This is a genomic window from Enterobacter cloacae complex sp. ECC445 (assembly GCF_021892025.1).
Classification (GTDB): domain Bacteria; phylum Pseudomonadota; class Gammaproteobacteria; order Enterobacterales; family Enterobacteriaceae; genus Enterobacter; species Enterobacter chengduensis.
The window spans coordinates 1-115,343 of sequence record NZ_JAKLRZ010000025.1; the positions used below are offsets into that span (position 1 = coordinate 1).

Annotated in this window: 103 protein-coding genes; 32 read left to right on the top strand and 71 right to left on the bottom strand. The window is 58.2% G+C overall.

Annotated elements, in window-relative coordinates; translation table 11 throughout:
* Nucleotides 1–139 precede the first annotated feature (139 nt).
* The 6 genes from ypfH to dapA form a co-directional block, all read right to left on the bottom strand.
* Nucleotides 140–835, bottom strand: coding sequence for an esterase (ypfH, locus tag L6R44_RS18105; protein WP_032643527.1), 696 nt, complete (start codon nucleotides 833–835; stop codon nucleotides 140–142).
* Between the two features lie 73 nt (nucleotides 836–908).
* The gene (locus L6R44_RS18110) at nucleotides 909–2,855 is read right to left on the bottom strand and encodes a tRNA(Met) cytidine acetyltransferase TmcA (protein WP_237425051.1); all 1,947 of its coding nucleotides are present in this window, start codon (nucleotides 2,853–2,855) and stop codon (nucleotides 909–911) included.
* Entirely contained in the window at nucleotides 2,855–3,724 is an 870-nt protein-coding gene (gene ypfJ / locus L6R44_RS18115; protein ID WP_032643532.1) for a KPN_02809 family neutral zinc metallopeptidase, read from the bottom strand. Before ypfJ ends, L6R44_RS18110 begins: the two co-directional genes overlap by 1 nt.
* A 120-nt stretch (nucleotides 3,725–3,844) precedes the next feature.
* On the bottom strand, nucleotides 3,845–4,558 hold the full coding sequence (gene purC, locus L6R44_RS18120; RefSeq protein WP_237425000.1) for a phosphoribosylaminoimidazolesuccinocarboxamide synthase: 714 nt from the start codon (nucleotides 4,556–4,558) through the stop codon (nucleotides 3,845–3,847).
* Nucleotides 4,559–4,667: 109 nt separating this feature from the next.
* The gene (gene bamC, locus L6R44_RS18125) at nucleotides 4,668–5,702 is read right to left on the bottom strand and encodes an outer membrane protein assembly factor BamC (protein ID WP_032643534.1); all 1,035 of its coding nucleotides are present in this window, start codon (nucleotides 5,700–5,702) and stop codon (nucleotides 4,668–4,670) included.
* A gap of 16 nt (nucleotides 5,703–5,718) precedes the next feature.
* The gene (dapA, locus tag L6R44_RS18130) at nucleotides 5,719–6,597 is read right to left on the bottom strand and encodes a 4-hydroxy-tetrahydrodipicolinate synthase (RefSeq protein ID WP_167818361.1); all 879 of its coding nucleotides are present in this window, start codon (nucleotides 6,595–6,597) and stop codon (nucleotides 5,719–5,721) included.
* Nucleotides 6,598–6,742: 145 nt separating this feature from the next.
* Between dapA and L6R44_RS18135 the strand changes: the two genes are divergently transcribed.
* Both L6R44_RS18135 and bcp read left to right on the top strand, forming a co-directional pair.
* Nucleotides 6,743–7,312, top strand: a complete 570-nt coding sequence (locus L6R44_RS18135) for a glycine cleavage system transcriptional repressor (protein WP_032643538.1) — start codon at nucleotides 6,743–6,745, stop codon at nucleotides 7,310–7,312.
* The gene (gene bcp, locus L6R44_RS18140) at nucleotides 7,312–7,782 is read left to right on the top strand and encodes a thioredoxin-dependent thiol peroxidase (protein ID WP_032643540.1); all 471 of its coding nucleotides are present in this window, start codon (nucleotides 7,312–7,314) and stop codon (nucleotides 7,780–7,782) included. The genes L6R44_RS18135 and bcp overlap by 1 nt, the downstream gene beginning before the upstream one ends.
* Nucleotides 7,783–7,877: 95 nt before the next feature.
* On the opposite strand, the gene L6R44_RS18145 is transcribed toward bcp, so the two are convergent.
* A complete protein-coding gene (locus L6R44_RS18145) occupies nucleotides 7,878–8,942 on the bottom strand; it encodes an AI-2E family transporter (protein ID WP_032643541.1) in 1,065 nt (354 codons plus the stop codon).
* A 221-nt stretch (nucleotides 8,943–9,163) separates the two neighbouring features.
* On the opposite strand from L6R44_RS18145, the gene bepA reads away from it, so the two are divergent.
* Both bepA and arsC read left to right on the top strand, forming a co-directional pair.
* Nucleotides 9,164–10,627, top strand: coding sequence for a beta-barrel assembly-enhancing protease (gene bepA, locus L6R44_RS18150; RefSeq protein ID WP_032643543.1), 1,464 nt, complete (start codon nucleotides 9,164–9,166; stop codon nucleotides 10,625–10,627).
* 18 nt (nucleotides 10,628–10,645) lie between these two features.
* Entirely contained in the window at nucleotides 10,646–11,002 is a 357-nt protein-coding gene (gene arsC / locus L6R44_RS18155; RefSeq protein WP_237425001.1) for an arsenate reductase (glutaredoxin), read from the top strand.
* Here arsC and L6R44_RS18160 read toward each other — a convergent pair.
* Complete coding sequence (locus tag L6R44_RS18160) at nucleotides 10,999–11,823, bottom strand: XRE family transcriptional regulator (protein ID WP_237425002.1); 825 nt, start codon at nucleotides 11,821–11,823, stop codon at nucleotides 10,999–11,001. The genes arsC and L6R44_RS18160 overlap by 4 nt on opposite strands.
* A gap of 146 nt (nucleotides 11,824–11,969) precedes the next feature.
* Here L6R44_RS18160 and celB point away from each other — a divergent pair, with 146 nt between their 5' ends.
* From celB to L6R44_RS18175, 3 genes are read left to right on the top strand one after another with little or no spacing between them, the layout of a single operon-like run.
* Nucleotides 11,970–13,289: a PTS cellobiose transporter subunit IIC gene (gene celB / locus L6R44_RS18165; protein ID WP_237425003.1), complete on the top strand. Its 1,320-nt coding sequence runs from the start codon at nucleotides 11,970–11,972 to the stop codon at nucleotides 13,287–13,289.
* Nucleotides 13,290–13,292: 3 nt separating this feature from the next.
* A complete protein-coding gene (locus L6R44_RS18170; protein WP_237425004.1) occupies nucleotides 13,293–14,249 on the top strand; it encodes a N(4)-(beta-N-acetylglucosaminyl)-L-asparaginase in 957 nt (318 codons plus the stop codon).
* Nucleotides 14,249–15,667 carry a leucyl aminopeptidase family protein gene (locus L6R44_RS18175; RefSeq protein WP_237425052.1) on the top strand — a complete coding sequence of 473 codons (1,419 nt, stop codon included), beginning with the start codon at nucleotides 14,249–14,251 and terminating at the stop codon, nucleotides 15,665–15,667. Before L6R44_RS18170 ends, L6R44_RS18175 begins: the two co-directional genes overlap by 1 nt.
* Before the next feature lie 70 nt (nucleotides 15,668–15,737).
* On the opposite strand, the gene L6R44_RS18180 is transcribed toward L6R44_RS18175, so the two are convergent.
* The 4 genes from L6R44_RS18180 to L6R44_RS18195 all read right to left on the bottom strand — a co-directional run bounded on the left by L6R44_RS18180 (nucleotide 15,738) and on the right by L6R44_RS18195 (nucleotide 20,184).
* On the bottom strand, nucleotides 15,738–16,439 hold the full coding sequence (locus L6R44_RS18180) for a DnaA inactivator Hda (RefSeq protein ID WP_214517516.1): 702 nt from the start codon (nucleotides 16,437–16,439) through the stop codon (nucleotides 15,738–15,740).
* Between the two features lie 94 nt (nucleotides 16,440–16,533).
* Entirely contained in the window at nucleotides 16,534–17,823 is a 1,290-nt protein-coding gene (gene uraA / locus L6R44_RS18185; protein WP_032643553.1) for a uracil permease, read from the bottom strand.
* A gap of 86 nt (nucleotides 17,824–17,909) precedes the next feature.
* Nucleotides 17,910–18,536, bottom strand: coding sequence for a uracil phosphoribosyltransferase (gene upp, locus L6R44_RS18190; protein ID WP_023308769.1), 627 nt, complete (start codon nucleotides 18,534–18,536; stop codon nucleotides 17,910–17,912).
* 217 nt (nucleotides 18,537–18,753) lie between these two features.
* Entirely contained in the window at nucleotides 18,754–20,184 is a 1,431-nt protein-coding gene (locus L6R44_RS18195; protein ID WP_237425005.1) for a 6-phospho-beta-glucosidase, read from the bottom strand.
* Between the two features lie 266 nt (nucleotides 20,185–20,450).
* On the opposite strand from L6R44_RS18195, the gene purM reads away from it, so the two are divergent.
* The 4 genes from purM to ppx all read left to right on the top strand — a co-directional run bounded on the left by purM (nucleotide 20,451) and on the right by ppx (nucleotide 25,934).
* A complete protein-coding gene (gene purM / locus L6R44_RS18200; protein ID WP_237425006.1) occupies nucleotides 20,451–21,488 on the top strand; it encodes a phosphoribosylformylglycinamidine cyclo-ligase in 1,038 nt (345 codons plus the stop codon).
* Nucleotides 21,485–22,126, top strand: coding sequence for a phosphoribosylglycinamide formyltransferase (gene purN, locus L6R44_RS18205; RefSeq protein WP_237425007.1), 642 nt, complete (start codon nucleotides 21,485–21,487; stop codon nucleotides 22,124–22,126). Before purM ends, purN begins: the two co-directional genes overlap by 4 nt.
* Nucleotides 22,127–22,331: 205 nt before the next feature.
* Complete coding sequence (gene ppk1 / locus L6R44_RS18210) at nucleotides 22,332–24,392, top strand: polyphosphate kinase 1 (protein ID WP_033146179.1); 2,061 nt, start codon at nucleotides 22,332–22,334, stop codon at nucleotides 24,390–24,392.
* Nucleotides 24,393–24,395: 3 nt separating this feature from the next.
* Entirely contained in the window at nucleotides 24,396–25,934 is a 1,539-nt protein-coding gene (gene ppx / locus L6R44_RS18215) for an exopolyphosphatase (protein ID WP_032643562.1), read from the top strand.
* A 4-nt stretch (nucleotides 25,935–25,938) separates the two neighbouring features.
* Here ppx and L6R44_RS18220 read toward each other — a convergent pair whose 3' ends face one another.
* Nucleotides 25,939–28,179 carry an EAL domain-containing protein gene (locus tag L6R44_RS18220; protein ID WP_237425008.1) on the bottom strand — a complete coding sequence of 747 codons (2,241 nt, stop codon included), beginning with the start codon at nucleotides 28,177–28,179 and terminating at the stop codon, nucleotides 25,939–25,941.
* 352 nt (nucleotides 28,180–28,531) lie between these two features.
* On the opposite strand from L6R44_RS18220, the gene L6R44_RS18225 reads away from it, so the two are divergent.
* The gene (locus L6R44_RS18225) at nucleotides 28,532–28,720 is read left to right on the top strand and encodes a YfgG family protein (protein ID WP_050488832.1); all 189 of its coding nucleotides are present in this window, start codon (nucleotides 28,532–28,534) and stop codon (nucleotides 28,718–28,720) included.
* Here L6R44_RS18225 and L6R44_RS18230 read toward each other — a convergent pair.
* Nucleotides 28,717–29,607 carry a LysR family transcriptional regulator gene (locus L6R44_RS18230; RefSeq protein ID WP_032643567.1) on the bottom strand — a complete coding sequence of 297 codons (891 nt, stop codon included), beginning with the start codon at nucleotides 29,605–29,607 and terminating at the stop codon, nucleotides 28,717–28,719. The two genes, L6R44_RS18225 and L6R44_RS18230, sit on opposite strands and share 4 nt — an antisense overlap.
* A gap of 97 nt (nucleotides 29,608–29,704) precedes the next feature.
* Between L6R44_RS18230 and L6R44_RS18235 the strand changes: the two genes are divergently transcribed.
* From L6R44_RS18235 to L6R44_RS18245, 3 genes are read left to right on the top strand one after another with little or no spacing between them, the layout of a single operon-like run.
* Nucleotides 29,705–30,934, top strand: coding sequence for an MFS transporter (locus tag L6R44_RS18235; RefSeq protein ID WP_237425009.1), 1,230 nt, complete (start codon nucleotides 29,705–29,707; stop codon nucleotides 30,932–30,934).
* Nucleotides 30,935–30,985: 51 nt separating this feature from the next.
* On the top strand, nucleotides 30,986–31,453 hold the full coding sequence (locus tag L6R44_RS18240; RefSeq protein ID WP_237425010.1) for a DUF6130 family protein: 468 nt from the start codon (nucleotides 30,986–30,988) through the stop codon (nucleotides 31,451–31,453).
* Between the two features lie 11 nt (nucleotides 31,454–31,464).
* Nucleotides 31,465–32,208 (top strand): alpha/beta fold hydrolase, encoded by a 744-nt coding sequence (locus L6R44_RS18245; protein ID WP_237425011.1) that lies wholly within the window; start codon nucleotides 31,465–31,467, stop codon nucleotides 32,206–32,208.
* An 89-nt stretch (nucleotides 32,209–32,297) separates the two neighbouring features.
* On the opposite strand, the gene iolB is transcribed toward L6R44_RS18245, so the two are convergent.
* Genes iolB through L6R44_RS18265 form a run of 4 tightly spaced genes read right to left on the bottom strand, consistent with a single transcriptional unit; the run spans nucleotide 32,298 to nucleotide 37,078 of the window.
* Nucleotides 32,298–33,122: a 5-deoxy-glucuronate isomerase gene (iolB, locus tag L6R44_RS18250; protein WP_237425012.1), complete on the bottom strand. Its 825-nt coding sequence runs from the start codon at nucleotides 33,120–33,122 to the stop codon at nucleotides 32,298–32,300.
* A gap of 9 nt (nucleotides 33,123–33,131) precedes the next feature.
* Nucleotides 33,132–34,022, bottom strand: coding sequence for a myo-inosose-2 dehydratase (gene iolE, locus L6R44_RS18255; RefSeq protein WP_237425013.1), 891 nt, complete (start codon nucleotides 34,020–34,022; stop codon nucleotides 33,132–33,134).
* An 11-nt stretch (nucleotides 34,023–34,033) separates the two neighbouring features.
* Nucleotides 34,034–35,938 carry a bifunctional 5-dehydro-2-deoxygluconokinase/5-dehydro-2-deoxyphosphogluconate aldolase gene (locus L6R44_RS18260; protein ID WP_237425014.1) on the bottom strand — a complete coding sequence of 635 codons (1,905 nt, stop codon included), beginning with the start codon at nucleotides 35,936–35,938 and terminating at the stop codon, nucleotides 34,034–34,036.
* A 12-nt stretch (nucleotides 35,939–35,950) separates the two neighbouring features.
* Nucleotides 35,951–37,078 carry a Gfo/Idh/MocA family protein gene (locus tag L6R44_RS18265; protein WP_442876513.1) on the bottom strand — a complete coding sequence of 376 codons (1,128 nt, stop codon included), beginning with the start codon at nucleotides 37,076–37,078 and terminating at the stop codon, nucleotides 35,951–35,953.
* 292 nt (nucleotides 37,079–37,370) lie between these two features.
* Here L6R44_RS18265 and L6R44_RS18270 point away from each other — a divergent pair, with 292 nt between their 5' ends.
* Nucleotides 37,371–38,210, top strand: coding sequence for a MurR/RpiR family transcriptional regulator (locus L6R44_RS18270; protein WP_237425015.1), 840 nt, complete (start codon nucleotides 37,371–37,373; stop codon nucleotides 38,208–38,210).
* Nucleotides 38,211–38,258: 48 nt separating this feature from the next.
* Here L6R44_RS18270 and guaA read toward each other — a convergent pair whose 3' ends face one another.
* Nucleotides 38,259–39,836, bottom strand: coding sequence for a glutamine-hydrolyzing GMP synthase (gene guaA / locus L6R44_RS18275; RefSeq protein WP_006811514.1), 1,578 nt, complete (start codon nucleotides 39,834–39,836; stop codon nucleotides 38,259–38,261).
* Nucleotides 39,837–39,904: 68 nt separating this feature from the next.
* Nucleotides 39,905–41,371, bottom strand: coding sequence for an IMP dehydrogenase (gene guaB, locus L6R44_RS18280; RefSeq protein WP_023333022.1), 1,467 nt, complete (start codon nucleotides 41,369–41,371; stop codon nucleotides 39,905–39,907).
* Between the two features lie 159 nt (nucleotides 41,372–41,530).
* Between guaB and xseA the strand changes: the two genes are divergently transcribed.
* The 3 genes from xseA to L6R44_RS18295 are packed head-to-tail and all read left to right on the top strand — an operon-like array spanning nucleotide 41,531 to nucleotide 44,333.
* Nucleotides 41,531–42,904 (top strand): exodeoxyribonuclease VII large subunit, encoded by a 1,374-nt coding sequence (gene xseA, locus L6R44_RS18285; RefSeq protein ID WP_237425016.1) that lies wholly within the window; start codon nucleotides 41,531–41,533, stop codon nucleotides 42,902–42,904.
* 58 nt (nucleotides 42,905–42,962) lie between these two features.
* Complete coding sequence (locus tag L6R44_RS18290) at nucleotides 42,963–43,982, top strand: M4 family metallopeptidase (protein WP_237425017.1); 1,020 nt, start codon at nucleotides 42,963–42,965, stop codon at nucleotides 43,980–43,982.
* Nucleotides 43,983–44,333: a protealysin inhibitor emfourin gene (locus tag L6R44_RS18295; protein ID WP_032643600.1), complete on the top strand. Its 351-nt coding sequence runs from the start codon at nucleotides 43,983–43,985 to the stop codon at nucleotides 44,331–44,333. It abuts the gene before it with no gap.
* Here the strand turns inward: L6R44_RS18295 and L6R44_RS18300 are convergent.
* The 13 genes from L6R44_RS18300 to L6R44_RS18360 form a co-directional block, all read right to left on the bottom strand.
* Nucleotides 44,330–44,551 carry a zinc ribbon domain-containing protein gene (locus L6R44_RS18300; RefSeq protein ID WP_237425018.1) on the bottom strand — a complete coding sequence of 74 codons (222 nt, stop codon included), beginning with the start codon at nucleotides 44,549–44,551 and terminating at the stop codon, nucleotides 44,330–44,332. The two genes, L6R44_RS18295 and L6R44_RS18300, sit on opposite strands and share 4 nt — an antisense overlap.
* Nucleotides 44,552–44,601: 50 nt before the next feature.
* Nucleotides 44,602–45,636 (bottom strand): oxidoreductase, encoded by a 1,035-nt coding sequence (locus L6R44_RS18305; RefSeq protein WP_237425019.1) that lies wholly within the window; start codon nucleotides 45,634–45,636, stop codon nucleotides 44,602–44,604.
* Nucleotides 45,637–45,697: 61 nt separating this feature from the next.
* The gene (locus L6R44_RS18310; protein ID WP_237425020.1) at nucleotides 45,698–47,242 is read right to left on the bottom strand and encodes a peptide MFS transporter; all 1,545 of its coding nucleotides are present in this window, start codon (nucleotides 47,240–47,242) and stop codon (nucleotides 45,698–45,700) included.
* A 299-nt stretch (nucleotides 47,243–47,541) separates the two neighbouring features.
* Nucleotides 47,542–49,014, bottom strand: a complete 1,473-nt coding sequence (gene der, locus L6R44_RS18315) for a ribosome biogenesis GTPase Der (RefSeq protein ID WP_032643714.1) — start codon at nucleotides 49,012–49,014, stop codon at nucleotides 47,542–47,544.
* 112 nt (nucleotides 49,015–49,126) lie between these two features.
* Complete coding sequence (gene bamB / locus L6R44_RS18320; RefSeq protein WP_032643606.1) at nucleotides 49,127–50,305, bottom strand: outer membrane protein assembly factor BamB; 1,179 nt, start codon at nucleotides 50,303–50,305, stop codon at nucleotides 49,127–49,129.
* A 10-nt stretch (nucleotides 50,306–50,315) separates the two neighbouring features.
* The gene (locus L6R44_RS18325; protein WP_237425021.1) at nucleotides 50,316–50,936 is read right to left on the bottom strand and encodes a YfgM family protein; all 621 of its coding nucleotides are present in this window, start codon (nucleotides 50,934–50,936) and stop codon (nucleotides 50,316–50,318) included.
* A gap of 13 nt (nucleotides 50,937–50,949) precedes the next feature.
* Nucleotides 50,950–52,224 carry a histidine--tRNA ligase gene (hisS, locus tag L6R44_RS18330; RefSeq protein ID WP_237425022.1) on the bottom strand — a complete coding sequence of 425 codons (1,275 nt, stop codon included), beginning with the start codon at nucleotides 52,222–52,224 and terminating at the stop codon, nucleotides 50,950–50,952.
* A gap of 80 nt (nucleotides 52,225–52,304) precedes the next feature.
* Nucleotides 52,305–53,423, bottom strand: a complete 1,119-nt coding sequence (ispG, locus tag L6R44_RS18335) for a flavodoxin-dependent (E)-4-hydroxy-3-methylbut-2-enyl-diphosphate synthase (protein ID WP_023308814.1) — start codon at nucleotides 53,421–53,423, stop codon at nucleotides 52,305–52,307.
* Between the two features lie 26 nt (nucleotides 53,424–53,449).
* Nucleotides 53,450–54,466 (bottom strand): cytoskeleton protein RodZ, encoded by a 1,017-nt coding sequence (gene rodZ, locus L6R44_RS18340; protein ID WP_237425023.1) that lies wholly within the window; start codon nucleotides 54,464–54,466, stop codon nucleotides 53,450–53,452.
* Between the two features lie 287 nt (nucleotides 54,467–54,753).
* Entirely contained in the window at nucleotides 54,754–55,920 is a 1,167-nt protein-coding gene (locus L6R44_RS18345; protein ID WP_014171168.1) for a bifunctional tRNA (adenosine(37)-C2)-methyltransferase TrmG/ribosomal RNA large subunit methyltransferase RlmN, read from the bottom strand.
* A 169-nt stretch (nucleotides 55,921–56,089) separates the two neighbouring features.
* A complete protein-coding gene (gene ndk / locus L6R44_RS18350) occupies nucleotides 56,090–56,521 on the bottom strand; it encodes a nucleoside-diphosphate kinase (protein WP_003860625.1) in 432 nt (143 codons plus the stop codon).
* 156 nt (nucleotides 56,522–56,677) lie between these two features.
* Nucleotides 56,678–59,002: a peptidoglycan glycosyltransferase PbpC gene (pbpC, locus tag L6R44_RS18355; protein ID WP_237425024.1), complete on the bottom strand. Its 2,325-nt coding sequence runs from the start codon at nucleotides 59,000–59,002 to the stop codon at nucleotides 56,678–56,680.
* Between the two features lies 1 nt (nucleotide 59,003).
* Nucleotides 59,004–63,956 carry an alpha-2-macroglobulin family protein gene (locus L6R44_RS18360; RefSeq protein ID WP_237425025.1) on the bottom strand — a complete coding sequence of 1,651 codons (4,953 nt, stop codon included), beginning with the start codon at nucleotides 63,954–63,956 and terminating at the stop codon, nucleotides 59,004–59,006.
* A gap of 286 nt (nucleotides 63,957–64,242) precedes the next feature.
* Between L6R44_RS18360 and L6R44_RS18365 the strand changes: the two genes are divergently transcribed.
* From L6R44_RS18365 to L6R44_RS18380, 4 genes are all read left to right on the top strand, one after another.
* Nucleotides 64,243–65,787, top strand: a complete 1,545-nt coding sequence (locus L6R44_RS18365) for a PTS transporter subunit EIIC (protein WP_237425026.1) — start codon at nucleotides 64,243–64,245, stop codon at nucleotides 65,785–65,787.
* A gap of 12 nt (nucleotides 65,788–65,799) precedes the next feature.
* Nucleotides 65,800–67,167: a 6-phospho-alpha-glucosidase gene (locus L6R44_RS18370; RefSeq protein ID WP_237425027.1), complete on the top strand. Its 1,368-nt coding sequence runs from the start codon at nucleotides 65,800–65,802 to the stop codon at nucleotides 67,165–67,167.
* A gap of 90 nt (nucleotides 67,168–67,257) precedes the next feature.
* Nucleotides 67,258–68,106 carry a 3-mercaptopyruvate sulfurtransferase gene (gene sseA, locus L6R44_RS18375; RefSeq protein WP_237425028.1) on the top strand — a complete coding sequence of 283 codons (849 nt, stop codon included), beginning with the start codon at nucleotides 67,258–67,260 and terminating at the stop codon, nucleotides 68,104–68,106.
* Entirely contained in the window at nucleotides 68,106–68,876 is a 771-nt protein-coding gene (locus L6R44_RS18380) for a MurR/RpiR family transcriptional regulator (protein ID WP_237425029.1), read from the top strand. Before sseA ends, L6R44_RS18380 begins: the two co-directional genes overlap by 1 nt.
* Before the next feature lie 17 nt (nucleotides 68,877–68,893).
* Here the strand turns inward: L6R44_RS18380 and sseB are convergent, their stop codons facing one another.
* The 11 genes from sseB to trmJ form a co-directional block, all read right to left on the bottom strand.
* Nucleotides 68,894–69,670, bottom strand: a complete 777-nt coding sequence (gene sseB, locus L6R44_RS18385) for an enhanced serine sensitivity protein SseB (RefSeq protein ID WP_237425030.1) — start codon at nucleotides 69,668–69,670, stop codon at nucleotides 68,894–68,896.
* Nucleotides 69,671–69,781: 111 nt separating this feature from the next.
* Nucleotides 69,782–71,068 carry an aminopeptidase PepB gene (gene pepB, locus L6R44_RS18390; RefSeq protein WP_237425031.1) on the bottom strand — a complete coding sequence of 429 codons (1,287 nt, stop codon included), beginning with the start codon at nucleotides 71,066–71,068 and terminating at the stop codon, nucleotides 69,782–69,784.
* Nucleotides 71,069–71,248: 180 nt separating this feature from the next.
* Nucleotides 71,249–71,449 (bottom strand): Fe-S cluster assembly protein IscX, encoded by a 201-nt coding sequence (gene iscX, locus L6R44_RS18395; RefSeq protein WP_003860650.1) that lies wholly within the window; start codon nucleotides 71,447–71,449, stop codon nucleotides 71,249–71,251.
* Nucleotide 71,450: 1 nt separating this feature from the next.
* Nucleotides 71,451–71,786, bottom strand: coding sequence for an ISC system 2Fe-2S type ferredoxin (fdx, locus tag L6R44_RS18400; protein WP_003860652.1), 336 nt, complete (start codon nucleotides 71,784–71,786; stop codon nucleotides 71,451–71,453).
* A gap of 1 nt (nucleotide 71,787) precedes the next feature.
* Nucleotides 71,788–73,638 (bottom strand): Fe-S protein assembly chaperone HscA, encoded by a 1,851-nt coding sequence (gene hscA, locus L6R44_RS18405; RefSeq protein WP_237425032.1) that lies wholly within the window; start codon nucleotides 73,636–73,638, stop codon nucleotides 71,788–71,790.
* A gap of 14 nt (nucleotides 73,639–73,652) precedes the next feature.
* Nucleotides 73,653–74,168, bottom strand: a complete 516-nt coding sequence (gene hscB / locus L6R44_RS18410) for a co-chaperone HscB (protein WP_024908642.1) — start codon at nucleotides 74,166–74,168, stop codon at nucleotides 73,653–73,655.
* 80 nt (nucleotides 74,169–74,248) lie between these two features.
* Nucleotides 74,249–74,572, bottom strand: a complete 324-nt coding sequence (gene iscA, locus L6R44_RS18415) for an iron-sulfur cluster assembly protein IscA (RefSeq protein WP_003860659.1) — start codon at nucleotides 74,570–74,572, stop codon at nucleotides 74,249–74,251.
* Between the two features lie 13 nt (nucleotides 74,573–74,585).
* On the bottom strand, nucleotides 74,586–74,972 hold the full coding sequence (iscU, locus tag L6R44_RS18420) for a Fe-S cluster assembly scaffold IscU (protein WP_003860661.1): 387 nt from the start codon (nucleotides 74,970–74,972) through the stop codon (nucleotides 74,586–74,588).
* Between the two features lie 24 nt (nucleotides 74,973–74,996).
* Nucleotides 74,997–76,211, bottom strand: a complete 1,215-nt coding sequence (gene iscS, locus L6R44_RS18425; RefSeq protein ID WP_008502157.1) for a cysteine desulfurase — start codon at nucleotides 76,209–76,211, stop codon at nucleotides 74,997–74,999.
* 117 nt (nucleotides 76,212–76,328) lie between these two features.
* Entirely contained in the window at nucleotides 76,329–76,820 is a 492-nt protein-coding gene (gene iscR, locus L6R44_RS18430; protein WP_008502158.1) for a Fe-S cluster assembly transcriptional regulator IscR, read from the bottom strand.
* A gap of 214 nt (nucleotides 76,821–77,034) precedes the next feature.
* Complete coding sequence (gene trmJ, locus L6R44_RS18435) at nucleotides 77,035–77,760, bottom strand: tRNA (cytosine(32)/uridine(32)-2'-O)-methyltransferase TrmJ (RefSeq protein ID WP_008502159.1); 726 nt, start codon at nucleotides 77,758–77,760, stop codon at nucleotides 77,035–77,037.
* Between the two features lie 132 nt (nucleotides 77,761–77,892).
* On the opposite strand from trmJ, the gene suhB reads away from it, so the two are divergent.
* Entirely contained in the window at nucleotides 77,893–78,696 is an 804-nt protein-coding gene (suhB, locus tag L6R44_RS18440) for an inositol-1-monophosphatase (protein ID WP_003860668.1), read from the top strand.
* A 60-nt stretch (nucleotides 78,697–78,756) separates the two neighbouring features.
* On the opposite strand, the gene L6R44_RS18445 is transcribed toward suhB, so the two are convergent.
* Nucleotides 78,757–79,737, bottom strand: a complete 981-nt coding sequence (locus tag L6R44_RS18445) for a nickel/cobalt transporter (RefSeq protein WP_237425033.1) — start codon at nucleotides 79,735–79,737, stop codon at nucleotides 78,757–78,759.
* The gene (locus L6R44_RS18450; protein WP_237425034.1) at nucleotides 79,728–80,366 is read right to left on the bottom strand and encodes a DUF1007 family protein; all 639 of its coding nucleotides are present in this window, start codon (nucleotides 80,364–80,366) and stop codon (nucleotides 79,728–79,730) included. Before L6R44_RS18450 ends, L6R44_RS18445 begins: the two co-directional genes overlap by 10 nt.
* A 125-nt stretch (nucleotides 80,367–80,491) precedes the next feature.
* Between L6R44_RS18450 and csiE the strand changes: the two genes are divergently transcribed.
* On the top strand, nucleotides 80,492–81,769 hold the full coding sequence (csiE, locus tag L6R44_RS18455) for a stationary phase inducible protein CsiE (RefSeq protein WP_237425035.1): 1,278 nt from the start codon (nucleotides 80,492–80,494) through the stop codon (nucleotides 81,767–81,769).
* Here the strand turns inward: csiE and L6R44_RS18460 are convergent.
* The gene (locus L6R44_RS18460; protein ID WP_237425036.1) at nucleotides 81,764–82,909 is read right to left on the bottom strand and encodes a 3-phenylpropionate MFS transporter; all 1,146 of its coding nucleotides are present in this window, start codon (nucleotides 82,907–82,909) and stop codon (nucleotides 81,764–81,766) included. The genes csiE and L6R44_RS18460 overlap by 6 nt on opposite strands.
* A 173-nt stretch (nucleotides 82,910–83,082) precedes the next feature.
* Between L6R44_RS18460 and L6R44_RS18465 the strand changes: the two genes are divergently transcribed.
* The gene (locus tag L6R44_RS18465) at nucleotides 83,083–83,505 is read left to right on the top strand and encodes a DoxX family protein (RefSeq protein ID WP_032643637.1); all 423 of its coding nucleotides are present in this window, start codon (nucleotides 83,083–83,085) and stop codon (nucleotides 83,503–83,505) included.
* 54 nt (nucleotides 83,506–83,559) lie between these two features.
* Here the strand turns inward: L6R44_RS18465 and glyA are convergent, their stop codons facing one another.
* Nucleotides 83,560–84,813, bottom strand: coding sequence for a serine hydroxymethyltransferase (glyA, locus tag L6R44_RS18470; protein ID WP_008502165.1), 1,254 nt, complete (start codon nucleotides 84,811–84,813; stop codon nucleotides 83,560–83,562).
* A gap of 304 nt (nucleotides 84,814–85,117) precedes the next feature.
* On the opposite strand from glyA, the gene hmpA reads away from it, so the two are divergent.
* Nucleotides 85,118–86,308 (top strand): NO-inducible flavohemoprotein, encoded by a 1,191-nt coding sequence (gene hmpA, locus L6R44_RS18475; protein WP_237425037.1) that lies wholly within the window; start codon nucleotides 85,118–85,120, stop codon nucleotides 86,306–86,308.
* Nucleotides 86,309–86,390: 82 nt separating this feature from the next.
* On the opposite strand, the gene glnB is transcribed toward hmpA, so the two are convergent.
* From glnB to purL, 5 genes are all read right to left on the bottom strand, one after another.
* Nucleotides 86,391–86,729: a nitrogen regulatory protein P-II gene (gene glnB / locus L6R44_RS18480; protein ID WP_003860685.1), complete on the bottom strand. Its 339-nt coding sequence runs from the start codon at nucleotides 86,727–86,729 to the stop codon at nucleotides 86,391–86,393.
* A gap of 65 nt (nucleotides 86,730–86,794) precedes the next feature.
* Entirely contained in the window at nucleotides 86,795–88,132 is a 1,338-nt protein-coding gene (gene glrR / locus L6R44_RS18485; protein WP_023308835.1) for a two-component system response regulator GlrR, read from the bottom strand.
* A complete protein-coding gene (qseG, locus tag L6R44_RS18490; protein WP_237425038.1) occupies nucleotides 88,119–88,856 on the bottom strand; it encodes a two-component system QseEF-associated lipoprotein QseG in 738 nt (245 codons plus the stop codon). Before qseG ends, glrR begins: the two co-directional genes overlap by 14 nt.
* A gap of 1 nt (nucleotide 88,857) precedes the next feature.
* Nucleotides 88,858–90,285, bottom strand: a complete 1,428-nt coding sequence (gene qseE, locus L6R44_RS18495; RefSeq protein ID WP_237425039.1) for a two component system sensor histidine kinase QseE/GlrK — start codon at nucleotides 90,283–90,285, stop codon at nucleotides 88,858–88,860.
* A 532-nt stretch (nucleotides 90,286–90,817) separates the two neighbouring features.
* A complete protein-coding gene (purL, locus tag L6R44_RS18500) occupies nucleotides 90,818–94,705 on the bottom strand; it encodes a phosphoribosylformylglycinamidine synthase (protein WP_237425040.1) in 3,888 nt (1,295 codons plus the stop codon).
* A 267-nt stretch (nucleotides 94,706–94,972) separates the two neighbouring features.
* Between purL and mltF the strand changes: the two genes are divergently transcribed.
* Entirely contained in the window at nucleotides 94,973–96,523 is a 1,551-nt protein-coding gene (gene mltF, locus L6R44_RS18505) for a membrane-bound lytic murein transglycosylase MltF (protein WP_237425041.1), read from the top strand.
* On the opposite strand, the gene tadA is transcribed toward mltF, so the two are convergent.
* From tadA to murQ, 4 genes are read right to left on the bottom strand one after another with little or no spacing between them, the layout of a single operon-like run.
* A complete protein-coding gene (gene tadA, locus L6R44_RS18510) occupies nucleotides 96,411–96,917 on the bottom strand; it encodes a tRNA adenosine(34) deaminase TadA (protein ID WP_237425042.1) in 507 nt (168 codons plus the stop codon). The genes mltF and tadA overlap by 113 nt on opposite strands.
* A gap of 57 nt (nucleotides 96,918–96,974) precedes the next feature.
* Nucleotides 96,975–97,610 carry a phosphatidylglycerophosphatase C gene (gene yfhb / locus L6R44_RS18515; RefSeq protein WP_032643644.1) on the bottom strand — a complete coding sequence of 212 codons (636 nt, stop codon included), beginning with the start codon at nucleotides 97,608–97,610 and terminating at the stop codon, nucleotides 96,975–96,977.
* A gap of 3 nt (nucleotides 97,611–97,613) precedes the next feature.
* The gene (locus tag L6R44_RS18520; protein ID WP_032643645.1) at nucleotides 97,614–98,975 is read right to left on the bottom strand and encodes a PTS transporter subunit EIIC; all 1,362 of its coding nucleotides are present in this window, start codon (nucleotides 98,973–98,975) and stop codon (nucleotides 97,614–97,616) included.
* Between the two features lie 11 nt (nucleotides 98,976–98,986).
* The gene (gene murQ / locus L6R44_RS18525) at nucleotides 98,987–99,880 is read right to left on the bottom strand and encodes an N-acetylmuramic acid 6-phosphate etherase (RefSeq protein WP_237425043.1); all 894 of its coding nucleotides are present in this window, start codon (nucleotides 99,878–99,880) and stop codon (nucleotides 98,987–98,989) included.
* Between the two features lie 118 nt (nucleotides 99,881–99,998).
* Here murQ and L6R44_RS18530 point away from each other — a divergent pair, with 118 nt between their 5' ends.
* Together L6R44_RS18530 and L6R44_RS18535 are read left to right on the top strand one after the other, a co-directional pair.
* The gene (locus L6R44_RS18530; RefSeq protein WP_032643647.1) at nucleotides 99,999–100,847 is read left to right on the top strand and encodes a MurR/RpiR family transcriptional regulator; all 849 of its coding nucleotides are present in this window, start codon (nucleotides 99,999–100,001) and stop codon (nucleotides 100,845–100,847) included.
* A 46-nt stretch (nucleotides 100,848–100,893) separates the two neighbouring features.
* On the top strand, nucleotides 100,894–101,154 hold the full coding sequence (locus tag L6R44_RS18535) for a YfhL family 4Fe-4S dicluster ferredoxin (protein WP_008502177.1): 261 nt from the start codon (nucleotides 100,894–100,896) through the stop codon (nucleotides 101,152–101,154).
* Here the strand turns inward: L6R44_RS18535 and acpS are convergent.
* The 12 genes from acpS to rseD form a co-directional block, all read right to left on the bottom strand.
* The gene (gene acpS / locus L6R44_RS18540) at nucleotides 101,151–101,531 is read right to left on the bottom strand and encodes a holo-ACP synthase (RefSeq protein WP_032643648.1); all 381 of its coding nucleotides are present in this window, start codon (nucleotides 101,529–101,531) and stop codon (nucleotides 101,151–101,153) included. The two genes, L6R44_RS18535 and acpS, sit on opposite strands and share 4 nt — an antisense overlap.
* Nucleotides 101,531–102,262 (bottom strand): pyridoxine 5'-phosphate synthase, encoded by a 732-nt coding sequence (gene pdxJ / locus L6R44_RS18545; protein ID WP_237425044.1) that lies wholly within the window; start codon nucleotides 102,260–102,262, stop codon nucleotides 101,531–101,533. The genes acpS and pdxJ overlap by 1 nt, the downstream gene beginning before the upstream one ends.
* 33 nt (nucleotides 102,263–102,295) lie before the next feature.
* On the bottom strand, nucleotides 102,296–103,003 hold the full coding sequence (gene recO / locus L6R44_RS18550) for a DNA repair protein RecO (protein ID WP_237425045.1): 708 nt from the start codon (nucleotides 103,001–103,003) through the stop codon (nucleotides 102,296–102,298).
* Between the two features lie 17 nt (nucleotides 103,004–103,020).
* Nucleotides 103,021–103,926 carry a GTPase Era gene (gene era / locus L6R44_RS18555; protein WP_032643651.1) on the bottom strand — a complete coding sequence of 302 codons (906 nt, stop codon included), beginning with the start codon at nucleotides 103,924–103,926 and terminating at the stop codon, nucleotides 103,021–103,023.
* The gene (gene rnc / locus L6R44_RS18560; protein ID WP_003860711.1) at nucleotides 103,923–104,603 is read right to left on the bottom strand and encodes a ribonuclease III; all 681 of its coding nucleotides are present in this window, start codon (nucleotides 104,601–104,603) and stop codon (nucleotides 103,923–103,925) included. Before rnc ends, era begins: the two co-directional genes overlap by 4 nt.
* A gap of 222 nt (nucleotides 104,604–104,825) precedes the next feature.
* Nucleotides 104,826–105,800 carry a signal peptidase I gene (lepB, locus tag L6R44_RS18565; RefSeq protein WP_045326108.1) on the bottom strand — a complete coding sequence of 325 codons (975 nt, stop codon included), beginning with the start codon at nucleotides 105,798–105,800 and terminating at the stop codon, nucleotides 104,826–104,828.
* A gap of 15 nt (nucleotides 105,801–105,815) precedes the next feature.
* Nucleotides 105,816–107,615, bottom strand: a complete 1,800-nt coding sequence (gene lepA, locus L6R44_RS18570) for a translation elongation factor 4 (protein WP_023308849.1) — start codon at nucleotides 107,613–107,615, stop codon at nucleotides 105,816–105,818.
* 185 nt (nucleotides 107,616–107,800) lie between these two features.
* The gene (gene rseC / locus L6R44_RS18575; protein ID WP_032643653.1) at nucleotides 107,801–108,277 is read right to left on the bottom strand and encodes a SoxR-reducing system protein RseC; all 477 of its coding nucleotides are present in this window, start codon (nucleotides 108,275–108,277) and stop codon (nucleotides 107,801–107,803) included.
* Nucleotides 108,274–109,227, bottom strand: a complete 954-nt coding sequence (gene rseB / locus L6R44_RS18580; RefSeq protein ID WP_032643654.1) for a sigma-E factor regulatory protein RseB — start codon at nucleotides 109,225–109,227, stop codon at nucleotides 108,274–108,276. The genes rseC and rseB overlap by 4 nt, the downstream gene beginning before the upstream one ends.
* Complete coding sequence (rseA, locus tag L6R44_RS18585) at nucleotides 109,227–109,877, bottom strand: anti-sigma-E factor RseA (RefSeq protein ID WP_008502186.1); 651 nt, start codon at nucleotides 109,875–109,877, stop codon at nucleotides 109,227–109,229. Before rseA ends, rseB begins: the two co-directional genes overlap by 1 nt.
* A gap of 31 nt (nucleotides 109,878–109,908) precedes the next feature.
* Nucleotides 109,909–110,484 (bottom strand): RNA polymerase sigma factor RpoE, encoded by a 576-nt coding sequence (rpoE, locus tag L6R44_RS18590; RefSeq protein WP_006176728.1) that lies wholly within the window; start codon nucleotides 110,482–110,484, stop codon nucleotides 109,909–109,911.
* The gene (gene rseD, locus L6R44_RS25045; RefSeq protein WP_223605340.1) at nucleotides 110,481–110,564 is read right to left on the bottom strand and encodes a rpoE leader peptide RseD; all 84 of its coding nucleotides are present in this window, start codon (nucleotides 110,562–110,564) and stop codon (nucleotides 110,481–110,483) included. Before rseD ends, rpoE begins: the two co-directional genes overlap by 4 nt.
* Before the next feature lie 343 nt (nucleotides 110,565–110,907).
* Between rseD and nadB the strand changes: the two genes are divergently transcribed.
* Complete coding sequence (nadB, locus tag L6R44_RS18600) at nucleotides 110,908–112,527, top strand: L-aspartate oxidase (RefSeq protein WP_237425046.1); 1,620 nt, start codon at nucleotides 110,908–110,910, stop codon at nucleotides 112,525–112,527.
* On the opposite strand, the gene trmN is transcribed toward nadB, so the two are convergent.
* Complete coding sequence (gene trmN, locus L6R44_RS18605; protein WP_237425047.1) at nucleotides 112,512–113,249, bottom strand: tRNA(1)(Val) (adenine(37)-N(6))-methyltransferase TrmN; 738 nt, start codon at nucleotides 113,247–113,249, stop codon at nucleotides 112,512–112,514. The two genes, nadB and trmN, sit on opposite strands and share 16 nt — an antisense overlap.
* Nucleotides 113,250–113,381: 132 nt before the next feature.
* Between trmN and srmB the strand changes: the two genes are divergently transcribed.
* Complete coding sequence (gene srmB, locus L6R44_RS18610) at nucleotides 113,382–114,710, top strand: ATP-dependent RNA helicase SrmB (RefSeq protein ID WP_008502189.1); 1,329 nt, start codon at nucleotides 113,382–113,384, stop codon at nucleotides 114,708–114,710.
* A gap of 53 nt (nucleotides 114,711–114,763) precedes the next feature.
* Here srmB and grcA read toward each other — a convergent pair whose 3' ends face one another.
* A complete protein-coding gene (grcA, locus tag L6R44_RS18615; protein ID WP_008502190.1) occupies nucleotides 114,764–115,147 on the bottom strand; it encodes an autonomous glycyl radical cofactor GrcA in 384 nt (127 codons plus the stop codon).
* Between the last annotated feature and the right edge of the window lie 196 nt (nucleotides 115,148–115,343).

Below are 115,343 nucleotides of genomic sequence, written 5' to 3' on the forward strand. Positions count from 1 at the left end.
GTTGGGTACTTTCCTTTGTGGATTTTCCCCCGCGATACGCAGGGATTTTTATTTTAGGGGTTTTACCCCCCAAGCGCGTCCACCCGCTCCCCCCCCGCCCCCGTGCGGGGAGTGGGGCTGGGGGTGAGGGGCGAAGTGTCTACATAAACTCTACAATATCATCGTTATCCGGCTTACCGCCGCTGAGCGCTTCATCAAAGTAGTGCTTCGGCACGGTATAGCGCAAACGATCGAGCGCAAACTGCATGCTGCGGTCGTCGATCGCGTGGCCCAGATCGTCAACGATGTCCAGCGTCACGTCTCCGCCTTCGCGAATCAACGCTTCCTGCGCGGCAACCGCGTGCGAAAGCTCAATCACCCTGTCTTCACCGCCGTGGATCAGGTGGATCGTGGTCTGCGTTGTCGCGCTCGTCGGCAGCGTCGCAAAGCGGCCGTTAAACGCTATTACCCGCGAAGCCAGACCCGGCTGCGCTTTTATGCTTTCCAGGGACATGATAGATCCCTGCGAGAAGCCAATCAGCGCGGTCGCGTCGGCCCCCACGCCGCTCTGCTGCTGCCAGTAGCGCACAACGTCGATAAACGTCGGCATGATGGCGTCGATGCGCGCCTGACGGTTCTCTTCCGTTACGCCCTGAACCGAGAACCACTGCCGCCCGTTCGGGCCGCATGGCTCTACGCCACCGATACTGACAATCAGCGCGTCGGGGAAAACGGGCGCAAACCAGCTGCCGATCTGCCCCATATTGACGGCATTATCGCCAACGCCATGAAACAGAAGCAGCAACTGTTTAGCCGGTGTGTCAGGGCTTTGAACTACAAAATGGTCGTGTTTCATGGTGGTCTCCTTAATAGATGACCTGGATTCTACGCCTCGCGGCGGGAATGACCATGCCACTTTACTGAAGAAGTCATTGAAAAAATTGCCATTGCAAAATGTCGTCCTTCAACTGCTGGCAGCGCGGATAATCAAGGCTTTCAAGCGCTTGCGCGGTTTCGCTGCGCAGCTTCGCCAGCAGCGCTTTTCGCCCGCCCTCTTCCGTTTTGCCTGCCATTTTCCCCCGCAGGGCCGGAAGCGGCATATCGACGAAGAGCATTAACCGCGTCAGCGCGGCAACCGAAGTTGAAAACGCGCGATGCGCAAAAGCAAACCCCGCCAGCTCCAGCCAGTCGTCATTATTAAGGGTAGCTTCCCACCCGTCTGCCACGGGGATCTTTTCACCGTTCCAGGCCGACAGGACGCGCATATCCCGGCACAAACGCCGATGTTCCTGCCTACACAGTTGATGCCCGGCATCGCTCTGCGGCAGGAGCGCCATCGCCGTGTAACATCCGCTGCTGGCCTCCCGATGGCTGCCCATCCTCACCAGCACAAACCCGCACTGCTGCCAGAAGCGCCACAGCGCGTCGGTGTAACCAAAGCTCACCGAGAGATAATCTTCTCCGCTGGCGCTACGGATAAGCCGATGCCCGATGCCTTCCCGCTGGCGCAGGGGATGAACCGCAATGCGGCTAACCCGTCGCCCTTTCAGCGTTGCCGCGAGAGGAGAGCCGCCGTGCGCCGCGAGAGACTGCGCCACGAGATTCCCGCGCGGACGGCGGTATCCCGCCCACACGGCGCGGCTAAGCTCGGGTGACAACCCGCCCTCTTCCACCAGCCAGAGCGCACCCGCAATATCAGCCCCCGCGTCCGCAACGGCAAAGTGCTGGCCGGGGGCGTCCATCATCCGGCGTAAATCGAGCGGGGACGTCCGGTAGTGTGCAGCACAGAGCAGTTCATACACGCCTGCCACGCGGGTCGGGTCGTTCTCCCACTCTTGTGGCTCCAGAGACCTTATAGACACCTCACCTTCCGGCTTGTGGTCGATAAGCGCATCGTCAAATAACAGAGCATTCGCCACGAACCGCTCAAGCGGACAGCCGGCCGCCCAGCGAATGGGGGTGGATAAGGTATAACGCTGCAACCCGCTGAAACGGGCGCAGAACTTCAGCAGGAACCCCCTGCCCGTTCCTTCATAGCCCTGAACCGTGGTGGTCAACAATAGGCGCGGAAAGCGCGTCACCAGCTTCTCCAGCAGCGGGCCGGGGATGGCTGCCGCTTCATCGACAATCAGCCAGTCGGCCTGCAGCGAAGAAGCCAACAGCGCGTCAGGTGCCATAAAATGAAAACGCTCGCCCGCAAAGCGTGCGATGACGTCCGCAGCGCCTTTTGCCGGAGCCGTCACCACCGCACTGCCCGCAATGCGGCTGAGCAGCATGCCCGCCAGCGCTGACTTTCCGCGCCCGCGGGGGGCCGTCACCGCAGCGATGCCCGCAGGCATTGTCAGAAGCGCGTCGAGGATCTCCGCCTGCTCGCGCTCAGGCGCGCCTCTGGCAGGCTGCCAGGCGGGTAAATCGGGCACGGCGGGAAGCGTCAGAGGGCGATGCTGATGCCAGACGATCGCATCTGAATCGGCGGCAAGCGTCCGGCAGAAGTGGTGAACAAAGTGCGGCGTGGCGATCGGCTCCGCGCTGTCGCTCCAGCGCACCGAATCGCTATCAGGCCTGTCGGCCCAGTCAGCGAGAGGCGGAACCAGCAGCACCAGAAGGCTTCCGGCGCGCAGCGTGCCGCTGAGCGCGGCGAAGGCTGACACGTCAAAACCCGCGCGCGCGTCAAAAACGGCGTGCAGGTATTCGCGTCCCAGCAGTCCGCTGAGGGCCTTAGACGGGTTTTCATTCAGCCAGGGCCAGTCTCCCGGTAAGGCATCCCGCAGGGCCGTCGCCTGGCTGAGCGTCCACCGCTCATCGCCCGTAAGCACCACCAGACGGCGGTGCCCGGTACGCTCAAGCTGGCGTATTAAATGTGCAAACGACACCATCACATGGCTTTGCCGAAGGTATTACACTGGGCCGGGTCGCCGCTGTCGAAGCCGCGCTTAAACCAGCTGTAGCGCTGCTGCGAGGTACCGTGCGTGAAGCTATCCGGCACGACGCGCCCCTGGCTCTGCTGCTGAAGACGATCGTCACCGATAGCCTGAGCGGCATTCAGCGCCTCCTCAAGATCGCCGGATTCCAGCACGCCCTGCTGCTGCATGCTGTGGCCCCAGACGCCCGCGAAGCAGTCCGCCTGCAGCTCCATCTTTACGGAAAGGCGGTTCACTTCGGCCTGCGAGGCATTCTGCTGCAGCTGGCGCACTTTTGGCTCAATGCCCAGCAGCTTCTGCACGTGGTGGCCGACTTCATGCGCGATCACGTAGCCCTGGGCAAAATCACCGTCAGCGCCAAGCTTGCGTTTCATGTCATCGTAAAAAGAGAGATCGATATAGACGGTGCTATCTGCCGGGCAGTAGAACGGCCCCATCACGGACTGCCCGGTACCGCATCCGGTGCGGGTTGCGCCCCGGTACATCACCAGCTTCGGCTGCTGGTAGGTACGCCCCATCTTCTCGAACAGCTGGCTCCAGGTATCTTCCGTTGTCGCGAGAATAACAGAGGTAAATTTGGCCGCTTCATCTTCATTCGGGCTGATGGAGCGCTGAGAATGTTGCTGCTGTTGCAGCGGCTGGCCGGTCATCAACCCGGTGAGGTCAACGCCGTAGTAACCCGCGACTAACACCACGATCAGCAGGATGATCCCGCCCTTGCCGCTGGGTAACCGGAAGCCGGGTCCACCCATTGAAGGACCGCCGCCGCCCTCGCTGCGCCTGTCTTCTACATTGTCACTTTCACGACGCCCTTGCCAGCGCATAACCACCTCGAACTATTCCATTTATAATAGCTATGATCGTAGGCGGTTAACGGCAAGATTACCATAGGAAACAAGGGTAAGACGCCAAAGGATGCGAACATCCTTTGGCAAGTGAGGGAGTTAGTCGAGCTTAACGCCTAAACGGTGAGCAACCGCTTCGTACGCTTCAATCAGGCCACCCAGGCTCTGACGGAAACGGTCTTTGTCCATTTTATCCAGGGTTTCTTTGTCCCACAGGCGGCTACCGTCCGGCGAGAACTCGTCGCCCAGCACCACTTCGCCTTTGAACAGACCAAACTCCAGCTTGAAGTCGACGAGGATCAGGCCCGCGTCATCAAACAGCTTTTTCAGCACGTCGTTGGCCCTGTAGGTCAGCTCTTTCATGCGCGCCAGGTTCTCTTTGTTCACCCAGCCGAAGGTTTCGCAGTAGGAGTCATTCACCATCGGGTCGTGCATGGCATCGTTTTTCAGGAACAGGTCGAACAGCGGTGGATTCAGTTCGATGCCTTCTTCAATGCCCAGACGCTTCACCAGGGAGCCCGCCGCGCGGTTACGAATAACGCACTCAACCGGGACCATATCCAGTTTTTTCACCAGACATTCCGTATCGGACAGCAACGCTTCCATCTGAGTCGGGATACCCGCTTCGGCCAGTTTGGTCATAATGAAGTGGTTGAACTTGTTGTTCACCATGCCTTTACGATCGAACTGCTCAATGCGTGCGCCATCCCCTGCTGACGTATCATTGCGGAACTCGAGCACCAACAGATCCGGGTTTTCCGTGCTGTATACGGTCTTCGCTTTGCCACGATACAACTCAGCTTGCTTCTGCATCTTCATTACTCCTGGTGTGATGATTGGTGTTCAAAACTGGGCATATTATGCCACGCACACGTTTGCGTAGCACGAAAATAAAAAGGGCGGGATTAACCCGCCCTCTTATTTATTTGCTGAATGCTGCCTGGAAGACAGCGACCAGCGCATCGTTCTGCGACTGGGTCAGCGTATGACCTTTTGGATCGATGAACTGCAGGCTACTGCGGTTATCAAGGTCGCCGACCTGAATTTTGTAGTCACCGGAGGCAAGCTGAGGATCTTTCGCGCCCAGCTCCTGCCACGCGCTGTCGGAGAGCGGCTTATAGGTTGCCGTCATGCTGCCGGTCGAACGCGTGCTGTCGGTCACCTTCATGCCCACTTTTTCCAGCGTCGCTGGCAGACGCTGCCAGGTCTGGTTAAACGGTGCACGGACCACCAGCATTGGCAGGCCGGTATCATCCGCGCCGCTCTGGACATCGAAGGTCACGCCGTTGCGGCTCTGTGCGGCGTTGGCGGCATCGGTCGCGGTCTTATCCAGACCTGCGGCAATGACGTTCAGCATTTCGGTGCTGTAACGCTGCAGGGACGCGGCATCCGCAACCGGTTTACCCGCCTGCTCAAGATTCAACAGCTTAACGTTAACCGCCTGCTGATAACCCTGTGGCTTAACGGAGACTTGATAGCGACCGCGGTACTGCTGATCTTCATCCAGACGGTTCCATTCGATCCAGTCGGTGGTTAAGGTCTGGCTGGCGTCATCGCGTTTATCGATGGTGTAGTTCTTCGACTGAATAACGCTGACAACCTGCGGCCACAGATTGCTACCGCGCGCGCTCTCAACCATCAGAGACGCCGTATCACCGGTGAACTGGGTACGCGCCCCGTTGACCAGCGCCAGAGGCTGTGCAGGTGGACGAATATCAAGCGCTTTACCGACCGGGCCGCTGCCGTTGGTCACGGGAATATTATAATCGCCGTTCTGAATCGGCAGGATCATCCCCGCCGGAGCGTGAAGTTCAGCAAGCGGGGTCGCATCCAGATAGGATTCATCACCGCTCACCTGGCGCTTGTAGCGCGAGTCTGAACTACAGGCAGCGAGCAGCATAACAAGCGAAACACTCGCAACCTTCGCCAGGCGCGACTTCTGTACTGAATAAGCCATCAAATCTCCCTAAACTCTACAGCAAACCGGCATGCTTCAGCGCTGCCCTGACGATATCACGACCGTGGTCGGTAATCGGCGTCATTGGCAGACGCAGCGTATCGGTTGCTACAAGCCCCAACTCCTTACATGCCCATTTCACTGGGATCGGATTGGGTTCGACAAATAATTTATTGTGCAGCGGCATCAGACGCTGGTTAATCACGCGCGCTTCATCAAAGTGACCGGCTGCGGCCAGTTTGCACATTTCAGCCATGTCGTGCGCCGCAACGTTTGACGTTACGGAGATCACGCCGTGACCGCCGAGCTGCATAAAGTCCAGCGCGGTCGCATCATCACCGCTCAACAGGATAAAGTCATCTGAAACCAGCTCTTTGATCTGATGAACGCGGCTTAAGTTCCCTGTCGCCTCTTTAATACCAATAATATTTTTTACTTCCGAGAGACGACCGACGGTTTCCGGCAGCATATCGCAACCGGTACGGGACGGCACATTATACAGAATTTGTGGCAAGTCAGTATGTTCAGCGATGGCTTTGAAGTGCTGGAACAAACCTTCCTGAGTAGGACGGTTGTAATAAGGGGTCACCGTCAGACAGCCAACAATGCCGCTGTCGTTAAAACGTTTGGTCAGACTGATCGCTTCTGCGGTGGCATTCGCCCCTGTGCCCGCGATGACCGGAATACGTCCGTCAGCCAGTTCGAGGGTCAGCATCACCACATCACCGTGCTCGTCGTGGCTCAGCGTTGCAGATTCACCGGTAGTCCCTACCGAAACGATCGCCGAGGTTCCATTGGCGACATGGTAATCAATCAGCTTCTTCATGCTAGACCGGCAGACGTTACCTTTTTCATCCATCGGTGTTACAAGCGCGACAATACTTCCCGTGAACATGAGCCATCCTCTGTGCGAACAAGAGCCTCAATGGTACGTTTGGAACTGTAATAAAAGCAAGCGACCTGAGGCCCTCAGGCGGTTGTATGCATGTTTTTTTTATGCTTTCCTTAGGAAGACTTAACCATGCAAAGGAAGAACAGGTTTGACAACCTCATCACAACATTACCTGGTTATCACTGCGCTGGGTGCCGACAGGCCGGGTATCGTGAACACCATCACCCGCCACGTAAGCAGCTGCGGCTGTAATATCGAAGACAGCCGTCTGGCGATGCTTGGCGAAGAGTTCACATTTATTATGTTACTTTCCGGGACATGGAACGCCATTACGTTGATTGAATCGACCCTGCCGCTGAAGGGGGCCGAGCTGGATTTGCTGATCGTCATGAAGCGCACCACTGCGCGTCCGCGTCCGGCGCTGCCTTCTACCGTCTGGGTACAGGTTGAAGTGCCTGATTCTCCGCATCTGATTGAGCGTTTCACGGCGCTTTTTGACAGCCATCAGATGAATATTGCCGAACTGGTTTCCCGAACGCAGACCAGCGATGAGCAGGGTCTTCCGGTGCTGTTTATTCAAATTACCGCGCACAGCCCCGCCTCACAGGATGCGTCAAATATCGAGCAAGCGTTCAAAGCCCTCTGTACAGAATTAAACGCGCAGGGCAGTATAAGCGTCGTCAATTATTCGCAGCACGAACAGGATGGAGTTGAGTAATGAACCCACTGAAAGCCGGTGACATCGCACCGAAATTTAGCTTACCGGATCAAGACGGCGAGCAAGTAAATTTGACCGACTTCCAGGGACAGCGTGTTCTGGTCTATTTCTACCCGAAAGCCATGACCCCCGGCTGCACCGTACAGGCCTGCGGCTTACGCGACAACATGGACGAGTTGAAGAAAGTCGGCGTGGAAGTGCTGGGTATCAGCACGGATAAACCAGAAAAGCTGTCACGATTTGCTGAAAAAGAGCTGCTGAACTTCACGCTGCTTTCTGATGAAGACCATCAGGTGTGCGAACAGTTCGGGGTCTGGGGCGAGAAGACGTTTATGGGTAAAACCTACGACGGCATTCACCGCATCAGCTTCCTGATTGACGCTGACGGTAAAGTTGAACATGTGTTTGACGACTTCAAAACCAGCAACCACCACGACGTGGTGTTGAACTGGCTGAAAGCGAACGCCTGATCAACAGCAAAAAGGCAACGTCAGTTGCCTTTTTTAATGTTTGCTCCCTCTCCCGTGGGAGAGGATTGGGGTGAGGGCATCAGCCCGCACAAAACCTACTTCTCTTCCACCGCCGGCACGTCCGGCCACGCGTGGACGACGGCTTTAATCAGCGTCGCCAGCGGAATCGCAAAGAACACGCCCCAGAATCCCCACAGCCCGCCAAAAATCACCACGGATAAGATAATCACCAGCGGATGCAGGTTTACCGCCTCGGAGAACAGCACCGGTACCAGCAGGTTACCGTCCAGCCCCTGAATAATCAGGTACACCGCGAAGCAGCTCCAGAACTCCGTCCCCAGCCCGAACTGGAACAGGGCGACGCCAACCACCGGAATGGTCACCACAAAGGCGCCGATGTACGGAATCAGGACCGAGAACCCCACCAGCACCGCCAGCAGCAGCGAGTAGTTCAGGCCGAAGATCAGGAAGCCAATCCAGGTCGCCACGCCGACCACAATCATCTCCAGCACCTTGCCGCGAATGTAGTTGGTGATCTGCTGGTTCATCTCTTCCCAGACCTGCCCCGCCAGCCCGCGGTTGCGCGGCAGAACACGCCGCACGGCGTTGAGCATCTGGTCTTTATCTTTCACCAGGAAGAAGACCATCAGCGGCACGAGCACAAGGTAAACCGCCAGCGTCAGCAGCCCCACCAGGGAGGCAAGAGAATACTTCACCACCGAGTCGCCCATCGTCATGATGCGGGCACGCATATTTTCGGCCATCGCATCAATAATTCCGGCATCCATCAGCGCAGGATAGCGACGCGGCAGCGTGGCGGCGAAATCAGACAGCTTGTTCAGCATGCCGGGCATATCGCGGATAAGATAGATCCCCTGCTGCCAGGCCACCGGCATCACCACAAAGGCCATTAACAGCAGGATGCCGACAAACAGCACCAGCACGATGCTTGCCGCCCAGCGACGGGAACAGCCGATATGTTCCAGGCGCGCCGTTGGCCACTCCAGCAGGTACGCCAGCACAATCGCCACCAGCAGGGGAGCGAGCAGGCCGCTGAAGAAGAACAGAATACCGAACCCGGCAACCAGAATAACCAACAAAGCAATGGCTTCCGGGTCGCTGAACCGACGCCGGTACCACTGCATTAACATTTCGAGCATACAACCCTTCCCTGAATCGAATGGCGGGAGTGAGACGATGAATTGTATCTAACTGTCACAAAAAAGACTTTCGCTTTTTGTATCCCGATCACAATCCGCAAAAGCCTGATGAATGGGATTTTCTTCATGCTGCAACACGGCTACACTCCCAGAGCAGCAGAGATGAACGATACGCCGGTTCATCGGTCAAATTAGCACATCCAACATACAGGACAGTGGTTATGTTCAGGCAATTGAGAAAAACACTGGTTGCGACACTGATTGCCGCGGTGACGGTCGGTCAGGTGTTGCCCGCTTTTGCTGACTCGTCCGATACATTGCCGGACATGGGCACCACGGCAGGAAGCACGCTCTCTATTGGGCAAGAGATGCAAATGGGGGATTACTATGTTCGCCAGCTGCGAGGCAGCGCCCCGCTGATCAACGACCCCTTGCTGGTACAGTACATAAACGGGCTGGGGATGCGCCTGGTGGCACACGCCAACTCGGTAAAAACGCCCTTCCATTTCTATTTAATCAATAATGACGAAATCAACGCCTTCGCCTTCTTTGGCGGTAACGTGGTGCTGCATTCGGCGTTATTCCGTTATTCAGACAACGAAAGCCAGCTGGCCTCGGTGATGGCGCACGAAATTTCGCACGTCACCCAGCGCCACCTGGCGCGCGCCATGGAAGACCAGAAGCGTAACGCTCCCCTCACCTGGGTGGGCGCGCTGGGCTCTATTCTGCTGGCCATGGCCAGCCCGCAGGCCGGAATGGCGGCCCTGACCGGTACGCTGGCGGGAACGCGCCAGGGGATGATCAGCTTCACCCAGCAAAACGAACAGGAAGCGGACCGCATCGGGATCCAGGTGCTGCAGCGTTCGGGCTTTGACCCGCAGGCCATGCCGAGCTTCCTGGAAAAACTGCTCGATCAGGCGCGTTACTCTTCCCGTCCGCCGGAAATTCTGTTGACCCACCCGCTGCCGGAAAGCCGCCTGTCGGACGCGCGTAACCGTGCCAACCAGATGCGCCCTGTCGTCGTCCAGTCGTCGCAGGATTTCTACATGGCGAAGGTGAGAACGCTCGGCATGTACAATTCCGGGCGTAACCAGCTCACCAGCGACCTGCTGGATACCCTGGCGAAAGGCAACGTGCGCGAGAAGAACGCCGCGCAGTATGGCCAGGCGCTCCAGGCGATGGAGGCCAGCAAATACGACGAGGCGCGTAAAGCGCTGCAACCGCTTCTGGCTGCGGACCCGAACAACCCGTGGTACCTCGATCTGTCGACGGATATCGATCTGGGTCAGAAGAAAACGGCCGATGCGATTAACCGTCTGAAAGGGGCGAAAGACGTCCGTACCAACCCGGTGCTGCAGCTTAACCTGGCGAACGCTTACTTACAGGGCGGCCAGCCTGGCGAAGCGGCGACCATTCTGAACCGCTACACCTTTAATAATAAAGACGACCAAAACGGCTGGGATCTGCTCGCTCAGGCGGAAGCCCAGCTTGGCAACCGCGATCAGGAGCTGGCGGCGCGTGCCGAAGGTTTTGCCCTCGTAGGCCGCCTCGATCAGGCGATTTCCATGTTGAGCAGTGCCAGCTCGCAGGTCAAGCTCGGCAGCCTCCAGCAGGCCCGTTACGACGCGCGTATCGATCAGCTGCGCGGCCTGCAGCAGCGCTTTAAGCCGTACGAGAAGATGTAATAAAGGAGAATTCACGTCATGACAGACGCCGTAAAAATCTATCACAACCCGCGCTGTTCAAAGAGCCGCGACACGCTCAGCCTGCTGAGGTCGAACGGCGTTGAGCCGGAGGTGGTGCTGTATCTCGATACGCCACCGGACGCACAGACCCTTCGCCAGCTGCTGCATATGCTGGGAATGGGCAGTGCAAGAGAGCTGATGCGCCAGAAAGAAGATCTGTATAAGTCGCTTAACCTGAATGACAGCCGCCTGACCGAGGCGGAGCTGCTCCAGGCGATGGTTGAAAATCCAAAGCTGATTGAGCGACCGATTGTGGTGGCAAACGGTCGGGCGCGCATTGGACGCCCGCCGGAAGACGTGCTCGAGATCCTCTAATCCCTGTGCCGCAGCGCTTCCAGAAAGGCCTGCGGCGTGCTCTCTCCCAACTTTTTCTGCGCTTTTCCCTGATTGTAAAATTCACACAGCTGGATCAACAGCTCGCCTGCCGGTTTACTGTTCAGACGTGGGATGATTTCACACAGCGGCAGAGTAACCTGCACGGCGCGGTATGGCCGCGGATGCACCTTCACGGTGACAGGACGCTCCTCAGCCTTTGCTTCTAAGCCAAAAGTCTCAACAGATTGAATCTCAGCAGGACAGGCTTCAATCGCCTCGCGCACCCAGCGGGCGAGCAGCTGCGGTGAAAGGCCCGCATACAGCCGGGCGTAGCACCAGCCGCTCACGGGTTCACGCGCCCAGAGCAGATGCTGCTCCCCACCGTCGTCCATATGCAGCGACAGAGGCTGGTGATGCAGCAGAAGTGTTTGCGGCACGATGCCTGCCTTCAGCGCCTTTTTACCCTGCAACGTCGCGCCCTTGTGCTTTACCGAAGCCGGCTTGAGATAGCGGTTCAGGGTCGCGCGGGAGACGGCGATCCCGAGTCCGTCATTGACCATCTGCAGCAGTTCGTCCAGCGGTGCGCCTGTGGCATCCCGCAGGGCATTGACCAGCGAAACCTGCTCCTGTCTCAACGCTTTGTGTATCACTTTTGGCGTCGTGTGGTTATCCGAAACCTGCTCGCGGTTGCGCCAGCGCCTGACCGTAGTGACCGAAATACCCAGCTCAACCGCCAGATCTCTGTCGCTTTTATCTGACTGCTGAAGATAGCGACGGATGCGCGGCGTCGTGGTGGCATTTGCATGCAGTTTAATTTCCATCGCAGGATCCTCAGAACCAATCTTATGAGATTTATATTACATCAGCGATTGCTTTGTGACCGATTTCACCTTTCGCTCGCCACGCTTCACTGATAATCCCCAGACATAACACAAACAACACCCCTCAATCTTGTACGGAGTTCACAATGAACAATGTTCTGGGATTTCTTGAAGCAAAACTGATGCCGCTGGCGGCCAAAACGGCCCAGCAGCGTCATCTCGGGGCCATTCGCGGCGCCTACGTATCCTTCATGCCGTTCATCATCGTCGGCTCTATTCTGCTGGTGATTTCGTCATTCCCGAATCAGGCCTATCAGCAATTTATGTCTCAGGCCTTTGGTGAAAGCTGGAGCGCCATTATTGAAATTCCGTTCAACGCGGTGTTCTCCACCATGTCGCTGTTCATCAGTTTCCTGGTCGCCTTCCGCCTGGCGGAACATTATGGTGAAGATCGCATCTCCTGCGGCATTCTGGCGCTGGTCGCCTTTCTCATCCTGACGCCCTTTATCAAAGTGGCGGAAAACGGCGGCATTACCGTCATTCCGGTGGAGTGGATTGGCAGCAAGGGGCTGTTCGTGGCGATGATCGGTTCCCTGCTTTGGACCGAGCTGTTCTGCTGGCTCAAGCGCAAAAATCTGGTCATTAAAATGCCGGACGGCGTGCCGCCTGCGGTTCAGGAGTCGTTCGCCGCGCTGATCCCGGCGCTGGTGGTGATGATTGTGGTGCTGGGTATCCGCATCGTGTTTGAAAACACCCACTACAGTACCATCCATCAGTTTATTTACGAGGTGGTCGCCACGCCGGTACGCCACTATGGCACCTCTTATTTCGGCGCGCTGATGACCGTATTCAGCATCACCATTCTGTGGTCAGTGGGCATTAACTCCGGCTCGATGATCAACGGCATCATTCGTCCGCTGTGGATGGAGAACCAGACCGACAACATCGCCGCCATTCAGGCAGGCACGACGCCGCCGCACATTATCACCGAGCAGTTTTTTGACATGATCTGGATGGGCGGCGCGGGCGCCACGCTGTCGCTGGTGATTGCGATGCTGATTTTCGCCCGCAGCAAAAACATGCGCGAAGTGGCGCGCCTCGGCGCGGGGGCATCGGTCTTTAACATCAACGAACCGATCCTGTTTGGCCTGCCGGTGATCATGAACCCCATCATGCTTATTCCGTTCAACCTGGTGCCGCTGGTGCTGGTTACCGTGCAGTATGTGGCGATGAAAATTGGCGCGGTCGCCGTCACCACCGGGGTGTTTATCCCCTGGACGCTGCCGCCGGTCATCAGCGGCTTTATCGTTACCGGGCACCTGAGCGGCAGCGTGATGCAGCTTATCAACCTGCTGATTGGTGCCATGCTGTATCTGCCTTTTATGCGTATCGTGGACAAACAGTACCGCGCGGCGGAAATGTCCATCGTTACGCAAACCGATACCACCCTTGCAAAACAGGAGTAAAGCATGTGGGGAATTATCGCCACCTGGCGAATGGCGCTTGAGGGCGTCACGGAGTCGGCCTCCGCGCTGGCAGAGGGAAATCCGGTCTCTACGGCGGTGGTGGATGCCGTCGCCGCCGTCGAAGACTTTCCGTTTTATAAATCCGTCGGCTACGGCGGGCTGCCCACCGAAAACGGCGATGTCGAGCTGGACGCGGCGTACATGGACGGCGACACGCTGGCGTTTGGCGCGGTAGGGAATCTGGTGGACATCGCCAACCCGGTGCGCGTGGCGCACGCGCTGAGCCGCCAGCGCTACAACAGCCTGCTGGTCGGCCAGGGCGCGCGGGAATGGGCGCTGAGCCAGGGCTTTGCCGACAAAACCATGCTCACGGAGCGCGCCGTGCAGCACTACCGCAAGCGCTGCCGCGAGACGCTGGATAAAGGCTTAAGCCCCTACGACGGGCACGACACCGTCGGCATTATCGGGCTCGATAAGCAGGGATCAATGAGCGTCGCCACCTCCACCAGCGGCCTGTTTATGAAAAAACGCGGCCGCATTGGGGATTCCCCCATTATCGGCTCCGGCTTTTACTGCGACAGCGAAACCGGTGCCGCCACCGCCACGGGCGTCGGTGAAGATTTAATGAAAGGCTGCACCAGCTATGAAATCGTCCGCCGGATGGCGCAAGGCATGACGCCGCAGCAGGCCGCGGATTCGGTGGTGTTTGAACTGGAAGACAAGCTGATGTCGCGCTTCGGTCGCGCGGGCGATCTCTCCGTGGTGTGCATGAATAACAGGGGCGAATTTGGCGCCGCCACCAACATCAAAACCTTCTCGTTTGTGGTGGCGACGGCCCGCCAGCCCCTCACCGTTTATCGTACCGAGCGTCTGCGCGAGAAAACGCATTATCACGCGGTAGACGATGAGTGGATGCAGGCCTATGCCGCGCGGATCCGCGCGCCGATTGAGGAGTCATGATGGTTACCTACCAACTCATTACCGCGCTTTCCGACGCGAAGCCGCAAGGCCACTTCATCGCCCGCCCCCGCTGTGCGCATTTGCCGCAAACTGCACTTATCGCGGAAATGCGGGAATCCGACGGCATTGCAGACACCCGCTTTGGCTGCGCCCCGTTTGCCCGGATCACGCTGCTACCCGACGCGCTCTGGCACGATAGCCTGACCGAAGGGCTGCTCACGGCGCTGCGCCCGCTGCTGGCCTCCCCCGTGAGTCCCGACCTGGTTCTGGATGTGACCGAAATCGACGACGTCGTGCTGGCACAGGTGCTGCGTTTTCTCTTTAACCAGGCGCACCGGCTAAGCGATTTGCAGCTAAAGAAAACCGGCGATGAGGTCCGTATCGCGCATATCTCGGCCCTCTGCCTGCCGGAGCAGCAGGCGAAGCTGGAGGGTGTTTTCCGCCAGCAGCAGGCCATCGCGCGCGGCATGGTCGCGGCGCGACGTCTGGCGGATATCCCGTCCGACCGATGCACGCCGCAGTTTGTGGTGGAAGAGGCGCAAAGGCTTTGCGCCACCTTCCCCACCCTGCGCTGCGAAGTGCTTAACGAAGAAGAGATTGTCGAGCACGGACTCGGGCTGCTGCACGCCGTGGGCAAAGGGGCGAGCTGCCCGCCGCGTCTGCTGGCGATTCATTATGACGGCGCCAAAGACGGCCCGGCGCGCTGCTATGTGGGGAAAGGTATTACCTTCGATACCGGCGGCCTGTGGCTGAAGGAAGGCGCGGGCATGTACACCATGAAATATGACATGTGCGGGGCGGCAAACGTGCTGGGGCTGATGCTGACCGTGGCGGAGATGGCGCTGCCCGTACGCATCATGGGGGTACTGGCGCTGGCGGAAAACGCCATCGGACCGGACGCCATGCAGCCCGGCACGGTGGCGACGGCCTGCAACGGCACCACGGTTGAAATCAACAACACCGATGCCGAAGGCCGGCTGGTGCTGGCGGATGCCATCGCCTGGGCCAGCCAACGGCATCCGCAGGCGCGCTACATTATTGATATGGCGACGTTAACCGGTGCGGTCGTAAAAGCGCTGGGCTATGAGCTGAGCGGGCTGATGACGCAGGATGAACCGCTGCGCGCGGCGCTGACGCGGGCAGGGAAACAGAGCGGTGACGAAGTGTGGTCCCTGCCGCTGGACGCGCGGCTGAAAAAGCAGACCGACAGCGCCATTGCCGATCTGTGCAATACGCCAACCAACAATGCGGCGATCAGCGCCTCGGCCGCGTGGCTGCTGCATCACTTCTGCCCGCCAGCCATTCCGTGGGCGCATCTGGATATCAGCGGTACGGCGCTGTGGCGCGAAGGTGGACGGAGCGTGGCATCAGGACGGCCGATTCCACTTCTGGTTGAGCACCTGATGGGGGATCTTTAGCCGGGTGGCGGCTGCGCCTTACCCGGCCTACAAAGAGCACCCGTAGGCCGGGTGCCACCCGGCAAAAAACTCAAAGCTTAAGGATATCTTTCACAAACGGGATGGTCAGCTTGCGCTGGGCGGTAATGGAGGCGCGATCGAGCTGATCGAGCGTGTCAAACAGGGTGCGCATTTCCCGATCCAGGCGCTTGAGCAGGAAACGGCCCACGTCTTCCGGCAGCTCAAAGCCGCGCTGCTTTGCGCGCAGCTGTAGCGCCTGCAGCTTATCTTCATCCGACAGCGGCTGGAGCTTGTAGATTTGCCCCCAGTCCAGACGAGACGCCAGATCCGGCAGCCCAAGATTGAGCTGGCGAGGCGGACGATCGCCGGTGATCAGCAGCCGGGTTTTACCCGACTCCAGAATGCGGTTGTAGAGGTTGAAGATCGCCATTTCCCACGGCTCATCCCCCGCCACGCATTCGATATTATCAATGCAGACCAGCGAGAGATGTTCCATTCCCTCCAGCACTTCGGGCACAAACCAGGTCCGTTTATCCAGCGGCACGTAGCCGACCGCATCGCCGCGGGAAGAAAGCTCCGCACAGGCGGCATGCAGCAGATGGCTGCGCCCCGCGCCTTCGCGTGACCAGATATAGATGTATCCGCTGTGTTCCTGACGCAGCACGTTTTGCAGTGCAGCCAGTAAAGAGGGGTTATCACCCGGCCAGAAACTCGCAAACGTTTCGTCGTCAGGGAGATAAAGTGGCAGAGAGAGCTGTGCCGGTCCGTTCAGAAGTACCTCAACCAGATCTGACATAAAATCGGCATGGAGTTTAACACGGAACCCGCCAGGAGAGAACCGGGCGATCCCTCGCCCGGTTTTTCGATCAATGCGCTGCTTTTTCGCTGTCGTCCGCGTCCAGAATGTCTTCTTCCGGGCGGATCACCGAGATCAGCTTGAAGATCAGGCTCAGCCCCACGCCGACGATGGTCGCCAGCGCCATACCCTTCAGCTCGGCCGCGCCGATGTGTACCTTCGCGCCGCTCACGCCGATAATCAGGATCACCGAGGTCAGGATCAGGTTCTGCGCTTTGCTGTAATCCACTTTAGATTCAATCAGCACGCGAATACCGGAGGCACCGATCACGCCGTACAGCAGCAGAGAGACGCCGCCCATCACCGGCACCGGGATGATCTGAATCGCTGCCGCCAGCTTGCCGACGCAGGAGAGCAGAATGGCGATGATCGCCGCGCCGCCGATAACCCAGGTGCTGTAGACGCGGGTGATCGCCATCACGCCGATGTTCTCGCCGTAGGTGGTGTTTGGCGTGGAGCCAAAGAAACCGGAGATGATAGTGGAGAAACCGTTCGCAAACATGGAGCGGTGCAGGCCCGGGTCGCGGATTAAATCGCGCTTAACGATGTTCGCCGTCACCACCAGGTGGCCGACGTGCTCCGCGATCACCACCAGCGCCGCAGGCAGAATGGTGAAGATAGCAAACCACTCGAAGCGCGGGGTGTAGAAGGTTGGCAGCGCAAACCAGTGCGCCTGGGCAATCGGCGTAGTGTCCACCACGCCCATCGCGAAGGAGAGCGCATAGCCCGCCAGCACGCCGATCAGGATTGGGATAATCGCCATAAAACCGCGGAACAGCACGGAGCCAAACACCGTCACGCCCAGCGTTACCAGCGAAATGATAATGGTTTTAGAGTCCGGCGACTGGCCGTCGGCAGGCAGCAGACCGGCCATGTTCGCCGCCACGCCCGCCAGTTCCAGACCGATGACGGCAACGATGGCGCCCATCGCCGCAGGCGGGAACATCACGTCCAGCCAGCCGGTACCGGCTTTCTTCACGATGAAGGACACCACGCAGAACAGCACGCCACACATGATAAAGCCGCCCAGCGCGACCTCATAACCCAGCGGCAACAGCAACAGCACCGGAGAGATAAAGGCAAAGCTCGACCCGAGATACGCCGGGATTTTGCCTTTACAGATAAAGAGGTACAGCAGCGTGCCGATGCCGTTGAACAGCAGCACGGTAGCCGGGTTAATGTGGAACAGGATTGGCACCAGCACGGTTGCGCCAAACATGGCGAACAGGTGCTGCAAACTAAGCGGGATAGTCTGTAAAAGCGGCGGTCTTTCACTCACCCCGATAGCACGGCGCGTCATAGCGTTTTCCTCTGTGTAGTAGTGTTGTGGGTGTTTTATTCAAAAAAAAGCCGACTATCAAAGTCGGCTTTTTTATCGTTATTCGATTATTTCGTACCAAAGATCTTATCGCCGGCATCGCCAAGCCCGGGGATAATGTACCCGTGCTCGTTCAGGCCCTGGTCGATAGAGGCGGTATACAACTCAACGTCCGGGTGCGCTTTTTCCAGCGCCGCGATCCCTTCCGGTGCCGCAACCAGGACCAGCACCTTAATGCTGTTACAGCCCGCATTTTTCAGCAGGTCGATGGTGGCGATCATCGAACCGCCGGTCGCCAGCATCGGGTCAACTACCAGCGCCATACGCTCGTCGATGTTAGACACCAGCTTCTGGAAGTAAGGAACCGGCTCGAGGGTTTCTTCGTTACGGTAGATCCCGACCACGCTGATGCGCGCGCTTGGCACGTGCTCCAGCACGCCTTCCATCATGCCGAGACCGGCACGCAGGATTGGCACCACGGTAATTTTCTTACCTTTGATCTGCTCAACCTGCACCGGGCCGTTCCAGCCTTCGATGGTGACTTTTTCCGTTTCCAGATCGGAGGTTGCTTCGTAGGTCAGCAGGCTGCCCACTTCAGAAGCCAGTTCGCGAAAACGCTTCGTGCTGATGTCATGCTCACGCATCAGGCCCAACTTGTGTTTAACGAGTGGGTGTTTCACTTCCACAATCTTCATTCTCTTTCTCCTCTGGGGTGGCATCCGCAAAAAAATCGCGGGATTATACCGCTTTTTTCGGATTGCGCCATACCCATGTTGCTTGACTTATATCAATCAAAAACAAAAAAGCCGGAGGCTAAGCTCCGGCTTGGGTGCGGGGTTTTGCCCGGTGGCGCTGCGCTTACGCGGGCCTACGTGTATTGTAGGTCGGGTAAGCGTTAGCGCCACCCGACAATTACAGGTTATCGCCGTTGCTCGCTATCACCTGCTTGTACCAGTCGAACGATTTCTTCTTGCTGCGGTTCAGCGTGCCGTTGCCTTCATTGTCTTTATCCACAAAGATAAAGCCGTAGCGTTTTTTCATTTCGCCCGTTCCGGCAGACACCAGGTCGATGCAGCCCCATGGGGTGTAGCCCATCAGGTCTACGCCATCCTCCACTACCGCTTTTTTCATCTCGCGGATGTGCGCAGAAAGGTAGTCGATGCGGTACTGGTCGTTTACCGTGCCGTCGCTCTCCTGCACGTCGATCGCGCCAAAGCCGTTCTCAACGATGAACAGCGGCAGCTGGTAGTGATCCCAGAACCAGTTCAGGGAGTAGCGCAGCCCCACCGGGTCAATCTGCCAGCCCCAGTCGGATTTCTGCACGTACGGGTTAGAGACCAGGCTCTTGCTCTCGTCGTAATCCAGCTGCGGGTTGTCCGCCGTGGCCTTGGTGGCAAAGGACATGTAGTAGCTAAAGCCGATGTAATCCACGCAGCCCTGCGTCAGCGCCGCTTTATCCTCGTCGGTAATGTCCAGCGCGAAGCCGCGACGTTCAAAGTAGTTGAGCAGATGCTGCGGATACTTGCCGCGCACGTGCACGTCGGTGAACCAGTAGCGGCGGTGCATGGCGTTCATCGCCATCATCATGTCGTCCGGCGCGCAGGTCAGCGGGTAGATTGGACACATGGCAATCATGCAGCCAATCTGCAGGGACGGGTTAATCTCGCGCCCCGCCTTCACCGCCAGGGCGCTGGCCACCAGCTCATAGTGCGCCGCCTGGAACATGACCGGCTCACGGTCTTCACCCGGCGCGTACTTCAGCCCGGAGTTGGTGAACGGCGCGAAGTCTTCGTGGAAGTTGGCCTGGTTGTTGATCTCGTTGAAGGTCATCCAGTACTTCACCTTATGCTGGTAGCGCTGGAATACCACTTTTGCGAAGCGCACGAAGAAGTCGATCAGCTTGCGGTTGCGCCAGCCGCCGTATTCCGTCACCAGGTGGAAAGGCATTTCGAAGTGAGACAGGGTGATAACCGGTTCGATGCCGTGCTTCAGGCACTCGTCGAACAGATCGTCATAGAATTTCAGGCCAGCCTCGTTAGGCTCAAGCTCGTCGCCTTTAGGGAAGATCCGCGTCCAGGCGATGGAGGTGCGGAAGCATTTGAACCCCATCTCGGCAAAGAGTTTGATGTCTTCTTTATAGCGATGGTAGAAATCGATGGCTTCGTGGTTAGGGTAGTTCTTCCCTTCCAACACGCCGTTGGTGATTTCTCGCGGCACGCCGTGCGCGCCGGCCGTCATGACGTCGGCTACGCTTACGCCCTTGCCGCCCTCTTTCCAGCCGCCTTCCAGCTGATGCGCCGCAACCGCACCGCCCCACAGAAAATCTGCTTTGAATCCTGACATTCGCTTTCCCTCATTCTGCGTTATTTTCTGCAAAAACAATTACAGAAACCGGTTTCAGTTCGATGATGTGCAAAGGGATTAGCCGTTGCAAGCAGAACACAGAAACCGGTTTCATTTTCGTGAACGGAGTCAAGTTTGGCCGCATTCATAAGGGACGAAGAAAAAAAGATCCCCACGTCCAGAATAGGCTCGCAAACGTTTGCCTGGACTGTTAGAATTGCGCCGATTTTTCTTACTAGCTATGCAATCGCGTGGGGATTTAAGCCGTGACCAACAAAACTTCTCTCAGCTACAAAGATGCCGGTGTTGATATTGACGCAGGTAATGCGCTGGTTGACCGAATCAAAGGTGTGGTGAAAAAAACCCGCCGCCCTGAAGTGATGGGTGGTCTGGGTGGCTTCGGCGCACTGTGCGCGCTGCCGCAAAAATATCGTGAACCTGTTCTGGTCTCGGGAACTGACGGTGTTGGCACCAAACTGCGCCTGGCGATGGATTTAAAGCGTCACGACACGATCGGTATCGATCTGGTCGCGATGTGCGTAAATGACCTGGTGGTACAGGGCGCAGAGCCGCTGTTCTTCCTCGATTACTACGCGACCGGCAAACTGGACGTGGATACCGCCGCCAGCGTGATTAACGGTATCGCCGAAGGGTGCCTGCAGTCCGGCTGTGCGCTGGTCGGTGGTGAAACCGCAGAAATGCCGGGCATGTATCACGGCGAAGATTATGACGTCGCGGGCTTCTGCGTCGGCGTAGTAGAAAAATCAGAAATTATCGACGGCAGCAAAGTGGCCGATGGCGATGTGCTGATCGCGCTGGCCTCCAGCGGCCCGCACTCCAACGGCTACTCCCTGGTGCGTAAAATCCTCGAAGTGAGCGGCTGCGACCCACAGACTACCGAGCTTGAAGGCAAGCCGCTGGCTGACCATCTGCTGGCGCCGACCCGCATTTACGTGAAAAACGTGCTTGAGCTTATCGAGAACGTCGACGTTCACGCTATCGCCCACCTGACCGGCGGCGGCTTCTGGGAAAACATTCCGCGCGTCCTGCCGGACAACACCCAGGCGGTGATCGACGAATCCTCATGGCAATGGCCAGCCGTCTTTAACTGGCTGCAGACCGCAGGCAACGTCAGCTCTCACGAAATGTACCGCACCTTTAACTGCGGCGTGGGCATGGTTATCGCCCTGCCGGCAAGCGAAGCGGATAAAGCGGTTAAGCTGCTGACCGAGAAGGGTGAAAACGCGTGGAAAATTGGTTCGATTAAAGCGTCCGATTCCGAAGAGCGTGTGGTCATTGAATGAAAAACATCGTGGTGCTCATTTCCGGCAACGGAAGTAATTTGCAGGCCATCATAGACGCCTGCAAACAGAAGAAAATCAACGGCACCATTCGGGCAGTGTTCAGCAACAAGGCCGACGCGTTCGGCCTTGAGCGCGCGCGGGAAGCAAACATACCCGCGCACGCGCTGGAGGCCAGCCAGTTCGCCGGGCGTGAAGCCTTTGACCGCGAGCTGGTTCAGGAGATTGATGCCTACGCGCCGGACGTGGTCGTGCTGGCAGGCTATATGCGTATTCTCAGCCCGGCGTTTGTCGAACACTTCGCCGGACGTCTGCTGAATATTCACCCTTCCCTGCTGCCAAAATATCCCGGCCTGCACACGCACCGTCAGGTGCTGGAAAACGGCGACGAGGAGCACGGCACCTCCGTGCATTTCGTCACCGACGAGCTGGACGGCGGTCCGGTGATCCTGCAGGCTAAAGTTCCGGTCTTTGACGGCGATAGCGAAGAAGACGTGACCGAGCGCGTGCAGAGCCAGGAACACGCCATTTACCCGCTGGTGGTGAGCTGGTTTGTCGACGGGCGTCTTGAAATGCGCGACGGCGCAGCCTGGCTGGACGGCGTTAAGTTACCTCCGCAGGGTTATGCGGCGGAAGAGTAGTCTGTTATGTCGGGTGGCGCTACGCTTACCCGACCTACCTCATAGCATTACCCGATATTGCCTCACTCAACCTTCTAAAATCCCCAACAAAAAAAATAACTGTCATACTTTTCTGGCACTGTTGGACATATCGTGGAAATGCTCGCCATAATAAGGACGAGACGGATTTACCACGTCCTGTGATTGAACTGGAGTGTGAGCTGTAATGGGTCAGGAAAAGTTATATATCGAGAAAGAGCTAAGCTGGTTAGCATTCAACGAACGTGTACTCCAGGAAGCGGCTGACAAAAGTAACCCGCTGATCGAACGCATGCGTTTTTTGGGCATTTATTCCAACAACCTGGATGAGTTCTACAAGGTCCGCTTCGCCGAGCTGAAAAGACGCATCATCATCAGCGAAGAACAGGGCTTAAACTCGCACTCGCGGCATCTGCTGGGCAAAATCCAGTCCCGCGTGCTGAAAGCCGATCAGGAATTTGACGGCCTGTATAACGAACTGCTGCTGGAGATGGCGCGCAATCAAATCTTCCTGATTAACGAACGCCAGCTTTCCGTTAACCAACAAAACTGGCTGCGCCACTACTTCAAACACTATCTGCGCCAGCACATTACCCCGATTCTGATCAACCGCGAAACCGATCTGGTGCAGTTCCTGAAGGACGACTACACCTACCTGGCGGTGGAAATTATTCGCGGTGAATCCATCCGTTACGCGCTGCTGGAGATCCCGTCCGACAAGGTGCCGCGCTTTGTGAACCTGCCGCCGGAAACCCCGCGCAGACGTAAGCCGATGATCCTGCTGGATAACATCCTGCGCTACTGTCTGGACGACATCTTTAAAGGCTTCTTCGATTACGATGCGCTAAACGCCTACTCGATGAAGATGACCCGTGACGCCGAATATGACCTGGTGCACGAGATGGAAGCCAGCCTGATGGAGCTGATGTCCTCCAGCCTGAAGCAGCGCCTGACGGCCGAGCCGGTGCGCTTCGTTTATCAGCGCGATATGCCGGACGCCATGGTGGAGATGCTGCGCGAGAAGCTGACCATTTCGCGCTATGACTCCATCGTGCCGGGCGGCCGTTACCACAACTTTAAAGACTTTATTGGCTTCCCGAACGTCGGCAAAGCCAATCTGGTGAACAAGCCGCTGCCGCGCCTGCGCCACCTGTGGTTTGATAAATTCCGCAACGGATTCGACGCCATTCGCGAGCGCGACGTGCTGCTTTACTACCCGTATCACACCTTTGAGCACGTGCTGGAGCTGCTGCGTCAGGCCTCGTTCGACCCGAGCGTGCTGGCGATCAAAATCAACATCTACCGCGTGGCAAAAGACTCCCGCATCATCGACGCGATGATCCATGCGGCGCACAACGCCAAAAAGGTCACCGTGGTGGTTGAACTGCAGGCGCGCTTCGACGAAGAGGCGAACATTCACTGGGCCCGCCGTCTGACGGAAGCGGGCGTACACGTCATCTTCTCCGCCCCGGGGCTGAAAATTCACGCCAAGCTGTTCCTCATCTCCCGTAAAGAGGGTGACGACGTGGTGCGTTACGCCCATATCGGTACCGGGAACTTTAACGAGAAAACCGCGCGGATTTACACCGACTACTCGCTGCTGACCGCCGATGCCCGCATCACCAACGAGGTGCGCCGGGTCTTTAACTTTATTGAGAACCCGTACCGCCCGGTAAGCTTTGACTATCTGCTGGTCTCGCCGCAGAACTCGCGCCGCCTGCTGTACGATATGATCGATAAAGAGATCGCCAACGCCCAGAAAGGCTTGTCGTCCGGGATTACGCTGAAGCTTAACAACCTGGTCGACAAAGGCCTGGTGGATCGCCTGTATGCGGCCTCCAGCTCCGGCGTGCCGGTTAACCTGCTGATCCGCGGCATGTGCTCGCTGATCCCGGAACTGGAAGGCATCAGCGACAATATTCGCGTGATCAGCATCGTTGACCGTTACCTGGAACACGATCGGATCTATATTTTTGATAACGCGGGTGATAAACAGGTCTATCTCTCTTCGGCAGACTGGATGACGCGCAATATTGACTACCGAATTGAAGTCGCGGCACCGCTGCTGGATCCGCGCCTGAAGCAGCAGATCCTCGACATCATCGAGATTCTGTTCAGCGATACCGTGAAGGCACGCTATATCGACAAAGAACTCAGTAACCGCTACGTACCGCGCGGCAACCGCCGCAAAGTGCGGTCACAGCTGGCGATTTACGACTATATCAAATCACTCGAGCAACCCGATTAACCTATGCCGATAAATGATAAGACCCCACGCCCGCAGGAATTCGCCGCGGTCGATCTTGGCTCTAACAGTTTCCACATGGTCATCGCCCGTGAGGTGGATGGCGCGCTGCAGATCATCGGTCGTCTGAAGCAGCGCGTACACCTGGCGGATGGCCTTGATGAACGCAGCATGCTCAGCGAAGAGGCGATGGAGCGCGGGTTAAACTGCCTGTCGCTGTTTGCTGAACGCCTGCAGGGCTTCTCGCCTTCCAGCGTCTGCATCGTGGGCACCCACACCCTGCGCCAGGCGCTGAACGCGCCGGAATTCCTCAAGCGCGCCGAAAAGGTGATCCCCTACCCGATCGAGATCATCTCCGGCAACGAGGAAGCGCGTCTGATTTTCATGGGCGTTGAGCACACCCAGCCGGAAAAAGGGCGCAAGCTGGTGATTGACATCGGCGGCGGTTCTACGGAGCTAGTGATCGGTGAAGACTTTGAGCCGCGCCTGGTGGAAAGCCGCCGTATGGGCTGCGTCAGCTTCGCGCAGATGTACTTCCCGGGCGGCACCATCACCCGCGAGAACTTCCAGCGTGCGCGTATGGCGGCCGTCCAGAAGCTGGAAAACCTGGCCTGGCAGTACCGTATTCAGGGCTGGAACGTGGCGCTGGGCGCGTCAGGCACCATCAAAGCGGCGCATGAAGTGCTGCTGGCGATGGGCGAAAAAGACGGCTTTATCACGCCCGAGCGTCTGACGCTGCTGACCGAAGAAGTGCTGAAGCATAAAAGTTTTGACGCCCTAAGCCTGCCGGGTCTTTCCGACGAGCGTAAGGCGGTCTTCGTGCCGGGCCTGGCTATTCTCTGCGGCGTGTTTGATGCCCTCGCCATTAAGGAGCTGCGTCTTTCAGACGGCGCGCTGCGTGAGGGCGTGCTGTATGAGATGGAAGGCCGCTTCCGCCATCAGGATATTCGCAGCCGTACCGCGCAAAGCCTGGCCAACCAGTACAACATCGACCGAGAGCAGGCGAAGCGCGTGCTGGAAACCACGGTGCAAATGTACGAACAGTGGGAAGAGCAGAATCCGAAGCTCGCGCATCCGCAGCTTGCCGCCCTGCTGAAATGGGCCGCGATGCTGCACGAGGTGGGGCTGAACATCAACCACAGCGGCATGCACCGCCATTCGGCCTACATCCTGCAAAACAGCGATCTGCCTGGCTTCAACCAGGAGCAGCAGACCATGATGGCAACCCTGGTGCGCTATCACCGCAAGGCCATCAAGCTTGACGATCTGCCGCGCTTCACGCTGTTCAAGAAGAAGCAGTTCCTGCCTTTAATCCAGCTGCTGCGCCTTGGCGTACTGCTCAATAACCAGCGTCAGGCCACGACCACACCGCCGACGCTGAAGCTTAAAACCGACGACCATCACTGGACGCTGAGCTTCCCGCACGACTGGTTCAGCCAGAACGCGCTGGTTCTGCTGGACCTGGAAAAAGAGCAGCAGTACTGGGAAGCGGTCACCGGCTGGCTGCTCAAAATTGAAGAAGAGAGCGCTGACGTCGCCGCGTAACGGCTCAGGCGTCCGCGGTGGACGCCTCGGTTTCCAGCAGTGACGCAAGCGGCGTCGGCCTGCCAATCAGATAGCCCTGCATATAATCGATACCTAGCGCGTTAACCGCGCTACGTATCTCTTCCGTCTCGACATACTCCGCCACCACCAGCATCTTCTTCATGCGCGCCAGATGGCAGATAGACGCCACAATCTGGTAGTCCAGGCTGTTGTTAACGATATTGCGAATAAAGCTGCCGTCGATCTTGAGAATGTCGGCATCCACGCTTTTCAGCCGCGCATAGCTCGCATAGCCGGTGCCAAAATCATCAATCGCAATACGGACCCCCATTTTCTGGAGCTGCTGGAGGATGTGTAGCGCCTGCTCCCCGCTGCTGAACGAGCTGCACTCCGTCACCTCAAAAATCAGCTGCCACGGCTCAATGGCGTATTTCGCCAGCAGGCGACTCACCTCAAGCGGGAACGGCACCCGGCACACGGTTGAAGGTGCCAGATTAATGGCAAAACGCTGGGCGGGCAGGCTTTCGCGATGCGCGGCCAGGAAACGCAGCGTATGCTCAAGCACCCACAAATCCACCCGCGACGACAGGCCAAACTCCTGCGCGACGGGCAGGAACTGGTCAGGAGAGATCAATAAGCCGTTTGCATCCGGCATCCGCAACAAAACTTCGTGATAGCGATCGCCACGCAGGCCGCAAACGGGTTGAACCAGCAGGGTAAATTCGTCGTTATCGAGCGCCTTTTGCAGGCGGCTCATCATCGCGACCTTATCCTTCAGGCTGCGCTGCAAATGGACGGCCCCACGCTGCTGAAGATTTTCCGGATGGTTGGAGGAGAGCGACAGATCGGCCACCACCCCCAGCTCGCCCAGCACCAGGTAAAGATGGTTAACCGGAGACCGGACATAGCAATAGCTCACGCCCACCTGCGGCTGCAGCGGCATGCCGTCCCAGACAAAGCGGAACTGTTTAATATGCTCGTCCAGGTCATCAATCCGCTGCTGGTGCGACTCCGCGTTGAGCCGCACCGCCAGGTCATATCCGGTCAGGTGATACACCTGCTCATTAGGCTGGAGCGTGCCGTTTACCCACTGCGCCAGCTGCTGTTTGTACAAAATACGCAGCAGCACGCCGTAGTTTCGGCCCAGAATTTCCAGCTCCGGAATGCGCAGCAGGCAGAGCGCCGACCACGGATTCTTCGCCAGATCGCGCGACAGCGCCCGCAGGTTAGGCATATGGACAATCGGGTCGAGCAGCGCCAGCCTGCGGGAGCGTTTATTCACGGCGCGCTGGCGGGTCGCCAGCATCGACATATAAATCACCACAAACGAGAAGACCAGGTAGCTGGAAGAGGTGATCGCCAGCTGAATGTCGTATCCCTGATTCATAGGGATATAGCGGTAAAAATAGTGAATAGACACCAGCAGCACCGGCGTCCAGATAAGCGAAATGAGCTTATAGCCAAAACGCATTGCGCCCCAAAGCATCACCGGCATCAGCAGCGAGAGGGTGTAGTTGGTGGTGAAAATGGAGCTGTTTTCATTCATCGGAAGCAGCAGCAGCGAAAGCAGCCCGCCGAGCGCAGCCGCCCACAGCAAAAACTCGGCGACCGTCACCTTTTTGTCTATCTGGGCGCGGATCTGCGAGAGTAGGCTTTTGACGTAGCGCGGATGACGAATCAGGCGGATCAGCAGATAGCTCAGCGGCACGCCCGTCAGCCCGCTGGCCAGCAGCGTCTGATAGTTAATGAGCGTGCGGATATTAAGAGGGTTGAGTCCCGCAAGGCTCTGGCGGCTCTCATACACGCCCAAATAGACCGCAAACTGAAACAGCACCAGAAACAGCGTCGCGGGGCAGAAAGCCTGCCAGAAGATGCGCTGCGCCATCAGCCGGACGTCGCCGTACGCCGTCATATTGCGTCTGGGGGCAAACACACGGTAGCCGCCCCAGCTGAGCACTAGCGGGACGATAAAATGCAGTACGCCGGCAACCGTTTCAAACATCCCGACCGACGGGTAGTAGCGGATAAACAGCGACAATACGATCCCGGGCAGCGCTTCCAGGCCAAAGAACATCATCAGCGAAAGCAAAAATGAGAGCGGTAAATAATAGAGTGCCACAATGCCGTCGCCCAGCTGCGTATACGTATTCGCGACGCTCAGCGCGGGAAGTAAAACCACCGGTATAATAAGCGGCAATGCCCACCAGCGGTTTTGATTGTTTTTCAGGAAAGCGAGAATATTCATAGATGCCCGGTTAAACCCCTATCGCTCCAGAGGGAAATAAAGACAGGCATCCAACCTGACCTACGCGCCACCCGGCGGCATGCCGGGCAAACAGTGTGGAGGAAGGATTTTAAATATCAGGGGCGGGAAACCGTTGACATAAATCAAACTACTTGACGCAAATAACTTTTCAGGGCGTTTTTTTGAGAATAATTTTCTTCATATTATCAATATGGTAAATGCGTTAATTAATTTTAATAACATTAGTTAATGTAAATATTGACGGTTATTTACACACGCCAGAATTGACCCCAACTCCCCGCTGTGCCTTAATATCCTTATCGCCCAAAAGGGCTTACCCAGGAAAAACAGAGTGAGTCAGGTCACGCGTATGCGCAAACGACATCGATTTAACACCCGAATGACCCGCATCATACTGCTCATCAGCTTCCTGTTTTTCTTTGGCCGCTTTGTTTACTCTTCCATTGGCGCCTGGTATCACCATCAGGACAAGATCCAGTCGCAGCAGTCCAGCCTGACCGTCGACACCGCTGACCGCTAAACCGCCGAAGGATGTTGCACGAGCCGAATAAGGGCCGCGATCCCTTTGCTGAGGATTTTGTCCTGCCGCATGACCACCGCCAGCTGCCGCTGCAGCATGGGCATCAGCGACATCACGCATAGCCCTTCACGATCGACATCCTGTTTGACCGCCATTCGCGGCACAATACTGTAGCCCAGCCCCGCGCGAACCATGCGTTTGATCGCCTCGATGCTGCCAAGCTGCATCACCGGCGCGATTGCTAATCCACTGGCTGCAAACCAGCCATCGATCAGAGCCCGGGTCCCGCTGCCTGATTCAAAGGCAATCAGCGGATGAGCGTGCAGCGCCTCCGGCGTGAAATCGCGGAAAACATCCTGCTGCTCCCGCGAGGCGATAAACACAAACTCTTCGTCCATCACCGGCATGACGTCCAGCGCTCTGCCGCTCACCGGCAGCGTGACCAGCCCCACATCGAGACGGTTCTCTTCGATGGCCCTGACGATGTCGAGGGTGTTGCCCGTTGTCACCCCCACGCTCAGGAGCGGATAGTCGCGGCGCAGCTGCTCCAGCAGGGGCGGGAGAAGATGGATGCAGGCCGTTGCCCCCGTGCCAAGCGTAATGGTGCCGCTCACGTCGTGACTGAACGCACTCACGGACCGGATGGCGTCATCCACCACCTGCTGAATGCGTTCCCCGTGCGCCAGCAGGGCCTCTCCGGCCCCCGTCGCCTTAATGCCCCGCCCGGTACGTTCCACCAGGCGCGTTTGCAAAAACTGCTCCAGCTGACGTACCTGCATGCTGACGGCGGGCTGGGAAATGCCCATCAGATCCGCCGCAGAGGAAAAACTGCCGCGCTGGATCACCAGCCGGAACGTCGCGAGATAGCCCAGATTAAGCGTCGTCATTCAAAGTTTCTCTTATACCGCGCATAAGGTTGCAGACCTGTTTGCACAATACCTCGCTCGCTATGCTGGGGACAACTGCATAACGGAATGAAAAATAATGGAAACACCTGCCCTGCCTCGTCGACTCGCCCTCACTGCCGGATGTAATCAACTCATCAACTGGGGGATCTCGTTTTATATGCCCGGTACCTTCGCGCTGGCGATATCAGCTGACCGGGGGTGGTCATCACCACAGATTTACCTCGGCCTGACGCTGGCGATGCTGGTGATGGCGGCGGTTTCGCCGTTTGTGGCCCACCTGCTGGCATGCTTTGGCGGCCAGAGGGTGGTGATGAGTGGCACGCTGCTGATCGCCGCAGGCTGCGCAGGGATGGCGTATACCCAGACGCTATTTGGCTGGTACTGCGCCTGGCTGGTCACCGGTGTAGGGATGCGCCTGTCGCTGTACGATGCGCTGTTCGCCGCGCTGGTGAACCTCTACGGTCAGCAGGCGCGAAGAACAATCTCACGCGTCACGCTGGCGGGCGGGCTGGCCTCTGTCGTCTTCTGGCCGCTTGGCGATGCTCTGCTTCAGGTGATGAGCTGGCATGAGGCGCTGCGCGTCTATGCTCTCTTCGGCCTCCTGAGCGCGGCGCTGATAAGAACGCTCCCCCGTCAGCGGCTGTCGGTGACGACACAGGTCGCCGCGCCGCCCCTGAACAAAGAGCGGCGCAAAGGCTGGCTTTATGCCGCCTTCATTGCCCTCATCACCTTTGTCTCTAACGGCACCTCCACCCATCTGCCGGAGTTTATTGCCCACTTCGGCCTGCCGGTCGCCATCGGCATGCTGTGGGGGATCGGCCAGACGGGCGCTCGCTCTATGGAGGTGCTGGCGGGCGCACACTTAACGCCGTTCAGGCTGACCCTTTTCACCGCGTTCGCCATGCCGCTCTGCTTTCTTCTGGGGTTGAGCAGCGCTCTGTTTGTGTGGTGTGCAGCCGGGTTTGTGCTGGGCTATGGCGCCATGAACGGGCTAGTCACCATCGTGAAAGCCACGCTGCCGCTGGAACTGTTCAGCGCGGAAAGCTATGCCCGCCGCACCGGCATGCTGCTTATCCCCGGCCAGCTGATGGCGGCAGCCTCGCCGTTTGCCTATGCGTGGCTGAACAAAGCGCTGGGGATCGCGGGAGCAATGTGGGTATCAACGGGGCTGACGCTGGTGATTGCCGGGCTGGCGATAGCGATTGTGCGCCGTCCCGGCAGGCAAAGTGTATCGCACTGTATCCAGCGCACCACGCTGACAAACGGGTACAAAACGCCGCCTCCGGCAAATATCTCCGATACATAAAAATGGTTTTCTTTCCCTGTCGCCATTCAGAACCGATGAGGAGAGAGAGCAATGATTCGTCACTATGTACTTTTCCCCCTGCTTGTCCTGACATCTGTAGCATGTGTCCAGGCCACACCGCTGGACAATCTGAGCGCCGCGGACGTTAATGGCCCCGCCGCTGTTTCCCCGCTGGCGCAGCCGCAACCACCTGCAAAACTGATCGTCGATCCGCCGCTTGCCGGGCCGCTGAGCAAAGGCGCGGTGTTTATCCAGTACCGTGCCGAAAACCTGCGCATCGAGCCGGTGTTCGGGCCCGACGCGCTCAAGGTCACCCCGCGCATCGGGCACATTCACGTGGTGGTGGATGACGCGCCGTGGCATTGGGCTGACGTCAGCGGAGAGCCGGTGATCCTGGTGGGTCTGCCCGCCGGTAAGCACAAGGTGACGATTATTCTGGCCGATCCGACGCATAAGCCCCTCGATCACAAAACCCTCGAATTCACCGTGCCGCCCCACGCGGCGATCCACCATTTTTAAGGAGTCTGAAGATGAAAGCACTGTCTGTACTGACGGCAGGCCTGCTGGCGCTTTCGGCCAGCGCTTTTGCGGAGAATAAAACCAGCGTCGTGCTGGTGCACGGCGCGTTTGCCGACGGCAGCAGCTGGAATAAGGTGATTACCCTGTTGCAGAAACAGCACGCAGAGGTCATTGCCGTCCAGCTCCCGCTCACGTCGCTAAAAGATGACGTTGCCGCCACGCGACGAGCCATCGAACGCGCCCAGGGGGATGTCGTACTGGTGGGTCACTCCTGGGGCGGCACCGTGATTAGCGAAGCAGGCAACGATGCGCGAGTAAAATCACTGGTGTATGTGGCGGCGTTCGCGCCGGATTCCGGTCAGTCGACGGCGGATCTGGCAGAAAGATTCCCTGCGCCGCCGGGCAGCGCGGGCATTGCCAAAACGGCGGACGGCTATTTATATCTGCCAACGGACGCCGTCAGGAAGGATTTCGCGCCGGATGTGACGCCAGACATTCAAAACACGATTGCAGCGACGCAGGGGCCGATTAAGGCCGAGGCGTTTGGTGAAAAGGTCGCCCATGCGGCATGGCATGATAAACCGAGCTGGTTTGTGGTCAGCAAGAATGATCGAATGATCAACCCCGATCTTGAGCGTGCAATGGCAAAGACGATCCATGCGAAAACCGCCGAGGTGGCAGCGAGCCACGTGTCGATGGTGAGCCAGCCGGAAGCTATCGCCCGGATGATTGAGCAGGCGAGGCGGATGCACTGAGAAAAATTCGCCCGGCGGCGCTACGCTTGCACGGGCCTACGATTTCGTAGGTCGGGTAAGCGCAGCGCCACCCGACAAGAAAGGCCGCCTCAGTCCCCCTTCTCTGCGGGATAATCGCGATTAATCCACGCGTGATCCTCTTCCCAGGTGAACATCCATTTGCGCACCGGCCCGGCCATCACGTTGAGGTAATAGCTGTCATACCCGGCCATCGTCGCCACCGGGTGGTAGCCCTTCGGCACCATGACCACGTCACGGTTATAGACCGCCATACACTCATCCAGCGTTCTGTCGTCGGTGTAAACGCGCTGCATGCAGAACCCCTGTTCCGGGTTGAGGCGATGGTAGTAGGTCTCCTCCAGATAGGTCTCGTTCGGCGGATTGTCCGCGTCATGCTTGTGGCTCGGGTACGAGCTGGTGCAGCCTTCGTTGGTCCAGACCTCCACCACCAGCAGGCTGTCGGCAGGTTTATCCTCCGGCAGAATGTTATGCACGTAGCGCTGGTTATGCCCCTTACCGCGCGCCTCGCCGTCGATATCCTGCGGCGCAATCAGCCGCGTCGGATGCGTACCCTTGCCCGGCGCGGCGCAGACCGCCAGCTCCAGCCTGGTCAGCGCCTTCACCTGCACCGTCTCCTGCGGTGTAACGTACACCGCCCACGGCTTGATGCGCTCGAACGGGCTCATCCGCTCGCCGATGTCGTTAAACTGCGCGGAAGGGGTGCGGATGGAGGCGCGTCCGGCGACCAGCACCAGGCAGCGCTCCTCGCTGACGGCGGGCAGCGTCAGCGTCTGCCCCTCCTGCAGCTCATAAGCCGCAAAGCCGACGTACCCCCACCCCGCGCTTTCCGGCGTGACGGACTGGGTCCGCCCCTGCGCGTTCGGCTGTTGCCAGCGTGATATCAGACGTGACATGTCACCTCCTCAGATAAGCCCGGCGTCGCGCGCCAGGCGGCTCAGGTTGTTGTACCCCAGACGGGCGTAGGTCAGCGGATGGGCAATCGCCGGATCCTGCTCCGCCTCGACCACCAGCCAGCCGTGATAGTCCTGCGCCTTCAGCTGCCGCATAATCGGCGGGTAATCGACGCAGCCGTCGCCCGGCACGGTAAACACGCCGCTCAGCACCGCATCGAGGAAGCTGGTTTTGCGGTTTTTGACGTCCGCCAGCACGTCGGCGCGCACGTCTTTGCAGTGCACGTGGTTGATGCGCGACGCCCAGCGCTGCGCCACCGCCAGCGGATCGGCCCCGGCAAAGGTCAGATGGCCGGTATCCAGCAGCAACCCGACCTCTTCGCCGGTATGGGTCATCAGGTTGTCCACGTCGTCGGCGGACTCAATCACCGTGCCCATATGGTGATGGTAGGCGATCTGCACCCCCTGCTGCTGCGTATAGCGGGCAAATTCGGTGAGCTTCTCGCCGTACTCCTGCCAGCGTTCCTGCGGGAAGCGCGGGCGCAGATGCACCGGGGTCTGCTGCTCGCCGTGAATACAGCCGCTCACTTCAGCAAACACCAGCACCTTCGCCCCCAGCTCGCGCAGCAGCGTCAGGTGGGGCTGCACGGCGGCGATCTCCTCCTCCACTCTGCGCTCCAGCAGGCGGCCGGAGTACCAGCCGGAGACCAGCTGCAGGTCGTGGCGCTGTAAAATCGGGCCGAGCAGGCGCGCCTCGCGCGGGAATTTATTGCCCAGCTCGAAGCCGGCAAAACCGGCCTCTTTTCCTTCGCTCAGGCAGGTCTCCAGCGACGTCTCCGCGCCGAGGGAAGGCAGATCGTCGTTCGTCCAGGTCAGCGGGTTAATGCCCAGTTGTACACTCATTGTCGTCTCCATTATGCGTCTCCGCGCTCGCGCCACCAGGCGATAAGCTGCAGGTAGTTGTCCCGGATGCGCGCCACCAGCTGCGCATCGTCAATATCGTGCTTCAGCCACGCGCGGGAGGCGTCGCCAAACAGCGTGCGCCCCACGGCGAAGCCTTTCACCAGCGCCTGCCCCGCGGCGGCCCGGAAGTCGGCGCGCAGCTGTTCCGCCGGGGCATCGAGTCCGAGGATCACCACCCCACGGCAGTGCGGGTCCCGGCGTTCGATAGTTTCGCTGAGCGCCGTCCAGCCGTCGGCCGAGAGCGGCGGCAGCTTCCACCAGTCCGGGTAAATGCCCAGGTTGTAGAAGCGGGAGATGGCGCGCAGATAAAGTTCGTCGCTGCGCGGCATGGTTGCGGGCAGGATCACCTCCAGCAGCAGCTCGTGCCCGGACTGGCAGCAGGCGTGGTACACCTCGGCGATTTTCTGCTCCTGCTCCAGGCGCAGGCCGTGGGCATCTTCCGGATGGAAAAAGACCAGGCACTTCACCACGTGCTCCTGCGGCCAGCTGATAAGCTGGGTGCCGATGTTGCCGTGCTCCATCTCCAGCGGCCGGGATCCCGGCAGCTCGATGGGGCGACCAATCCACCATCCTTCCCCGGTGATGGCGTTCAGCGCGTCCTGACCAAAGGTGCCGTCGCACAGCAGGCCGGCTTTGCCCTCCAGCCCGGCGCGGCTCGCCGCCTCGCGGCTGGCCTGCAGGATCAGCTGCTTTAGCGCCGGAATGCGCTTCAGCGACGCGCCGCACTGCAGCGCCATATCCTCAAGCTGGCTGCGGTGGTCGAAGGCCATTACGCACAGCTCCGGCCACTCGCGGCGGCGGGTGGTCACCCGGTGGAGATGGTTCAGACGCGGGTCGAGATCCGGGCGCGGCACGTCCGCAGCGCGGGAGAGATAGTCATCCAGCTCGATCTTGCTCGGCATTGCCGGGGCGCAGCCGTGGCGGGAGACCACCAGCGCGCCGCAGGCGTTGGCGTAGCGGCACGCCTGCTCCCAGCCCTCGTCGTTCAGGTAGCCGCGCAGCAGGCCGGACATAAACGCGTCCCCCGCGCCGAGGACGTTCAGCACCTCCACGCGCACGCCGGTCACCGTCAGGCCGTCGTCCAGCCGGGGCGGAATGGCGTCGGTATAGACCGAGCAGCCGAGCGCCCCGCGCTTGCAGATCAGCGCGGCTTCACTGACGGCGCGCACCTGCCCCAGCGCCGTCAGCGTATCGGTGCTGCCGCCCGCAATGTGGAACTCCTCCTCGGTGCCGACGATGACGTCGAAGAGGTGCAGCACCTCCTGCAGTTCGCGGGTGACCTTATCGGCGGCGATAAAGCGCGTTTCGCCGTCGCCCAGCGAGGTCAGCCCCCACAGCACCGGACGGTAGTCGATGTCCAGCACCGTGCGCACGCCGTGACGGCGGGCATAGCCCAGCGCCGTCAGCACCGCCTCGCGGGTCTGCGGGTGAGAAAGGTGGGTCCCGGTGATGGCAAGACACCGTGCGGAGGCAATGTAGCTTTCGTCCACATCGCGGGCGGTAATCGCCATGTCCGCGCAGTTATCGCGATAAAAAATCAGAGGAAAGGTGTCCCGGTCTTTAATGCCGAGCAGCACCAGCGCCGTAAGGCGGTCTTTATCGGTAATCAGATGGCTGGTATCGCAGCCTACCTGGCTGAGCTCTTCCCGCAGGAAGCGGCCCATATGTTCATCGCCGACGCGCGCCAGCATCGACGAGCGCAGGCCCTGACGCGCGGTGCCGTACGCCACGTTGCCGGACGACCCGCCGAGGTATTTGGCGAAGCTCGACGCATCTTCCAGACGGGCGCCAATCTGCTGGCTGTAGAGGTCTACCGCCACGCGGCCCATGCATATCACATCAAACTGCTTTTCCACGTTGAACCCTCTTCAGACAATGTCGTTCACGTTCAGCCAGCGGCCTTCCCGGTGCGAGAGCGCGATCGCGTCCAGCACGCGCGACACCTTCCAGCCCTCTTCGAAGTCCGGCCACATCGGCGCGTCGGCGGCAATCCCGTCTACCAGGTCGCGCACCTCCACCGTTTTTTGATCGTTAAAGCCAATCCCGTGGCCCGCGCCCATGCAGAACGCGGCGTAGTCCGGGTGCGACGGGCCAACGAGCAGCGTGCGAAACCCCTGACGGTTCACCGGGTCGTCATGCAGATAGAGCTTCAGCTCGGCCATGCGCTCCTGGGTGAAGCTGATGGCGCCTTTCGTGCCGGTGATGACGTACGACAGCCCCATCTTGCGGCCGCAGGCAACGCGGGAGGTTTCAATGACGCCCTGCGCCCCGCCCGCGAAGCGCACCATCGCGTGGGCCTGATCCTCGTTTTCGACGGCAACCATCTCCGACGATCCGGCCTTCGCCGGGCGCGCCGGGACCACGATCTTCAGATCGCCGCAGACCTGCTCGATATCCCCCACCAGGTACTGGGCCATATTGACGATATGCGCCGCGAGATCGCCCAGGGCCCCCAGCCCGGCGGTCTCCTTAAAGCAGTGCCAGTGAATGGGCGAAAGCGGGTCGGCCATATAGTCTTCGTTGTGGGTGCCGTAGAAGTGGATCACCTCGCCAATCTCGCCGCGCGCGATAATCTCCTTCGCCAGCTGCGCGGTCGGGTTCTTCATGTAGTTGAACCCCACCAGCGTTTTCACCCCGGCCCGCTTCGCGGCGTCGACCATCTCGCGCGCGTCGTGGGCGCTCAGCGCCAGCGGCTTCTCCGAGTAAACGTGCTTACCGTGGCGGATAGCCTCCAGCGCCATCTCTTTATGCAGGTGGTTGGGCGAGCAAATATCCACCACGTCAATGGCCGGGTCGGCCACCAGCGCCCGCCAGTCGCCGGTGGAGCGGTTGAAGCCAAACGCCTGCGCGGCGGCAATGGCCTGCTCCGTTTCCTGTGCCGAACTCATCACCACCTGGCGGATTTGCTTGCCGGTGGCCGGGTTGAAGATCGCCTGAACGCGCTGGCCTGAACCGGTGACACATTCGCCGTGAATAAAATTCGCTACCGTCTCCATCCTTAACCTCTCGCTGTTGATACGTGACTGTGACCTGAACGCTGTGTACTGAACACTATATATGAAACAAATATTCCATTTTAAGTTGAAATAAAATAAATGATGATTATTGTGATCAAGGATGGATTTTTATGTTAACAGCGAACAACACTGGCGCAGCGTGCGCTATTAAGGAATTTCGGGCGAGGAAATGACTGAAGCTTCTGTTTCATTTTTGCTGCCAGATGGATGGCCGACATTTAAAAGACGCGGTTTTGCGTTTAGAATCATATGACTGTATTTGGGGGATAAAATGACGACAGCAACCAGCCTGAACGAACTGCAGCAGCAAATCCGCGATCGCTACGATAGCCTGAGCAAGAGGCTGCAGCAGGTCTCCCGCTACGTGCTGGATAACACCAACAGCGTGGCCTTCGATACGGTTGCCGTGATTGCCGAGCGCGCCGACGTGCCGCCCTCGACGCTGATCCGCTTTGCTAACGCCTTCGACTTCACCGGCTTCAACGAAATGAAACAGCTGTTTCGCATGAACCTGGTAGAGGAGACCGCCAGCTACAGCGACCGCGCCCGTCTGTTCCGCGAGATGGAGAGCGAGGCCGTGCCGGAAACGCCGCTCGATATCCTGCAGGAGTTCGCCCGCTCGAACGCGCAGGCGCTGCAGCAGCTGGCCGCCCGCGCCGAGCCGGAAATGCTGGAGCGCGCGGTGCAGCTGCTGGCCGACGCCGACACCATCTACATCGCCGGACTGCGCCGCTCCTTTAGCGTCGCGGCCTACCTCACCTACGCCCTGAGCCACCTGGAGTGCCGCCCTATCCTGCTCGACGGCATGGGGGGGATGCTGCGCGAGCAGATCAGCCGCATTAAGGCGCGCGACATCGTGGTGTCGATCAGCTTCTCGCCGTACGCGGAAGAGACGGTGATGGTCAGCGAAACCGCCGCCAGCGTCGGCGCGCGGCAGATTGTGATTACGGACAGCCAGATCAGCCCGCTGGCGACGTTCAGCGATCTCTGCTTTGTGGTGAAAGAGGCGCAGGTGGACGCGTTTCGGTCCCAGTCGGCGACGCTGTGCCTGGTGCAGTCGCTGGTGGTGGCGCTGGCGTATCGGTTGGGGAGCGGGGAAGTGAGGCAATAAAAAACCCCCTGCGCAGGCAGAGGGTTTGGGTGTTAATTCCGAGGGAGATTATTCCCACTCAATCGTAGCCGGTGGCTTACCGCTGATGTCATATACGACTCGCGATATCCCATTGACCTCATTGATTATTCTATTGGAAACACGGCCTAAGAAGTCATACGGCAGGTGCGCCCAGTGCGCGGTCATGAAGTCGATGGTTTCTACCGCACGCAGGGAAACAACCCAGTCGTACTTGCGGCCATCGCCCATGACGCCGACGGAGCGAACCGGCAGGAACACGGTGAACGCCTGGCTTACCTTGTTGTACAGGTCAGCTTTGTGCAGCTCTTCGATGAAGATCGCGTCTGCGCGACGCAGCAGGTCGCAGTACTCTTTCTTCACTTCGCCCAGCACGCGCACGCCGAGACCCGGGCCCGGGAACGGGTGACGGTAGAGCATGTCGTACGGCAGACCCAGTTCCAGACCGATCTTGCGCACTTCGTCTTTGAACAGCTCGCGCAGCGGTTCAACCAGACCCATCTTCATCTCTTTCGGCAGGCCGCCCACGTTGTGGTGAGATTTGATGACGTGCGCTTTACCGGTGGCGGAGGCCGCAGACTCGATCACGTCAGGATAGATGGTGCCCTGCGCCAGCCACTTCACGTCTTCCAGCTTCAGCGCTTCTTCGTCGAACACTTCCACGAACACGCGGCCGATGATCTTACGCTTCGCTTCCGGATCGTTCTCGCCTTTCAGCGCGTCCAGGAAGCGCTGCTCGCCTTCCACGTGAACGATGTTCAGACCGAAGTGGTCACCGAACATGTCCATCACCTGCTGGGCTTCGTTCAGACGCAGCAGACCGTTATCCACGAAGACGCAGGTCAGGTTTTTGCCGATGGCGCGGTGCAGCAGCATCGCGGTCACGGAGGAGTCCACGCCGCCGGAAAGGCCGAGGATCACCTTGTCATCACCAACCTGCTGGCGGATACGCTCCACGGCGTCGTCGATGATTTTTGCCGGGGTCCACAGGGCTTCACACTGGCAGATGTCGCGCACGAAGCGCTCCAGCATGCGCATACCCTGACGGGTGTGGGTCACTTCCGGGTGGAACTGCACGCCGTAGAAGCGCTTTTCTTCGTTCGCCATGATGGCAAACGGGCAGCTTTCGGTGCTGGCAACGGTCACAAAGTCAGATGGGATGGCGGTGACCTTGTCGCCGTGGCTCATCCACACGTCCAGCAGCGGTTTGCCGTCAGCGGTCAGGGAGTCTTCGATACCGCGTACCAGCGCGCTGTCGGTGACGACTTCTACCTGCGCATAGCCGAACTCGCGCTCGTTAGAGCCTTCTACGTGGCCGCCCAGCTGCATGGCCATGGTCTGCATACCGTAGCAAACGCCGAATACCGGCACGCCCGCTTCGAACACGTACTGCGGCGCGCGCGGGCTGTTCTCTTCGGTGGTGCTTTCCGGGCCGCCGGACAGGATGATGCCGCTTGGATTGAATTCGCGAATCTGTGCTTCCGTGACATCCCACGCCCACAGCTCACAGTAAACGCCCAGTTCACGTACGCGACGCGCCACCAGCTGAGTGTACTGCGAACCGAAGTCCAGGATGAGAATGCGATGTTTATGAATGTTTTCCGTCATTGACGCTAATTCCGAGGCAAGTGAAACAGATTAAATAAATCGCCCGACACAAGGTCGGGCGAAGAAAATCAGGAGCCCAAACGATAGTTCGGAGACTCTTTGGTGATCGTCACGTCGTGAACGTGGCTCTCCTGGATACCCGCACCGCTGATGCGTACGAATTCCGCTTTGGTACGCAGCAGGTCGATGGTACCACAGCCGGTCAGACCCATACAGGAGCGCAGGCCGCCCATCTGCTGGTGAATGATCTCTTTCAGGCGGCCTTTATAGGCAACGCGGCCTTCGATACCTTCCGGCACCAGCTTGTCGGCGGCGTTATCGGTCTGGAAGTAACGGTCAGAGGAACCTTTGGACATCGCGCCCAGGGAGCCCATGCCGCGGTAAGATTTGTAAGAGCGGCCCTGGTAGAGCTCGATCTCACCCGGGGATTCTTCGGTACCGGCCAGCATGGAGCCTACCATTACGGCAGCGGCGCCCGCGGCGATCGCTTTGGCGATGTCGCCAGAGAAGCGGATACCGCCGTCGGCGATAACCGGAATACCGGTCCCTTCCAGCGCTTCAACCGCGTCAGACACGGCGGTGATCTGCGGAACGCCCACGCCGGTGACGATACGGGTGGTACAGATAGAGCCAGGACCGATACCCACTTTCACCGCGCTGCAGCCGGCGTCAGCCAGCGCGCGAGCGCCTGCGCCCGTCGCCACGTTGCCGCCGATGATCTGCAGGTCAGGGTATTTGGCACGGGTGTCGCGAATACGCTGCAGAACGCCTTCGGAGTGGCCGTGAGAGGAGTCAATCAGCAGGACGTCAACGCCTGCGGCAACCAGCGCGTCAACGCGCTCTTCGTTACCGGCACCTGCGCCAACCGCCGCGCCAACGCGCAGACGGCCATGCTCGTCTTTACAGGCGTTCGGTTTACGCTCTGCTTTCTGGAAATCTTTAACGGTGATCATGCCGCGCAGGTGGAAGCTGCTGTCAACGACCAGCGCTTTTTCAACGCGTTTTTCGTGCATTTTTGCCAGCACCACGTCGCGGGTTTCACCTTCGCGAACGGTAACCAGACGCTCTTTTGGCGTCATGTACACGCTGACGGGCTGGTTCAGGTCAGTCACGAAGCGCACGTCACGGCCGGTGATAATGCCGACCAGCTCGTTCTCTTCGGTCACCACCGGGTAACCGGCGAAGCCGTTACGCTCGGTCAGCGCTTTCACTTCGTGCAGGGTGGTGGTTGGCAGAACGGTCTGTGGATCGGACACGATGCCGGATTCATGCTTCTTCACGCGGCGAACTTCTTCCGCCTGACGCTCGATGGACATGTTTTTGTGGATAAAGCCAATGCCGCCTTCCTGTGCCAGGGCGATTGCCAGGCGCGCTTCGGTCACGGTGTCCATTGCCGCGGAGAGCATAGGAATGTTCAGGCGAATGGTTTTCGTCAACTGCGTGCTGAGGTCGGCAGTATTCGGCAGAACGGTGGAGTGAGCGGGAACGAGGAGGACGTCGTCAAACGTCAGTGCTTCTTTAGCGATACGTAGCATGGGCAATATCTCTGACCTGGGTGGTTAAATATTGCCGTGGCATTATACAGAGCGTAACCGATTGCATCTACACTTTTTTGAAAAAAATGCTTGCGATTGCCTCTCAGCAGGTTACTATCGACTGAATAACTTGCTGATTTAGAATTTGATCCCGCTCACATGTTATCCTCTCAATCCCCCTCAATTTATACCGTCAGCCGCCTTAACCAGACGGTGCGTTTGCTGCTTGAGCAGGAAATGGGGCAGGTCTGGATCAGCGGTGAGATCTCTAACTTCACGCAGCCCTCTTCCGGCCACTGGTACTTTACGCTAAAAGACGATACCGCCCAGGTGCGCTGCGCAATGTTCCGCAACAGCAACCGCCGCGTGACGTTCCGCCCGCAGCATGGCCAGCAGGTTCTGGTGCGCGCCAATATCACCCTGTACGAGCCGCGCGGTGATTATCAGATCATCGTCGAAAGCATGCAGCCGGCGGGCGAAGGGCTGCTGCAGCAGAAGTACGAACAGTTAAAGGCGAAGCTCTCGGATGAGGGGCTTTTCGACCAGCAGTACAAAAAGCCGTTACCCTCGCCTGCCCACTGCGTGGGCGTCATCACCTCAAAAACCGGAGCGGCACTGCACGATATTCTGCACGTCCTGAAGCGTCGCGACCCTTCCCTGCCCGTGATCATCTACCCGACCGCCGTGCAGGGCGACGATGCGCCGGGCCAGATTGTGCGCGCCATTGAGCTGGCGAACGCCCGTCAGGAGTGCGACGTCCTTATCGTCGGGCGCGGCGGCGGCTCGCTGGAAGATCTCTGGAGCTTTAACGACGAGCGCGTGGCGCGGGCAATCTTTGCCAGCCTTATCCCCGTCGTGAGCGCCGTCGGGCACGAAACGGACGTGACGATAGCCGATTTTGTGGCGGATCTGCGCGCGCCTACGCCGTCCGCGGCGGCGGAAGTGGTCAGCCGTAACCAGCTGGAGCTGCTGCGTCAGATTCAGAACGGCCAGCAGCGTCTTGAGATGGCGATGGACTACTTCCTTGCCAACCGTACCCGCCGCTTTACCCAGCTGCACCATCGTCTGCAGCAGCAGCACCCGCAGCTGCGCCTGGCGCGTCAGCAGACCGTGCTGGAGCGTCTGCGCCAGCGCATGAACTCCGCGCTGGACAACCAGCTTAAGCGCGCGGTATCGCGCCAGCAGCGCGTGACCCAGCGCCTGAACCAGCAGAACCCGCAGCCGAAAATTTATCGCGCGCAAACGCGGATTCAGCAGCTGGAGTATCGTCTGGCGGAGACTATTCGCGCGCGCCTGAGCACCACCCGCGAACGTTTTGGCAATGCGGTGACCCATCTTGAAGCGGTGAGCCCCCTCTCCACCCTGGCGCGCGGCTACAGCGTGACGACGGCGACGGACGGCAAGGTGCTGAAGCAAACCAAACAGGTGAATACTGGCGATGTGCTGACGACGCGTCTTTCAGACGGCTGGGTAGAAAGCGAAGTGAAATCAATTAAGCCGGTAAAAAAGACCCGCCAGCGTAAAACCGGATAATTCTTCGCCGGTTACTTACTATACTGCTGCTATTCCCTTTTTTAATAAGGAGAGCAGCATGACCCATCTTTATAGCGTTATTCCCCCGTATATTCTGCGTCGTATTATCGAAACGGGTTCCGAGCCGCAGCAGCGCTGTGCCCGCCAGACCTTAACCCATGTCCAGACGCTGATGGCCCATATGCCCGGCAAACCCGCCGCGCCGCACGTGAATAAAGCCGGACAGCTGGAGCGCGATATTTACGACGCGAAGCAGACCCAGGAGCTGCCGGGTACCCAGGTGCGTTACGAAGGCCAGCCGTCGAATGGCGATGTGGCGGTCGATGAAGCCTACGATTATTTAGGGGTTACCCACGATTTCTTCTGGAAAGAATATCAGCGCGATTCGCTCGATAATAAAGGGCTTATTTTAACCGGCACCGTGCACTACGGCCGGGAATATCAGAACGCCTTCTGGAACGGTCAGCAGATGGTATTCGGCGACGGCGACGGGGAAATATTTAACCGCTTTACCATCGCTATCGACGTGGTGGCGCACGAGCTCAGTCACGGAGTGACCGAGACCGAGGCCGGACTGATCTATTTTGAACAGTCGGGCGCGCTAAACGAGTCTCTCTCTGACGTGTTTGGCTCGCTGGTGAAACAGTATCATCTCAAGCAAACCGCCGATAAGGCGGACTGGCTCATTGGCGAAGGGCTGCTGGCGAAAGGGATCAACGGCAAAGGGCTGCGCTCCATGTCTGAACCGGGCACCGCCTACGACGATCCTCTGCTCGGCAAAGATCCGCAGCCTGCGCACATGAAGGATTTCATTAAAACGCGCGAAGATAACGGCGGCGTACATCTGAACTCCGGCATCCCCAACCGGGCATTTTATCTGGCCGCGACGGCGATCGGCGGCTACGCCTGGGAAAAAGCGGGTTATGCCTGGTACGACACGGTTTGCGATCGCAATCTGGCGCAGGATGCGGATTTTGAGGCCTTCGCAAAACTAACGGTAGCGCACGGAGAAAAACGCTCCGGCGGCGACGTTGGGGCTGCCATTAAACAAGCCTGGGAACGGGTGGGAGTGCTGTAAATGCAGGTTCCGGAACTGACGGATGACGCCGTGGTTGAGCTGGCTCGGGAAGGCGGCGTCGCTTTTATTCCTAAGCTGAGCGGCCAGCGCACCATCGCGCTCGCCTCGCTCAATGATGCCCAGCGCCAGCGCCTGGTGAGCATCCTGGAGCAGGCTTTTCCGCGCGGTCAGCCGCCCGGGCAAGCCTCTTCACCCGGCAGCGGTGACCAGCGCTATTTCCGCATCCAGATTATCTGGACCGGGCAAAATCAGGCGCACTACGCCGATATCATCGTGCTGGTACCTGAGCAGGAAGCCCCCGAGTCTCTGGTCGAGCTGTGGCAGAAAGGCGAAGGCTGTGTGTGCGATTAACGCTCTGCCGGAACAAACTCCACGCGCTTTTTAGAGATTAAGCCGTGGCCGTTCTGGCAGAAATAGTCCACCGCCCCGCAGGCTTTTAAAACCTGGAGCGGCTGATGGCACTCCGGGCAGCGGGCTTCAAGCGCAATATCCTTATTACAGCTCTCGCAGTGCGCTATCCCATTCTGCGGCTCCAGCGGTGTCTGGCAATCCGGGCAGGTAATCGTCATGGTGACTCCTTAAAAGCATTGTGGTCTGCAATAATTTTACCACGTCGCGGTCAGTGCGGGCCACGCAGCTGCTGCTGTAACGTCAGCAGCAGTTCCACTTCCGCTATTCTGCGGCGCGTCGTGCGGCTCACCTCGTGCGGATCCCGTTCAAAGAGGCTGTTGGCGCCCAGAATATGCTTTGCAAGACAGTGCTCGTAGATCGTGCCGGGAATGTTCCAGCGTTGACGCGTGTCGCCATTTATCAGCTCAAGCACATCTTCCGCGCCGTGCCGGTCGTAACTGATGGCCCGCCCGTCGCGCAAATAGAGCCGTAAGCCTTTTTGCCCGCCCGCGGGTCCAGCGTATTTATTAAGCCAGATATCCACCGGCACGCCGCTGATGCGGCCCTGCAGATGCGCCTCGCCTTCCGCCGTGGTCAGGTCGCCTTTTGCGATAGCGCAACCCAGGCGGTCTTTAGCCGTGACGACCCGCAGCGTCATATCGTCATTGCCGCCCAGGTAGCGCACGGTTTCTCGCAGCATCGCCAGCACGTGCGTACCGATATCCAGGATCACGCCGTCAGGGTGGCAAAGCGTTCGGGTATCCGGCTCGCCGGTGGCAAAGTTAAGCGCGATGGGTTCTCCTGCGGCGTTATATCCGCTCGGCTCCTGCAAAAAGCCGTCGATTTTGACGATGTCAGAGACGCCACCAACCAGCGACCGCTTCACCGTTTCGATGCGCGCCATCCAGTGATCGAGGGCCAGCACGCGGGATGCAACGTCGGGGTCAGCCAGCAGCGCGTTGAGCTTTTCGATTTGGGGAAGCGTGGCGACGATCGGTTTTTCAATCACAATCCGCGGAACGGCAGAGGCTATGGCCTGTTCCAGCACCTCAAGGTGATGCAGCGATGTGGTGGTAATAAAGAGAGTATCAAGCGGTACGGCGAGAAGTTCCGTAAGCGAAGCGCAGCGCGTGATGCCTTCAGGCTGCCTGGTGGGGAGAACATCAAATCCAAAACAATGAACCGCGTGACCAAAAAGGTGACGCAACGCGGGCAGATACGCGGTATCCACGACCGCACCAAGACCAACAAATCCTAACTGCATAATATTTTCACCTCAGGGAATAACGTGCCGGGGCATAACGCCAGCCCCGGCACACTGAGGTTTATGAGGCGTTAGCTGCCGGTTTAGTCTGCGCATTTTCCAGCATGCGGCGCACCGGAACAATGAGAACGATCAGCACCGCGGCACAAATCAGCAGCGCGATGGAGCAGCGCGCAAAGAGGTCCGGCAGCATATCCAGCTGGTCGGCCTTCACGTGGCCGCCAATCAGCCCCGCCGCCAGGTTACCCAGCGCGCTGGCGCAGAACCACAGCCCCATCATCTGGCCGCGCATTCTCTCCGGCGCCAGCAGCGTCATGGTCGCCAGGCCAATCGGGCTGAGACACAGTTCGCCAAGCGTCAGCATCAGGATGCTCCCCACCAGCCAGAACGGCGACACGCCCGCCCCACCGCTGCTCAGCACGTTCTGCGCCGCCAGCATCATCAGGCCAAAGCCCGCCGCCGCGCACAGAATACCGATAACAAACTTGGTGATGCTGCTCGGGCGAATGTTCTTCGTCGCGAGCTTCGGCCACGCCCAGCTGAACACCGGAGCCAGCAGGATGATGAACAGCGCGTTAATCGACTGGAACCACACCGCCGGGATTTCAAAATCACCGATCGTGCGGTTAGTGTAGTCGTTGGCAAACAGGTTGAACGAGGTTGGCTTCTGTTCAAACGCGGACCAGAAGAACGCCGCGGAGATCAGCAGAATGAAGCAGACCAGCAGTCTGGCGCGTTCTTTACGATTCAGGCCAGCAAAAACAAACAGATAGATAAAGTAGAGGGCAACGGACGCCGCAATCACGTAGACCAGCACGCTGGCTACCGCGACCGGGTTAATCACAATCACGCCCTGCGCAATCAGCGTCACGATTGTTGCCACGCCTGCCGCCAGCGCCAGCAGCCAGACGCCCACGCCGTTACGCTTCACCACCGGGCTATTCCAGGTGGAGTCGAGGCCGACTTCGCCGTCATAGCGCTTCATCGCCGGAACGGCAAACACGCGGAAGATAATCAGCGCCACCAGCATTCCGATACCGCCAATGCCAAAGCCCCAGTGCCAGCCGTGGGTTTTAATCAGCCAGCCGGAAATCAGCGGCGCGATGAACGACCCCATGTTGATGCCCATATAGAACAGCGAGAAACCGCCGTCGCGACGCGCGTCGCCTTTTTTATACAGGGTACCCACCATGACCGAGATACAGGTCTTGAACAGCCCGGAGCCGAGCACGATAAACATCAGGCCGATAAAGAACAGGTTGTTTCCCATCACCGCCGAGAGCGCAATCGACAGGTGACCGAGCGCAATCAGAATCGAACCGTACCAAACGGCTCTCTGCTGGCCGAGCCAGTTATCCGCCAGCCAGCCGCCCGGCAGCGCGGCCAGGTACATGGTACCGGCAAAGATACCGACAATCGCCGAGGCGTTTTCACGCGCCAGGCCCATCCCGCCGTCATAGACGGTGGCGGCCATAAACAGGATCAGTAGCGGGCGAATGCCGTAAAACGAGAAACGCTCCCACATCTCGGTGAAAAACAGCGAACCGAGCGGATACGGATGGCCGAAGAACGTTCGGCTCTCTTTTTGATTAACAGAGGATTGCATATTTCTCCCGAAAGGTATGTGTCGTGCTTGTAAACACCAGCAGGTACGCCGGCCAGTTACGTATCTGGCCGATTTTTTACATGCGGCGAAAAATTAGTTAACCATTTGATAACCCGGCGTCAGGTTTGTCTAGTACCGGACCCTGGACTTTAAGATGAAAATTCGACGATTGTCTACTTTCTTAGATTTAAACTTGGTTAAAAGTGAATAGTGATTGACATCACACCGGGAAAACCGGCGGTATGATTGGGCAAAAAAAAGCCCGCGATAATCGCGGGCTTTCGTGAGACAGGAAAAGCTTATTTGCTTTTCTTAATGTGCTTAATCAGGCGCTTACGCTTACGCATCTGGTTTGGCGTCAGGGTGTTGCGCTTGTTAGCGAACGGGTTTTCCCCTTCCTTGAACTGGATGCGGATAGGCGTGCCCATCACGTCCAGCGATTTACGGAAGTAGTTCATCAGGTAGCGCTTGTAGGAATCCGGCAGGTCTTTCACCTGGTTGCCGTGGATCACCACGATTGGCGGGTTATAACCACCGGCGTGGGCGTATTTCAGCTTCACGCGACGGCCGCGCACCAGCGGCGGCTGATGGTCTTCTGCAGCCATGTTCATGATGCGGGTCAGCATGGCGGTGCTCTGACGACGGGTGGAACTGTCGTAAGCTTCACGCACGGATTCAAACAGGTTACCCACGCCGCTGCCGTGCAGCGCGGAGATAAAGTGCACGCGCGCAAAGTCGATAAAGCCCAGACGGAAGTCGAGGGTCTCTTTCACCTGCTCGCGCACTTCGTTGCTCAGGCCATCCCATTTGTTGACCACAATAACCAGTGAGCGCCCACTATTGAGGATAAAGCCGAGCAGAGAGAGGTCCTGATCGGAGATCCCTTCGCGTGCGTCGATAACCAGCAGCACCACGTTAGCATCTTCGATCGCCTGCAGGGTTTTGATAACGGAGAATTTTTCCACCACATCGGTGATTTTCCCGCGCTTACGCACCCCGGCGGTGTCGATGAGGACATACTCACGCTCATCGCGCTGCATTGGGATGTAGATACTGTCGCGGGTGGTGCCCGGCATGTCATACACGACCACGCGCTCTTCACCCAGAATACGGTTAGTAAGCGTAGACTTACCAACGTTTGGACGACCCACGATGGCCAGCTTGATCGGCAGATCCTGCGGGTTGAAGTCGTCTTCAGGCTCTTCTTCGCCCTCTTCTCCGTCTTCGAACTGCGCCCAGTATTCAGCGTCTTCGTCCACCTCTTCCGGCGGGTTCACTTCGTCAACCCACGGCAGCAAAACGGTTTCCAGCAGGCTGGTGACGCCACGGCCATGCGATGCCGCGATAGGATAAATGTCACCCAGGCCCAGAGACCAGAAATCCGCGACGGCCTGATCGGCATCGATGCCGTCGGTTTTGTTCGCCACCAGGAAGGTTGGCTTTTCGCGTGAGCGCAGGTGTTTAGCAATAGCGGAGTCAGCCGGCATCAGGCCAGCGCGCGCATCCACCATGAAGAGCACCACGTCCGCTTCTTCAATCGCCAGCAGCGACTGTTCCGCCATGCGGGTTTCCACGCCGTCTTCTGTGCCGTCAATACCGCCGGTATCAATACAGATGAACTCGCGTCCTTCCACCTCTGCACGACCGTACTTACGGTCACGCGTCAGCCCCGGGAAATCCGCAACCAGCGCATCACGGGTGCGTGTTAAACGGTTAAAAAGAGTGGATTTTCCAACGTTAGGGCGCCCGACAAGCGCGACCACAGGTACCATGTTTGAAGCCTCATAAAATTCAAAATAACGTCGCTTTCGCGGCGTTTTTAAAAATGTCAAAACGGCTCCTGAGTGAACAGGAGCCGTTTAGTATACTACAACCGCCGGGTAATTAACGCGTGATCGCGTACAGCGTGCCGTCTTTTGCCTGAATCAGCAGTTTGCCGTCGGCCACAACCGGATCGGTCAGGAAACCGGAGCTGTCGACTTTTTGCTGTGCCACGAAGCGGCCATTCTCCGGATCGATCCAGTGCATATACCCTTCGCTGTCGCCTACCACCAGGCTACCGTTGTACAGCGCCGGAGCGGTCAGCAGGCGGTGCAGCAGATCGCTTTGCGTCCACAGCGTCACGCCGCCTTCGGTGCTCAGCGCCAGCAGACGGTCGTTCTGGTCAACCATATAGATACGGTTACCTTCCACGACGAAATCATTCACCGAGCCCAGCTCACGTTTCCACATGATCTGGCCGCTGCGCAGATCCAGCGCGGTCAGGTTGCCGTTATAGGCCAGCGCGTAAACCACACCGTTAACGATGACCGGCGTGGTGTCGACGTCGCTCAGACGATCGATTTCCGTTGAGCCAGTGGCCTGGGAGATACGCTGCTGCCAGATCATCTGGCCCTGCTGCATCAGCACGGCGCTCACGCGACCGTTGTCACCGCCCACGATGGCTGCACCAAACGCGGTAGCCGGCGCGGATTCGCCGCGCAGGGAAAGCGCAGGCATATCCAGGTTAACGGTCCATTTTACCAGACCGTCGGCTTCGTTCAGCGCCTGCAGCTGGCCGTTGCTGGTGTGAATCAGCACCAGGCCGTCGCTCACCACCGGACGAGACAGGGATTCACCCGCCACGGTTGTTTGCCAGGCAATGGAGCCGTCGCTGCTGTTCAGCGCATAAACCTGCGCTTTTTCGCTGCCTACATAGACATGACCACCGGCAACGGTCAGACCGCCCGACAGCAGTGCAGGCTTACGAGAGAACCAGCCGTCTTTTTCCGCCAGGTTAACGGACCATACTTCTTTCCCGTCATCGGCGTTCACCGCTTTCACAATACCTTTGCGGTCAGCGGCATAAACAACGCTGTCTGCATACGCCGGATGAAGGTTGGAATAGAAATCACCAATCCCATTGCCCACGGAGACATCCCACGCGGTGGAGGGGGTAAACTGGTTTTCAACCGTTGGCAGCGGGGACATTTTCACAACGTCTTCTTCGCCACTGAACAGTGAACAACCACTCAATAACGTAACAGAAAGCAGTCCTGGCAGAAGTAATTTACGCAATTGCATCGGGTCCCTCTCAGACGGACAAATTATTTATTTTCATCTGCATCATTTCGCTCAGCGCAGGTGAGGCATTGCTCTCTACGCCAGCTTGCCACGCTTTACGCGCGCCCGCTTTGTCACCTTTGCTCAGCAGTGCTTCACCGCGCAGATCGGCAACGATAGCAGCAAAACCTTCGCCTTTGATGGTATCGAGCGTTTTCAGCGCATCGTCAGCTTTTTTCTGCTGAACCTGAATACGAGCCAGGCGCAGATTGATCACCGCTTTAAGGTTATCATCGCTGGCCGCAGCAAGGCTCTGAGAGAGCTGAGCAGCGGCTTTATCCAGTTCGTTCTTGTCAACGTACTGCTGAGCCACTTCCAGCGCAGCCAGCGCGCCGTAGGTGTTTTTGTTGTCAGCCGCAAATTTCTCTGCCGCCGTCAGCGTTTGCGGCCGATCGGCACGAATCGCGCTCACGGTATTTTCATAGGACAGGGACGCGCCGCGCGCGGAATCCGCCTGATGATTGTTCCAGTAACGCCAGCCTACCAGCGCACCGACACCTAAAATAACCCCAACAACCAGCGCTTTGCCGTTCTCAACAAAGAAGCGTTTAATCGCGTCGACCTGATCGTGTTCGTTCTCGTAAATTTCCACGCAGTCCTTCTCCTTAGCCCAATAGAGTGCGCAAGTGCGCCGCAACGCCGTCCTGCGTTACCGTTGTCTGCTCACCAGAGCGCAGGTCTTTCACCACCACTTCGCCGTTAGCCACTTCGGACTCACCCAGCACCAGTGCGATACTTGCGCCCCACTTATCGGCACGAGCAAACTGTTTTTTAAAGTTGCCGCCGCCATGGTTGGTCATCAGCTTAACGCCCGGCAGCGCATCGCGCACGCGTTCGGCAAGCTGCATCGCCGCAGACTGCGTTTCCGCGCCTGAGGCCACCAGGTATATATCGACAACGGAATCTGCTTTAAATTCCGGATTAACTGCCTGAACCAGCAAAACAAGTCGCTCAAGGCCCATCGCGAAGCCAACAGCAGGCGCAGCGCGACCGCCAAGTTGCTCTACCAGACCATCGTAACGGCCGCCCGCGCACACGGTGCCCTGAGAGCCGAGGCTGCTCGTCACCCACTCAAACACGGTACGGTTGTAGTAGTCCAGACCGCGCACCAGGCGCTGGTTCACGGTGTAGGCGATGCCCGCCGCTTCAAGCAGCTTGCACAGGCCCGCAAAGTGTTCGCGAGACTCGTCGTCCAGGTAGTCACCCAACGCAGGCGCATCGTTCAGCAGAGCCTGAACTTCTGCGTTCTTGGAATCCAGAACGCGCAGCGGGTTGCTGTACATGCGACGCTTACAGTCTTCGTCCAGCTTCTCTTTGTGCTGTTCCAGGAACGCCACCAGCGCATCGCGATAGTTAGCACGCGCTTCCAGAGAGCCGATAGAGTTCAGCTCCAGGGAAACGTGATCGGCGATACCGAGGGCGCGCCACCAGCGGGCGGTCAGCATAATCAGCTCGGCATCAATGTCCGGGCCCTGCAGGCCAAAGACTTCCACACCCAGCTGGTTGAACTGGCGATAACGCCCTTTCTGAGGACGTTCGTGGCGGAACATCGGGCCGATATACCACAGGCGCTGCTCCTGATTGTACAGAAGACCATGTTCGATGCCGGCGCGTACGCAGCCCGCCGTACCTTCCGGGCGCAGGGTCAGGCTATCGCCGTTGCGGTCCTCGAAGGTATACATCTCTTTTTCAACCACGTCGGTGACTTCGCCGATCGCGCGTTTGAATAACGGGGTCTGCTCTACAATCGGCAAACGAATTTCGCTGTAACCGTAGCTGCCGAGCACCTGCTTCAGCGTGCCTTCAATGCGCTGCCAGATGGCGGTTTCGCCAGGCAGATAATCGTTCATGCCGCGGATGGCTTGAATGTTTTTTGCCACGTTTATTCTCTTTCTATATACAAAAAAAACCCAAAGAATGGGTTCAATCATACATGGGAAGCTCACGGCTTCCCATCACGTTATTTTTCAACCTGCTGAACGCTGATACGCTGCGTCTCGTCCATCATCGCGGCTTTGGCGCGGATGCGGGCCTCAAGCTGGTCGATCATGTCGCTATTATCCAGACGATCTTTACGAACGCCATCTTCATAGAGACCACTTTTCTTGTTACCGCCGGTGACGCCCAGCGTTGACACCAGTGCTTCACCCGGACCATTGACCACGCAGCCGATGATGGAGACGTCCATCGGGGTGATAATGTCTTCCAGACGCTGCTCCAGGGCATTCACCGTACCGATCACGTCAAACTCCTGACGCGAGCAGGTTGGGCAGGCAATAAAGTTGATCCCGCGCGCGCGAATACGCAGTGACTTCAGGATATCGAAACCGACCTTGATCTCTTCGACCGGATCGGCCGCCAGCGAAACGCGCAGGGTGTCGCCGATCCCTTCAGAGAGCAGCAGCCCCAGACCGATCGCGGATTTTACGGAACCGCTGCGCAGGCCGCCCGCTTCGGTGATCCCGAGGTGCAGCGGCTGGTCGATCTGTTTTGCCAGCAGGCGATAAGATTCAACCGCGAGAAATACGTCTGACGCTTTTACGCTGACCTTAAACTGGTCAAAGTTAAGACGATCCAGATGATCGACGTGACGCATAGCAGATTCAAGCAGCGCCTGTGGCGTTGGCTCGCCGTACTTTTCCTGCAGATCCTTTTCCAGAGAACCGGCGTTAACGCCGATACGGATTGGAATATTCTTGTCGCGGGCGCAGTCCACTACCATGCGGATACGCTCTTCGTTACCGATATTGCCCGGGTTAATGCGCAGGCAATCGACGCCGTATTCGGCCACTTTCAGTGCGATGCGGTAGTCGAAGTGGATATCAGCCACCAGCGGAACGCTGACCTGCTGTTTAATCAGTTTGAACGCCTCAGCGGCATCCATGGTCGGGACGGAGACGCGAACAATGTCCGCGCCCACACGTTCTAATGCTTTGATTTGATTAACCGTCGCTTCCACGTCCGTGGTGCGCGTGTTGGTCATCGACTGAACGGCGATAGGTGCACCATCGCCGATTGGCACATTCCCAACGTAAATCCGTTTCGATTTTCTACGTTGAATCGGAGCCTGGTTATGCATGAAAAATCTCCCGCGTTGCCCGTCTGTTACTGTGCTGCTGATTGTTCGGCATTAACGGTAAGACGTGCAACCTGGTTAGTTCTGATAAAGCGGCTCAGGTCGACAGGTTTTCCTTGATACTGGATCTGTACCGCTGCCGGAGCGCCGATTTTAAGTTTATAAGGAGCCTGACCGGTTAGGTTTAACGTGCCATCTTTACGCTGCAGGCCGCTGAACAGCTTTTTACCCGTCGCGTCAGTCACTTCCAGCCAGCAGTCGGCGCTGAAGTTCATCACCAGCGCGTTAGGATCGGCGGCTGTTGTCGCCGTGCCTGCCGGGCTGGTTGGCAGAGATGCGGCGGTATTGTCTGCAGGCTGGGTAGCCGCAGACGCGTTCGCCGCCGTATCCACATTCGCCTGAGAAGGAGAAACCACCGCGTTTTGATCCTGAGCCTGAGGCGCAGCGGTGTTAGCCGCTGCTGTCGGGGCCTGCGCTGCGCCGGTTGCCGACGCGTCTGGCGCGGCGGTCTGTGGCTCGCTGGAGGACGCTGCGCCCTCGGTATTCAGCGGCACGCTCTGGGCGTTATCATTCCCGGCCTGGTTGAGCTCGGCGGAGGATTGATCGGCCATAGTGGTGATCTCTTCCTGCTGCGCCTTATGGTTTTGCCACCACCACGCGCCGGTCAGGCCGATTACGACAAACAGCACCAGCCAGGTAAAGCTCATCAGCCAGCCATCACGTTTTTTACGACGTTTCCCCAGGGAGAAGGTCTGCATCGGCGCAACTTTTGCTGCACGGACCGGGGCCTGCTTCTCCATCATTGGCAGTAATTCGTTTTCGGGGATGTGAACCAGTTTTGCGTAAGAGCGGATATAACCGCGCAGAAATGTTGAAGCCAGATCGGCAGGTGCCTTATCTTCTTCAATATCGCGAACCGTGGAAACCTTCAGGCACAAGCGTTCCGCAACGGCTTGCTGGCTGAGTCCGAGTTGTTCACGGGCGTTGCGAAGACGAACGCCAGTGGAGAGTGCTTCATGTTGGTCGTGAGTGGCTTCAGTATTCATTCGCTACAACTACTGGTACGTGAAAAAAAGGGTTCAGGCGCCGGTGAGTCACAATGCCACCCGCACCGCGAAACTTCTGGTCAGTTAGCCTTGAACAGAGAGTATAAGACTGTCAGCCCGGAGATGACAGCACAGCCCGTACGGCTAAACTGTTGTTACGTCGTTACATACTGCCCGAAAGTCGGATGAAACGCACCGTAATTATTGATCAGTCATCACGAATCTGACTGATTATTCAGTAAGGTTATGCAACACGGCGCAAATAATGCGCCGTGAGTGCATAAGAATCAAACAGCTTTAACCGCGATCGTCTCGCCCTGCATGCGCTTACGCAGAGTACGCTTGGTACGGTCAATGACGTCACCCGCCAGCTGACCGCATGCGGCATCAATATCATCACCACGGGTTTTACGCACGATGGTGGTGAAACCATACTCCATCAGCACCTTCGAGAAGCGGTCGATACGGCTGTTTGAGCTACGGCCATACGGCGCGCCCGGGAACGGGTTCCATGGGATCAGGTTGATTTTGCACGGCGTATCTTTCAGCAGTTCAGCCAACTGGTGCGCATGCTCGGTGCCGTCGTTGACGTGGTCAAGCATCACGTACTCAATGGTGACGCGACCCTGGTTGGCGTTGGATTTCTCCAGATAGCGGCGCACGGCAGCGAGGAAGGTTTCGATATTGTACTTTTTGTTGATCGGCACAATTTCGTCACGAATTTCGTCGTTTGGCGCGTGCAGGGAGATCGCCAGCGCGACGTCAATCATGTCGCCAAGCTTGTCCAGCGCAGGCACAACGCCCGACGTCGACAGCGTGACGCGACGCTTGGACAGACCAAAGCCAAAGTCATCCAGCATGATTTCCATCGCCGGAACGACGTTGGTCAGGTTCAGCAGCGGCTCGCCCATCCCCATCATCACCACGTTGGTGATAGGACGCGTGCCGGTCACTTTTGCCGCACCGACGATTTTCGCGGCGCGCCAGACCTGGCCGATAATTTCGGATACGCGCAGGTTACGGTTAAAGCCCTGCTGCGCGGTTGAGCAGAATTTGCACTCCAGCGCACAGCCAACCTGAGAGGAGACGCACAGCGTGGCGCGGTCCTCTTCCGGAATGTAGACGGTTTCAACGCGCTGATCGCCTACGGCAATCGCCCATTTGATGGTGCCATCTGCGGAGCGCTGCTCTTCCACCACTTCCGGCGCGCGGATTTCAGCCACTTCTTTGAGCTTATTGCGCAGGACCTTATTGATGTCAGTCATGTCATCAAAATTGTCGCTGCAGTAATGGTACATCCACTTCATGACCTGATCGGCACGAAACGGCTTTTCGCCCATTTCTTTAAAGAACTCGCGCATCTGCTGACGGTTCAGATCCAGCAGGTTGATTTTTCCATTTTTATTGGGAACCGCAGGAATGGCGACTTCGGAGGTATTCACTAATTCAGACATAATATTTACCGGCCTCGTTGTTACACGTTATGGCCCATGGAGGGTTGAATAGAAACGCCCCGGAAAGCGGTCTGCTCGTCCGGGGCGTTGCATTGTACAAAGTCTGACGCAGGGATGCCACGTCTGGACGCGGCATTTACGAAAATAATGTGTAAACGAAACCGTTAAATTAACGGGTACGTGGACACACTTCGCCTTCTGCGAAGAAGAAAGCGATTTCGCGTGCAGCAGATTCAACGGAGTCAGAACCGTGGGTGCCGTTCTCGGTGAAGCTGTCCGCGTAGTCAGCGCGCAGGGTACCGGCCAGCGCGTTGTCCGGGTTGGTTGCACCCAGCAGGTCGCGGTGACGCTGGACTGCGTTTTCGCCTTCCAGCACGGATACCACGATTGGACCGGAGGTCATGAACTCAACCAGGCCGTCAAAGAATGGGCGACCTTCGTGCTCAGCGTAGAAGCCGCGAGCCTGCTCAACGGTCAGGTGCAGCATTTTGGTGCCAACAATTTTGAACCCTGCTGATTCAAAGCGCGCGAAGATGCTGCCAATAACGTTTTTTGCCACCGCGTTTGGCTTGATGATGGAAAAAGTACGTTCAATAGCCATGATAACCTCTGTCAATGTTCTGTTGTTTTGCATACCTGAGTATGGTGTGGCGCGGATTATAATGAGCAATAGCGCCATTGCCTATGGATTCAGGTAACATTTTTTTAAAATAAGACGAGTTTTAGCAACAGCTCACATCCAAAAGCTGTTTTCAGATCACTGCAGCGTAAAGTTCACCGTCGCGACCTGCCCGGTCTCATCCATTACGAGTAACTGATAATCGCCCGATTTATCAAGCGGTAATGTGTAAACGCTTCCCTTCACACTCAGCGGCTCACCGTTCAAAAACCACCAGCGCTCACCGCTGTTGCCGGTCGCCTGAAGCGGCAGTGAAACGCGGAATTCGCCCGGCAGACGTTTGATGACGGCCCCTTCGCGAACCCCGCTCAGGATGAGTGGCGCAGGTGCGTCCTGCGAGAGAGGAGGACAGGTTGATGAAGAAGGCGGAACCCGTACCGAACGGCGCTCGGTTGCGGGCAGCCACGGCTCCAGCGGCAGCGGCCAGACATCGAGGATTTTCTCCGCGGCATCCGGGCAATCTGCCGCAACGCGCTTGCCCGTTTTATCCAGCCAGACCGGGAAGCGAATGCCGCGAATCCCTTCCTCTTCCGGTAAAAGCAGCGTAGGCGGCTCACTTCCTTCCAGCAGCCAGGTCGACAGGCGACGGCGACAGTTTTCGCTGCCTTCCGGCAGGGACTGGCCGCCCGGCCAGCAGATCGCACCCCGCCCGACGCTCTCTGGACGCGGATCGCGCGGCAGGCGGGCTTCGTCTAATGTCGAGCGAGACTGAAGCAGGTTATTCACCTGGTTTAACAGCGGAACCGCGCTGGCGAAACCAAACTGCCCCGCCACGGGCGTGCCGTCCGGTCGTCCGGTCCAGATGCCAATGACGTAACGAGCATTCAGGCCTATGGCCCAGGCATCACGGTAGCCGTAGCTGGTACCGGTTTTCCACGCCAGCGGCGCAACCTGCGGTAGCGCATTATCCGGCAGCGGCTGCGCCTCGTTGGCCAGAATACGGCGAATAATCCACGCCGAGCCCGGCGATAACAGAGGCCGTTCAATGAGCGGATCGCCCGGCTGCAACCGCAGCCTACCCGCCTTACCGTGTCGGGCAAAGGCGCTGTAGGCAGCGGCGATATCGGCCAGCCGCGCGCCTGCCCCGCCGAGGATCAGAGACAGATTCGGCTGCGCCCCCGCGGGCAGGATCAGCGGCAAGCCTGCGTTGCTCAGCATACCGGCAAAACGTTTTGGCCCGTAGGCTTCCAGCACCTGCACCGCCGGCAGGTTGAGGGAGCGTACCAGCGCTTCACTCATGCTGACCGGCCCGTGGAAGCCGCTGTCGAAATTTCCGGGGCGATAATCACCGGTTTTTCGTGGAACGTCCTGAAGCAGCGAGGCAGGATGGATCAGGCCATCGTCCAGCGCCATGCCGTAGATAAAGGGCTTTAGCACCGATCCCGGCGATCGGATCGCATTGACCATATCCACATGGCTAAAACGCGTATCATCGTTGATATCCACCGACCCCACCCAGCCGCGCACTTTCATATCGGTGTGATCCACGACGATCATTGCCAGCGAGCTGCGCGCCGGCAGACGCGATTTCCAGTTCATCGCCAGCTCTTCCAGCTGCCGCTGCAGTCCGGCATCCAGCGTGGTGACGATTTTCGTGTCGCGGCTTTTACCGAGCATCATGCGTGCAAAAAGCGGCGCCAGCTGCGGCATCTGCCGGGGAGCCAGCCATACCGATTCCTCGCGGGACTCTTTAACCTGCTTTGCGGACCAGACACCCTGCGTCGCCATACGCTCGAGCACTTTATTGCGCGCCGCTTCGGCACGCTCAGGCCAGCGGTCCGGACGTAAGCGGCTGGGTGCCTGGGGCAGTACCGCCAGCAGCGCCGCCTCGGAATAGCTAAGCTGCGACGGCGGCTTGCCCAGGTACGTCCAGCTTGCCGCCCCCACGCCCTGCAGCGTACCGCCAAAGGGCGCGCGGTTGAGATAGAGCGTGAGGATTTCGCGTTTAGAAAGGTGCCACTCCAGCTGCATCGCCCGCCAGAGCTGACGAATTTTGCCGCCAAAGGTGCGCGGGTGGGGATCCAGCAGTCGCGCGACCTGCATGGTGAGCGTGCTGCCGCCAGAGACCACTTTCCCGGAGCTGAGATCCTGCCAGGCGGCGCGCAGGACAGAGAGCGGGTTGACGCCGGGGTGATCCCAGAACCAGCGATCTTCGTACTGGATCAGCGCCTCAAGATAGCGGGGAGAGACTTCTTCAATGGTAACCGGGTAGCGCCAGATGCCCTCTGCGTCGGCAAAACGCCACAGCGGTGTGCCCTTCTCATCCACCACCACCCGGGCAGGGTTAACCTCTTTCAGCGGCAACGGCCACAGGCGGTCGGCGGCAACAATCAGCCCCCATAAAACGAGAAGCGCTCCCGCCAGCCACAGCCAGCGGGAGCGTGTCAGACGTGCCATTCGCATATTACGGAACAACAATCAGCGGGCCGCTGGCCGCCCCCGTTGCCCGCCACTGCGGAACGTACATAGATTCCACCATCGGCACCGGCACCTGATAAGTTCCCGGCGTGACGGCGCGCGCCAGATAAACCAGCGTGACCGGCTGACCTTCGTTTACCGGCACGGCTGCCACGAAGCGGTCATCGCGGAACTCTATATGCTGTATATCCGCCTGCTGCATCTGGCTGAGCAGGTTCTGCACCTCGCTGCCGCTGTCCTGCAGGCTGGCGCTGCTGCTCGCCAGGTTCTGGTTTTCCAGCTCCAGACCCGCGGGGAGGAGATCCACCACCAGCGCGTCCGGCACGTTCTGGCTGGCCTTCACTTCAAGCCAGACCAGAACAAGCTCGCCGCTCTTCAGCGAAGAGAGCGATTTACTGCTGCCGTCGGTTGCCAGGATATGACGTTCAACCTGCAGCACGTTCGCGCTCGGCTCAGGGGCATATTCCGGATAACCGGTGCTGTCCAGGCGCACCCACAGTGGTGAAGTGCCGGTATTGGTCACCTGCAGAGCGCCAAGCTGGTCGCCGCTTACGTTTTGTACCAGCGCAGTATCCCCGCCGGATGCGGTATCAGAAAGCGTGGTTTTCGCCTGCCATGCACCTGACAAGGTTTGCAGCGAACGTCCGGCCAGGAACAGCGCGTTGCTTTCCTGAGTGGACAACCAGCGCTGGCTGAAGGCCTCTTCAGAAAGCGCGTTCAGCAGCGTATTTTGTGCATCCGGCAGCAGCTTGTACTCCTCCAGGAGAGAGAGCATCAGCGCGTTATCGCGAAGCTGGCTGCCGTAATCGGCCATCCAGTTTCTGCTGTCGTTGCGCGGGGTTTTGAGCGCCAGATCCAGCGCCTGCTGGCTACGCGGCGCATCGCCCATCAGCTTGAGGGCCATGCCCAGCTGCATCAGCGGCAGGCCGGACGCCGCCTGAGCGTGACGATCCCAGATTTCACGCAGCGCGCCCAGCGGCGCCTTTTGCTGACGCGCCAGCACCAGCGCGGCATACGCCTGCACGGCAAATTTGCTGGCCTGAGTATCGTCGCTATAGCGAATGGACATCATGCCCGGATCCTGCAGGTAGCGCAGCAACCGGCTATTGGCGTTGTTCACGGCATCGGCCGGTACGCTGTAACCCTGCTCGCCCGCGCGCACCAGGAAGTCGGTCACGTAAGCCGTCAGCCAGTACTCTTCCGGACCGTTTTTATCCCACAGCGCGAACCCGCCGTCTTCACGCTGCATCTGCAGCAGACGCGAGATGCCGATATCAATGGCTGCGCGGCGCTTATCGTCGCTGTCGCCTTTGATGCCCAGCGCGGTGAGCTGCGCCGCATTGGTGTACAGAGACGGGAACAGGCCGCTGGTGGTCTGCTCCAGGCAACCATACGGATACGCCTGCAGTTCGCGAATATAGCGCGCCAGGTTGAGAGGTGGTTTGCCGCTCAGCAGCAGCTGTCCCTGCAGGGTATCAGGAGAGAAACCGGTGCTGTGCTGCGCCGGTGCGGTCCACGATTCGCCAGGGTTCAGCATGGCACCGGTATTAACCGTCTGTGCCGGGAACGCCGGACGCACGCCGATTTTCCAGCTCTTCTGCTGCGGGGCGAAGGTTTCGCCCGGAAGCTGCAGGCCGGTAACCTGCGCGGTCACTTCACCGTCACCATAACCGTCCAGCGCACGCACCGGGATAAACAACGTGCTGCGCGCGCCCGGTGAAAGCTGGACAGGCTGAGGCTGTGCGCCTTCCAGCGCCAGTTTGCCGGTAGAGGCCAGGGCAACATTGAGCGTTTGCGGCTGGTCGGTCAGGTTGGTGATATCCAGCGTCAGGCGCGAGGTATCCCCGCTTGCCAGGAAGCGTGGGGTATTCAGCTCGGTAATGACCGGCGCGGCCACAATAATCTTGCCTTCACTGCTGCCGAAATCGTCTTCCGTCCAGGCCTGCGCCATCAGACGCAGCTCACCGTTAAAGTCTCCAATCGGCAACGTAATTGTGCCTTCCCCGTTGGCATCCAGCGTAACCGGCTGAGCCTGCTGGGCGATAATGGTGACGTGATTTACAGGCGGTTTACCGCCGCGCTTCAGCTCATCGCCATCGCCACCAAAACGCAGCGCGGCCAGACGGCCCTGCCCTTCAATGACCTGGCCGTAAATATCGTAGATATCCGCACCGTAACGCTTCTGGCCAAAGAAGGCCTGCCACGGATCCGGCGTAACGTAATCGGTAATGTTCAGCACGCCGCTGTCCACCGCCGAGACCAGCACGTTTACCTTCTGCGGAACCGCCCCCTCCTTCACGCTGGCTTTCACCTTCACCGAGAGCGTCTGATTTGGACGCATTTTCTGTGGGTTATCGAGCGCAATGTTCAGGCGGCGATTTTCGTCGCCCATCGGCAGATGCAGCAGCCCGACCGCGCGTTTCGGCGTGGCGGATTTGGATTTATCCCCAGGACGGACCACCAGCGTGCTCAGGTAGAGGTCGTGACGCTTCCAGGCCTTGTCGACCGGGATAGCGAGATCCAGCCCGTTTGCCGGTACGTCGATCTCTTTCCACCACAGCGGCCCTTCGCTGGACTCAATCATCGCATAGCCCTTGCCAGCGGCTGGCGCGGCAATGTGCAGGTTGATGGTGTCGCCCGGCTGATAGGCTGGCTTATCCAGCTTCAGCGTCACGCGGTCAGGGCGCGCAGCGCCGGTACCGTCGCTGTTATCCTGCCAGCTGTAGCCTGCCCAGAAGCGCACGCTGCTGACCATCTCATCAGGCGCTTTCACCTCCAGACGGTATGAACCCCACTCCACCGGGAAGGTGACCTTGCCGGTTTCATCGGCCTTGAGGGTCAGCTCCTGCTCGCCTTCGACCAGGTCTTTTTGATCGAACTGAGACTGCCAGCCTTCGCTCTCTGACCAGTTCCAGAAGTAGTCCCGACGCTCGCGGATCAGACGCACCTGTAACCCGGAAACGGCCTTTTTCGCTCCGCTGGCATCGGCATACACGATGTCGAAACTGGCGTTGCCGTTCTCGTCAACAATCGGTTGGTTGACGGTGGTATCGGTACGGTAGTCGTAAACCGCTTTACTGGCGAACTGCGGACGGATACCAGGCAGTTCAGCTGCCGGCCAGATAGCCTGCTCGGCGCGACGCGTTACCGGACGACCGCCGGACTCCAGCAGGCTGGCCTGCAGGATCAGCTGCAGCGGCGAGTGCACCTCTTTCCACTGGCTTTCGGTAGTGACCTCTCCACGCCCCTGTTCGTCCAGCGTAAGCTGCACTTCATCCAGGCTGCGGCTCAGGTTCTCCTCGGCGATATCGCCAAACTGGAAGCCCGGCAGCGCAGACACGGCTTCACGCAGCGGACGCAGGAAAAGCTGGCCCTGCAGGGAATTACCGTTGGCAGGCGCGCCGTACAGGTAATAGCCGACGACGTTAAAGTCGACGTTATCCTGCGGTGAAACCGGCGTTTTTTGCCCGCTGAGGTTGAGCGCCATACGCTCTGGCATGAAGTCTTCAACGTGGAAGTCCCACAGGCGCTGCAGGTTATCGCCCGTGTTGGCGCGGATATGCCACATGCCGGTTTGCGCTCCGCTGTCCAGCGGATAGTTAAAACGATAGAGTCCATTTTCTGGCTTGACGACAACAGTACGCGCGACCTGTCCATCTGGACGCAGCACGTCAAGCTTCACGGGCTGGTCGGGAAGTGGCTTACCGTCGCTGTCGCGCAGGAGACCGTTCAGGATCACCGTTTCGCCCGGACGGTAGAGATCGCGTGGGCCAAACATGAAGAATTGTTTGCTGTAGCCAGGACTTCCTGCGATATCAAACTCAGCCAGATCGAGGGCCGGCAGCTTGAGGTCAAGCAGCGTGGTCTGGCCATCTTTGCTCGCCAGGATCAGCGCGGCTTCTTTGTCCGTTTCGAGCGTCGCATGGCCGTCCGCATCGCTGTTCGCTTCGGCAAGGGTCTGCCCTTTGTCGTTCAACAGGGTGACGGTCACGCCGGACTGCGCCGCACCGTTCTCCAGGCTCTGGGTGAAGATATCCAGGCGGTTATGGTAACGGTGGGCGGATAGACCAATATCGCTTAAGGTAAAGAGCGTCGCGGCGTTGCTGTAGTTGTAGTGCCCGGCCTGGTTCATGACCGCGATATAAACGCCAGACTGCTGGAGCGGCTTGATATCCTTGAGGGGCAACAGCAGTTTTTCGCGCGTGTTGCGCGCCGGATTAAGATCGAACCGACCGGTGTAAACCAGCTCCGCCATCTTCAGCAGGTTGTCGGATTCCCAGTTGGTCAGCGAGTTACGATACTCCCACTGGCTGACAAGGGAGGCCAGCGATTCAGGCTTCACGCGGTAGAAGTTAACGTCAACATTGTTGACGTTGAGCGCCATCACCGGCAGACCTTCAACCACTTTACCCGGCAGCAGCGAGCCGCGGCTGGCGAAACCGACCGTCGGTTCAACGTCCCGAGTGGTCAGGGCTTTTTCATAATCAATGCCGAACGTCGCCTTGTTCAGCGCCTGCAGGCCCCGCTCAACGGTAACGACCAGGTTGCGGTTAGGCTCCAGATGGCGCAGGCGAAGCTCTTTCAGGTTAGGCGCAAGTTCCCACGCCCCGTCAACCTTGCCGCTTTTTTTGTCCACGACGTGAACCGTTTTGGCGAAATCCTGATCGGGATTCAGCGGAACAGAAAACGTCAGCACCAGCGTGGCGGCACCGTCGAGCTGAACTTCAGAGGTATCCAGCAGCGTCAGCGCTTTTCCCTGACTCTGGGCGGCCAGCTTAGCCAGCTTTTCTGCACTGGGTTTTTCCGCGGCTTTCGGTGTGGATGCGGTGGATGCCGCGGGAGCCGCAGCCTGAGGTTTATCGTCGCTGTTATCACAGCCGACAAGCGTAAACGTGGTAAGCAGCGCAAGAGAGAGCGCGGCTAAGCGAAACGGTTTCATCCTTTGTCCCTGGCCCATGGAGCCTGTTGGTCGTCGTCCGGATAAGTATTATCCGCAAGTTTCATTAATTCAAAAAGTCCAATTTTAGAATCTGGAAAGCGCCTCGCAGAACGGCATTTCGCCGCTACGCCGTGATGGAAGCGCGATCACAGCACATAACGTCACATGTTACCTTTTACGTCATTTGTTTTTAAAACAATAAGATAGCTAGGTAACCACAACTAAAGACTGCTAGTTTTATGACCATAACGCACCCCGAGTGCGCGGTTCAAAAAGAGAGAAAGCCATGAAACGAGCCGTGAACGCCCTACAAAATTTCGGAAAATCACTGTACGGACCGGTACTTATCTTACCGATTGTCGGTCTGTTTATCGCCTTTGGTAATGTTTTGGGTAACGGCAACCTGGCCGAGTACCTGCCGTTTCTTGGCCATCCGCTTATTCAGAGTATCGGCCAGCTGATCGCCAAATCCGCCGTATCGGTGCTGGTCAACCTGGCGCTGGTGTTTGCCGTCGGGATCCCGATTGGGCTGGCAACGCGCGATAAAGGCTACGCGGCGCTGATTGGTCTGGTGACCTTCGTGGTGTTTATCAACGCCATGAACGTCACGTTACAGCTTCAGGGCGAGCTGGCGCCAGCGGCCCAGCTGAAAGCGGCCGGGCAGACCATGGTTCTGGGCGTGCAGGTGCTGGAGATGGGCGTTTTCGCCGGGATCCTGACCGGGGCGCTGTCGGGATACCTGTACAACAAATATTCCGGCGTACAGTTTAACGGCGCGATGGCGATTTACTCCGGCCACTGCTTTGTCGCGATTGTGATGCTGCCCGTCTCCATGCTGCTCGGCGTGGTAATAAGCGAACTGTGGCCGTTTGCCCAGCACGGGATTAGCGCCCTGGCGCTGGCCATTAAAGGCTCCGGCCCGTTCGGCGTAGCCATTTACGGTTTCCTGGAGCGCATTCTGGTCCCCACCGGCCTGCACCATCTGGTTTATACCCCGTTCCTCTATACCGAACTCGGGGGGACGCAGGAGGTATGCGGCGCAACCTATCAGGGCGCGCGTAATATCTACTTCGCCGAGATGGCCTGCCCGGAGGTGAAGCAGCTCAGCAGCACCGTGGTGTGGGACGCGCGCGGTATCAGCAAAATGTTCGGCCTGCCCGCCGCCGCGCTGGCGATGTATATGACCGCAAAACCGGAACGCAAAGCCGTTGCGAAAGCCATTCTGATCCCGGCGGCGCTGACCTCACTGCTGGTGGGCGTCACCGAGCCGATTGAGTTCTCCTTCCTGTTCGTCGCCCCGCTGCTGTTCGTGGTGCACGCGGTGCTGACCGGCATCGGCATGATGCTGTTCTCGCTATTTGGCGTTCACGCCATCGGCGCCAACGGGATTATCGACTTCATCCTCTACAACCTGCCGCTCGGCACGGAGAAGTCCAACTGGCCGATGTATCTGCTGGTCGGGCTGATCATGTTTGCCCTCTACTTCACGGTGTTCCGCTTCCTGATCCTGCGCTTCAACATGAAGACCCCAGGCCGTGAGGATGAGGATCAGGAGACGCGCCTTTACAGCAAGCAGGAGTACCAGGCGAAGGGCAATAACGACGGGCTGGGTGAGTCCATCGTGGTGGGCCTCGGCGGCAGGGAGAACATTGAGGTTGTAGATAACTGCTATACCCGCTTACGCGTCACGGTGAAGGACGTCGGCATTATCGACGAGCCGCGCCTGAAGGCCACCGGCGCGAAAGGGGTCATCAAACAAGGTAACAACGTTCAGGTGGTCTACGGGCTACACGTCAAAAAAATGCGAGAAGCCGTTGAGACGTTTCTCTGAAAGGAGCTAAAGATGTTTACACCCCCCTTCATTCTGTCGATTGCCGGCGGCGGTAGCACCTATACGCCGGGTATTGTGAAAAGCCTGATGGTGCGTCTGCATGACTTCCCGCTGGCCGAAATCCGCCTCTATGACATCGACGAGGTGCGCCAGAACACCATTGCGCCGGTGGTTGAGAAAGTGATTCGCGACCACAGTGAAAGCATCAAATTCACCGTCACCACTGACCCGGAAGTGGCGTTCAGCGGCGCGCATTTCGTCTTCGCACAGATGCGCGTCGGTCAGTACAAAATGCGCGAGCAGGATGAGAAGATCCCCCTGCGGCACGGCGTGGTCGGCCAGGAGACCTGCGGTCCCGGCGGGCTGGCGTACGGGCTGCGCACGATCCTGCCGATGGTTGATCTTATCGATCTGGTGGATCGCTACGCGCATGAAAAAGCCTGGATCGTGAACTACTCCAACCCGGCGGCGATCGTCGCGGAAGGCGTGCGCCGCCTGCGCCCGAACGCGCGGGTGCTGAACATCTGCGATATGCCCGTCGCCGCCATGCGCAATATGGGTGCCATACTTGGCGTGGATCGCCAGAGGCTGGAGGTGGACTATTTCGGCCTGAACCACTTCGGCTGGTTTACCCGCGTGCTGGTCGACGGCGAGGACAGGCTGCCCGAGCTGCGCAAACATATCGCGAAGTTTGGCCTGCTGACGGAAGACGCCGCCAAAACCGATCCGCAGCATTCCGATCCCTCCTGGGTGAAAACCTGGCGCAACATCAAGCCGATCGTGGACAACTTCCCGGAGTATCTGCCAAATCCGTACCTGCAGTACTACCTGATGCCCAATCAGATTGTCGAGCACCAGAACCCGGACTATACCCGCGCCAACGAAGTGATGGACGGGCGTGAGAAAAAACTCTTTGCTGCTGCGCAAGAGTACAAGCGCACCGGGATCCTGCCGGATGCCTTCCACGTGGGGGTACACGGCGAGTTTATCGTCGACGTGGCCTGCTCGCTGGCCTTTAACCTGCGCGGCCGCCATCTGGTGATGGTGGAAAACCGCGGGGCGATTACCAACCTGCCATACGATGCGATGGTGGAAGTGCCCGCCTATATTACCTCCGAAGGACCAGAGCCTGTGCGCATCGGTCAGGTGCCGCTGTTCCATCAGACCCTGCTGCAACAGCAGCTGGCATCGGAACAGCTGCTGGTAGAGGCAACTATTGAAGGCAGCTATGAGAAAGCCCTGCAGGCGTTTACCCTCAACCGCACCGTGCCCACGATGGAACATGCGAAAGCGATACTGGATGAGATGATCGAGGCCAATCGCGACTACTGGCCCGCGCTGCAAAAGGCCTGGCAGGATGGCGAAACGGTGAAAAAATAGGGGCTTGCTCGCGAGTTGAACGTGGTTTGCTTGTCGGTGTCAGAAAAAACACCGACAATCCTTTTTTACGGAAAAGAATGGAGGCATCCCATGTCCACCTCATATTTTGTCGCCGCCGACTGGCTGATTGAGCACGGCGACGACCCGGAAGTTCAGATTATTGACGCGCGTATGGCCCCTGCCGGGCAGGAACACCTTCGCGATATGGTCGCGGAATACCGGGCCGGACATCTTCCTGGCGCGGTATTTTTTGATATCGAAGCCCTCTCCGATCACAACTCTCCCCTGCCGCACATGCTGCCGCGCCCGGAAGCGTTTTCCGTGGCGATGCGCGAGCTGGGCGTTAGCAAAGACAAACACCTCGTTGTCTATGACGAAGGCAACCTCTTCTCCGCCCCGCGCGCGTGGTGGATGCTGAAAAACTTCGGCGTGGAAAAAGTCTCGATTCTGGCTGGCGGGCTGGCGGGCTGGAAGCGCGACGAGCTGCCGCTTCAGCAGGGTGACGTGACGCTGCCGGAAGGGGATTTCGACGCGACGTTTGATGCACACGTGGTGAAGCGCCTGACCGACGTGCTGGTCGTTAGCCATGAAAAAACGGCGCAAATCGTCGATGCCCGTCCTGCTCCGCGCTTCAATGCCGAAGCGGATGAACCGCGTCCGAGACTGAGGCGCGGGCATATTCCGGGCGCGCTGAACGTGCCGTGGGGCGACCTGGTATTTGAAGGCGAGCTGAAAACCACCGACGAGCTGCGCGCTATTTTTGACCGTGCAGGCGTCGATTTACACCGTCCAATTATTGCCAGCTGCGGTTCCGGCGTCACGGCCTGCGTGGTGATTCTGGCCCTCGCCACGCTCGGCGTAAGCGACATCACGCTTTACGACGGTGCCTGGAGCGAATGGGGCGCGCGGGACGACCTGCCGGTTGAACCGGCGAAATAATGGATAACCGCCTGGCCACGCTGTTAACGCGCGGGGCGTCGCTGACCCGCGCGGAGTATCGCGTCCTCGCCCACCTCACGGAGCATCCGCTGCTGGTGGGCAATATTACGGTTCGCGAGCTGGCGCAGGCGACGTTTGTTTCCAGCGCCACCATTATGCGGCTGTGTCAGAAGCTGGGGTTCAGCGGCTTTAGCGAGCTCATCTGGCACTGCAAGCAGCTGCTCTCCGACACCCCGCACATTGCCGCGCAGCCTGAGCATCAGGCTGAATTGCCTGCGCTGTTTAATCAGTTTATCGCCAACTATCAGCACACCTTCCAGTGGGTCACGCAGGAGAAGCGCCAGCAGTTTGCCGACCTGCTGCGCCAAAAAGAGAGTTTCTTCCTCTACGGTGCCGGGTTTTCCTATCTGTTTGCCGAGTATCTGACCAAGAAGCTGCAGGTGCTGGGCAAAACGGCGTTTATCTCCGGGCCGGGGGACAGCCGGAATATTTTTCTCAGCAACGCCGCCCGCTACCAGGTGTTTATTGCCGTCTCGCGCAGCGGCGAAACGGAGCAGGTGCTGGATAAAGCGCGGATAGCCAAAAACGTTGGTATGACGATCGTCGCGTTTACCCGCGCCTCGGCCAATACGCTGGCAGGGATGGCGGACGTGCACTTTGCGCTCTATGACGAAGCGGTACACTTTGCCGCCGAAGCCGCAGGGGTGACGTCGTTTGAGTCGAATCTGGTGCTGCTGATGGATTTACTGCTGCTGGAAGCAACGGGGTGACGGTCACCCCGCCATAATCAGATGATGCGGTTGGTCTTGAGATCGCGCAGGAAGCCGCCCCAGCGACGCTCGTAGAACGGCGTGATGTGCTCCGTAATAAAGTGGCTGATGCCCTTTTCACCGTTTTTCACCTGGCAGATATCTATCGGCTCATCGCCCGGCAGCGTGTCGGTTGCCACGCTTCCTGCGGCCTGGATGATGTCGTCGATATCGCCGTCGGCTTCAATACCAATCAGCAGCACGGGCTGTTCATCCGCCTGCTCTTTAACAGAGCAGAGGAACGCGCGCCTGACGGGCTTGAGCGTTTTGAACAGCGTCGTCAGGGAATCAATCATCTGCGCGGGCGGCTCGGCCACTTCAGACAGCAGCAGCGTTTCGCCCCCTTCAAGCACTTCCTGGGTGCTGAGCGGGTTGCCCTCTTCACCTATCAGGTGGCTGATTTCACGCGGCGTGAACTCTTTCCCGGTCGGCAATTTAGCGTTGAGGAACAGCGTCTGGCCGAGCGTCATTTCAAACAGGGTACGCACCGGCATCACCACGAACGCCTGTTCGTCTTCAACCGCTTCCTGCAGCGCTTCCAGCGAGGTGAAGAACGGAATCACCGACGTGCCGTCGTCTTTCTCCCAGTGCAGCAGATCCAGCGCGCTGTCTTCCACAACCTGCTCACCTTCCGCCGCGGTGCCCGGCACCCAGACGGTGGATTCCAGCAACGTGCGGAAAAATGCCGGACGGTGGGCGGGCTCGGTTGCCGCCTGCTCCAGCAGGGTCTCTAATTCGTTTTTGGTTTCGGACATAACAATTCCAGATGATGCATTTTCCCCCTCACCCCAGCCCTCTCCCTCAAGGTAGAGGGAGCAAACCATCCCCTCTTCCCGTGGGAGAGGGGTAGGGTGAGGGCAATGTGGTTACTCAGCCGTCAGCAGGTTCGCCACGGTACGCACGCCCAGACCGGTCGCGCCCGCGGACCACTGCTCAACCGCCGCTTTACGGTAGGTTGCGGAGCAGTCGATGTGCAGCCAGCCTTCATGGTAGTTCTCAACAAAGTGAGAGAGGAAGCCCGCAGCGGTGCTTGCCCCCGCCGGGTACGCCGCGCTCGCGGTATTGTTCAGCTCGGCAAAGTTGGACGGCAGCTGGCTGCGGTGGAACTCGGCCAGCGGCAGACGCCAGAACGGCTCGTTTTCCGCCGCGGCGCTGGCCAGCAGGCGAGCGGCCAGCTTGTCGTCGAAGCTGAACAGCGCGTGGTAGTCATTCCCCAGGGCGGTTTTCGCCGCGCCGGTCAGGGTCGCCATGTCGATGATCAGCTCCGGCTTCTGGGCAGAGGCGTCGATCAGGCCATCGGCCAGCACCAGTCGGCCTTCGGCGTCGGTGTTCATCACTTCAACGTTTTTACCGTTGCGGTAGCGAATGATGTCGCCCAGCTTGAAGGCGTTACCGCTGACCATGTTATCCGCGCAGCACAGGTAGAGCTTCACGCGCTTGTTCAGGCCGCGAGTGATGGCAAACGCCAGCGCGCCGGTGATGGTCGCCGCGCCGCCCATATCGGACTTCATGGAGTCCATGAACGCGCTCTGCTTCAGGCTGTAGCCACCGGTGTCGAAGGTGATACCTTTACCGACCAGGCAGGCAAAGACCGGGGCTGCTTTATCGCCGGTTGGGTTGTAGTCCAGCGCCAGCAGGACCGGAGGGCGCTCAGAGCCGCGGCCCACGGTGTGGATGCCCATGTAATTCTGTTCGCGCAGGTCTTCACCCTTGGTGATGCGGTAGGACATTTTGTCGCCCGCCACGCCGCACAGCAGGTCAACGGCGCGCTGCGCCAGCTGCTCTGGGCCTAACTCTTCCGCCGGTGCGTTGATGGTGTCGCGCACCCAGTCGATGATTTGCAGGCGGCTTTCCAGCTCTTTCTGACCGGCTGCATCAAGGTTAGCCCACTCGATTTTGCGGGTGCCTTTCGGCCCTTTGTAGCCCGCCCAGAATGCCCAGCTGCGGTCGGTGTCCCAGCCTTCGCCTTCCAGGGAGACATGCTTAATGCCCAGACCGTCAATTTTACGCGCGGCGCGCTGGATCAGGCCCAAATCATCGTTGCCCGTCAGGTGCAGGGTAATACCGTCGTTGTTGATGCTGTAGCTGGCTTTCTCGCCCCAGCGCGCGTCGGCGGGCTGCGTAGAGAGCGTAATCTTCATCGCTTCGGTCATTTTATTTATCCTTATTAGCAAACGGGCCGCCAGAAGGCAGCCCATAGAGTCTCTTTCCACTAAATGATTCGCGTTGCAGGAAGGCGGCAAGCGAGTGAATCCCCGGGAGCAGGGATAACTCTGTGACCGGGGTGAACAAGCGCAGCCAACGCATCGGCAACGTGAAGCATGACGTGGAAATTATTCTGCTTCATCTAACCAGACTAACAGAATCGCCTCCAGAATTTTTTCATTGGATGCGTTTGGATCGTCGTCGAAATCCTCTAAATCGCAGATCCACTGATGCATGTCGGTGAATCGCACGGTTTTCGGATCGAGATCCGGGTTGGCGTCGTAGAGCGCTTCGCCGATTTCACGGCTGTCTGTCCACTTTAGTCCCATATTAATGCTCGCGTGCGTGGTTGATGGTGTAGCGTGGGAACTCCACGACCAGATCTTCATCGGTCACCGCGGCCTGGCAGCTCAGGCGGCTGTCCGGCTCCAGACCCCATGCTTTATCCAGCATGTCGTCTTCGTCTTCGGTGCTCTCGGCGAGCGAGTCAAAACCTTCACGCACGATGCAGTGGCAGGTGGTGCAGGCACAGGATTTTTCACACGCGTGTTCCACTTCGATACCTGCGCGCAGGGCAACATCGAGAATGGTTTCACCGGTCTTCGCTTCCAGAACAGCGCCATCCGGACAGAGGTCCGCATGAGGCAAAATAACAATCTTTGGCATATTAAACCTCGTCCACGGACTGGCCCTTCAGCGCCACGCGGACGGATTTGTCCATGCGGCGAGCGGCGAAGTCCTGGGTTTGTTTATCAACGTTTTTAATGGCTTCTTCTATTGCGTCAGCATCATTGCCCATGGCGACGACGCTTAGGTGCGCGGCGGCCTCATCAATCACCTGACGCTCGGCGGCGCTTAACAGCGCGGCATCGGCATTGAGTGCTCCGGTCAGGCTTTCCAGCACGCGCGCGGCTTCCACTTTCTGTTCCGCCAGCATACGCGCCTTCACATCCTGCTCGGCGTAGCTCATTGAGTCCTGAATCATGGAGGCAATTTCGCCATCGGTCAGGCCGTAGGACGGCTTCACCTGGATGGACGATTCCACGCCGGTGGATTTTTCCATCGCCGTGACGCTGAGCAGGCCGTCCGCATCCACCTGGAAGGTGACGCGAATATGCGCCCCGCCCGCGGGCAGCGCCGGAATACCGCGCAGCGCAAAGCGCGCCAGAGAGCGGCAGTCCTGAACCAGCTCGCGCTCGCCCTGCATCACGTGGATGGACATCGCGGTCTGGCCGTCTTTGAAGGTGGTGAACTCCTGCGCGCGCGCCACCGGAATGGTGGTGTTACGCGGGATCACTTTCTCCACCAGGCCGCCCATGGTTTCTAACCCCAGCGACAGCGGAATGACGTCCAGCAGCAGCATTTCGCTGTCCGGCTTGTTGCCGACCAGAATATCGGCCTGGATCGCGGCGCCCACGGCCACCACCTTGTCCGGGTCGATGGAGGTCAGCGGCGTGCGGCCAAAGAAATCGCCCACGCGCTCGCGCACCAGCGGCACGCGGGTCGAGCCGCCCACCATGACCACTTCCAGCACCTCGTTCGCCTCAACGCCCGCATCCTTCAATGCGCGACGGCAGGCCAGCAGAGTGCGTTTCACCAGCGGGGCAATCAGGTCGTTAAACTGGTCGCGGGTAATCTCACCCTGCCAGCCCGCCACATTGACGGTAACCGTCTGCGCGTCGCTCAGGGCGATTTTGGCGTCGATGGCCGCGTCCAGCAGCTCGCGCTGCACGCGGTTGTCGCTGCGATCGGCAACGCCCGCCTGCTCGCGAATGTAGTCCGCCAGCAGGTGGTCGAAGTCATCGCCGCCCAGCGCGGAATCCCCGCCGGTCGCCAGCACTTCGAACACGCCGCGGCTTAAGCGCAGGATCGAGATATCAAAGGTACCGCCGCCGAGATCGTATACCGCAATCACCCCTTCCTGACCGGAGTCGAGGCCGTAGGCAATCGCCGCCGCCGTCGGTTCGTTCAGCAGGCGCAGCACGTGCAGGCCCGCCAGACGCGCGGCGTCTTTGGTGCCCTGACGCTGTGCATCGTCAAAGTAGGCCGGAACGGTGATCACCACGCCGTCGAGATCGCCGCCGAGCGTCGCCGTGGCGCGCGCCGCCAGCGCTTTGAGGATGTCCGCAGAAACGCGGATCGGGTTCAGCAGTCCGGCAGACGTCGCGATCATCGGCAGGCCGTTTTCACTGGCCTGCAGCTGATACGGCAGATGCGGATAGCGGGTCTGAATATCGGCCAGCGAACGGCCCATCATGCGCTTAACCGAGCTGATGGTGTTGGCCGGATCGCGCGCGGCGTTGGCGCGGGCGTCATAGCCGACCGCGTGACCCTGCTGCTGGTAGTGGACCACGGAAGGCAGCAGATGACGGCCCTGCTCATCAGCCAGCGTTTCCGCCTGGCCGCTGCGCACGGTCGCCACGAGGGAATTGGTGGTGCCCAGGTCAATACCCACCGCCAGACGACGCTGGTGCGGTGCGGCACTTAAGCCAGGCTCACTAATTTGTAATAAGGCCATAATTGCTTCCGAAATTAAAAATCGAGCAGCTTTTCTTCGAGTTGTTCAGCACTGCTTCGCAGTTTATCGAGAAAACGGAGTTTGCGCACAGTGTCTGCCGCCACGTCCCAGGTCTCGTTGTTCAGTTGCTCCACCATCTGCTGATGGCGGGTATCGAACATGCCCTTCACGCGCGTGATGAAACTTTCCAGACGCGCTTCGTCTTTGGCCTGTTCAATCTCATCCAGCTCTTCGCGCAGCTCCAGCTGTTCCATCAGAAACGCCGTATCGCGCACGGTGTGCTGTTCGCTCGCCAGATCGAAACCGTGAAGCGAGAGCAGATACTCAGCGCGCGCCAGCGGATGGCGCAGCGTCTGCCAGGCCTGGTTGATGGTGGCAGAGTGCGAAACCGCAGCCAGCTGTTCTGCCTGCGTCCCGCTCGCGAATTTATCCGGATGGTACTGACGCTGCAGATCCTGAAAGCGGATCGTCAGCGCCTGGAGATCGATCGGGTATTGAGCGGGTAGTCCGAAGAGAGTGAAGTAATCCATAACAATCTCAGGGGTAGCCTGTTAAAACAAACCCCACGCGTAGCGAATAACGCCACGGTGGGGTTTCGGATGACGCGCGGTTAAACGTGGAAGCTTTCGCCGCAACCACACTCGTCTTTGACGTTCGGGTTCGTGAATTTGAACCCTTCGTTCAGGCCTTCTTTAACGAAGTCCAGCTGAGTGCCGTTGAGGAATTGCAGGCTTTTGCCATCGACCACCACCTTCACGCCCTTGTCTTCAAACACGGTGTCGTCAGACGCCGGCTCGTCAACAAACTCCAGTACGTAAGCCATACCAGAACAGCCGGAGGTACGTACGCCCAGCCGCAGGCCAAAGCCTTTACCACGGTTCGCCAGAAAAGAGCTTACTCGCGCGGCAGCGCTGTCGCTAAGGGTAATCGACATACTCAAACCTCAATTATTTTGCTTCACGTTTGCTTTTGTAATCCGCAATGGCGGCTTTGATCGCGTCTTCTGCCAGAATTGAGCAGTGAATTTTCACCGGTGGCAGTTCGAGTTCTTCAGCAATATCCGTGTTCTTGATTGCCTGTGCTTCGTCCAGAGACTTGCCCTTCACCCATTCGGTGACCAGGGAGCTGGACGCAATTGCAGAACCGCAGCCGTAGGTCTTGAAGCGCGCGTCTTCAATGATACCTTCATTGTTGACTTTAATCTGCAACTTCATCACGTCGCCACACGCCGGCGCGCCAACCATGCCGCTACCAACAGATTCGTCGCTGTTGTCAAAAGAGCCAACGTTGCGCGGGTTTTCGTAATGATCGATGACTTTTTCGCTGTATGCCATGATTGAATTCTCCTTATGTACCGATTAGTGATGTGACCATTCAATGCTGTTCAGATCCACGCCCTGCTTGAACATTTCCCACAGCGGAGAAAGGTCGCGCAGACGGCCAATGGAGTTGCGAACCAGCTTGATGGTGTAGTCAATCTCTTCTTCGGTAGTGAAACGACCTAAAGAGAAACGGATAGAGCTGTGTGCCAGCTCGTCGGTCATACCCAGCGCGCGCAGCACGTAGGATGGCTCCAGGCTTGCAGACGTACAGGCAGAACCGGAAGAAACCGCCAAGTCTTTCAGCGCCATAATCAGCGACTCGCCTTCAACATAGTTGAAGCTGACGTTGAGAATGTTCGGTGCGCCCTGCTCGAGATCGCCGTTCAGATACACTTCTTCCATATCCTTCACGCCGTCCCACAGACGGTTACGCAGCGTGCGCAGGCGCGCCATCTCGGTTTCCATCTCTTCTTTTGCAATGCGGTAGGCTTCGCCCATGCCCACGATCTGGTGAACAGGCAGCGTACCGGAACGCATGCCGCGTTCGTGACCGCCGCCGTGCATCTGTGCTTCGATGCGGATACGTGGCTTACGACGAACGTACAGTGCGCCAATCCCTTTCGGGCCATAGATTTTGTGGCCGGAGAAGGACATCAGGTCCACTTTCAGCTGGCTCAGGTCGATAGGCAGTTTGCCCACGCTCTGGGTCGCGTCCACGTGGTAGATGATACCGCGCGCGCGGCACATTTCGCCGATGGTCGCGATGTCCTGAACGACGCCGATTTCGTTGTTAACGTGCATGATGGAGACCAGAATGGTGTCATCACGCATCGCCGCTTCGAGCTCTTTCAGGTCAATAATACCGTTGCTCTGCGGCGCCAGGTAAGTTACTTCGTACCCTTCACGCTCCAGCTGGCGGCAGGTATCCAGCACGGCTTTGTGTTCGGTTTTGCTGGTGATGATGTGCTTGCCTTTTTTCTGATAAAAGTTGGCTGCACCTTTGATCGCCAGGTTGTCGGATTCGGTCGCACCGGAGGTGAAAACAATCTCACGCGGGTCGGCACCCACCAGGTCAGCAATCTGATTACGGGCGATATCTACCGCCTCTTCAGCATGCCAGCCAAAACGGTGTGAACGGGAAGCTGGGTTACCAAAGTTTCCGTCCAGGGTCAGACACTGCATCATTTTCTCGGCAACACGCGGGTCCACCGGCGTGGTTGCGGAGTAATCGAGATAAATCGGTAATTTCATTGCTCTTTAAACTCCGTACATCGCTTCAATGCAAGGAATCAGGCAACCGGCTGGATGTACGACCGAGTACGCGGGGCGTGACCGCCCCGGCCTGATTCTGAAATCTTTATCGTTTTATTACGCGCGCAGTTTGACGTCGATAGCGTCCTGCGCGCGGGTGCTGCGTTGGGAATCATGGCTGTGCTGACGGCCCGATACGTCCAGAACTTCCTGGTTATTAACCAGTTCACCCAGGGTGATGTTGTTCAGGAAGCCGGTCAGACGGTCGCTCAGATCGCGCCACAGCGCGTGGGTCAGGCACTTATCGCCGCCCTGACAGCCGCCTTTACCCTGGCAACGGGTCGCGTCAACGGATTCGTCAACTGCGCTGATCACTTCGCCAACTGCAATACTGCCCGCGTCTTTACCCAGCAGATAACCGCCACCCGGGCCACGAACGCTGGAAACCAGCCCATTTTTACGCAGTCTGGAGAACAGCTGTTCCAGATAAGAGAGGGAGATCCCCTGTCGTTCAGAAATATCAGCCAACGGAACCGGGCCCGCTTCGGAGTTGAGCGCAACGTCCAGCATCGCGGTCACGGCATAACGCCCTTTAGATGTCAGTCTCATGTCTTACTTAACCTCAAACTCGCCCCTGCCCGGGGTTTTTTATAGTAAAATGGGGTATTGCATAGCAGGGCCAAGTCTGACATTCCTGACTAAAATGGTCAACTATTTACTTGACTGTTTTAGTCAGGTATTTAACCTTCCGTGCCTTCATAACCAGGTGCGGCCTGATGCCCTCACCCCGACCCTCTCCCACGGGGAGAGGGAGAAAACGGCACTATTCCTTATTTTTCTGCTCAATCGACGCCAGAATCCCGCGCAGGATGTTCAGCTCCTGGCTTTCCGGCCGCGCGCGCGTGAACAGACGGCGCAGCTTGTTCATCACCTGGCCCGGGTGGCCTTCGCGGATAAAACCGGTTGAGAGCAGCGTCTGCTCCAGGTGACCGTAGAAGCGCTCAAGGTCGTCCACCAGCGGGTAGGCCGTCTCTTCTTTAGGCTCAACCTCTTTTTCCTGCGTCGCCAGCCACGCCATGCGGACTTCATAGGCGATAACCTGCACCGCCATCGCCAGGTTCAGCGAGCTGTATTCCGGGTTCGCGGCAATGGCGACGTGATAGTGGCACTTCTGCAGTTCGTCGTTGGTCAGGCCAACGCGCTCGCGGCCAAACACCAGCGCAACCGGTGCCTGCTCCGCTTCTGAGACGCTTTTCAGGCCGCATTCACGCGGATCGAGCATTGGCCACGGCAGCGTGCGGGAACGCGCGCTGGTCCCGACAACGAGGCTGCAGCCGGCCAGCGCTTCGTCAAGGGTGTCGACGATCTGCGCGTTGCCGATCACGTCGCTGGCACCGGCCGCCAGGGCGATGGCCTGAGAGTCGGGCTTCACCAGCGGGTTAACCAGCCACAGGTTCGTTAAGCCCATGGTTTTCATAGCGCGGGCAACGGAGCCCATGTTGCCGGTGTGCGATGTTTCGACCAGCACGATTCGAATGTTTTGCAGCATAATTTTTAGATGTCTGGATTCAGTGACTGAAGAATATTCCGGCATATTATCATAAACGAGAGACATAATCCGATCCCGCTGCTATACTCTGCGCCGATTTTCCTGTTCTTTAACATCCAGTGAGAGAGACCGATGCATCCGATGCTGACCATCGCCGTGCGCGCAGCGCGCAAGGCGGGTAATGTAATTGCCAAACACTACGAAACGCCAGACTCCGTAGAAACCAGCCAGAAAGGCAGCAATGATTTCGTGACCAACGTCGATAAAGCCGCAGAAGCGATTATTATCGAAACGATCCGCAAATCTTACCCGCAGCACACCATCATCACCGAAGAAAGCGGTGAACATGAAGGTACCGATCAGGATGTTCAATGGGTTATCGATCCACTGGATGGCACCACCAACTTCGTCAAACGCCTGCCACACTTCTCCGTATCTATCGCAGTACGCATCAAAGGCCGTACTGAAGTCGCCGTTGTGTACGATCCAATGCGTAACGAACTGTTCACCGCGACCCGCGGCCAGGGCGCACAGCTGAACGGCTACCGTCTGCGCTGCAGCAACGCTCGCGATCTGGACGGCACCATCCTGGCGACCGGTTTCCCGTTCAAGGCGAAACAGCACGCGACCACCTATATGAATATCCTGGGCAAACTGTTCACCGAATGCGCGGACTTCCGCCGCACCGGTTCTGCTGCGCTGGATCTGGCCTACGTGGCGACCGGCCGCGTTGACGGTTACTTCGAGCTGTCGCTGAAGCCATGGGATTTTGCGGCGGGCGAGCTGATCGCGCGTGAAGCAGGTGCCATCGTGTGTGACTTCACCGGCGGCCATAACTACATGTCTACCGGCAACATCGTGGCGGGTAACCCGCGCGTTGTGAAAGCCATGCTGGCAAACATGCGTGATGAGCTGAGCGACGCGCTGAAGCGTTAAGCCAGCCTGTTAAGCCCGGTGGCGCTGCGCTTACCGGGCCTACAAAATTCCGTCAGTACGCTAGAAAGGCCGTAATCCCCTTCCCACCGGCACCGCGCTCATCCACATCGTCACCGCCGCCACCAGCAGAATCACCCCGCCAGCCAGCGCGAGCGTGGTCCATCCGACCTGTCGCCACAGCACCGGCGTTTTATTGCCGCTGAGTTTAACCGCCAGCTGACGGAAGCTGTGTACCAGCAGCGCCAGGGAAGAAATCGTCAGCGACGTTCCTGCCGCCATGGCCAGCGCCGACAGCATGCCCCAGCCAAACACGCCAATCACCTTACTGAACAGCAGCACCATGATGGCACCCGAGCACGGGCGCATCCCCATCGAGAGCACAATCATCAGCCGCGCGCGCCAGTCGTCGCCGTTCTGTAATTGTTCCTGCGTCGGCAGATGCTGATGCCCGCAGCCGCAGTGTTCATCGTGAACGTGGTGCGGGGTGAAGGCTTTGAATTTGGGTTTTTGCAGCAGCGCGCGCAGCTTTTTCAGCGCCCGCCAGCAGAGGATCAGCCCCAGCACGCCCACCAGGGCGTAGCTCCCCTTCTCCAGCCAGAAGCTGCTCATGTGCAGCTGTCGGGCGGGAAGCTGAAGAAGTGAAAGCACCACGACCACCAGCCCAATCGCCACGCCCCCCTGAAGCAAAGAGGAGGCCAGCGTGAGGCCGATACTCGATTTCAGCTTTGAAGGATGGGTGGCAAGCCAGGTCGCAATCACGATTTTGCCGTGCCCCGGCCCCAGCGCGTGCAGCACGCCGTAGATAAAGCTGAACGCCAGCAGGGATCCGCCCGCTTTGGTCGGGTTCTCCGCCACCGCCTTCAGCAGGCCGCTCATCTGCTGGTTGACCTCACGCTGCCAGATAATGCTTTTCATCATCACCTGCGGCCAGGCCTGCCAGAGCCAGAGCGAACCGCATACGGCGAGCAGGAGAAAGAGCGCCAGCGGCCAGAGGTGCAGCCAGCGGCGCGGCTTGCGGGCCGGAGTGGAGATCACTGACATTGTAGCGTTACCTCCTGCGCGAACTGTTTACCCAGCTCCATGTCCTCGGGAGGGGCATCTTCCTTATCAAGCGAGACCGCAAAGTTCAGCGTCTCTTCACTGGGTTTCGGGGTGTGTACGCCAATTTTGCAGCTTTTTTGCAGCGCGTCCGGCAGCCGAACGTCGCTGTCTTTGTCATAGCGCATGTCGACATAATAGGTAGGGTCAAAGGTGGAAAAGCGGTACGTTTGCCCGGCCAGCGGCTGAGGATGCGCCAGCGGAAGCACGAACGTCAGCACCGCCTGATGGCCTTCACGCGTCATACCGTATTCCGTTGGGCGGTTCAGAAATTTAACCTTTTGCCCGTTATGCCAGAACTCGGTGAAGTAGTGCTGGCCGAGCACGTTGGCCATCACTTCCGCCGCCAGCCTTTTCCAGATTTCGTCGCCGGGCTTTGCGTTTCCCGCATCATAGAGCAGGTCGGCAGAGGTGATTTCATCCATCGTCCAGCGCATTTTCAGGCCGCTCAGCTGCGTGCCGTCGGTGACCAGCTCGGTTTTAAGGTCAATAAAACTGTGAGGGTGCGCGCTGGCAGTGAAGCCGATCGCCGCCAAAAATAACGCCATCGCGCATTGTTTACCTGTTTGCATCAATTCCTCACGTCAAAAATTCTGTGATGTTCTCCAGCAATCCTGAATGAAAGGCCTGCCGGCGCGCTTTTCAGCGCTCATCCTTTAGCTATTCTTATCAAACATTCTCACTGGATACCCGACAGATGATGACGACGCTTGAAATTCCATCTGTGCTTTCCAGTTCGCAGCGCCGCTGCCAGGTGCTTTTGATGCTTTTCCTGCCCGATGCTGCCGTCACCGCACAGAGTATCATTGCTGCCAACGGGGTGGACGACGCGCTGGCACGGCAAGATATAGCCGAGACGCGCGATGAAATCCAGCGCTATCACCGGCTGGAGATTGTCACGCACCACGACGGCAGCTACCGAATTGAAGGCACAGCCCTGAATCAGCGTTTATGCCTGCTGCACTGGCTGCGCCGTGCGCTGCGGCTTTGCCCGCAGTTTGTCTCTCACCAGTTTACCCCCGCATTAAAAACCGCACTTAAACAGCACGGCATTGCGCGGCCGCTTTACGACGATGCGAACCTGCGGGCGTTGATCGGCTTCTGCTCCCGCAAGCTCCAGCGCCAGTTTGAATGTCGCGACGTCCAGTTTTTACAGCTCTATTTGCAATACTGTCTTATCCAGCACCAGCTCGGGAATACGCCGCAGTTTTCCCACGTTCAGCGCAGCTGGACCCAGTCGAGAGGGGAGTATTTTACGGCCCAGGAGATTGTGCGTCACTGGAGACGGCGCGTCCCGCAGGGCTCCCACGGGGATGAACAGCTGTTTCTTGCCCTGCTGTTTATGATGCTCCGCACGCCCGATCCTGTGCTCGATAAACACCAGCAGGATCGGCGCCTGCGCCGCGCCATCGTGCGCATGGTGGCCCGTTTTCGTTCGCAAACCGGAATGAACTTCAGCGACGAGCAGGGGCTGACCGATCAGCTGTATATCCATCTGGCTCAGGCGCTGGACCGCTCGCTGTTTGAGATCGGCATCGACAATAGCCTGCCGGAGGAGATCCACCGTCTCTATCCCCGGCTGTTACGCACCACGAAAGAAGCGCTGCTTGAGCTGGAAACGGAATTTGAGCTGCGATTCTCCGATGAAGAAATGGCGCTGGTGGCGGTCATTTTCGGCGCCTGGCTGATGCAGGAGACCGATCTTCATGAAAAACAGGTGGTGTTGTTAACCGGAGAGGATAAATCCTGTGAGGAGGTGATTGAGCAGCAGCTGCGCGAGCTAACCCTTCTGCCGCTCAACATTCGCTACCTGACGCTGCAGGCTTTCCAGAAAGAGGGGGCACCGCGCGAAGCCGCGCTGGTTATCACCCCCTACCCTACCGCCCTGCCGCTGTTCTCGCCGCCGTTGATCCATGCCGTGGAGACATTGAACGCGCAGCAGCAAGAACATATTCGCGCCATGCTGGAATCATAGCGAGGCGCGCGCGGCCACTTTTGGACGCACAACGATGGCGGGTAAGGCAACCAGGGCCATCACCCAGAAGACGCCCTGCCCCAGATGCTGGTAGAGGAACCCCGCGAAGACCGTCATGATTGCGATACTGCCCCCCATCGCCACCGCCGAATAAACAGCCTGCAGGCGAATGACGTCTCCGCCCTCGCGCGCGGCGATATAGCGCATCGCCGCCAGGTGACACACGGTGAAGGTGCCGCAGTGCAGAATTTGCGCCACGATCAGCCACGGCAGATCGGTCGTCCAGCCCATAATCCCCCAGCGCGCCACGCCGCAAATCGCGGAAAGCAGCAGCAGATCGCGCGCGCCAAAGCGTCGGAACAGCTTTTTGCTCAGGGCGAAAATAATGACTTCGGCCACCACGCCCAGCGACCACAGATAACCGACGGCAGAAGCAGAATATCCCGCCCCCTGCCAGTAGATGGCGCTGAAGCCATAGTACGCCGCGTGCGCCCCCTGGAGCAGGCAAACACACGCCAGAAAACGCCAGCTCTGCGCAACCAGGCTCCGCCAGGCGGGCCAGCCTGCGCTCTCCTGATGGCGACTTTCCCCTTGCGGCATCACCGACGGACGCAGCAGCATGCCCAGCAGCATCGAAGCAATACCGATACTCAGCAGGGCGAGAATGGCGCGATAATCGTAAAGGCTCACCAGTTTACCCACCAGCGCGGAACCGATGACAAAGGCGATTGAGCCCCACAGGCGCACGCGACCGTAGTCCATGGTGATCTGCTTTTGCCAGGTGTTCGCCAGAGCATCCGTCAGCGGCACCAGCGGTGAGAAGAACAGGTTGAAGCCGACCATCACCACCATCAGCCAGGCAAACTGGTGGCTGACCCAGAAGCAGGCCACAAAGACCAGCGTCAGCAGCGCGAGAATGCGCACGGCCTTGATCAGCAGAGAGGGATCGCTGACGCGCGGGGCAATCAGCAGGCTGCCGAGGAAACGCGCCACCAGCCCTGCGCCCAGCAGCACGCCGATGGTTTCCGGAGTCAGGCCGATACCCTTAAGCCAGACGCTCCAGAAGGGCAGAAAAATACCGTAGCTAAAGAAATAGGTGAAATAGCTGAGCGCCAGCCAGCGCGTGGAATGCAAGACCATGAATCCCTCCCGAAATCGAGGCCATAGTCTGGCGAGAATAGAAAAATTAAGCAAGTAGATAGCCTGCTATAAATTAACGAAAAATTAACATCTTATGCAGTCGCCTGGCTTATGGCAGGGAATGAAAATATGTATTACGTTTAAATTACTCCACTTGCAGAGGTTTTTCTGCCATGAACTCACTACGTTATTTCGATTTCGGCCAGTCACGTCACCTGCTGCTGCTCATTGGCCGCATCGCGCTTGTCGTGCTGTTTATTATCTTTGGCTATCCAAAACTGACGGGGTTTAGCGGCACCGTACAATATATGACCTCGCTGGGAACGCCGATGCCCATGCTGGCGGCTATTATTGCGGTGGTGATGGAGGTACCCGCCGCCATCCTGATCGTACTGGGTTTCTTCACCCGCCCCATCGCGGTACTGTTTGTGTTCTACACGCTGGGCACGGCGGTGATTGGCCATCACTACTGGGATATGACCGGTGACGCGGTCGTACCGAATATGATTAACTTCTACAAGAATATCAGCATTGCCGGCGCGTTTATTTTGCTGGCGATAGTTGGCCCCGGGGCAATTTCCCTCGACCGGCGTTAAGCCATAAAAAAAGGCCGCAAGCGCGGCCTTTTTTATTTCTGCAAAGCAGAGGAATTATGCGTATACCGGGAAGCGTGCGCAGATATCCAGTACTTTACCTTTGACGCGCTCGATAACCGCTTCGTCATTAATGTTGTCCAGAACGTCACACATCCAGCCAGCCAGCTCTTTCACTTCCGCTTCTTTGAAGCCGCGGCGAGTCACGGCCGGAGAACCGATACGGATACCGGAGGTCACGAACGGGCTCTTCGGATCGTTTGGCACGCTGTTTTTGTTTACGGTGATGTTGGCGCGGCCCAGGGCAGCGTCAGCTTCTTTACCGGTCAGGTTTTTATCAACCAGATCCAGCAGGAACAGGTGGTTTTCAGTCCCGCCGGATACCACTTTGTAGCCACGGTTCAGGAACACTTCCACCATCGCTTTGGCGTTCTTAGCAACCTGCTGCTGGTAAACCTTGAACTCTGGCTCCATCGCTTCTTTCAGCGCCACCGCTTTTGCCGCGATAACGTGCATCAGCGGGCCGCCCTGCGCGCTCGGGAACACCGCAGAGTTCAGTTTTTTGTACAGCTCTTCGTCACCGCCTTTCGCCAGGATCAGGCCACCGCGTGGACCCGCCAGGGTTTTATGGGTGGTGGTGGTCACAACGTGCGCGTGCGGAACCGGGTTCGGGTAAACGCCAGCGGCAATCAGGCCCGCCACGTGCGCCATGTCAACGAACAGGTAAGCGCCGATGCTGTCTGCGATTTCACGCATTTTTGCCCAGTCAACGATACCGGAGTAAGCGGAGAAGCCACCGATGATCATCTTCGGTTTGTGCTCTTTAGCCTGCTTCGCCATGTCTTCGTAGTCAATTTTACCGGACTCATCGATACCGTAAGGGATGATGTTGTACAGTTTGCCGGAGAAGTTAACCGGGGAGCCGTGAGTCAGGTGGCCGCCCTGCGCCAGGTTCATACCCAGCACGGTGTCGCCCGGCTGCAGCAGCGCGGTGTAGACCGCGAAGTTAGCCTGAGAGCCAGAGTGCGGCTGCACGTTCGCGTAGTCAGCGCCAAAGAGTTCTTTCGCACGGTCGATAGCCAGCTGCTCAACGATATCAACGTACTCGCAACCGCCGTAGTAGCGCTTGCCCGGATAACCTTCAGCGTATTTGTTGGTCAGCTGAGAACCCTGCGCCTGCATCACGCGCGGGCTGGTGTAGTTTTCGGAGGCGATCAGTTCGATGTGCTCTTCCTGACGTACTTTTTCCTGCTCCATAGCCTGCCACAGTTCGGCATCATAATCGGCAATGTTCATTTCACGCTTTAACATCCGCATCTCCTGACTCAGCTAACAAGTAAATTTTGGCCTGAAAAGGCAGTCCTGTTGGACGACGGGCAACAGTATAACTGAATAGTTCTGTGATAACAGGTCTTGACAAACGATTTTACGCAAACGTTTTCCTTCGCGCCACGCAAGGGTTTGAGGAATAAAGCTCTCGCTTATTTCAACGGATTTCTTTTCAGGTTTGTGATGCACATTTTTCATCTTGCAAAGAACCCTTTACACCGAAGGGATATTTTTTATAAGATGCATTCAAAATACATCATTAAAGTCACATCAGAAGGATGCGCTCATGCTCGACGCTCAAACCATCGCTACCGTTAAGGCCACCATTCCTCTGCTGGTGGAAACCGGCCCTAAACTCACCGCCCATTTCTACGATCGCATGTTCACGCATAACCCGGAGCTCAAAGAGATTTTCAACATGAGCAACCAGCGTAACGGCGATCAGCGCGAAGCGTTGTTTAACGCCATCGCAGCGTATGCCAGCAATATCGAAAACCTGGCCGCCCTGCTGCCTGCGGTGGAAAAAATCGCGCAGAAGCACACCAGCTTCCAGATCCAACCCGAGCAGTACAACATTGTCGGCGGCCACCTGCTGGCAACGCTGGACGAGATGTTCAGCCCGGGCCAGGAGGTGCTGGACGCCTGGGGTAAAGCCTACGGCGTGCTGGCAAACGTATTCATTAATCGTGAAGCACAAATCTACAGCGAAAACGCCAGCAAAAACGGCGGCTGGGACGGGACGCGTGCCTTCCGCATCGTTGAGAAAACCCCGCGCAGCGCGTTAATTACCAGCTTTGAGTTTGAGCCGGTGGACGGTCAACCGGTGGCCGATTACCAGCCGGGCCAGTATCTGGGCGTCTGGCTGAAGCCAGAAGGCTTCCCGCATCAGGAGATCCGCCAGTATTCCCTCACCCGCAGGCCAAACGGCAAAGGCTACCGCATTGCGGTGAAGCGTGAGGACGGCGGCCAGGTATCCAGCTGGCTGCATAACGAAGCCAGCGTAGGTGACGTGGTCCATCTGGCCGCGCCGGCGGGCGATTTCTTTATGGCCGTTGAAGCAAATACCCCGGTTACGCTGATCTCTGCGGGCGTCGGCCAAACGCCGATGCTGGCAATGCTCGATACGCTGGCAAAATCACGCCACGGCGCGCAGGTTAACTGGTTCCACGCTGCGGAAAACGGCGAGGTGCACGCCTTTGCGGATGAGGTGAACACGCTGGGAGCGTCCCTGCCGCGCTTCACCGCGCACACGTGGTATCGCCTGCCGACGGAGGCGGATCGCGCATCGGCCCGCTTTGACAGTGAAGGTCTGATGAATTTGAGCCAGCATGAAGGGGCGTTTAGCGCGCCGGAGATGCAGTTCTACGTCTGCGGACCGGTGGCGTTTATGCAGTATGCCGCGAAGCAGCTGGTAGCGCTGGGGGTGAATAAAGACAGCATTCATTACGAGTGCTTCGGGCCGCATAAGGTGCTGTAATGCAAAAAGCCCCTCAAACGAGGGGCTTTTTTTCGCCGGGTGGCGGCTGCGCCTTACCCGGCCTACAAAACCGTTGGCATCGTTAAATCGCGGCGTCGTCTTCTTCGCCGGTGCGGATACGGATCACGCGCGCCACGTCAAAGACGAAGATTTTACCGTCGCCGATTTTGCCCGTCTGCGCGGTGCGGATAATGGTATCCACGCAGGTATCGACGATATCGTCGCTGACCACGATTTCAATTTTCACTTTCGGCAGAAAGTCGACCATGTACTCTGCGCCACGGTAAAGCTCGGTGTGGCCCTTCTGACGACCAAAACCTTTCACTTCCGTCACGGTCATCCCGGTGATGCCAACTTCCGCCAGCGCTTCACGCACATCATCCAGTTTGAAAGGTTTAATAATCGCATCAATCTTTTTCATGGTGGGTCCTTAAACGCTTGCCTGTAAGCTGCCTCGTAATCGATTGCTCACAGTACCATACGGCATTACTCTTTAAAATCGTTTGCTTCCAGCTCGTGGCGCGAGAGGAGCTTGTAAAACTCGGTGCGGTTGCGTCCGGCCATTCGCGCCGCGTGGGTCACGTTGCCTTTGGTGATCTGCAGCAGCTTGCGCAGATAGTTGAGCTCGAACTGGTTACGCGCCTCCGCAAACGTCGGCAGGGCCGTGTTTTCCCCTTCCAGCGCCTGCTCCACCAGCGCGTCGCTGATAACCGGTGAGGAGGTGAGCGCCACGCACTGCTCAATCACGTTGACCAGCTGACGCACGTTACCCGGCCAGCCTGCGGCCATCAGCCGCTTCATCGCATCGGTAGAAAAGGCGCGCACGAACGGTTTATGGCGATCGGCCGCCTGGCGTAAAAGATGGTTCGCCAGCAGCGGAATGTCTTCCGCACGCTCCGCCAGCGCCGGGATCTTCAGGTTGACCACGTTCAGACGGTAGTAGAGATCTTCGCGGAACTCGTTGCGGGCCATCACTTTTGGCAGATCGCGGTGGGTCGCCGAAATAATACGCACGTTAATATCAATGTCGCGGTTGCTGCCCAGCGGGCGCACTTTGCGCTCCTGCAGCACGCGCAGCAGTTTGACCTGCAGCGGCGCGGGCATATCGCCAATTTCGTCCAGGAACAGCGTGCCGCCTTCCGCGGCCTGGAACAGCCCTTCACGGCTGCTCACCGCGCCGGTGAAGGCGCCGCGGGCATGCCCAAACAGTTCAGATTCGAGCAGCTGTTCCGGCAGCGCGCCGCAGTTAATGGCGATAAAGGCATTTTTACTGCGCGGGCTGGCGTTATGGATCGCCTGCGCCAGGATCTCTTTCCCGGTTCCGCTCTGGCCGTTGATCAGCACGCTGACGTCGGACTGCGCTACCATCCGGGCCTGTTCAAGCAGACGCAGCATAATGGGGCTGCGGGTGACGATGGACTCCCGCCACGCTTCATCCCCCGCCGGGGCGGCATGTTCCAGCGCGCTGTCGATTGCCTTATACAGCGCGTCTTTGTCCACAGGCTTGGTCAGGAAGCTGAAGACCCCCTGCTGCGTCGCGGCAACCGCGTCCGGGATCGACCCGTGCGCGGTCAGGATGATCACCGGCATGCCCGGCTGCTGCTTCTGGATCTCTGCGAACAGCTGCAGGCCGTCCATTTCATCCATCCGCAGGTCGCTTATCACCAGATCGATTTTCTCGCGGCTGAGGATCTTGAGCCCCTCCAGCCCGCTTTCCGCGGTCACGACGCTGTAACCTTCACTCACAAGGCGCATCCCCAGCAGCTTTAACAGCCCGGGATCGTCATCCACCAGTAAGAGATGGGCTGGTTTACGGCTCGTCATGCTTTACATCCTCTTGTTTCGGCGTATCGCTGTCCGGCGCCGCGGACGAACTCCCCGGCTGATATTTACGCGACGAGAGCTGCCTTTCGATATCGGTCAGGTTCTCCAGCTTGCGCGTCGTGGTGTCCAGCTGCGTTCGCAGGTGCTGCTGCTGTTGGCGCAGCGTATCAAGCTCGCTGTCGGTTGACTGCTGTAGCCTGCTGTAGCGGGAGCGCTCTTCAGACAGCTGAAGCTGTAATGTCTGCCCATCGCGCCAGAGCTGGTATACCGGGCGTACCTGCACGGGAAGCGTGACCACCAGCGCGTCCAGTCGGGTTACGTTGGCCCGGCGTTCGACGGGGGTGATTTTCGCATCAGCCAGCAAAATGCCGCGCTTGAAGGCGTCCTGCCAGGTGTCGTCATCCAGCATCGCCGCCTTCGAGCGCGCGTCGACCGGCGCCAGACGCTGGGCGCAGTCTATGCCACGCAGCCAGAACAGCGGGTTGCTTTCGACGTCATGACCTGACAGGTTCCAGATGTCGTCGCAGCGGGTCGAAAGGAAATCGGCCACCTGGTTGTCGGGCCATTTATCTTCTTGTTTATCGCTAATGGCGCTTTGTGGCGCATGGGAAACGCATCCTGCCAGAAATAAACAGGGCAGGCTCAGGCGAAGCGTGTTGCGGGAAAACACCGCGCGTACGGCGCGGAAAAAGACGTGTGACATACTCACCAGACATAGATTCATTTTATTGATTTTTCCGGCTCAGGGGCAGTTCGATACGGAAGCAAACATCCGAACGTTCGTCCGTGGCAATGTTTAGCTCACCCTGCATGCGTCGTATGCAGTCCCGGGCGATGCTTAAGCCCAGACCACTGCCTTTCACCGCACCTTTCCGCTGATGACTCCCCTGGAAAAAGGGCTCGAAGATCATGGTTTTTTCGTCATCAGGGATCGGGGTGCCGGTGTTAGCGACGTCGATAAACACCCGGGAACCCTTCGTATAGCTTCGGATATAAATGTTACCGGATTCAGTACCATAGTGCACCGCATTGGAATAAAGATTATCCAGAACGCTCATTAACAGCATGGGTTCAGCGAGACAGCTAGCCGCATTGAGCTCTACACCGGTATGCATCATTTTAGCTCTTGCCGGCAAGCTGTGGGCGGAGATCACCATATCCACCAGCGGTTCAATCTCAACGTTTTCCAGTACGACCGCGCCGTCGGCCAGCTTGCGGTTGTAGTCCAGCAGCTGCTCAATCAGCTTCTGGAGATTGCGGCTGCTGTTATCCAGGATCTCGACAATCTCTTTCTGTTCTGGCGTCAGGGGTCCTGCCACTTCATCCGCCAGAAGCTCCGTCCCTTCACGCATGCTGGCCAGGGGCGTTTTAAGCTCATGAGAGATATGGCGCAGGAACTGATGGCGCTGAGATTCGAGCCACGCCAGGCGCTCGGACAGCCAGATAATGCGCTGACCGACGGATCGCAGCTCGCGGGGGCCTTTAAAGGCGACCGTGTCCCCCAGCGATTTGCCCTCCCCCAGGCGGTTGATCATCCGCTGAATGCCCTTCACCGGGCCGATGATCATGCGGGTAAAGAGCAGGACCAGGCCAAGGCTTACCAGGAACAGCACCAGCGCCTGCCAGCCGAAGAACTGCCCGCGTTCGGCTATTTCCTGCTGGAGCTGCTGGCCGCGGGAGAAAATCACCGTGCGCGTTGACTGCACCATCTCGGTATTGGCGCTGGCAAACGCTTCAAGACGCGCGGCGGCGGCGGCATCCGGCCCGCTGTTGCTGCACTGGAGCTGGGCGAGATCGTTCAGATCCTGACGTAACGCCTGATACAGCTTGTCGTCAGGTAAAACTCCCGCGTGGGCGTCCAGCATTTCGCTGTAGCGTTTACGCTGGCTTTGATACACCTTTTCCAGCGTCCGATCGTCAAGCACGCAATACTGACGATAGCTACGCTCCATCTCCAGCGCGGCGTTGGTCATCGCTTCACTGCGCCTCGCGTCGATGAGCGTCGTGCGGTTGGTCAGCGCCGCCTGCGCGCTCAGCGCGTTCAGGCTCTGCCACGCCTGCCAGGCAAGGATCAGCAGCGGCAGCAGGATCAGCAGGAAAGCCATCATGACGAGCTGTCGCAGGGAGCGGGGGAAAACGGGCCAGCGTTTCAACGCATTACTCTCTTAACGGGGGTTTACGCAGAGCGTAACTGAGTCTGCCCTTCAGATACAACAAAGCCGGGTAAAAACCCGGCTTTGTCATGGAATGAGGCGGTGCCTAACTCGACGTTTCGCCCTGGCCTGATAAAGCATCGCTATGATCAGTAGTTGGACGGCAGGCACCTTTTTGTGCGTCATTCGAAGTTTATGTAGCGCGTCCCGAAGGGGCTGACATAAGAAGGTGAATGAGCCACTGGTTAATATTATGCAACACCTGTGCCAGAATGCAAAACAAAATATTAACATATTGATATATATGATTTTTAGTCGTTTAGCCTGTTAATTATCGATTGAATGATTTCCAGGCTAAGTGTCGCTATTCAGCAACACCTTAACGGGAACCTTTACTGCCCTATATAAATCAATAGCTTAAATGTCTCCTTTTGGAGACACCTTGCTCACAGGATTGTCGCGATTTTGCGACAGAGACAAAAAAGCCCGGTGGCGCTCACGCTCACCGGGCCTACAGGGTGGTCGTTGAAACTTAACCCAGCTGCTTACGCGCGTTGCGGAAGATACGCATCCACGGGCTGTCCTCGCCCCAGTTCTCCGGATGCCAGGAGTTGCTCACGGTACGGAACACGCGTTCTGGGTGCGGCATCATGATGGTCGCACGCCCGCTTTCGCTGGTCACCGCCGTAATACCGTTGGCGGAGCCGTTCGGGTTAGCCGGGTAGGTTTCCGTGACCTTGCCGAAGTTATCGACAAAGCGCAGCGCCACCAGGCCTTTGCTCTCCAGCTGAGCCAGATGCGCAGAGTCACGCACTTCTACCTGACCTTCACCGTGGGACACGGCGATTGGCATCCGTGAGCCAACCATTCCCTGCAGCAGCAGAGACGGGCTTTGGGTCACTTCCACCAGGCTGAAGCGCGCTTCGAAGCGGTCGGACTGGTTGCGCACAAAGCGCGGCCAGGCTTCGCTGCCCGGGATCAGCTCGCGCAGGTTAGACATCATCTGGCAGCCGTTACACACGCCCAGCGCCAGGGTCTGCGGACGGTGGAAGAAGGTTTCGAACTCGTCGCGCACGCGGCTGTTGAAGAGGATGGACTTCGCCCAGCCTTCGCCCGCGCCCAGCACGTCGCCGTAGGAGAAGCCGCCGCACGCCACCAGCGCCTGGAAATCTTCCAGGCCGGTCCGCCCGGCCAGCAGGTCGCTCATGTGGACGTCAATCGCGTCGAAGCCCGCGCGGTGGAAGGCAGCCGCCATCTCAACGTGGGAGTTAACGCCCTGCTCGCGCAGCACGGCCACCTTCGGACGCGCGCCGGTCGCAATGTACGGCGCGGCGATGTCGTCGTTGATGTCGAAGGAGAGCGTCACGTTCAGGCCCGGATCGTTGTCGTTAGCCTTGGCGTTGTGTTCCTGATCGGCACATTCCGGGTTATCACGCAGGCGCTGCATCTGCCAGGTGGTTTCCGCCCACCACATGCGAAGGGTGGTGCGGCTTTCGCTGAACACGGCGTGGCCGTCCGCTTCAATGACGAAGCGGTCGCCCTGAACGGCTTTACCCAGATAGTGCACGCAGTCTGCCAGGCCGTGCTGCGCCAGAACGGCTTCAACCGCGTCGCGCTCCGCGGCACGCACCTGAATCACGGCGCCCAGCTCTTCGTTAAACAGCGCCGCCAGACGGTCTTCGCCAAGCGTTGCAATGTTCGCTTCCACGCCGCAGTGGCCGGTGAAGGCCATCTCTGCCAGCGTCACCAGCAGGCCGCCGTCGGAACGGTCGTGGTAGGCCAGCAGCTTACGCTGCGCCACCAGCGCCTGGATGGCGTCGTAGAAGCCTTTCAGCTGCACCACGTCGCGCACGTCGGCTGGCTTGTCGCCGAGCTGACGGTAAACCTGCGCCAGCGCGGTGGCGCCCAGCGCGTTGTGGCCTTTACCCAGGTCAATCAGCAGCAGGGCGTTGTCTTCGGTCGCAAGCTGTGGCGTAACGGTGTGACGCACGTCCTCCACGCGGGCAAACGCGGTGATCACCAGCGACAGCGGAGAGGTCATCTCGCGCTGCTCGCTGCCTTCCTGCCAGCGGGTTTTCATCGACATAGAGTCTTTGCCCACCGGAATGGTCAGGCCGAGGGCAGGACAGAGCTCCTCGCCCACCGCCTTAACGGCTTCATACAGGCCAGCATCTTCGCCTGGGTGACCGGCAGCGGCCATCCAGTTTGCGGAGAGCTTGATACGCTTGATATCGCCAATCTGCGTCGCGGCGATGTTGGTCAGCGCTTCACCCACCGCCAGGCGGGCAGAGGCAGCGAAGTCCAGCAGCGCCACCGGGGTACGTTCGCCGAGAGCCATCGCTTCGCCGTAGTAGCTGTCGAGGCTCGCGGTGGTCACGGCGCAGTTCGCCACCGGGATCTGCCACGGACCGACCATCTGATCGCGCGAGACCATGCCGGTCACGGTGCGGTCGCCGATGGTCACCAGAAAGGTTTTCTCTGCCACAGCCGGCAGGTGCAGCACGCGGTTGACCGCTTCCGCCACGGTGATGCCCTGGCGATCCAGCGCTTTGCCCGCCGCTTTACGGGTGGTGACGTCGCGGGTCATCTTCGGCGTTTTACCGAGCAGAACGTCGAGCGGCAGATCGATCGGCTGGTTATCGAAATGGGTGTCGCTTAAGGAGAGATGCTGCTCTTCGGTCGCTTCACCGATGACGGCATACGGCGCGCGCTCGCGGCGGCACAGCTCGTCAAACAGCGGCAGCTGATCGGCCGCCACCGCCAGCACGTAGCGCTCCTGGGATTCGTTACACCAGATTTCCAGCGGGCTCATGCCCGGCTCATCGCTCAGGATATCGCGCAGGTTAAAGCGCCCCCCGCGACCGCCGTCGCTCACCAGCTCCGGCATGGCGTTGGACAAACCGCCCGCGCCCACGTCGTGGATAAAGAGGATCGGGTTGGCGTCGCCCAGCTGCCAGCAGCGGTCGATCACTTCCTGACAGCGACGCTCCATCTCCGGGTTGTCGCGCTGCACGGAGGCGAAGTCGAGATCCGCATCAGACTGGCCGGAGGCCATAGAAGAAGCCGCCCCGCCGCCCAGACCGATGTTCATCGCCGGGCCGCCGAGGACGATCAGCTTCGCGCCGACGACGATCTCGCCCTTCTGTACGTGATCGGCGCGGATGTTGCCGATCCCGCCCGCCAGCATGATCGGCTTGTGGTAGCCGCGCAGCTCTTCGCCGTTGTGGCTGTCCACTTTTTCTTCATAGGTACGGAAGTAACCGTTCAGCGCCGGACGGCCAAATTCGTTGTTAAACGCCGCGCCGCCCAGCGGGCCTTCGGTCATGATGTCGAGCGCGGTCACAATGCGCTCCGGCTTGCCGAAATCTTCTTCCCACGGCTGTTCAAAGCCCGGGATACGCAGGTTGGAGACGGAGAAACCGACCAGACCCGCTTTGGGTTTAGCACCGCGACCGGTCGCCCCTTCGTCGCGGATTTCACCGCCGGAGCCGGTCGCTGCACCCGGCCACGGGGAGATCGCCGTCGGGTGGTTGTGGGTTTCAACCTTCATCAGGATATGCGCGGGCTCCTGGTGGAAGTCATAGCGCCCTGCTTCGCGATCGGCGAAGAAGCGGCCCACCTCGGAGCCTTCCATCACCGCGGCGTTGTCTTTATAGGCAGACAGCACGTGGTCAGGGGTTTGCTCCATGGTGTTTTTAATCATTTTGAACAGCGACCTTGGCTGCTGTTCGCCGTCAATAATCCAGTCGGCGTTGAAAATCTTGTGGCGACAGTGCTCGGAGTTCGCCTGCGCGAACATATAGAGTTCGATGTCGTTCGGGTTACGGTTGAGCTTAACAAACGCATCCTGCAGGTAGTCGATTTCGTCTTCTGCCAGCGCCAGGCCGAGACGCAGGTTGGCGTCAATCAGCGCCTGACGGCCCTGACCCAGCAGGTCTACGCTCTGTACCGGCGCAGGCTGATGGTGAGAGAACAGTTTCTGCGCGTCATCGAGAGAGGCAAATACGCTCTCCATCATGCGATCGTGCAGTTCAGCCGCAACCGCCTGCCACTGCGCGTCGCTCAGGGTAGAGGCTTCCACGTAGTACGCCACGCCGCGCTCCAGACGGTTAATCTGGCTCAGGCCGCAGTTGTGGGCGATGTCGGTGGCTTTGGAAGACCAGGGGGAGATGGTGCCCGGACGCGGCGTCGCAAGGATCAGTTTGCCGGTTGGCGTATGGCTGCTCAGGCTTGGGCCATACTTGAGCAGGCGTTCCAGCTGGACGCGCTCCTCTGCATTCAGGGGGGCATTCAGGTCAGCAAAATGGACATACTCAGCGTAAATATTGCTTACCGGAAGGTCGGCCGCCTGAAAACGTGCCAGCAGTTTGGTAATACGGAAGGCAGACAGTGCAGGCGAACCACGCAGAATTTCCATCATAAGTCTCTCGTCTTCGAAGCGCCGGGGCGCTTTCAGTGTGCGCAAGGGGGGAAAACGGGCGTCATTATAGAGAATCCTGAGCGCTGACGAAACCGTTTGCGTCGAAATAAAATTGCCGCAGAGATTTAACAATAGATGTGACCTGCTTCTCTAATAGGTTGCCAAGTGGCGCAAGTTTACGCAAAATGCCGCTCATTCAATGGCAAACCTGATTATTAACATGGCTACAGCAGACTAAGGCAACCGGCGTCGCAGAGAATTAACTAATTGAAAAAATTAAAGATTAATTATCTGCTCATCGGCATTGTAACGTTGCTGCTGGCAGTGGCCCTCTGGCCTTCTATTCCCTGGTTCGGCAAAGCCGAAAACCGTATCGCCGCCATTCAGGAGCGGGGGGAATTGCGCGTCAGTACCCTTAACTCTCCGCTGATTTACAGCGACATCAACGGCAAAATCATTGGCCTGGATTATGAACTGGCGCAGCAGTTTGCCGATTATCTTGGCGTGAAGCTTAAAATTACCGTTCGCCAGAATATCAACCAGCTGTTTGATGACCTCGATAACGACGATGCCGATATGCTCGCCGCCGGGCTGGTGTATAACAGCGAGCGCAGCAAGAACTACCAGCCGGGCCCGACCTACTACTCCGTTTCGCAGCAGCTGGTTTACCGCGTCGGGAGCCTGCGCCCGCGCTCGCTGGCCTCGATTAACGATACCCAACTGACGATTGCGCCCGGTCACGTGGTGATTGAGGATCTGCGGGAGCTCAAGGAGAAGAAATTTCCCGACCTGAGCTGGACGGTGGATCCGAAACTCGGCACGACCGAGCTGCTGGAGCAGGTAAAAGACCAGAAAGTGCCCTACACCATTGCCGATTCGGTGGCGATCAGCCTGTTCCAGCGCGTGCATCCTGAAATCGCCGTGGCGCTGGACGTCACCGACGAGCAGCCCGTCACCTGGTTTAGCCATCTTGATAACGATCAGACCTTTTCTGCCGCGATGCTCGACTTCTTCAACACCATCAATGAAGACGGAACGCTGGCCCGCCTCGAGGAGAAGTACCTCGGCCACGGTGACGACTTTGACTACGTTGATACCCGCAGCTTCCTGCGCGCGGTAGACAGCGTCCTGCCGGACCTGCAGCCGCTGTTCGAAAAATACGCCCAGGAGATTGACTGGAAGCTGCTGGCGGCCATTTCGTATCAGGAATCCCACTGGGATACCCAGGCCACGTCGCCCACGGGCGTACGCGGTTTGATGATGTTAACCAAAAACACCGCGCTGAGCCTGGGCGTGAATGACCGTACCGATGCGGAACAGAGCATCAGCGGCGGCGCGCGCTATCTGCAGGATATGATGGGAAAAGTACCGGAAACGGTGCCGGAAGAGGAGCGGATCTGGTTCGCGCTGGCGGCTTACAATATGGGCTACGCGCACATGCTTGACGCGCGAGCGCTGACGGCCAAAACAAAAGGCAATCCGGACAGCTGGTCAGACGTAAAACAGCGGCTGCCGCTGCTCAGCCAGAAGCCATGGTATAACAAGCTGACATACGGCTACGCGCGCGGCCATGAAGCCTACGCCTACGTGGAAAATATCCGTAAATATCAGATAAGCCTGGTCGGATATCTGCTGGAGAAGGAGAAAGAGGCGACGGAGGCCAAACAGCTGGCCCAAAGCTACCCGGTCGTGGCGCCGGACGAGCTTAATCGTCCAACGGCTTCAATTCTGCCTTTTGCAGCTTTTTCTGCTGACGGCGCATTCGAAAGAAATCGCTTAATAGCCCCGAACACTCTGGTGCAAGCACCCCGCCGATAGTTTTCACCTGGTGGTTCATTCCCGGGTGACCCAGCACGTCCATCAGGGAACCGGCCGCGCCGGTTTTTTCATCCCGCGCACCGAAGACCAGGGTACCGATCCGGCTGTGCACCATCGCGCCGGAGCACATCACGCACGGCTCCAGCGTCACGTACAGCGTGGTATCAAGCAGGCGATAGTTTTGCAGCACCAGCCCTCCCTGACGAAGCGCCATGATTTCGGCGTGCGCGGTAGGATCGTGGCGGCCAATCGGACGGTTCCACCCTTCGCCAATCACCTGGTTATTGTGGACCAGCACGGCGCCCACGGGCACTTCGCCCTCGTCCCAGGCACGCTGAGCGAGCGTTAGCGCATGGCGCATCCAGTATTCATGGTCGAGTTCAGGGTTGGACAACGGTTGATACTCCAGTCGAAAAGCGGGGCGCATTATACACGCCGATTATGCATAAGACTATTCGAGTTGCTGGAGTTCACCTGATGGCGTAACGCGCCAGCGATGCTGGCAAAAATAGAGCAGCGGGTTGTCCTGCTTGCTGTCGCTGTAGCCGCTGTACAGGCGCAGCGGCGTACCGATGCGTTTCTCCAGCTGGACCACTTTTTCATGCCCCAGGCAGCGCAGGGTCAGTACCCAGCCGCCGTAGCCGCGAGCAATTTGCGTGGCGATAAGATTTACGCGCGGAAGCCAGGGCGTATCAAAATAGACCTGCTCCACCAGCGTCTGCGGGGAGCCGGTAATCAGCCAGATGTCGGCATCGTTCGCGTCGAGGTAGCCGGTCAGGCGCGCCTGCACCACCGGAAAGGCGGCGACGTGCCCGCGAAACCAGTGCGCAAAATCCTTTTCCAGCTGTTTGAGCCGCGCGTCGCTGTGTCCAAACGTACATCCCCACAGCAGCAGGCTCATCGGCCATCGCGCCGCGCGGCCTTTCGCCAGCAGCGCGATGCCGATAACCGGTAAGAGCGGCAGCACGAGCAGCGCATTCAGGGGCTGACGCCGCAGCAGGTAGCGCATAAACGTGCCAAACATATCCTGCTGATGCAGCGTGCCATCCAGGTCGAAAAAGACAATGCGACGCGCGTGGTTTGTCAAACCTTACTCCTCTGGGTCGTTGAATCCTAATAGCCAGGTAAACAGGAACCCGGCGATCACCGCTACTAAATAGCCTAACAGATAGAGCATCACTTTTCCGGTCACGATGGTTAATGCCAGCGGTAAACCGGAAAGTCCAAAGGTGATCACGGTGGCGACCTTCCAGTAGCTGATCAGCGCGCCGCCTACCGCGCCGCCCAGGCAGGCCGCGAGGAACGGTTTACCCAGCGGCAGCGTGACGCCAAAAATCAGCGGCTCGCCAATCCCGAGCAGGCCGACCGGGAGCGCGCCTTTAATCACTTTTTTCAGACGCGCGTTGCGGGTTTTCATCAGTATGGCAATCGCCGCGCCGACCTGCCCCACGCCCGCCATCGACAGGATGGGCAGCAGCGCGTTATAGCCATGCGCCTGCACCAGCTCGACGTGGATCGGCACCAGCCCCTGATGGAGGCCGGTCAGCACCAGCGGCAGGAAGGTACCAGACAGTACCGCCCCCACCAGCAGGCCGCCGCGGTCAATCGCCAGAGACGCGCCGTGAGCGATGGCTTCAGAGATCCACCCGCCTAACGGCTGAAGGGCGACAATGGCTACGCTGCCGGTGATTAAGGTGGTTAACAGCGGGTTAAGGATCAGCTCGATCGAGCCAGGCAGAACCGCGCGCAGCCTTTTCTCGATCCAGCACATCAGGATAACCACCAGCAGCACGGCGATCACCCCGCCGCGGCCGGGCTGAAGCGCCTCGCCAAACAGCGTGATCTGCGCCAGCTGCGGGCTGGACAAGATGCCCGCCATCACGCCGCCCATCGCCAGCGATCCGCCAAACACCTTCGCGGTATTCACCCCCACCAGAATGTTCATGATGGCGAACACCGCGCTGCCGAAGATCCCGAGAATCCCCAGCAGGTTCGGATACTGCGTGGCGAAATCCCCGACAATATCCGGCCGCTTAAGGATATTGATGATCCCGGTGATCAGGCCTGAGGCGATAAACGCCGGGATTAGCGGAATGAAGACGTTTGCCAGCTGTCGCAGCGCGTCGCTCATAGGGGCTTTGTATTTGGCCTTTGCCTGCGCTTTGGTGCGCTCAGCATCGTCGATCGACACGCTTGCCCCGCCGCCCATCAGCGCGCGCATGGCGTCAACAACCTGCGCCGCTTTACCGGGCCCGACGATCAGCTGATGCTGCTGGCCCTGTTTCACATAGCCGCTGACGCCGGACAGTTGCTTCAGGCGCGGCACGTCAAGCTGGTCGTCGTTATGCACCTCGACGCGCACGCGCGTCATGCAGTTTTCGAGACGCTGAATATTTTTTTCCCCGCCAATCCCCTGCAGGATATCGCTGGCGAGCGCTGCTGTTTTGTCCATAGACGCCTCTGTTAGTTTTCTAATGCCGCCCGTAAGAAGCCATGATGCGCATCGAGTCTGGCTCTCGCGGCCGCCGCATCCAGCCCGCTTAAGATCATCAGAATGGCCGGTTTAACATCGTGATCGGTCTGCTTGAGTACCGCTTCCGCCTCCTCGCGGCCTGCGCCCGTCGCCTCCATCACCATGCGGCAGGCTCTGTCCACCAGCTTGACGTTAGTGGCCTGCATATCCACCATCAGGTTCTGATACACCTTGCCGAACTTCACCATCGCGCCGGTGGAGATCATATTGAGCACCAGCTTTTGCGCGGTCCCGGACTTCAGGCGCGTGGAGCCGGTGAGCGCTTCCGGCCCGACCACCGGAGAGATGGCGATAGCGGCCACCTGCGCAATCGGGGAGCCGGGATTACAGGAGATGGCCACCGTCGTGCAGCCTGTCCGGTTTGCGTATTCCAGCCCGCCAATGACGTACGGCGTGCGCCCGGATGCCGCCAGCCCGACCACCAGATCCTTCGCCGTCAGATTCAGTGCCTTGAGGTCATCCTCACCCAGCTGTTTGTTATCCTCTGCCCCTTCCACGGCTTTCAGCAGCGCGCCGGGTCCACCGGCAATCAGCCCGACCACCAGACCATGCGGTACCCCAAAGGTTGGCGGACATTCGGAGGCATCCAGCACGCCGAGACGCCCGCTGGTGCCCGCCCCCATATAGATAATGCGTCCCCCGGCCTTAAGGGCTTCTGCCGCCGCATCGACCGCCTTCGCGACCTCAGGTAATGTCTCTTTCACTGCCTGCGCGACCAGCGTATCCTGTTGATTAAAGCGGTTAACCAGCTCCAGGGTGGAGAGCGCGTCCAGATCCATGGTTTGCGGGTTACGCGTTTCAGAAACAAGTGAGCCAAGATTCATTTTTTGTACCTCAAGAATTTTTAATTCATAATAATCACACTATAATGGAATATAAAATTCATTCAGGCGAGCAAAATCCGTATTTGCGCAGATAATCACATTTTCGCCAGGAGACCGTATGAACTGTTTAATTCGCATTCGCCAGCGCTATGCCGGCTTTGCCCAAAGCGACAAGAAGCTGGCGGATTTTCTGCTTTCTCAACCCGATCGCGCGCGCCATCTCAGCTCGCAGCAGCTGGCGAGTGAAGCCGGGGTGAGCCAGTCCAGCGTGGTGAAATTTGCCCAGAAGATCGGCTTTAAGGGGTTCCCCGCCCTCAAGCTGGCGATCAGTGAAGCGCTGGTAAGCAACCCCAACCCGCAGTCAATGCCGGTGCATAATCAGATCCGCGGCGATGACCCGATGCGGCTGGTCGGCGAAAAGCTGATCAAAGAGAACGTGGCGGCCATGCATGCGACGCTCGATGTGAACACGGAAGAGAAGCTGCTGGAGAGCGTGGCGATGCTGCGCGGCGCGCGGCGGATTATTCTGACCGGCATCGGCGCGTCCGGCCTTGTGGCGCGCAATTTTGGCTGGAAGCTGACAAAAATTGGCCTTAACGCCATCGTCGAGCAGGATATGCACGCCCTGCTGGCGACCGTGCAGGCGATGGATCCTGACGATCTGCTGCTGGCGATCTCCTACTCCGGCGAGCGCCGTGAAATCAACATGGCCACCGATGAAGCGCTGCGCGTCGGGGGTAAAATTCTGGCGATCACCGGATTTTCGCCGAATGCCCTGCAGCAGCGGGCAACGCGCTGTTTATATACCATAGCCGAAGAGCAGGCCACGCGCAGCGCGGCGATCTCGTCCACCAGTGCGCAAATGATGCTGACGGACCTGCTGTTTATGGCCCTGGTGCAGCAGGATCTGGAGCACGCGCCCGAGCGCATTCGCCACAGCGAAGAACTGGTAAAGAAACTGGTTTGACGCGTATAATGCCCGCCCAGTTTGTGTTGTTTCTGAGAATTTCCTGATGGCGCTGTTAATTACCAAAAAATGCATCAATTGCGATATGTGCGAGCCCGAATGCCCGAACCAGGCCATTTCGATGGGCGACAGCATTTATGAGATTAACAGCGACCGCTGCACGGAATGCATCGGCCACTATGAGACGCCGACCTGCCAGAAGGTGTGCCCGATCCCGAATACCATCCTGAAGGATCCGGCACACGTTGAGAGCGAAGAGCAGCTGTGGGATAAGTTTGTCCTGATGCACCACGCGGACAAGCTTTAGCTTTCGATAATCACCGTTGCGCTGGCGTAGTGGCGTTCATCCGCGATCGTCACGTGCATATGATTCACGCCCAGCTTCTCCGCCAGCTTTTGCGCCTCGCCCCATAAACGCAGGCTTGGCTTACCCAGCTCATCGTTAAACACTTCAAACTGGTTAAACGCCAGACCGTTACGAATGCCGGTCCCGAAGGCTTTGGCGGCCGCCTCTTTTACCGCAAAGCGCTTCGCCAGAAAACGCACCGGCTGCTGATGCGTTTCCCAGATGGCCCACTCGTTATCGCTCAGCACCCGTCTTGCCAGGCGCTCGCCGCTGCGGGCGATCACCGCTTCAATGCGGGCTATTTCTACGATATCGGTGCCTAAGCCCAGAATGGCCATTACTGACGCGCTTCCAGCATCAGGCGTTTCATTTCTGAGACCGCCTCTTTCAGGCCGCTCATCACCGCACGGCCAATAATGGCGTGGCCGATATTCAGCTCGTGCATTTCCGGAATGGCGGCAATGGCCTTCACGTTATGGTAGGTCAGGCCGTGACCGGCATTGACCTTCAGGCCCAGGCTCGCCGCGTAGGTGGCCGCTTTGGCGATACGCGCCAGCTCTTTCGCCTGCTCTTCATCGTTTTTGGCATCGGCATAGCAGCCGGTGTGAATTTCGATATACGGTGCGCCCACGTCGGCTGCCGCTTTAATCTGGGTGAAATCGGCGTCGATAAACAGAGAAACCAGGATACCGGCATCCGCCAGGCGCTTGCAGGCATCGCGCATTTTCTCGAGCTGACCGGCCACATCCAGACCGCCTTCGGTCGTGACTTCCTGGCGTTTTTCCGGCACCAGGCAGCAGAAGTGCGGCTGGGTCTCGCAGGCAATCGCCAGCATCTCTTCGGTGACCGCCATCTCAAGATTCATGCGGGTATCGAGCGTCTGACGCAGAATGCGCACGTCGCGATCGGTGATGTGGCGACGGTCTTCCCGCAGGTGGACGGTAATGCCGTCGGCGCCAGCCTGTTCAGCGATAAACGCCGCCTGAACCGGATCGGGATACGCCGTGCCGCGCGCATTACGCAGCGTGGCGATGTGATCGATGTTGACGCCTAACAGTAATTCAGCCATGACAATCCTCGGTTTTCTTTTCGATTCTGTGGTCTAACGTTTCGGCACAAACTGCCTGAATAATTCGCGGCTCTTTAAGGGCTTGCCGCCAAGATACGGCTTGAGGGCAATCCGGGTAAAGCGTTTTGCTGCGCGCAGGGTGTCCTGGTCGGGAAACTCACGCTCATACAGCGCCCGGAGCTGGCGCCCGGTAAAGGTGCTGTTGTCGATCACGATGCTGGCGATAAAGCCTTTCTCTTCGCGGTAGCGGTAGGTCATGGAGTCTTCTACTTCGTCTCCGCTGCCCGCACAGTGCAGAAAGTCTACGCCGTATCCAAGGTGCCCCAGCAGCGCCAGCTCAAAACGCCGCAACGCGGGTTCGGGCGTGCCGGTTGCGCCAGCCAGCGCCTGGATACAGTGCAGATAATCGAAGAAAAGTTCAGAGAAGCGAGTCTCATGTTCAAGAACGCGTGAGATGAGTTCGTTGACGTACAGACCGCTATAGAGCGTGATGCCGGAGAGAGGAAGCGCCAGGGAGACGGCTTCGGCGCTGCGCAGGGTTTTGACTTCCCCTCGCCCACCGAAGCGAACCAGCAGCGGCGTGAAGGGCTGCAGCGCACCTTTCAGATTAGAACGTTTGGAACGTGCGCCTTTGGCAACAAGGCGCACGCGACCCGACTCTTCCGTGAAGACGTCCAGCATCAGGCTGGTTTCGCTCCAGGGACGACTGTGCAGGACGAAAGCGCGCTGCCATCCATCCATATGCTCGCCGTCTTGAGTTACTGGTCTTCGCCGTAACCGAGGCTGCGCAGAGCACGCTCATCATCGGCCCAGCCAGATTTCACTTTCACCCACAGTTCGAGGTGAACCGGCGCTTCGAACATCTCCATCATGTCCTTGCGGGCTTCAATACCGATGGTTTTGATCTTGGCCCCTTTGTTGCCGATCACCATCTTCTTCTGCCCTTCTCGCTCAACGAGGATCAGGCCGTTGATGTCGTAGCCGCCGCGCTCGTTGCTCTGGAAACGCTCGATCTCCACCGTCACGGAGTACGGCAGTTCGGCACCCAGGAAACGCATCAGCTTTTCACGGATGATTTCAGACGCCATAAAGCGCTGAGAGCGATCGGTGATGTAGTCTTCCGGGAAGTGGTGAATCGCTTCCGGCAGATGCTTACGCACGATGCCCGCGATGGTGTCCACGTTCAGTCCGGTCTCAGCAGACAGCGGAACGATATCGAGGAAATTCATCTGGCTGCCCAGCCACTGCAGATGCGGCAGCAGATCGGCCTTTTCCTGAACGTTGTCAACTTTGTTGACCGCGAGGATGACCGGCGTTTTACCGTCACGCAGCTTGTTCAGCACCATCTCGTCGTCCGGCGTCCAGCGGGTGCCTTCCACAACGAAAATCACCAGCTCCACGTCGCCAATCGAGCTGCTCGCCGCCTTGTTCATCAGGCGGTTGATGGCGCGCTTCTCTTCCATGTGCAGGCCCGGGGTATCGACGTAGATCGCCTGATACGCGCCTTCAGTATGGATGCCGACGATGCGGTGACGCGTGGTCTGCGCCTTACGCGAGGTGATGGAAATCTTCTGCCCAAGCAGATTATTCAGCAGGGTGGATTTGCCAACGTTCGGACGTCCGACGATGGCAATAAATCCGCAATAGGTTTTTTCTTCGTTCATTCCAGCTCCAGCATTTTTAACGCCTGTTCGGCGGCAGCCTGTTCAGCCTTACGACGGCTTGAACCCGTGCCCACCACCGGTTCACTCAGGCCACTGACCTGGCAATGGATGGTAAATTCCTGATCGTGCGCTTCGCCACGGACCTGCACCACCAGATAAGACGGCAGCGGCAGATGGCGACCCTGCAAATATTCCTGCAGACGCGTTTTCGGATCTTTTTGTTTATCGCCCGGGCTTATTTCGTCCAGACGGGTCTGATACCAGTTCAGGATCAGCTTTTCGACGGTCTGGATATCGCTGTCCAGGAACACACCACCAATTAATGCTTCGACCGTATCGGCAAGAATAGATTCACGACGGAAGCCGCCGCTTTTCAGCTCACCCGGTCCAAGACGCAGACATTCGCCCAGTTCAAATTCGCGCGCGATCTCCGCAAGGGTATTCCCCCGAACCAGCGTGGCGCGCATGCGGCTCATATCACCTTCATCCACGCGCGGGAAACGATGATAAAGCGCATTTGCAATCACGAAACTTAAAATAGAGTCGCCTAAAAACTCGAGTCGCTCGTTATGTTTGCTGCTGGCACTGCGGTGGGTTAATGCCTGTTGCAACAACTCCTGATGATGAAAAGTGTAGCCCAGCTTCCGTTGAAGCCGATTAATTACGATGGGGTTCATGCGATACCAATAAATGAATGCGTCAAAAATGCAGCACACGAAACCGACCTGAGAAAACCAACGCGGTTTCGTGTGCCGTGGCACCCTTGCAGGGCCAACCTTAAACTTCGGGGGAATATTCTATACACAACGACAGGGGATGTCGTTAGTTCAAAGAGATTTATCGAGGAAATAATTCACGTAGCCGCTAATTAAAGCGGCTACGCGTTCATTTGGTGAGAATTAATGGATTCCGCCAATACGATTCAGGCGTACACCGGTCGGCCATTCGCCTTCCTGCTTCTCAAAACTCATCCAGATTGCGGTCGCTTTACCCACCAGATTCGCTTCCGGCACAAAGCCCCAGTAACGGCTGTCCGCAGAATTATCGCGGTTGTCACCCATCATGAAGTAATGGCCTGGCGGTACAATCCAGCTCGCCAGCTGCTGGCCCGGCTGGCGATAGTACATCCCCACCTGATCCTGCGCGATTGGCACGGTGAGGATACGGTGCGTCACGTCGCCCAGCGTCTCTTTGCGTTCAACCAGACGGATGCCGTTCTCTTTGGTTTCGCCTTTTGGTACCTGGAAGAATCCGCTGGTCGCTTCGCCGCCGTTACGACGGGCAAAGGTCTGCACAAAATCACTTGGCTCAACGTTTGAGTAGGTGATTGGCAGCGCGTTTTCACATGCGGTACCGGAGCTGCAGCCCGGCTGAACGGTGACTTCTTTCGCAACCGGATCGTAGGTTACTTTGTCACCCGGCAGACCTACCGCGCGCTTGATGTAGTCCAGGCGCGGATCTTCCGGATATTTGAACACCACGATGTCGCCACGTTTCGGATGACCGGTTTCGATCAGCGTTTTCTGGTAGATAGGATCTTTAATGCCGTAGGCAAACTTTTCCACCAGAATAAAATCACCGATCAGCAGCGTTGGCATCATTGAACCGGATGGGATCTGGAACGGCTCGTAAATAAACGAACGCACCACCAGCACAATCGCCAGCACCGGGAATACCGACGCGCCCGTTTCCAGCCAGCCCGGTTTCGGGCCGACTTTCTTCAGGGTTTTCGCATCCAGCTGGTCACCGGTGGCTGCCTGTGCGGCAGCCTGACGTTCACGACGTTTTGGGGCGAAGATAAACTTATCCAGACACCACAGCAGACCTGTCACCAGCGTAGCAATGACCAGGATCAGGGCAAACATGTTCGCCATGCCAACTCCTTAGGGTTATTTGCCGTCTTTACCAACATGAAGAATGGCAAGGAATGCTTCCTGCGGCAGCTCGACGTTACCGACCTGCTTCATACGCTTCTTACCTTCTTTCTGCTTCTGAAGCAGCTTTTTCTTACGGCTGACGTCACCGCCATAGCACTTCGCCAGAACGTTTTTACGCAGCTGCTTCACGGTAGAACGCGCGATAATGTGGTTGCCAATGGCCGCCTGAATCGCGATATCGAACTGCTGACGCGGGATCAGATCTTTCATCTTCTCAACCAGCTCGCGGCCGCGGTACGGCGCATTGTCGTTGTGGGTGATCAGCGCCAGCGCATCCACACGCTCGCCGTTGATCAGCACGTCTACGCGCACCATGTTAGAAGCCTGGAAGCGTTTGAAGTTGTAATCCAGTGACGCATAGCCACGGGAGGTCGACTTCAGGCGGTCGAAGAAGTCGAGGACCACTTCCGCCATCGGGATTTCGTAGGTCAGCGCCACCTGGTTACCGTGGTAAACCATGTTGGTCTGCACGCCACGCTTCTCAATACACAGCGTAATGACGTTACCCAGGAATTCCTGCGGCAGCAGCATGTGACACTCGGCAATCGGCTCACGCAGCTCGTGAATATTGTTCAGCGGCGGCAGCTTGGACGGGCTGTCGACGTAGATCACTTCTTTCGAGGTGGTTTCAACCTCATAGACTACGGTAGGTGCCGTGGTGATCAGATCCAGATCGTATTCACGCTCCAGACGCTCCTGAATGATCTCCATGTGCAGCAGGCCGAGGAAGCCGCAGCGGAAGCCGAAGCCCAGCGCCGTTGAGCTTTCTGGCTCATAGAACAGAGAGGCATCGTTCAGGCTCAGCTTACCGAGCGCGTCGCGGAAGTTTTCGTAGTCGTCAGAGCTGACCGGGAACAGGCCCGCATAAACCTGCGGCTTCACCTTTTTAAAGCCCGGCAGCGCTTTATCTGCCGGGTTACGCGCACCGGTCAGGGTATCGCCCACCGGCGCGCCGAGGATGTCTTTAATGGCGCAGACCAGCCAGCCTACCTCGCCGCACGTCAACTCGGTACGGTCAACCTGTTTTGGCGTGAAGATCCCCAGACGGTCAGCGTTGTAGACCTGCCCGGTACTCATCACCTTAATTTTGTCGCCTTTACGCATGGTGCCGTTTTTAATACGCACCAGCGAGACAACGCCCAGGTAGTTATCGAACCAGGAGTCGATAATCAGCGCCTGCAGCGGGGCATCCGGATCGCCTTCCGGGGCCGGAATATCACGCACCAGGCGTTCCAGCACGTCGGTCACGCCGACGCCGGTTTTCGCGGAGCAGCGCACCGCATCGGTCGCGTCAATGCCGACGATATCTTCAATCTCTTCCGCCACGCGCTCAGGATCGGCGGCCGGCAGGTCGATCTTGTTCAGAACCGGCACAACTTCGAGATCCATTTCCATCGCGGTGTAGCAGTTTGCCAGGGTCTGGGCTTCTACGCCCTGCCCGGCATCCACCACCAGCAGCGCGCCTTCACAGGCCGCGAGCGAGCGTGAAACCTCATAGGAGAAGTCAACGTGGCCTGGGGTGTCGATAAAGTTCAGCTGATAGGTTTCGCCATCAGCCGCTTTGTAATCCAGCGTGACGCTCTGCGCCTTGATGGTGATACCGCGTTCGCGTTCCAGGTCCATGGAGTCCAGAACCTGGGCTTCCATTTCACGATCAGACAGGCCACCGCAAATCTGGATAATACGGTCAGACAGCGTCGACTTACCGTGGTCAATGTGAGCAATGATCGAAAAGTTACGTATGTTCTTCATATAGTTAAATAATTATGCCTTACGAATTCCTGGAGGCCGCTGTTCTTAGCCTGACGTTTTTCAGTGCGAAAACGCAGCATTCTACACTACATCCTCGCTACCTGGAAATGCACTTAGAGACAGGTATAGCGTGAAGAAAGGACGTTTTCTGTTTTAGGGTGTAAAAAATGATAAAGCCCGATGGATCACCGGGCCTCAGAAGAGAGCGTTTCAACACGAAGCTGGTCTGGCGCCAGCCCCACGCTAAGAATGACAGGCTGCCACTCCTCGCGCGCGGCGAGCCTCGGAGAGAGGCCTTTAGCCAGCCAGAACCCGCCAACGCCTCCCAAAGCGGCCCCGCACATGGCGGCCACATCGGTACCGAACAGCATCTGGAAAAGGCCGCCCATGATAAACAGCCCGACCAGCGGAGAGAGATACACCAGCATGGCGGAGCTGAGCAGGCTGCCTTCCGCAATGCCCAGCTCGACCTTCTGCCCCGCCATCAGCGGCTGTTCGCTTGGCACAGAAATTGTGTGCGAGGTTTGCGGCCCGAGCTTATTCAACACGCGGCTACCGCAGCCGGCGCGTGATGCGCAGCTATTACATGAGGCTTTGACATCGCAGCTCACCAGCGCAATACCGTTCTGCCACGAGACGACCGTCGCCCACTCTTTGATCATTGTGCAGCCCTGAATTTAATGCTGTCGGAAATGCGCTTCGCCGTTTGCGGAGGAAGTTCGCCCACAATGGTGATCTCGGCGTTATCGCGTACCGTTGTGCTCACCGTACGGCGCCCGGTACGCAGCATTTGTTCGGCGCTGTTTGCCGTTGCGCGGTTGATGTTCACCGAGAAGCTGAACAAGCCGTCGGAATAGAGGCGCGATTCCACCGGCGTTTCAATCGTTGGCAGCTGGCGACGGCTGCTGGACACTTCGCTAAATCCCTGTGGGATCCAGGCAGGTACCCAGTTGAAATTAACGGAATCCCCGGCAGGAACAGAAAGCAGCGGCGGCAGGCTGGCCTTGGCCAGGTTTTGCATGCTGTTGCCAACCTGATTGTTCACGCTGAAGGAGATCACGCGGAACTGTTCCAGCGTTTCACCGTCACGGTCAAGGAGGTCAACACGCATCGGGAGTTTGGTTTCAGCGTCGATCCAGACGATATAGCTGTAGCGCGTTCCGTCCCGGGCAACAACGCGTATCACCTCGCACAGCCTGTCCGCGATGCGGGTACGCCCTACCGAAATAAAATCGTAGTAAGGAGCAAGCCGTTTAAAGTCGGTGTAAATGAGTGACGGCAGAGAATCAACGATATAGTCGCCATTCAGCGTGAAAGGCTCCAGACCGGGCTCGAAATAGCTGATTTCGTTACCACGCTGGACAACTTCCCGACGCGGGCCATCCATCTGTAAAAGCTGGGCGAGCGGCTGATTATCAAGACGGGCATGACGATAGCGTAACGACTCGACGCCCTGCTTATTGATGCTGATAAATGCCAACTCGTAGTTGAGTGACTGGCTGGCCATATTCATTTGCTGCAACAACGCCCCGGATGATACATCAGCCGAGGCGTTGGCAGAGAAGAACAGGCTACCCGCCATCAGAGACATGGCGAACCAAAGTTGCTTCATTACTGCGATTGCGTTCCTAAAGTTTGGTTTCCGGGCACCTGCACAGCGGCTTGCTGTGTCTGCGCCTGCTCAAACTGAAGCTGTTCAGAGTGCAGACGACGCTGCAGCTCGTAATCCTGCAACATCGCATTAATGCGACGGCGCTGCTCCTGAACCTGCTGTTGCTGACCGCCGCTGGCGGAAGCATCAGCCGGTACGCCCAGGCTTACCGGGCTGGCTTTGCCCATCATCGGCAGTGTGTTAAACACTGGCGCTTCTGGCTGCTGATTAGTTTCAGACTGAGTATTATAGTGCTGGACGCCAACAATAACTGCAAGCGATACGCATGCAGCCACACCCATTTGGGTAAGCTGGCTGGCCCACGGGCGCACCTTTTGCCAGAACGGCATTTTCTGCCACTGGTGAGGCGCGGGTTGAGCTTCAGGAATCAGCGGAGTGGTCTGATGAACAGGCTCATTCTCAATCGCCGCCATGACGCGGGCTGAGATATCGAAATGGAGAACCTCGCCGGTGTCACCGCGAAGGGTGTCACGAATGAGATGGTAACTCTCCCAGGTCTCTTGCATTTCGGGTGAATGAGACAGCTCGTTGAGCAGCTCACTATCCACCGTTTCACCATCCATTAAAGCGGAAAGTTTTTCTTTCTGCATGCCTAATACCTTTTCCAGTATCCCGCTATCGTCAACGCCTGATAAGCGGTTGAACTTTATTATCAATAGCTTCTCGCGCACGGAAAATTCGTGAACGTACCGTGCCGACCGGACAATCCATGATAGCGGCTATCTCTTCATAGCTCAGACCATCAAGCTCCCGTAACGTAATTGCCATGCGTAAATCTTCCGGGAGCGACTCGATCGTGCGAAAAACGATTTGTCTCAGTTCTTCTGACAACATTAAGTTCTCAGGGTTCGAAATTTCTTTCAATGCGCCGCCACTTTCGAAGTTTTCGGCGTCGATTGCGTCCACATCACTTGAAGGTGGACGACGGCCCTGAGCGACCAGATAATTCTTTGCCGTATTGACCGCAATACGGTACAGCCAGGTATAAAAAGCACTATCTCCCCGGAAAGAATCCAGCGCGCGATAGGCCTTAATAAAAGACTCTTGCACCACATCAGGTACATCACCTGACGGTACATAGCGGGAAACCAGGCTCGCCACCTTGTGCTGGTAGCGCACCACCAGTAGGTTAAAGGCTTTCTGATCTCCCTTCTGGACCCGTTCAACCAGGACCTGGTCCGTTAACTGCTCGCTCATCCGAGGTAATGTCTCCCCAAACCTAAATTCCACGCGTTATCGAAACGCCACTCTAAAAATACCGCACTTTGAGCAAGCACCGAATTAGAGTGTCCGATCGTCAATAAGTTCCGTAACGCCTTTGTTTTTGTTCATCGCGCCGCAGACCGTTCATTTTCTCTCATTATAAGTCTGTTCACGATACGCACCACTTTATGACAAGAAACATCTTTTTCCCGCCAGAAGAGTAACGCAACACAGGCTTTATTTCACCACAAAATCTGACGCTAACGATCTGCTTCGCAAAATAATTTCACTCATTTACCCTCCGTTTACCCCCGCTTACGCGTTTAGCCATTGCAACACCTTTTAAAAAAAACGTGCGATAAATCGCATTCGGGTGCTATTCTGACTCAACACTGTTTAGTAAATTAAACAACAATCATGAATACAACACCTGAACTGCATTGTGATGTCCTGATCGTCGGTAGCGGCGCTGCCGGTCTCTCTCTGGCGCTGCGCCTGGCGGAGCATCAAAACGTTATCGTTCTGAGTAAAGGACCGATAAGTGAAGGTTCTACGTTTTATGCCCAGGGCGGGATTGCCGCCGTGTTTGACGAGACGGACAGCATTGCATCCCACGTAGAAGATACGCTGATTGCCGGGGCCGGGATCGTGGATCCGCACGCCGCAGAGTTTGTCGCCAGCAATGCCCGTCACTGCGTTCAGTGGCTCATCGACCAGGGCGTCTTATTCGATACGCAGGTTCACCCCAACGGTGAAGAGAGCTACCACCTGACGCGCGAAGGGGGCCATAGCCACCGCCGCATCCTGCACGCTGCGGATGCCACCGGTAAAGAAGTGGAGACCACGCTGGTTGGCAAAGCGCTGAGTCATCCAAATATTCGGGTGCTTGAACGAAGTAATGCCGTTGACCTGATAATCTCCGACAAAATTGGCCTGCCGGGCACGCGTCGCGTGGTGGGCGCGTGGGTCTGGAACCGCAATAAAGAGAAGGTGGAAACCTGCCGGGCGAAGGCCGTGGTGCTGGCCACGGGCGGAGCCTCAAAAGTGTATCAGTACACCACGAACCCGGACATTGCCTCCGGCGACGGTATCGCTATGGCCTGGCGCGCCGGCTGCCGGGTGGCGAACCTCGAATTTAATCAGTTTCACCCAACCGCCCTGTTCCACCCTCAGGCGCGCAACTTCCTGCTCACGGAAGCCCTGCGCGGCGAAGGCGCCTATCTGAAACGCCCTGACGGCACCCGCTTTATGCCCGACTTTGACGCCCGGGGCGAACTGGCCCCGCGCGATATCGTTGCCCGTGCCATCGACCACGAAATGAAGCGCCTTGGCGTGGACTGCATGTATCTCGATATCAGCCATAAGCCAGCAGCGTTCATTCGCCAGCATTTCCCGATGATTTACGAAAAGCTGCTGAGCCTGGGGATTGATTTGACCCGCGATCCGGTGCCCATTGTGCCAGCCGCCCACTATACCTGCGGTGGCGTGATGGTTGACGATCATGGACGTACCGACGTGGATGGCCTGTATGCTATCGGTGAGGTCAGCTATACCGGGCTTCACGGCGCGAACCGTATGGCCTCGAACTCACTGCTTGAGTGCCTGGTGTACGGCTGGTCTGCCGCTGAAGACATCATCAGGCGCATGCCCTACGCTCGCGAGACGGAGCGCCTGCCGGCCTGGGATGAAAGCCGCGTGGAGAATCCGGACGAGCTGGTCGTGATCCAGCACAACTGGCATGAGCTGCGGCTATTTATGTGGGACTACGTCGGGATTGTGCGCACCACGAAACGTCTGGAACGCGCCTTGCGCCGCATCACCATGCTGCAGCAGGAGATAGATGAGTATTATGCCAATTTCCGCGTATCGAATAATCTGCTGGAGCTGCGCAATCTGGTGCAGGTTGCCGAGCTGATCGTTCGCTGTGCGATGATGCGTAAGGAGAGCCGCGGATTGCACTATAACCTGGACTACCCGGATCGGCTTGCCGAGTCCGGCCCGTCAATCCTCGCTCCGCAGCTTTACATAAACAGATAAAACGCCTGGGTCAGGGCAGTGTAATCTTCGGAATAACGCTGGTCTGGCCCGCGGATCACCATCCGGTCATTAAAGCATTCACCCTCTTTCGGCGAGAGCGCCAGCAGCACGCGGTGCGGCAGTCGGCCTTCCGTATCCGAAATATCGGTACGCAGACGGAGCGTCCAGCCAATCTCCTGCGCGATACCGATGAACGTGTTGCCGGTACTCTCTGGCAGGACCACGCAGAAAAATCCTTCTTCGGAGATGAGTTCGGCCGCACTGGTGAGCAGCGCTTTATGATCGAGGGAACCGGTATAACGCGCCTGTTCACGCTCGGGTGTGCCGCACTCAACGCCGGGCTCGTAGTAAGGCGGGTTGCTGACGATCAGATCGTAACGTGACGTTTGCTCCGGTGCCCAGGCGAGCACATCTGCGCATTCCACTTTCATGCGGGCTGCCCAGGGAGATTCGGCCACATTTTCACTCGCCTGCTCTGCGGCCTGTACATCCAGTTCGACGGCATCAATGGTGACATGTTCTTCCGTACGCTGCGCCAGCATCAACGCCACCAGCCCGCTGCCGGTACCAATATCAAGAATACGCTTAACGCCTGCGACAGGGGCCCACGCCCCCAGTAAAATACCGTCGGTACCGACCTTCATGGCACAGCGATCGTGGGCGACAAAAAATTGTTTGAACGTAAAACCATCGCGGCGCAGCTGCGCTTTGAGTTGAGACATGTCGGGGCAACCTTCTAAGTGAAACTGGAGTAGCATAGGGGAAAGCGAAGTGGCCGAAAAGCGATATCCATACAAACAGATGAAGATTACAGCCGTAACGTCTATAATCAGCGCCCCACACAGAGGTAGAACATGACTGTAACGACTTTTTCCGAACTTGAACTCGATGAAAGCCTGCTCAATGCACTTGAGAGCAAAGGCTTTACACGCCCGACCGCCATTCAGGCTGCGGCCATTCCGCCTGCGCTTGAGGGCCGCGATGTGCTCGGTTCTGCGCCAACCGGCACGGGGAAGACAGCAGCCTATTTGCTGCCTGTGTTGCAGCATCTGCTCGACTTTCCGCGTAAAAAATCTGGCCCGCCGCGTATTTTAATCCTGACGCCTACGCGCGAGCTGGCCATGCAGGTTGCCGATCACGCGCGTGAGCTCGCGGCAAATACCCATCTGGATATCGCCACCATCACCGGCGGCGTTGCGTATATGAACCACGCCGAAGTGTTCAGCGAAAACCAGGATATCGTCGTGGCAACGACGGGCCGCCTGCTGCAGTACATTAAAGAAGAGAACTTCGACTGCCGCGCGGTTGAAACGCTGATCCTCGACGAAGCCGACCGCATGCTGGACATGGGCTTCGCACAGGATATCGAGCATATTGCGGGTGAAACGCGCTGGCGTAACCAGACGATGCTGTTCTCTGCCACCCTCGAAGGGGAAGCGATTAAAGACTTCGCAGAGCGTCTGCTTGAAGATCCGGTGGAAGTGTCGGCTACGCCGTCCACGCGTGAGCGTAAGAAGATCCACCAGTGGTACTACCGCGCGGATAACCTTGAGCACAAGGTCGAATTGCTGAAACACCTGCTGAAGCAGGAAGATGCGCTGCGCACAATCGTGTTTGTGCGTAAGCGCGAGCGCGTGCACGAGCTGGCTGAGATGCTGCGTAACGCCGGGATCAACAACTGCTATCTTGAAGGCGAGATGGCGCAGATCAAGCGTACCGAAGGCATTAAGCGCCTGACCGACGGTCGCGTTAACGTGCTGGTTGCGACAGACGTTGCCGCACGCGGGATCGACATCCCTGACGTCAGCCACGTCATTAACTTCGATATGCCGCGCAGCGGCGATACCTACCTGCACCGTATTGGCCGTACCGGTCGCGCGGGCCGCAAAGGGATTGCGATTTCACTGGTTGAAGCGCATGACTACCTGCTGCTGCAGAAAATTGGCCGCTACGTTGATGAGCCGCTGAAAGCGCGCGTTATTGATGGCCTGCGCCCAACCACACGTGCGCCGAGTGAAAAAATGACGGGTAAACCGTCCAAGAAAGCGCTTGCGAAACGTGCTGAGAGAAAAGAGAAAGAAAAAGAGAAACCGCGCGTGAAGCAGCGTCACCGCGATACCAAAAATATTGGTAAACGCCGTAAGCCAAGCTCTGCCGCATCAGAGACAAAAACGGAAGAGTAAAAAAAAGCCGGGGACAATCCCCGGCTTTTTTATTCACCCCCGTAGCTGAAGCCTTACAGGCTTTCAGTAAAGGTACGCGCGATAACGTCGCGCTGCTGTTCTGGGGTCAGAGAGTTGAAGCGAACCGCATAGCCGGACACGCGAATGGTCAGCTGCGGGTATTTTTCTGGGTGCTCAACCGCGTCCATCAGCGTTTCGCGGCGCAGTACGTTTACGTTCAGGTGCTGACCACCTTCCACGCGCACTTCTGGCTTCACTTCCATTGGAATTTCACGGTACTCGATTTCGCCCAGTTTGCTCACCGGCACGATTTCATCTTCAGCAAAACCCGCTTTCGCGACGACACAGCGCGCTTCGTTTTTCTCGCTGTCCAGCAGCCAGAAAGAGTTGAGCAGATCGTCATTTGCAGCTTTAGTAATCTGGATACCTGTAATCATGTATTGCCTCCCTAGGCTACATTAACTGATGTCGGCCTCTCGCGGCCAATTGGTAAAACCATTGTTTCTTGTGTGTATATATATCATTCACACCCCGGCGATTTATTGATTTAAGTCAACAAAAACACCAACCACATAAAGAGTGTGGTTTGAATTTATTGCTTAAGATCAATTTTATGACCTTACCAATTCAATT

Coding starts and splice junctions, on each gene's coding strand:
- L6R44_RS18160 (WP_237425002.1), bottom strand. CDS start 11,823: ATGGAAATTAAACTGCATGCAAATGCCACCACGACGCCGCGCATCCGT.
- rseB (WP_032643654.1), bottom strand. CDS start 109,227: ATGAAGCAACTTTGGTTCGCCATGTCTCTGATGGCGGGTAGCCTGTTC.
- purN (WP_237425007.1), top strand. CDS start 21,485: ATGAAAAACATCGTGGTGCTCATTTCCGGCAACGGAAGTAATTTGCAG.
- trmJ (WP_008502159.1), bottom strand. CDS start 77,760: ATGCTGCAAAACATTCGAATCGTGCTGGTCGAAACATCGCACACCGGC.
- lepA (WP_023308849.1), bottom strand. CDS start 107,615: ATGAAGAACATACGTAACTTTTCGATCATTGCTCACATTGACCACGGT.
- ypfH (WP_032643527.1), bottom strand. CDS start 835: ATGAAACACGACCATTTTGTAGTTCAAAGCCCTGACACACCGGCTAAA.
- L6R44_RS18345 (WP_014171168.1), bottom strand. CDS start 55,920: ATGTCTGAATTAGTGAATACCTCCGAAGTCGCCATTCCTGCGGTTCCC.
- L6R44_RS18535 (WP_008502177.1), top strand. CDS start 100,894: ATGGCGCTGTTAATTACCAAAAAATGCATCAATTGCGATATGTGCGAG.
- glnB (WP_003860685.1), bottom strand. CDS start 86,729: ATGAAAAAGATTGATGCGATTATTAAACCTTTCAAACTGGATGATGTG.
- L6R44_RS18220 (WP_237425008.1), bottom strand. CDS start 28,179: ATGAATATTCTCGCTTTCCTGAAAAACAATCAAAACCGCTGGTGGGCA.
- ppk1 (WP_033146179.1), top strand. CDS start 22,332: ATGGGTCAGGAAAAGTTATATATCGAGAAAGAGCTAAGCTGGTTAGCA.
- ndk (WP_003860625.1), bottom strand. CDS start 56,521: ATGGCTATTGAACGTACTTTTTCCATCATCAAGCCAAACGCGGTGGCA.
- purL (WP_237425040.1), bottom strand. CDS start 94,705: ATGATGGAAATTCTGCGTGGTTCGCCTGCACTGTCTGCCTTCCGTATT.
- csiE (WP_237425035.1), top strand. CDS start 80,492: ATGATGACGACGCTTGAAATTCCATCTGTGCTTTCCAGTTCGCAGCGC.
- rnc (WP_003860711.1), bottom strand. CDS start 104,603: ATGAACCCCATCGTAATTAATCGGCTTCAACGGAAGCTGGGCTACACT.
- guaA (WP_006811514.1), bottom strand. CDS start 39,836: ATGACGGAAAACATTCATAAACATCGCATTCTCATCCTGGACTTCGGT.
- L6R44_RS18265 (WP_442876513.1), bottom strand. CDS start 37,078: ATGGAGACGGTAGCGAATTTTATTCACGGCGAATGTGTCACCGGTTCA.
- hscB (WP_024908642.1), bottom strand. CDS start 74,168: ATGGATTACTTCACTCTCTTCGGACTACCCGCTCAATACCCGATCGAT.
- upp (WP_023308769.1), bottom strand. CDS start 18,536: ATGAAGATTGTGGAAGTGAAACACCCACTCGTTAAACACAAGTTGGGC.
- iscS (WP_008502157.1), bottom strand. CDS start 76,211: ATGAAATTACCGATTTATCTCGATTACTCCGCAACCACGCCGGTGGAC.
- iscX (WP_003860650.1), bottom strand. CDS start 71,449: ATGGGACTAAAGTGGACAGACAGCCGTGAAATCGGCGAAGCGCTCTAC.
- guaB (WP_023333022.1), bottom strand. CDS start 41,371: ATGCTACGTATCGCTAAAGAAGCACTGACGTTTGACGACGTCCTCCTC.
- iolB (WP_237425012.1), bottom strand. CDS start 33,122: ATGTCACGTCTGATATCACGCTGGCAACAGCCGAACGCGCAGGGGCGG.
- fdx (WP_003860652.1), bottom strand. CDS start 71,786: ATGCCAAAGATTGTTATTTTGCCTCATGCGGACCTCTGTCCGGATGGC.
- L6R44_RS18310 (WP_237425020.1), bottom strand. CDS start 47,242: ATGCAATCCTCTGTTAATCAAAAAGAGAGCCGAACGTTCTTCGGCCAT.
- L6R44_RS18295 (WP_032643600.1), top strand. CDS start 43,983: ATGCAGGTTCCGGAACTGACGGATGACGCCGTGGTTGAGCTGGCTCGG.
- rpoE (WP_006176728.1), bottom strand. CDS start 110,484: ATGAGCGAGCAGTTAACGGACCAGGTCCTGGTTGAACGGGTCCAGAAG.
- L6R44_RS18305 (WP_237425019.1), bottom strand. CDS start 45,636: ATGCAGTTAGGATTTGTTGGTCTTGGTGCGGTCGTGGATACCGCGTAT.
- trmN (WP_237425047.1), bottom strand. CDS start 113,249: ATGTCTCAACTCAAAGCGCAGCTGCGCCGCGATGGTTTTACGTTCAAA.
- xseA (WP_237425016.1), top strand. CDS start 41,531: ATGTTATCCTCTCAATCCCCCTCAATTTATACCGTCAGCCGCCTTAAC.
- L6R44_RS18520 (WP_032643645.1), bottom strand. CDS start 98,975: ATGGACAAAACAGCAGCGCTCGCCAGCGATATCCTGCAGGGGATTGGC.
- hmpA (WP_237425037.1), top strand. CDS start 85,118: ATGCTCGACGCTCAAACCATCGCTACCGTTAAGGCCACCATTCCTCTG.
- L6R44_RS18370 (WP_237425027.1), top strand. CDS start 65,800: ATGTTTACACCCCCCTTCATTCTGTCGATTGCCGGCGGCGGTAGCACC.
- pdxJ (WP_237425044.1), bottom strand. CDS start 102,262: ATGGCTGAATTACTGTTAGGCGTCAACATCGATCACATCGCCACGCTG.
- ppx (WP_032643562.1), top strand. CDS start 24,396: ATGCCGATAAATGATAAGACCCCACGCCCGCAGGAATTCGCCGCGGTC.
- L6R44_RS18365 (WP_237425026.1), top strand. CDS start 64,243: ATGAAACGAGCCGTGAACGCCCTACAAAATTTCGGAAAATCACTGTAC.
- L6R44_RS18270 (WP_237425015.1), top strand. CDS start 37,371: ATGACGACAGCAACCAGCCTGAACGAACTGCAGCAGCAAATCCGCGAT.
- L6R44_RS18450 (WP_237425034.1), bottom strand. CDS start 80,366: ATGCAAACAGGTAAACAATGCGCGATGGCGTTATTTTTGGCGGCGATC.
- L6R44_RS18465 (WP_032643637.1), top strand. CDS start 83,083: ATGAACTCACTACGTTATTTCGATTTCGGCCAGTCACGTCACCTGCTG.
- srmB (WP_008502189.1), top strand. CDS start 113,382: ATGACTGTAACGACTTTTTCCGAACTTGAACTCGATGAAAGCCTGCTC.
- L6R44_RS18230 (WP_032643567.1), bottom strand. CDS start 29,607: ATGACGACGCTTAATCTGGGCTATCTCGCGACGTTCCGGCTGGTGATC.
- bamB (WP_032643606.1), bottom strand. CDS start 50,305: ATGCAATTGCGTAAATTACTTCTGCCAGGACTGCTTTCTGTTACGTTA.
- qseG (WP_237425038.1), bottom strand. CDS start 88,856: ATGAATCTATGTCTGGTGAGTATGTCACACGTCTTTTTCCGCGCCGTA.
- glyA (WP_008502165.1), bottom strand. CDS start 84,813: ATGTTAAAGCGTGAAATGAACATTGCCGATTATGATGCCGAACTGTGG.
- L6R44_RS18170 (WP_237425004.1), top strand. CDS start 13,293: ATGTGGGGAATTATCGCCACCTGGCGAATGGCGCTTGAGGGCGTCACG.
- ypfJ (WP_032643532.1), bottom strand. CDS start 3,724: ATGCGCTGGCAAGGGCGTCGTGAAAGTGACAATGTAGAAGACAGGCGC.
- L6R44_RS18530 (WP_032643647.1), top strand. CDS start 99,999: ATGAACTGTTTAATTCGCATTCGCCAGCGCTATGCCGGCTTTGCCCAA.
- L6R44_RS18300 (WP_237425018.1), bottom strand. CDS start 44,551: ATGACGATTACCTGCCCGGATTGCCAGACACCGCTGGAGCCGCAGAAT.
- era (WP_032643651.1), bottom strand. CDS start 103,926: ATGAACGAAGAAAAAACCTATTGCGGATTTATTGCCATCGTCGGACGT.
- L6R44_RS18445 (WP_237425033.1), bottom strand. CDS start 79,737: ATGTCAGTGATCTCCACTCCGGCCCGCAAGCCGCGCCGCTGGCTGCAC.
- celB (WP_237425003.1), top strand. CDS start 11,970: ATGAACAATGTTCTGGGATTTCTTGAAGCAAAACTGATGCCGCTGGCG.
- sseA (WP_237425028.1), top strand. CDS start 67,258: ATGTCCACCTCATATTTTGTCGCCGCCGACTGGCTGATTGAGCACGGC.
- iscU (WP_003860661.1), bottom strand. CDS start 74,972: ATGGCATACAGCGAAAAAGTCATCGATCATTACGAAAACCCGCGCAAC.
- bcp (WP_032643540.1), top strand. CDS start 7,312: ATGAACCCACTGAAAGCCGGTGACATCGCACCGAAATTTAGCTTACCG.
- iscR (WP_008502158.1), bottom strand. CDS start 76,820: ATGAGACTGACATCTAAAGGGCGTTATGCCGTGACCGCGATGCTGGAC.
- bamC (WP_032643534.1), bottom strand. CDS start 5,702: ATGGCTTATTCAGTACAGAAGTCGCGCCTGGCGAAGGTTGCGAGTGTT.
- acpS (WP_032643648.1), bottom strand. CDS start 101,531: ATGGCCATTCTGGGCTTAGGCACCGATATCGTAGAAATAGCCCGCATT.
- sseB (WP_237425030.1), bottom strand. CDS start 69,670: ATGTCCGAAACCAAAAACGAATTAGAGACCCTGCTGGAGCAGGCGGCA.
- murQ (WP_237425043.1), bottom strand. CDS start 99,880: ATGAATCTTGGCTCACTTGTTTCTGAAACGCGTAACCCGCAAACCATG.
- rseA (WP_008502186.1), bottom strand. CDS start 109,877: ATGCAGAAAGAAAAACTTTCCGCTTTAATGGATGGTGAAACGGTGGAT.
- L6R44_RS18175 (WP_237425052.1), top strand. CDS start 14,249: ATGGTTACCTACCAACTCATTACCGCGCTTTCCGACGCGAAGCCGCAA.
- iscA (WP_003860659.1), bottom strand. CDS start 74,572: ATGTCGATTACCCTTAGCGACAGCGCTGCCGCGCGAGTAAGCTCTTTT.
- L6R44_RS18145 (WP_032643541.1), bottom strand. CDS start 8,942: ATGCTCGAAATGTTAATGCAGTGGTACCGGCGTCGGTTCAGCGACCCG.
- bepA (WP_032643543.1), top strand. CDS start 9,164: ATGTTCAGGCAATTGAGAAAAACACTGGTTGCGACACTGATTGCCGCG.
- L6R44_RS18380 (WP_237425029.1), top strand. CDS start 68,106: ATGGATAACCGCCTGGCCACGCTGTTAACGCGCGGGGCGTCGCTGACC.
- recO (WP_237425045.1), bottom strand. CDS start 103,003: ATGGATGGATGGCAGCGCGCTTTCGTCCTGCACAGTCGTCCCTGGAGC.
- L6R44_RS18245 (WP_237425011.1), top strand. CDS start 31,465: ATGAAAGCACTGTCTGTACTGACGGCAGGCCTGCTGGCGCTTTCGGCC.
- L6R44_RS18110 (WP_237425051.1), bottom strand. CDS start 2,855: ATGGTGTCGTTTGCACATTTAATACGCCAGCTTGAGCGTACCGGGCAC.
- nadB (WP_237425046.1), top strand. CDS start 110,908: ATGAATACAACACCTGAACTGCATTGTGATGTCCTGATCGTCGGTAGC.
- purC (WP_237425000.1), bottom strand. CDS start 4,558: ATGCAGAAGCAAGCTGAGTTGTATCGTGGCAAAGCGAAGACCGTATAC.
- iolE (WP_237425013.1), bottom strand. CDS start 34,022: ATGAGTGTACAACTGGGCATTAACCCGCTGACCTGGACGAACGACGAT.
- lepB (WP_045326108.1), bottom strand. CDS start 105,800: ATGGCGAACATGTTTGCCCTGATCCTGGTCATTGCTACGCTGGTGACA.
- der (WP_032643714.1), bottom strand. CDS start 49,014: ATGGTACCTGTGGTCGCGCTTGTCGGGCGCCCTAACGTTGGAAAATCC.
- pbpC (WP_237425024.1), bottom strand. CDS start 59,002: ATGCGAATGGCACGTCTGACACGCTCCCGCTGGCTGTGGCTGGCGGGA.
- dapA (WP_167818361.1), bottom strand. CDS start 6,597: ATGTTCACGGGAAGTATTGTCGCGCTTGTAACACCGATGGATGAAAAA.
- arsC (WP_237425001.1), top strand. CDS start 10,646: ATGACAGACGCCGTAAAAATCTATCACAACCCGCGCTGTTCAAAGAGC.
- hscA (WP_237425032.1), bottom strand. CDS start 73,638: ATGGCCTTATTACAAATTAGTGAGCCTGGCTTAAGTGCCGCACCGCAC.
- pepB (WP_237425031.1), bottom strand. CDS start 71,068: ATGACCGAAGCGATGAAGATTACGCTCTCTACGCAGCCCGCCGACGCG.
- L6R44_RS18240 (WP_237425010.1), top strand. CDS start 30,986: ATGATTCGTCACTATGTACTTTTCCCCCTGCTTGTCCTGACATCTGTA.
- L6R44_RS18235 (WP_237425009.1), top strand. CDS start 29,705: ATGGAAACACCTGCCCTGCCTCGTCGACTCGCCCTCACTGCCGGATGT.
- rodZ (WP_237425023.1), bottom strand. CDS start 54,466: ATGAATACTGAAGCCACTCACGACCAACATGAAGCACTCTCCACTGGC.
- ispG (WP_023308814.1), bottom strand. CDS start 53,423: ATGCATAACCAGGCTCCGATTCAACGTAGAAAATCGAAACGGATTTAC.
- L6R44_RS18460 (WP_237425036.1), bottom strand. CDS start 82,909: ATGGTCTTGCATTCCACGCGCTGGCTGGCGCTCAGCTATTTCACCTAT.
- suhB (WP_003860668.1), top strand. CDS start 77,893: ATGCATCCGATGCTGACCATCGCCGTGCGCGCAGCGCGCAAGGCGGGT.
- glrR (WP_023308835.1), bottom strand. CDS start 88,132: ATGACGAGCCGTAAACCAGCCCATCTCTTACTGGTGGATGACGATCCC.
- grcA (WP_008502190.1), bottom strand. CDS start 115,147: ATGATTACAGGTATCCAGATTACTAAAGCTGCAAATGACGATCTGCTC.
- uraA (WP_032643553.1), bottom strand. CDS start 17,823: ATGACGCGCCGTGCTATCGGGGTGAGTGAAAGACCGCCGCTTTTACAG.
- rseC (WP_032643653.1), bottom strand. CDS start 108,277: ATGATCAAAGAGTGGGCGACGGTCGTCTCGTGGCAGAACGGTATTGCG.
- L6R44_RS18360 (WP_237425025.1), bottom strand. CDS start 63,956: ATGAAACCGTTTCGCTTAGCCGCGCTCTCTCTTGCGCTGCTTACCACG.
- L6R44_RS18195 (WP_237425005.1), bottom strand. CDS start 20,184: ATGTCAGGATTCAAAGCAGATTTTCTGTGGGGCGGTGCGGTTGCGGCG.
- L6R44_RS18290 (WP_237425017.1), top strand. CDS start 42,963: ATGACCCATCTTTATAGCGTTATTCCCCCGTATATTCTGCGTCGTATT.